We start from the raw sequence: 103,056 nt of genomic DNA, 5'->3' as shown, positions 1-103,056 counted from the left end.
GCTGGCGGGTCGGGGTGTTCCGCACCTGGTGTTGACCAGTCGGCGTGGTGTGGCCCCGGACGGTCTGGTGGAGGAGTTGTCCGGGCTGGGCGCACGGGTCACGGTCGCTGCCTGTGATGTGGCTGACCGGGATGCCCTGGCCGGGGTGATCGACGGTGTGCCCGTGGATCTGCCGCTGACCGGAATTGTGCATGCGGCGGGTGTGGTGGATGACGGGTTGTTGGAGGGTTTGTCGGGGGAGCGTTTGGTGTCGGTGATGGCGCCGAAGGTGGATGGGTTGGTGAATCTGGATGTGGTGACGTCGGGTTTGCCGGTGGAGTGGTTGGTGGTGTTCTCGTCGTTGGCGGGGACGGTGGGTAGTGCGGGTCAGGGTAATTATGCGGCGGCCAATGCGTGTGTGGATGCGTGGGTGGAGTGGCGTCGTGGGCGTGGTTTGCCGGCTGTGTCGGTGGCGTGGGGTCCGTGGGCCGAGGGGGGTATGGCGGCCGACGGTGTGGTGGTGGAGCGGTTGCGGCGTGGTGGTGTGCGTCCGTTGGACGTGGAGTTTGGTTTGCGGGTGTTTGGTGAGGCGGTTCGTGGTGGTGTGGATGTGACGGTGGCGGATATCGACTGGGAGCGTTTTGTTCCTGGGTTCGTGGCGGCGCGTCCCAGTCGTCTGCTGGCGGAGCTTCCCGAAGTAGCCGCTGTCGCACCGGTGTTGCCGGCGGGTGACGGTGGGCCGAACCTGCGGGAGCAGTTGGCAGTGGTTTCGGCCGGGCAGCGACAGCAGGTTCTGCTGGATCTGGTGCGCAGTCAGGCCGCTGCGGTGCTGGGTCATTCCGGGATGCAGGCGGTGGAGCCGGATCGCGCCTTCCGGGATCTGGGCTTCGACTCGCTGATGGCGGTCGAACTGCGCAACCTGCTGTCCGCGCAGACCGGGCTGCGACTGCCCACGACCCTCGTCTTCGATCATCCGACGCCTGACGCCCTCGTCGACCACCTCCGCACGGAACTCACCCCTGGCGAAGCGCAGCAGGCGGCCTCGATAGCCGAGGAGATCGACCGCCTCGAAACGTCCCTGCTGACGCTGTCCCGCGCCGAGGGCGAACGGTTCGACGTCTCGGGCCGGCTGCAGGCCCTCCTGGCGAACTGGCGTAAGGGCACTGCCCCGGACGAAGAAACAGTCGCCGACGACGTGCTGGACCAGGCGGCCAGCGCCGACGAAGTACTGCAGCTGATCCAGAAGGAATTCGGGGGACCGAAGTGAACAGCGTTCAGACACCTCCCGTGAAGGGCGACGGCCATGGCGGATGAAGCACAGCTCCTCAACCAGCTCAAGTGGATGACCACGGAGCTGCGCCAGGCCCAGCGGTCGCTGCGCCAGGTCGAGGAACGCGAACACGAGCCGATCGCCGTCGTCGGTGTCAGCTGCCGCTTCCCCGGCGGTGTCCGCTCCCCGGAAGACCTCTGGCGGCTGGTCCGCGACGGCGTCGACGGCATCGGCGACTTCCCGGACAACCGTGGCTGGAGCGACGAGGGCGACTTCGTCCGTCAAGGCGGCTTCCTTCACGACGCCGACCGGTTCGATGCGTCGCTGTTCGGGATATCGCCGCGCGAGGCGCTTGCCATGGACCCGCAGCAGCGTCTGCTGATGGAGTCGGCCTGGGAGGTCTTCGAGTCCGCGGGGATCGACCCGAAGTCGCTGCGGCGTACCCGGACCGGCGTCTACGTCGGCACGAACGGCCAGGACTACGCGTCCCTGTTGAACGCCGACGAGGCGGAGGGCTACGTTTCCACCGGCGCCAGCGCCAGCGTGATCTCCGGCCGGGTGGCATACGCGTTCGGGCTGGAGGGCCCGGCGGTCACGGTGGACACGGCGTGCTCGTCGTCGCTGGTGGCACTCCACCTGGCGTCGCGGGCGCTGCGGTCGGGGGAGTGCGGGCTGGCACTGGCCGGCGGTGTCACGGTGATGTCCACCCAGGCGGCGTTCGTGGAGTTCGACCGGCAGGACGGGCTGGCCGCCGATGGCCGCTGCAAGGCGTTTGCGGCAGGGGCCGACGGAACGGGCTGGGGTGAGGGCGTCGGCCTGCTGCTGTTGGAGCGGCTCTCGGATGCACAGCGCAACGGACACCGGATCCTCGCGGTGGTCCGTGGCAGTGCGATCAACCAGGACGGTGCGTCGAATGGTCTGACGGCGCCGAACGGTCCGTCGCAGCAGCGGGTGATCCGGCAGGCGCTGGCGAATGCCCGGCTGACCGGCGCGGACGTCGACGTGGTGGAGGCGCACGGGACCGGAACGCGGCTGGGTGACCCGATCGAGGCTCAGGCACTGCTGGCCACGTACGGTCAGGAGCGGGGCGAGACCGGTGAGCCGTTGTGGCTGGGGTCGGTCAAGTCGAACATAGGTCACACCCAGGCAGCTGCGGGTGTCGCGGGCCTGATCAAGATGGTCATGGCGATGCGGCACGGTGTGCTGCCCGCGACGCTTCACGTCGATGAGCCGTCGCCGCAGGTGGACTGGTCGGCGGGCGCCGTGGAGCTGCTGACCGAGACACGTCCGTGGCCTGGAGCGGATCGTCCGCGGCGTGCGGGGGTCTCGTCGTTCGGTATCAGCGGTACCAACGCCCACGTCATCCTCGAACAGGCTCCGGAGCCGGAACCGATGGCTGTGACGCGGCAGGCGCCCGGGCCGGTGCCGTGGCTGGTGTCGGCGAGGTCCGAGGCAGCGTTGCACGTGCAGGTGGAGCGGCTGCGGGAGTTCGTGGCGGAGCGTCCCGAGCTGGACGCGGTGGACGTCGGCTGGTCGCTGGCCACCACCCGGGCCGCGCTGGAGCACCGTACGGTGTTGGCTTCCGAGGGGACGCTCGCCGCTGGTGCCGCGCGCGAGGGCCGGACCGCATTTCTTTTCACTGGTCAGGGTTCGCAGCGTGCGGGGATGGGCCTGGGCCTGTACGAAGCGTTTCCGGTGTTCGCCGAGGCCTTCGATGCGGTGTGTGCCCGGCTCGACGTCCGGCTGGGGCGCCGGCTGCGCGAGGTTCTGGCCGATGGGGTCGGTCTCGATCAGACGATGTGGGCGCAGGCGGGCCTCTTCGCTCTCGAGGTCGCTCTGTACCGGCTGGTGGAGTCCTGGGGTGTCGCCCCGGATGTGCTCCTGGGCCACTCGCTGGGTGAGATCAGCGCGGCGCATGTGGCCGGGATCCTCGACCTGGACGACGCCTGCGTGCTGGTCGCGGAGCGCGGCCGCCTGATGCGGGCGCTGCCGGCCGGCGGCGGCATGCTCGCCGTCGAGGCGACCGAGGCCGACGTCGCCGGTTCCGGCCTGGACATCGCCGCCGTGAACGGCCCGAACTCCGTGGTCCTCTCCGGCCCCACCGAGGCCATCGAGCGGTACGCGGCCGAGTGTGCTGCCCGCGGCCTGCGGTTCAACGTCCTGTCGGTGTCGCACGCCTTCCACTCGGCCCTGATGGAACCGATGCTGGACGAGTTCGCGACGGTCCTGGCCGGGCTGACCTTCCGCCCGGCCGAGATCCCGATCGTGTCGAACCTGACCGGCGCGGTGGCCGAGCCAGGTGTCATGCAGCGGCCGGAGTACTGGCTGAACCAGGTGCGGCAGGCGGTGCGTTTCGCCGACGGTGTCACAGCCCTCGAAGCGATGGGTGTGACGCGGTACGTGGAGCTGGGGCCGGACGGTGTGCTGTCCGGCATGGCTCAGGAGACGGTCACGGGCGCGGAGTTCGTCCCTGTCCTGCGTAAGGACCGCGATGAGACGGACACGGCCTTGGGCGCGGTCAGCCGCCTGTGGACGTCCGGAGTCGACGTCGAATGGACGAAGCTGTTCGCCGGCTGGGGCGGCAAGGTCGTTGATCTGCCGACGTACGCGTTCCAGCAGCAGCGGTTCTGGCCGCAGCCGAACCCGGGTGCCGGAGACCTGGCCGCTGTCGGCCTGACGAGTGCTGGGCACGCCTTGCTGGGTGCGACAGTAGCGCTCGCCGACGGGGATGCGGTGGTCCTGACCGGCCGGCTTGCGCTGGGTGCACAGTCCTGGCTGGCTGATCACCTTGTGCTGGACCAGGTTGTGGTGCCAGGTGCCGCGTTGGTGGAGATGGTTCTGCGGGCCGGCCAGGAGGTGGGCTGCGGTCTGCTGCGGGAGTTGGTGCTGCGGGCACCGCTGGTGCTGCCCGAGTCCGGGGGCGTGCAGGTCCAAGTGTGTGTCACCGGACCGAATGAGTCCGGAGACAGACCGGTTGAGATCTACGGCCGGGTGGACAGCACGGACGAGTGGACGTTGCATGCTTCGGGATCGCTGGCTGAACAGGTCGGTGCGGAGGCTGACTTCGATCTGAGTGTGTGGCCCCCGCAGGGTGCGGACGCGGTGCATGTCGACAGGTTCTACGAGGCGTTGGCCGAGGTGGGCTTCGGTTACGGCCCGGTGTTCCAGGGTGTTCAGGCCGTATGGCGCGACGCATCCGGTGTCTACGCCGACGTGGTGCTGCCGGAGCCGGGAGTGGGCCAGGTCGACAGATTCGGCATTCACCCGGCGCTGTTGGACGCCGCGCTGCATCCGGCCAATCTCCTGTCCGAAGGGCCGGGGGAGCAGGGGCCCCGGCTGCCGTTCGCCTGGTCGGGTGTGGAGTTGTTCGCGGTCGGGGCGACCACGCTGCGGGTGGCGATCCGCCCCGAGGGCGAGGGCATCACCGTGCAGGCGGCCGACGGGACCGGTGCGCCCGTCGCCGTCGTCCGCTCGCTGGTGTCGCGTGAGGTGTCGGCGGAGCAGTTGTCGTCGCCCGGGCACGTGGATGAGGCGCTGTTCGCGGTGGAGTGGGTGACGGTGCCGCCGGGCACTGGTGCCACCGGCGACGCCGGGGAGGCTCCGGCGTGGACGGTGCTGCCGGCTGGTGACGGTCCGGTGGAGCAGGTGCTGGGTGAGGTCCTGCGTGGTGTGCAGGACTGGCTGGCGGACGAGGGCACGTTCGGCTCCCGTCTGGTGGTGCTGACCTGCGGCGCGGTCCCGGCCGATGCCGGTGAAGCCGTCGACCCGGTGGGTGCGGCGGTGTGGGGCTTGGTGCGCTCGGCGCAGTCGGAGCACCCGGACCGGATCGTCCTGGTCGACACCGAGGAGCAACTGGACCTGGCGCTGTTGGCCGGTGTCGACGAGCCGCAGGTCGCCATCCGTAACGGTGCGCTGTTGGTGCCTCGCCTGACCCGGGCCGGCGGCGGTGGGCTGGTGCTTCCGGACGACACCTGGCGCCTGCTGCCCGGTACGGACGGAACGCTGGAGTCTCTCCATATCGAGACATCCGGCACGCTCCCGCTGGAATCCGACCAGGTGCGGGTCGAGGTCCGCGCGGCAGGTGTGAACTTCCGGGACGTGCTCCTCGGGCTGGGAATGTACCCGGAGCCCGGAGTGATGGGTTCCGAAGCGGCCGGTGTAGTCGTCGAAGTGGGCCCCGGCGTCGACGACCTTCACGTCGGGGACCGGGTGTTCGGCTTCTTCACCGGTGTGTTCGCCGCCGAGGCGGTGACGGACCGGAAGCTGCTGGCCCGAGTGCCCGAGGGTTGGTCCTGGGCGCAGGCGGCGTCGTTGCCGGTGGTGTTCGCGACGGCCTGGTACGGGTTGCGGGATCTGGCCGGGGTCAGGCCCGGTGAGTCGGTACTGATCCACGCGGCCGCCGGCGGCGTCGGCATGGCCGCCGTCCAGCTGGCCCGGCATTGGGGACTGGAGATCTACGCCACCGCCAGTCCCGGCAAGTGGCCCACCCTCATCGCCAACGGAGTCGATCCGTCACGGATCGCGTCCTCCCGCGACCTCGACTTCGAGGAACACATCCGCACCGCAACCGGCGACCAGGGCATCGACGTCGTCCTCAACTCCCTGGCGGGCGAGTTCGTGGACGCCTCCCTGCGGCTGCTGGCGCCGGGTGGCCGGTTCCTGGAGATGGGCAAGGCTGACGTACGCACCGGTCTCGACGTTCCGTACTTCGCGTTCGACCTGTCTGAGGCGGGTCCGGAGGGCATGGGCCGGATCCTTGCCGAGGTTGTAGCTCTGTTCGAGCAGGGTGTGCTCGAGCCGCTCCCTCTGACGGTATGGGATGTGCGTGCAGCGGTCACCGCCTGGCGTCACATGGCGCAGGCCAAGCACATCGGCAAGAACGTCCTGTCCTTCCCCGCCCGCTCGAACCCCGACGGCACCGTACTGATCACCGGCGGCACCGGCACCCTAGGGGGGCTGCTGGCCCGCCATCTGGTCACCGAACACGGCATCCGTCACCTGCTTCTGCTCTCCCGCCAGGGATCCGCCGCGCCTGGCGCGTCCGATCTCGTCGCTGCTCTCGCCGAGCTGGGTGCGCAGGCGCGGATCGTGGCCTGCGACGCTGCCGACCGCGACGCTCTCGCAACCGTCCTCGCGGACATCCCCACCGAGGCCCCGCTGACCGGCGTCGTGCACGCGGCGGGTGTTCTCGACGACGGGGTGTTCACCGCCCTCACTCAGGAGCGCCTGGAAACGGTCCTGCGGGCGAAGGCCACCGCTGCCGCGAACTTGGACGAGCTGACCCGCAACACGGACCTCGCGATGTTCGTCCTCTACTCCTCGGCGTCGGCGACCTTCGGTACTCCGGGTCAGGCCAACTACTCGGCTGCCAACGCCTACCTCGACGCCCTTGCTGTCCGTCGTCGTGCGGAGGGCCTGCCCGGCCTTTCCCTCGCGTGGGACATGTGGCAGCAGGCCAGTGCGATGACCGGTCATCTGCAGGACCGGCTTGTACGGGGGCTGCCGACGGAGCAGGCGCTGTCGTTGTTCGACATCGCACTGGGCCGTGCGGAGGCGCAGTTGGTTCCGGTCAATCTGGATCTGGCGGTGGTGCGGGCGGCCGGAGAGGTTCCGGCGTTGCTGCGTGGCCTGGTGTCGGGCCGAGTGCGGCGTGCGGTTGCGCGGGCGTCCGGTACCGGTCTGGCGCTCATACAGCGGCTGCGGTCGGTTCCCGAGGGCCGGCGGCTGCCGATGCTGCTGGAGTTGGTGCGCGGCAGCGCCGCGACGGTGCTGGGACATGCTTCTGCCGACGCGGTCGGTGAGCGGCAGGCGTTCAAGGACCTGGGCTTCGACTCGCTCACCGCGGTGGAGCTCCGCAACCGGCTTACGGCGGACACCGGTCTGCAACTGCCCGTGACACTGGTGTTCGACTATCCGAATCCGACTGCCCTCAGCGACCATCTGCTGACACAGTTCCTCGGTGCGTCGGACACGTCCATGGAACCGATGCGACAGCTCACTGTGACGGGTACCGACGAGCCGATCGCGATCGTGGGCATGGCCTGCCGGTTCCCCGGCGGAGTTACGTCGCCGGAGCACTTGTGGAACCTGGTCGCCGACGGAGTGGACGGCATGTCCCCGTTCCCGACGGATCGCGGTTGGCCCACGGACCTGACGAGCCGAGCCGTCGGCGTGGGCGGATTCATCCAGGACATGGACGGCTTCGATGCCGAACTGTTCGGCATCTCACCGCGCGAGGCCATCGCCATGGACCCGCAGCAGCGGCTGGTGCTCGAGTCGGCCTGGGAGACCTTCGAGACCGCGGGGATGGACCCCCGGTCGCTGCGGGGCCGTAGCGTAGGCGTGTTCGCCGGTGCCGCCTCCTCCGGGTACGGAGTGAACGCGCGGCTGCCGGAAGGCGCCGATGGACACCAGGTGACCGGCAGCACGACCAGTGTGATCTCCGGCCGCATCGCCTACACGTTCGGGCTGGAGGGCCCGGCGGTGACGGTGGACACGGCGTGTTCGTCGTCGTTGGTCGCCCTTCATCTGGCCACTCAGGCGTTGCGGGGCGGTGAGTGCGAGCTTGCGTTGGCCGGCGCAGTGACGGTGATGGTCACGCCGGGCATGATCGCGGAGTTCGACCGGCAGGACGGGCTGGCCGGCGACGGGCGCTGCAAGGCATTTGCCGCGGCGGCCGACGGAACGGCCTGGGGCGAAGGTGTCGGCCTGCTGCTCCTGGAGCGGTTGTCGGACGCGGAGCGTAACGGGCATCAGGTGCTGGCGGTGGTGCGCGGCAGTGCCGTGAACCAGGACGGTGCGTCGAACGGTCTGACGGCGCCGAATGGTCCGTCGCAGCAGCGGGTGATCCGGCAGGCGTTGGCGAATGCCCGGTTGACCGGTGCGGATGTCGATGCCGTGGAGGCGCATGGGACCGGCACGCGGTTGGGCGATCCGATCGAGGCGCAGGCGTTGCTGGCGACGTATGGCCAGGACCGCGACGAGGCCGGTCCGTTGTGGCTGGGTTCGGTGAAGTCGAACATCGGGCATACGCAGGCGGCTGCGGGTGTTGCGGGTGTGATCAAGATGGTGATGGCGTTGCGGCACGGTGTGTTGCCGGCGACGTTGCACGTGGATGAGCCGTCGCCGGAGGTCGACTGGTCGGCGGGTGCGGTGGAGCTGCTGACGGAGTCCCGTCCGTGGCCTGAGGCCGACCGGCCGCGGCGTGCGGGTGTGTCGTCGTTCGGGATCAGTGGCACGAACGCGCATGTGATTCTGGAGCAGGCTCCGGTCCAGGCTCCGGTTCCGACTGCCTCTGTTTCGGGTGTGTCGGCGTGGGTGGTGTCGGCGAAGTCCGAGGCCGGGTTGCGTGCGCAGGTGGAGCGGCTCGGGGCGTATGTCGCGGGCGATGCTGGGCTGGATCCGGTGGATGTGGGGTGGTCTCTGGCCACGACGCGGGCGGCGCTGGAGCATCGCGCCGTGGTCGTCGGCGAGAGCCGCGAAGAGCTCCTGGCCGCCCTGCCCACGGCCGCTGAGGCCACTGCGGGTTCTGGTGGTGTGGTGTTCGTGTTCCCGGGACAGGGCTCGCAGTGGGTCGGCATGGCAAGGGAGTTGTGGGATTCCTCGCCGGAGTTCCGTGAGCGACTGACCGAATGTGAAACGGCGCTGGCCCCGTATGTCGACTGGTCCCTCACCGACGTCGTCCTGCACGACGGTGATCTGGACCGGGTGGATGTGATCCAGCCGGTGCTGTGGGCGGTGATGGTGGCCCTGGCGGAGGTGTGGCGGTCTGCGGGCGTGGTGCCGTCCGCGGTGGTGGGCCACTCGCAGGGTGAGATCGCGGCTGCGTGTGTGGCGGGCTGGTTGTCGCTGGATGACGCGGCACGGGTGGTGGCGTTGCGGTCGAAGGCGCTCGTTGCTGTGGCCGGTGGCGGGGGCATGGTGTCCGTGGCGGCCGGGCGGGATGCGGTCGAGGAGCTGACGTCGGACCGGGTGTCGGTGGCGGCGGTGAACGGCCCGTCCTCCACCGTGGTCTCCGGCGATGACGACGCCCTGGACGCGTTCATGGCGGAGTGCGAGGGGCGTGGGATCCGCACGCGTCGGGTCCCGGTGGACTACGCGTCGCACTCGTCGTGGATGGATCAGCTGCGGGAGCGGATCCTTGCGGATCTGGCCGGGCTGACCCCTGCTGTCGGTACGGTTCCGATGCTTTCCACGCTGACCGGTGTCGCCGTCGAGGGCGGTCTGGATGCCGGGTACTGGTTCGACAACCTGCGTTCCACGGTGGAGTTCGAGACTGCGGTCCGTTCCCTCCTCGAGCAGGGCATGCGCACCTTCATCGAGGTCAGCGCGCACCCCGTTCTGACGGTGGGTGTGGAGGAGACGGTTGACGCGGCTGGAGTCGAGGCCGTGGTGCTGGGCACGCTACGGCGTGGTGAGGGCGGGATGCGGCGTGTCCTGGCCTCCTTCGGCGAGGCATGGACAGCCGGCGTCGACGTGGACTGGTCTGCGGTGCTCACCGGCCGCCAAGTCCCGCTTCCTACTTATGCGTTCCAGCATGAGAGGTACTGGCTGGATGTCCCGTCGCCGTCTGTCCAGGATGCCGCCGGGGTGGTGGATCCGGTCGAGTCCCGGTTCTGGGATGCGGTGGAGCGCGGTGATCTGGACGAGCTTGCGGGCACGCTGCAGTTGTCGGAAGCCCCGCAGTTGTTGGGTTCGGTGGTTCCGGCGTTGGCGTCGTGGCGCCGGGAGCGGCTGCAGCGGTCCGTCATCGACACCTGGCGCTACCGGGTGGTGTGGAAGCCGTTGGAGACTGCGCCTGTCACCACGGTGTCGGGTACCTGGTTGGTGGTGGGGCCTGAAGACGGTGATGTGGCCGGGGCGTTGACCGCTTCGGGTGGCGAGGTGGTGGGCCTGGCGGTGGACGCGGTGTCGGACCGTGCCGCTCTGGCCGGTCAGATCGCCGAGGCTGGGGATGTGCGTGGTGTGGTGCTGGTTGCCGGGTCGGCTTCGGCGGGCCTGGCTGCTGGTGGTGGTGTGGTCGCGGATGAACTCACCGGTCTGACGGTGTTGTTGCAGGCGTTGGGTGACGCCGGGGTCGACGCGCCGTTGTGGGTGGTGACGCGGGGTGCGGTCGCTGTGGGTACCTCGGACCGGGTGGTTGATCCGGTGCAGGCTGCGGTGTGGGGACTGGGCCGGGTCGCGGCCCTGGAGTTCCCGCAGCGCTGGGGCGGCATGATCGACCTGCCCGAGGCCCTGGACATGCGGGCGGGCGCCCGGCTGGTGGGCGTCCTTGCTGCTGAGGGTGGTGAGGACCAGGTCGCGGTCCGCGGTTCCGGGGTCTACGGACGCCGCATGGCACGCGCGGTTCCGACGGCTGTGTCGGATGAGGGATGGCAGCCCTCGGGGACGGTGCTGGTCACGGGCGGTACGGGTGCTCTGGGTGTGGAGGTGGCGCGCTGGCTTACCGGCCGGGGCGTGCCGCATCTGATCCTGACCAGCCGCCGCGGCGTGGCGCCGGAAGGCCTGGTGGAAGAGCTGGCCGCGCTCGGCACCCGCGTCAGCGTCGTCGCGTGCGATGTCGCCGACCGGGATGCGCTGGCCGAGGTCATCGCCGGCGTTCCCGCCGAGTGGCCGCTCACGGGTGTCGTTCACGCGGCTGGTGTCGGGGATGCACAGCTGCTGGAAGCAGCCGACCGGGACACGACTGCTTCGGTGATCGGCGCGAAGATCGACGGTGCGGTGCACCTGGACGAGCTGACAGCCGGCTTGGCGCTCGACCTGTTCGTCGTATTCTCCTCCGGCGCTGCTGTGTGGGGCGGTGCGGGTCAGGGCGCCTACGCGGCAGCGAATGCGTTCCTCGACGCCTGGGCACAGGATCGCCGTGAGCGCGGTCTGCCCGCGACGTCGGTGGCGTGGGGTCCGTGGGACGGGGCCGGGATGGCCGTTCAGGGTGACACCCAGCAGCTCCTGCGCAGGCGTGGCATGTCACCGATGGACCCGGAACTCGCCATGCGGACACTCGCATCGGCTATCGACGCCGACGAGTCGGGACTTACCGTCGCCGACATCAACTGGGCTGCTTTCGCCGCCTCGTTCACCGCAATCCGCCCGAGCCGACTCCTCACCGACCTGCCCGAAGCCGTCAGCACCCCATCGACGTCGGACGACGACACGGGGCCGGCCGGTCTGCGGCAGCAGCTTGAGAGCGTGGAAGCCGGGCGACGTCGGCAGCTGGTCCTCGACGTGGTGCGCACCCATGCGGCAGCGGTCCTGGGGCACACCGGTTCGGAGTCGGTGGACGCCGGCCGGGCGTTCCGTGACCTGGGCTTCGACTCCCTGATGGCCGTCGAGGTCCGTAACCGCCTCCAGTCCGTCACGGGCCTGCGTCTTCCCACCACACTGGTCTTCGACCACCCCACACCACTCGTCCTGACAGAGTTCCTCCTGGCCGAACTCACGGACGGGGAACCGGGGGTGACGGAACGGGCCGTTTCCAGGCCTGTGTCCGTGGACGAGCCGGTCGCGATCGTGGGCATGGCCTGCCGCTTCCCCGGGGGTGTGACCTCCCCCCGGTCCTTGTGGGACCTGGTCGAGAGCGCGGGCGACGCGGTCGGACCGTTCCCCACCGACCGAGGCTGGCCTGCGTCCATCGCCGGCTGGGGCGCATTCCTCGACAACGCAGACAGGTTCGACGCCGACCTCTTCGGCATCAGCCCGCGCGAAGCACTCGCCATGGACCCACAGCAACGCCTCCTCCTCGAAACCGCATGGGAGACCTTCGAGTCGGCGGCCCTTGACCCGCAGGTGCTGCGTGGTTCCTCGACCGGGGTGTTCGTGGGCGGCACCGCGTCCGGCTACGGCACTGGGACACAGATGCCGCAGGGCGCGGAGGGGCATCTGCTGACCGGTACAGCGACCAGCGTCATGTCGGGGCGGGTCTCCTACGCGTTCGGCCTGGAAGGCCCCGCTGTCACCGTCGACACCGCGTGCTCCTCGTCCCTGGTCGCGCTGCATCTTGCCGCGCAGGCTCTGCGTACCGGTGAGTGCGACATGGCCTTGGCCGGTGGTGTGACCGTCATGGCCAGCCCCGGGGTGTTCGCCGAGTTCGACCGGCAGGGCGGACTCGCCTCCGACGGCCGCTGCAAATCCTTCGCCGCCTCCTCCGACGGCATGGGCTGGGGCGAAGGCGTCGGCCTCCTCCTCGTCGAACGCCTCTCCGACGCCCGCCGCAACAACCACCACATCCTCGCCGTCCTACGCGGCAGCGCCGTCAACCAAGACGGAGCCTCCAACGGACTCAGCGCCCCCAACGGCCCCTCCCAACAACGCGTCATCCACCAAGCCCTCACCAACGCCCAACTGACGACCTCAGACATCGACCTTGTCGAAGCCCACGGCACGGGAACACGTCTCGGCGACCCGATCGAAGCCCAAGCACTCCTGGCCACCTACGGCCAAACCCGTAGAGAGGGCAACGAACCCCTCTGGCTCGGCTCGATCAAATCCAACATCGGCCACACCCAGGCCGCCGCAGGTGTCGCCGGCGTCATCAAGATGGTCATGGCCCTGCGCCACGGCCTGATGCCCGCCACTCTCCACATCGACGAGCCGACTCCCCAGGTCGACTGGTCGGCGGGCGCGGTGGAACTCCTCACCGAAGCGCGCGCTTGGCCCGACACCGACAACCGGCCCCGCCGCGCCGCCGTCTCCTCCTTCGGCATCAGCGGCACCAACGCCCACGTCATCCTCGAACAAGCCCCGGAACCGGAACCCCAGCCGACCTCTGCAACACAGCAGGCACCCGGCCTCGTGCCGTGGATGATCTCGGCGAAGTCCGTGCCCGCACTGCGGGCACAGGTGGAGCAGTTGCAGTCGTTTGCGGCCGACCGTTGTGAGCTGGACGCGGTGGACGTCGGCTGGTCGCTGGCGACCACGCGGGTCGCTTTGGAGCATCGTGCAGTGCTGGCCGGGGACGGGATTCTCGCCACGGGTGTCGCGGGCCAGGGCCGGACCGCGTTCCTGTTCACCGGTCAGGGGTCGCAGCGCGCGGGTATGGGACTGGGGCTGTACGAACAGTTCCCGGTGTTCGCCGAAGCCTTCGATACGGTGTGTGCCCGGCTCGACGTCCGGCTGGAGCGTCCCCTGCGCGACGTCCTCACCGACGGCACCGACCTGGACCACACCGTGTGGGCTCAGGCCGGTTTGTTCGCCCTTGAGGTTGCGCTGTTCCGGCTCGTCGAGTCCTGGGGTGTCACCCCGGACGTGCTCCTGGGCCACTCCCTGGGCGAGATCAGTGCGGCGCATGTGGCCGGAATCCTCGACCTGGACGACGCCTGCGTGCTGGTCGCCGAACGCGGCCGGCTGATGCAGGCCCTGCCCGCCGGTGGAGGCATGCTCGCCGTCCAGGCCACCGAAGCCGACATCGCAGACTCCGGTCTGGACGTCGCGGCTGTCAACGGTTCGAACTCCGTGGTCCTCTCCGGCAGCACCGAAGCCATCGAGCACTACGCGGCCCAATGCGCCGCCCGTGGGCTGCGGTTCAACGTGCTGTCCGTGTCGCACGCGTTCCACTCAGCACTGATGGAACCGATGCTGGACGAGTTCACGACCGTCCTGGCCGGACTGACCTTCCACCCCGCCCGGATCCCGGTCGTCTCGAACCTCACCGGAGCCGTCCCCGAACCCGGACTGATGCAGCAGCCGGAGTACTGGCTGAACCAGGTGCGGCAGCCGGTGCGATTCGCCGACGGAGTCGCGGCTGCCGCAGAGCTCGGCGTGACACGGTATGTGGAACTCGGGCCCGACGGCATCCTGTCGGCCATGGCCCAGGACACCGCCACCGGCGCCGAGTTCGTCCCTCTCCTGCGCAAGGACCGCGACGAGACCGACACCGCGCTCACCGCGATCAGCCGCCTCTGGGCGACAGGCGCCGACGTCGACTGGACAGCCGTGTTCGCCGGCTGGGGAGGCCGGGTCGTGGACCTGCCCACCTACGCCTTCCAGCGCGCCCGGTACTGGCCGGAGCCGGCTGCCGAACCCACCGGCGCCCCGAGCGGCGGCGACCTCAGCGAGACCCGCTTCTGGGACGCGGTCGAACGCGAAGACCTCGAACAACTGGCAACCGAACTGGACCTGCCCGAAGCCCCGGACGCCCTCCATGAGTTGCTGCCGGTCCTCTCCGCCTGGCGACGCCAACGGCGCGAAAGCTCCGTGATCGACTCCTGGCGATACCTGGTCACGTGGAAACCGCTCACCGGACCTTCGCCCACAGGGTCCTTGACGGGGACGTGGATAGTCGTCGGTTCGGAGCGGACGGATGTAGCTGCGGCGCTGACCGGTGCCGGGGCCTCCGTGGTCAGCGTGCCCCTCGACGGCGCATCGACAGGGCGGCGCGAGCTGACGGCGACGCTCGAACGTCTTGCCTGCGAGGCCCATGACCTGTCCGGTGTCGTGTTGCTGGCCGATGCGGTCGAAGACCTGCCGGTGCCGGTGCGTAGCGGTGTCCCGGCTTCTCTTGCGGTCGTGCTGTCGGTGCTGCAGGCACTGGCCGACGCCGACCTGGCCGTCCCGCTCTGGGCGGCAACCCGGGGCGCGGTGTCGACCGGGCGGTCGGATCCGTTGCGGAGTCCGGGCCAGGCCGCGGTCTGGGGTCTTGGTCGGGTCGCCGCACTGGAGTTCCCCCAGCAGTGGGGCGGCCTGGTGGACCTGCCGACCGAACTGGACGCCCGTGCCGCCGCCCGGTTCGCCGGAGTCCTGGCCGACGGCGGGGAGGACCAGGTCGCCGTTCGCGGATCCGGCGTCCACGGCCGGCGCGTGCTGCGGGCCGAGCCCGTGGCAACGCCCAGCGGGACATGGAGTCCGTCGGGAACGGTACTGGTCACGGGAGGCACCGGTGCGCTGGGTTCCACGGTGGCGCGCTGGCTCGCCGGCCGTGGTGTGCCGCACCTGGTGCTGACCAGCCGCGGCGGCGTGGCACCCGACGGCGTGGTGGACGAACTGTCCGGGCTGGGCGCACAGGTCACGGTCGCCGCCTGCGACGTGGCCGACCGGGACGCCCTCGCCGCGGTGATCGCCGGCATTCCGGCGGAATGGCCGTTGACCGGCATCGTGCACACCGCCGGTGTCGGGACTCCGGAGAAGCTGGACCGGACCAGCCTGGAAGCGGTGGGGGAGGTGCTCGAGAGCAAGGTGACCGGGACGGTGCACCTGGACGGCCTCACCGCGCACCTGCCGCTCGACCTGTTCGTCGTCTTCTCGTCGATCGCCGCGACGTGGGGCAGCGGCGGTCAGGGCGCGTACGCGGCGGCCAACGCGTTCCTGGACGCCTGGGTGCAGCACCGCCGCGACCGTGGACTGCCGGGGACGTCGGTGGCCTGGGGCCCGTGGGCCGAAGGCGGCATGGCCACTAGGGAGGAGACCGAGGACTACCTGCGCCGACGCGGGCTGAACGCTCTGGATCCGGCGCTGGCGATGCGGGCGCTGGCCGAAGCGGTCGACGGGGGACTGGACACGCTGACGGTGGCGGACGTCGACTGGCCCGCCTTCATGTCCGCGTTCACCTCCGCCCGGCGCAGTCCGCTGCTCGCCGACCTGCCCGAGGCCGACCGGGCCGACGAGGCCATCGGTGGGACCGCCGACGCCGACCTGCCGTGGCGCGGTGAACTGACGGCCGTGTCCCAGGTACGGCAGCAGGAGATGTTGCTGGATCTGGTACGAGGGCTGGCCTCGACGGTGCTGGGCCACTCCGGCGTGGACGAGGTCGAACCGGAGCGGGCGTTCCGCGACCTGGGCTTCGACTCGCTGATGGCGGTCGAACTGCGCAACCTGCTGGCCACGCACACCGGGCTGACTCTGCCCGCGACCTTGGTGTTCGACTACCCCACGCCGCGAGTCCTGGCCGAGTACCTGCGGACACGGCTGCTCGATGCGGCGCAGTCCGCGGAACTGGTGCCGACCCCGGTGGGCGTCGCCGACGAGCCGATCGCGATCGTGGGGATGGCGTGCCGCTACCCGGGCGGGGTCGATTCGCCGGAGCGGTTGTGGGACCTTGTCGCCGGCGGGACGGACGCCATGTCGGCGTTCCCGACGGATCGCGGATGGCCGCCGAACGTGGCTGACGCAGCCGGTGGCCTGGGCGGGTTCGTCCATGACGCGGCCGAGTTCGATGCGGGCCTGTTCGGGATCTCGCCGCGTGAGGCACTGGCGATGGACCCGCAGCAGCGGCTGCTGCTGGAGGCCGCCTGGGAGACGTTCGAGTCTGCGGGGATGGACCCGCGGTCACTCCGCGGCCGGAACGTGGGCGTGTTCGCCGGCGCTTCCTCGTCCGGATACGGCTACGGCGGTGTGCCGGGTTCCGACGGTCACCTGTTGACCGGTACGGCGAACAGTGTGATCTCCGGCCGGGTGGCGTATGCGTTCGGGCTCGAAGGTCCGGCGGCGACGATCGACACGGCGTGCTCGTCGTCATTGGTGGCTCTGCACTGGGCGGCGCAGGCGCTGCGTGCCGGAGAGTGCAGCATGGCGCTGGCGAGCGGCGTGACCGTGATGGCCTCGGCGAACGTCTTCACCGAGTTCGACCGGCAGGACGGGCTCGCGGCTGACGGCCGGTGCAAGTCGTTCGCGGCGGCAGCCGACGGTACCGGTTGGGCCGAGGGCGTCGGCGTACTGATGCTGGAGCGGCTGTCGGACGCGGAGCGCAACGGGCATCAGGTGCTCGCGGTGGTGCGCGGCAGCGCGGTGAACCAGGACGGCGCGTCGAATGGTCTGACGGCGCCGAACGGGCCTTCGCAGCAGCGGGTGATCCGTCAGGCGCTGGCGAACGCCCGGCTGACAGGCGTGGATGTCGACGTCGTGGAGGCGCACGGGACCGGCACGCGGCTGGGCGATCCGATCGAGGCCCAGGCCCTGCTGGCGACCTACGGCCAGGAGCGCGGCGCGGAGGACGAGCCGCTCTGGTTGGGTTCGGTGAAGTCGAACATCGGCCATGCCCAGGCTGCCGCGGGTGTCGCGGGTGTGATCAAGATGGTGATGGCGCTGCGGCACGGCGTGCTCCCGGCGACGCTGCACGTGGACCAGCCCTCTCCTCAGGTGGACTGGTCGGCGGGCGCGGTGGAACTGCTCACCGAGTCGCGTGCGTGGCCGGTGTCGGACCGTCCTAGGCGTGCGGGTGTGTCGTCGTTCGGTATCAGCGGCACGAACGCGCACGTGATTCTGGAGCAGGCCCCTGAGGCCGTCGAACCGGTGCAGGCCCCGATCGACCTGCCGACGCGGACACCGGTGGTGGTCCCGTGGGTGGTGTCGGCGAAGTCCGACGCCGCGCTGAGGGCGCAGGTGGATCGGCTGCGGTCGTTCGTGACCGAGCGGCCGGAGCTGAATCCGGTGCACGTGGGCTGGTCGCTGGCGACGACGCGTGCCGCGCAGGAGCACCGCGTGGTGCTGGCCGGCGACACGGTTCTGGCTTCCGGTGGGGATGTCCTCGCCGCAGGTGTCGCCGCCGAGGGCCGGACCGCGTTCCTGTTCACCGGACAGGGTTCGCAGCGTGCGGGCATGGGCCTGGGGCTGTACGAGGCGTTCTCGGTGTTCGCCGAAGCCTTCGACGCGGTGTGCGCACGTTTTGACGCCCGGCTGGAGCGTCCGCTGCGCGAGGTTCTGACCGATGGGGTCGGTCTCGATCAGACGATGTGGGCGCAGGCGGGCCTGTTCGCGCTCGAAGTGGCGTCCTACCGTCTCGTCGAGTCATGGGGCGTCACCCCGGATGTGCTGCTGGGCCACTCGCTGGGCGAGATCACCGCAGCCCATGTCGCGGGGATCCTCGACCTGGAGGACGCGTGCGTGCTGGTGGCTGAGCGGGGTCGCCTGATGCAGGCGCTGCCCGAGGGCGGAGGCATGCTCGCGGTACAGGCCACCGAGGCGGATGTCGCGGATTCCGGTCTGGACGTCGCTGCCGTCAACGGCCCCCACTCCGTGGTGCTCTCCGGCGAGGTCGAGGCCGTCGAGCGATATGCGGCGGAGTGCGCCGCCCGTGGTGTGCGGTTCAGCGTGCTGTCGGTGTCGCACGCGTTCCACTCGGCTCTCATGGAACCGATGCTGGACGCATTCGCAGGCGTGCTGGACGGGTTGACCTTCCACCCGGCACAGATCCCGGTCGTGTCGAACCTGACGGGTGCGACTGCCGAAGCCGGACTGATGCAGGAGCCGGAGTACTGGCTGCGGCAGGTGCGACAGGCGGTGCGATTCGCGGACGGTGTCACGGCGCTCGAAGCGATGGGTGTGACGCGGTACGTGGAGCTGGGGCCGGACGGTGTGCTGTCCGGCCTGGCCCAGGACACCGTCGTCGGCGCCGAGTTCATTCCTGTCCTGCGCAAGGACCGCGAGGAGACCGACACCGCGCTCACTGCCATCAGCCGCCTCTGGGCGGTGGGTGTCGGCGTGGACTGGACGGCTGTGTTCGCCGGTTGGGGCGGCCGGGTGGTCGATCTGCCGAGGTATGCGTTCCAGCGTGAGCGGTACTGGTCGCAGCCGGGTGTGACCGGCGGTGACGCGGGTGCGCTGGGCATCGAGGATGCCGGGCATGCGCTGCTGGGTTCTGTGGTGGCGTTGGCCGAGGGCGACGGAGTGGTACTGACCGGTCTGCTGTCGGTGGGTGCGCAGCCGTGGCTGGCCGATCACGTGGTGTCGGGGCATGTGGTGGTGCCGGGCACCGCCCTGGTGGAGATGGTGCTGCGGGCCGGCCAGGAGGTGGACTGCGGTCTGCTGCGGGAGTTGGTGCTGCGGGCGCCGCTGGTGTTGCCGGAGACCGGTGGCGTGCAGGTGCAGGTGCGGGTCGAGGACCCGGATGCTTCGGGCGACCGGCCGGTGCATGTCCATGCCCGCGCCGAAGGTACGGACGAGTGGACGCTGCATGCTGCGGGTTCGCTGGCGGAGCAGGCCGGTGCGGAGGCTGACTTCGATCTGAGTGTGTGGCCGCCGCAGGGCGCGGACACGGTGGATGTCGACGGTTTCTATGAGGCGTTGGCCGGGGTGGGCTTCGGTTACGGTCCGGCGTTCCAGGGTGTGCAGGCGGCCTGGCGCGATGGGTCCGGTGTGTATGCCGAGGTGTCGGTCGCGGAGTCGGTGGACGGGTTCGGGATCCATCCCGCGCTGTTCGACGTCGCACTGCACCCCTCCGGCCTGATCCTGGGCGACGACACCGAAGCCTCTGGGCCTCGGTTGCCGTTCGCGTGGTCGGGTGTGGAGCTGTTCGCGGTCGGGGCGACCACGTTGCGGGTGGCGATCCGTCCGGAGGGCGAGGGCATCACCGTCCGGGCGGCCGACGGGACCGGTATGCCCGTCGCCGTCGTCCGCTCTCTGGTGTCGCGGGCGGTGTCGGCGGAACAGCTGTCTGCGGCCGGGCACGCGGATGACGACGCACTGTTCGCGGTGGAGTGGGTGACGGTGCCTCCGGGCACTGGCAGCACCGGCGAGGCGGAGGTTCCGGCGTGGACGGTGCTGCCGGCTGGTGACGGTCCGGTGGAGCAGGTGCTGGGTGAGGTCCTGCGTGGTGTGCAGGACTGGCTGGCGGACGAGGGCACGTTCGGCTCCCGTCTGGTGGTGCTGACCTGCGGCGCGGTCCCGGCCGATGCCGGTGAAGCCGTCGACCCGGTGGGTGCGGCGGTGTGGGGCTTGGTGCGCTCGGCGCAGTCGGAGCACCCGGACCGGATCGTCCTGGTCGACACCGAGGAGCAACTGGACCTGACACTGTTGACCGGTGTCGACGAGCCCCAGATCGCCGTCCGTAACGGTGCACTGCTGGTACCTCGCCTGACCCGGGCCGTGAGCGGCGGGCTGGTACTGCCGGACCACACCTGGCACCTGCTGCCCGGTACGGACGGAACGCTGGAGTCCCTCCACATCGAGACATCCGGCACGCCGCCTCTGGAATCCGGCCAGGTGCGGGTCGAGGTCCGCGCGGCGGGCGTGAACTTCCGGGACGTGCTCCTGGGGCTGGGAATGTACCCGGAACCGGGAACCATGGGTTCAGAGGCGGCCGGCGTCGTGCTGGAGACCGGCCCCGGTGTCGAAGATCTCGTTGTCGGGGACCGGGTGCTCGGCTTCTTCGACGGTGGTTTCGCTGCCGAGGCGGTGACCGGCCGGGAGCTGCTCGTGAAGGTTCCGGTGGGCTGGTCGTGGGCGCAGGCGGCAGCAATACCGCTGGTGTTCGCGACGGCCTGGTACGGGCTGCAGGACCTGGCCGGGGTCAGGTCCGGTGAGTCGGTACTGATCCACGCGGCCGCCGGCGGCGTCGGCATGGCCGCGGTGCAGTTGGCCCGGCACTGGGGCTTGGAGGTGTACGCCACCGCCAGCCCGGGCAAGTGGCCCACCCTCATCGCCAACGGAGTCGACCCGTCACGGATCGCGTCCTCCCGCGACCTCGACTTCGAGGAACACATCCGCACCGCAACCGGCGACCAGGGCATCGACGTCGTCCTCAACTCCCTGGCAGGCGAGTTCGTAGACGCCTCACTGAGGCTGCTGACGCCGGGCGGCCGATTCGTCGAGATGGGCAAGGCTGACGTACGCCACAACCTTGACGTTCCGTACTTCGCGTTCGACCTCACCGACGCAGGCACGGAACGCATGGGCCGGATCCTCGCCGAGGTTGTCGCCCTGTTTGAGCAAGGTGTGCTGGAACCCTTGCCGCTGACGGTGTGGGACGTACGCGAAGCGGTCACTGCCTGGCGTCACATGGCGCAGGCCAAGCACATCGGGAAGAACGTCCTGTCCTTCCCTGCCCGCTCGAATCCGGACGGCACCGTACTGATCACCGGCGGCACCGGCACCCTCGGCGGACTCCTCGCCCGCCATCTGGTCACCGAACACGGCATCCGTCACCTGCTTCTGCTCTCCCGCCAGGGCTCTGACGCGCCTGGCGCGTCCGATCTCGTCGCTGCTCTCGCCGAGCTGGGTGCGCAGGCGCGGATCGTGGCCTGCGACGCCGCCGACCGGGAGGCTCTCGCAACCGTCCTCGCAGACATCCCCACCGCGGCCCCGCTCACCGGCGTCGTCCACGCCGCCGGTGTCCTCGACGACGGTGTGTTCACCGCCCTCACCCAGGAGCGCCTCGAAACCGTCCTGCACGCCAAAGCCACCGCCGCCGCGAACCTCGACGAACTCACCCGCGACAACGACCTCGCCATGTTCGTCCTCTACTCCTCCGCCTCGGCGACCTTCGGCACTCCAGGCCAGGCCAACTACTCCGCCGCCAACGCCTACCTCGACGCCCTCGCCACCCGCCGCCGCACGGAAGGCCTGCCCGGCCTCTCCCTCGCCTGGGACATGTGGCAGCAGGCCAGCGCGATGACCGGTCATCTGCAGGACCAGCTCGCACGCGGGCTGGCCACCGAGCAAGGCCTCGCACTCTTCGACGCAGCCCTGACACGCTCGACTGCACACCTGGTACCGGTCAATCTCGACCTGGCCGGGTTGCGGGCGGCCGGTGAGGTGCCTGCCTTGCTGCGTGGTCTGGTCGCCGGCCGGGTGCGGCGGGTGGTCGCGCAGGAGTCGGTCGCGGGGCTGGCGCTCATGCAGCGGCTGCGTTCCGTTCCCGAGGCCCAACGGCAAGAGACACTGATGGAGTTGGTGCGTGGCAGCGCCGCGACGGTACTGGGGCACGCTTCGGCCGACGCAATCGGTGAGCGTCAGGCCTTCAAGGACCTGGGCTTCGACTCGCTCACCGCGGTGGAACTGCGCAACCGGCTGACCGCGGCCACCGGTCTGCGGCTGCCCGCGACGCTGGCGTTCGACTACCCCAACCCGGCCGTGCTGAGCGATTACCTGGCCCAGCAGTTCTTCGGCGAGTTGGAGCCGGCGCGGCAGGTTACGGCGGACCGGAACGACGAGCCGCTGGCGATCGTGGGTATGGCGTGCCGGTTCCCGGGGGAAGTGACTTCCCCCGACCAGCTGTGGAGCCTGGTCGCCGATGGGAAGGACGGCATCTCGCCGTTCCCCCTCGACCGCGGCTGGCCGGCGCTTGCTGACATGGTGCGACTGGGCGGGTTCGTCCAGGGCGCGGACGGCTTCGACGCCGGGCTGTTCGAGATCAGCCCTCGTGAGGCCCTTGCCATGGATCCGCAGCAGCGTCTGCTGCTGGAGGCGGCTTGGGAGACGTTCGAGTCGGCGGGCATGGATCCGCGTGGGTTCCGCGGCCGGAGCGTTGGCGTTTTCGCCGGTGCGGCTTCGTCCGGATACGGGGCGGCGGGGATACCGGGTGCCGAAGGGCACATGCTGACCGGAACGGCGAGCAGTGTGATCTCGGGGCGGGTTTCCTACACGTTCGGGCTGGAGGGCCCGGCGGTGACGGTGGACACGGCGTGTTCGTCGTCGTTGGTGGCGCTGCATCTGGCGGCGCAGGCGCTGCACTCCGGTGAGTGCGACATGGCGTTGGCCGGTGGTGTGACGGTGATGGCCACGCCGGGCGCGTTCATCGAGTTCGACCGGCAGGACGGTCTGGCGGGCGACGGGCGGTGCAAGGCGTTCTCCGCGGCGGCCGACGGGACGGGGTGGTCCGAGGGCGTCGGCCTGGTGATGCTGGAGAGGCTCTCCGACGCCGAGCGCAACGGACATCAGGTGCTCGCGGTGGTACGCGGCAGTGCCATCAACCAGGACGGTGCGTCGAACGGTCTGACGGCGCCGAACGGTCCCTCGCAGCAGCGGGTGATCCGCCAGGCCCTCGCCAATGCCCGGTTGACCGGTGCGGACGTCGATGCCGTGGAGGCGCACGGGACCGGGACGCGGCTCGGTGACCCGATCGAGGCGCAGGCGTTGCTGGCGACGTATGGCCGGGAGCGGGGCGACTCCGACGAGCCGTTGTGGCTGGGTTCGGTGAAGTCGAACATCGGGCATACCCAGTCCGCGGCGGGTGTCGCGGGTGTGATCAAGATGGTGATGGCGTTGCGGCACGGTGTGCTGCCGGCGACGTTGCATGTGGATGAGCCGTCGCCTGAGGTCGACTGGTCGGCGGGTGCGGTGGAGCTGCTGACGGAGGCCCGGGCGTGGCCTGAGGCGGACCGGCCGCGGCGAGCGGCGGTGTCCTCGTTCGGAATGTCCGGCACGAACGCGCATGTGATTCTGGAGCAGGCGCCGGCCGGAACTCCCGCCCAGGCTCCGACAGCTCCCGCTTCGGGTGTGTCGGCGTGGGTGCTGTCGGCGAAGTCCGAGGCCGGGTTGCGGGCGCAGGTGGAGCGGCTCGGGTCCTATGTCGCGGGCGATGCTGGGCTGGATTCGGTGGACGTGGGCTGGTCCCTGGCGACGACGCGGGCGGCGCTGGAGCATCGCGCGGTGGTGGTGGGGGAGGACCGGGAGGAGCTGCTGGCCGCCCTGCCCACGGCCGCTTCGGCCACCGTTGTCTCTGGTGGTGTGGTGTTCGTGTTCCCGGGTCAGGGCTCGCAGTGGGTGGGCATGGCACGGGAGCTGTGGGACACCTCGCCGGTGTTCCGTGAGCGGCTGACCGAGTGCGAGGCCGCACTGGCTCCGTTCGTGGACTGGTCGCTGACCGATGTCGTTCTGCAGGACGGTGATCTGGACCGGGTGGATGTGATCCAGCCGGTGCTGTGGGCGGTGATGGTGGCCTTGGCGGAGGTGTGGCGGTCTGCGGGTGTGGTGCCGTCCGCGGTGGTGGGCCATTCGCAGGGTGAGATCGCCGCTGCGTGCGTGGCGGGCTGGTTGTCGCTGTCTGACGCGGCACGCGTGGTGGCGTTGCGGTCGAAGGCGCTGGTCGCTGTGGCCGGTGGCGGGGGCATGGTGTCCGTCGCGGCCGGGCGGGATGCGGTCGAGGAGTTGACGTCGGCCAGGGTGTCGGTGGCTGCGGTGAACGGCCCGTCCTCCACCGTGGTCTCCGGCGATGACGAAGCCCTGGACGCGTTCATGGCCGAGTGCGAACAGCAGGGCATCCGCACACGTCGGATTCCGGTGGACTATGCGTCGCACTCGTCACGGATGGACCAGCTCCAGGAGCGGATCCTTGCGGATCTGGCAGGGCTGGCCCCTTCTGTCGGCATGGTTCCGATGCTCTCGACGCTGACCGGTGACACGGTCAGCGGTGATCTCGATGCCCAGTACTGGTTCGACAACCTGCGTTCCACTGTGGAGTTCGAGACCGCGGTCCGTTCCCTCCTCGATCAGGGCATGCGCACGTTCATCGAGGTCAGCGCGCACCCCGTACTCACGGTAGGTGTCGAAGAGACGGTTGACGCGGCCGGTGTTGAGGCCGTGGTGCTGGGCACGTTGAGGCGTGGTGAGGGCGGGATGCGGCGCGTCCTGGCCTCCTTCGGCGAGGCATGGACAGCCGGTGTCGACGTGGACTGGTCTGCGGTGCTCACCGGCCGCCAAGTCCCGCTCCCGACTTATGCGTTCCAGCATCAGCGGTACTGGCCGCAGTCACTGCCAGGTGGGACCGGTCAGTTCGCATCCGGGCATGCGTTGTTGGAGACAGCCGTCTCGTTGGCCGAGGGGGCTGGAACTCTTCTGACGGGCTTCCTGTCGGTGGACGCCCAGCCATGGCTGGCCGACCATCTCGTGCTGGGCCGCATCGTGGTCCCAGGTGCCGCGTTGGTGGAGATGGTTCTGCGGGCCGGTCAGGAGGTGGACTGCGGTCTCGTCCGCGAACTCGTTCTGCACGCGCCGCTGGTGTTGCCGGAGACCGGTGGCGTCCAGGTGCAGGTGCAGGTGCGGGTCGAGGACCCGGATGCTTCGGGCGACCGGCCGGTGCACGTCCATGCCCGCGCCGAGGGTATGGACGAGTGGACGCTGCATGCCGCGGGTTCGCTGGCCGAGCAGGCCGGTTCGGAGACTGACTTCGATCTGAGTGTGTGGCCTCCGCAGGGCGCTGACACGGTGGATGTCGACGGCTTCTACGGGGCGTTGGCCGGGGTGGGCTTCGGTTACGGTCCGGCGTTCCAGGGCGTTCAGGCGGCCTGGCGAGACGCATCTGGTGTCTACGCCGAGGTCGCGATCGCGGAGCCGGCAGCCGGGTTCGGTATCCACCCGGCACTCTTCGACGCTGCGCTTCACCCCTCCGGCCTCATCATCAGTGACACCGAAGCCCCCGGGCCTCGGCTGCCGTTCGCGTGGTCGGGTGTGGAGCTGTTCGCGGTCGGAGCGACCACCCTGCGGGTGGCGATCCGCCCCGAGGGCGAGGGCATCACGGTCCGGGCGGCTGACGGCACCGGTGCGCCCGTCGCGATCGTCCGTTCCCTGGTGTCGCGGGCGGTGTCGGCGGAGCAGTTGTCGTCGGCCGGGAATATCGGTGATGCCTTGTTCGCGGTGGAGTGGGTGCCGGTCTCGGCATCGCCTGGGGTCACCGCAACCGTCACGGAGGATGCTTCGACGTGGACGGTGTTGCCGGCTGGTGACGGTCCGGTGGAGCAGCTGCTGGGTGCGGTCCTGCGTGGTGTGCAGGAGTGGCTGGCGGACGAGGGCACGTTCGGCTCACGTCTGGCGGTGGTGACCCGGGGCGCGGTGCCGACGGGGCCTGGTGCGGTGGATGTGGTGGGTGCGGCGGTGTGGGGTCTGGTGCGTTCGGCGCAGTCGGAGCACCCGGACCGGATCGTCCTGGTCGACACCGACCCGGCCACCGAGGAGCAACTGGACCTGACACTGTTGACCGGTGTCGACGAGCCCCAGATCGCCATCCGGAACGGTGCACTGCTGGTACCTCGCCTGACCCGGGCCGGGAGCGGCGGGCTGGTGCTTCCGGACGAAACCTGGCACCTGCTGCCGGGAACGGACGGCACGCTGGAGTCTCTCCACATCGAGGCGGCCGGCACACCGCCCCTGGAATCCGGCCAGGTGCGGATCGAAGTCCGCGCTGCAGGTGTGAACTTCCGGGACGTGCTCCTGGGGCTGGGAATGTACCCGGAACCGGGAACCATGGGCTCGGAAGCAGCCGGTGTGGTCGTGGAGACCGGCCCCGGTGTCGACGACCTCGCTGTCGGGGACCGGGTGTTCGGGTTCTTCGACGGCGGGTTCGCCGCCGAGGCCGTCACCGGCCGGGAACTGCTCGTGAAGGTTCCGGCGGGCTGGTCGTGGGCGCAGGCGGCAGCAATACCATTGGTGTTCGCGACGGCCTGGTACGGACTGCGGGATCTGGCCGGGGTCAGGCCTGGTGAGTCGGTACTGATCCACGCGGCGGCCGGTGGTGTCGGCATGGCCGCGGTGCAACTGGCCCAGCACTGGGGCTTGGAGGTGTTTGCCACCGCCAGTCCCGGCAAGTGGCCCACGCTCATCGCCAACGGAGTCGACCCGTCACGGATCGCGTCCTCCCGCGACCTCGCCTTCGAGGAACACATCCGCACCGCAACCGGCGACCAAGGCATCGACGTCGTCCTCAACTCCCTGGCAGGCGAGTTCGTAGACGCCTCACTGAGGCTGCTGGCATCCGGCGGCCGGTTCGTTGAGATGGGCAAGACCGATGTACGCGCCGGTCTCGACGTTCCGTACTTCGCGTTCGACCTGGCGGAGGCAGGTCCGGAGCGCATGGGCCAGATTCTTGCCGAGGTCGTCGCCCTGTTCGAGCAGGGTGTGCTTGAACCACTGCCTCTGACGGTGTGGGACGTACGCGAAGCGGTCACGGCCTGGCGCCACATGGCGCAGGCCAAACACATCGGCAAGAACGTCCTCGCCTTCCCTGCCCGCTCGAATCCGGACGGCACCGTACTGATCACCGGCGGCACCGGCACCCTCGGCGGACTCCTCGCCCGCCACCTCGTCACCCAACACGGCATCCGCCACCTCCTCCTGCTCTCCCGGCAAGGTCCGGACGCGCCCGGAGCAGCGGATCTCGTGGACACGCTGCAGGAAGCCGGGGCTGTGGTGGAGGTCGTGGCCTGCGACGCCGCCGACCGCGACGCCCTCGCAACCGTCCTCGCCGACATCCCTGCCGAGGTTCCACTCACCGGCGTCGTTCACGCCGCCGGTGTCCTCGACGACGGCGTCTTCACCGCCCTCACCCAGGAGCGCCTGGAAACGGTCCTGCGGGCGAAGGCGACCGCTGCCGCGAACTTGGACGAGCTGACCCGCAACACCGACCTCGCGATGTTCGTGCTCTACTCCTCCGCTTCGGCGACCTTCGGTACTCCGGGTCAGGCCAACTACTCGGCTGCCAACGCCTACCTCGACGCCCTTGCTGTCCGTCGTCGTGCGGAGGGCCTGCCCGGCCTTTCCCTCGCGTGGGACATGTGGCAGCAGGCCAGTGCGATGACCGGTCATTTGCAGGACCGGCTTGTACGGGGGCTGCCGACGGAGCAGGCGCTGTCGTTGTTCGACATCGCGCTGGGCCGTGCGGAGGCGCAGTTGGTTCCGGTCAATCTGGATCTGACAGCGGTGCGGGCGGCCGGAGAGGTTCCGGCGTTGCTGCGTGGCCTGGTGTCGGGCCGGGTGCGGCGCGGGGTTGCGCAGGCGTCCGGTACCGGTCTGGCGCTCATACAGCGGCTGCGGTCGGTTCCCGAGGCCCAACGACCGTCGATGCTCGTGGAGTTGGTGCGCGCCAGCGCCGCTACCGTGCTGGGGCACGGTTCGGCCGACGCGGTCGGTGAGCGTCAGGCGTTCAAGGACCTGGGCTTCGACTCGCTCACCGCGGTGGAACTGCGTAACCGGCTGACTGCGGCCACCGGTCTGCGGCTGCCCGCGACGCTGGTGTTCGACTACCCCAACCCGGCCGTGCTGAGCGATTACCTGGCCCAGCAGCTCGTCGGCGCTCAGGAGCCGGTGCCGACGTCGCCGGTGCGGGTTGCGCCACTCGATGAACCGCTGGCGATTGTGGGTATGGCGTGCCGGTTCCCGGGCGAGGTCACGTCCCCCGATCAGCTGTGGGACCTGGTCACCGGCGAAGTGGACGGCATGTCGGCGTTCCCGGCGAATCGAGGCTGGCCGGCCGAGGTGCCCGGGGGTGCTGCCGGCTTGGGTGGATTTGTTCATGATGTGGACCGGTTCGACCCCGCCTTGTTCAACATCTCGCCGCGCGAGGCTGTCGCCATGGACCCGCAGCAGCGGTTGCTGCTGGAGGCCGCGTGGGAGACGTTCGAGTCGGCGGGAATGGACCCGCGTTCTCTGCGGGGCCGCAGCGTGGGTGTGTTCGCAGGGGCTTCGTCGTCCGGATACAGCGTCCCTGGTGCGCTGGGCGCCGACGGGCATCTGCTGACCGGGAACGCGCCGAGTGTGATTTCCGGTCGCGTCGCCTACGTGTTCGGGCTGGAAGGTCCGGCCGTCACTGTGGACACGGCATGCTCGTCCTCCCTGGTGGCGTTGCACTGGGCGGGGCAGTCGCTCCGCGCCGGCGAGTGCGAACTCGCTCTCGTCGGCGGTGTGACGGTGATGGTGACGCCGGGCATGTTCGCGGAGTTCGACCGGCAGGACGGGCTGGCCGCGGACGGCCGCTGCAAGTCGTTCGCGGCTGCCGCGGACGGGACGGGCTGGGGCGAGGGCGTCGGCGTGCTGCTGGTGGAGCGGCTGTCGGACGCGCAACGCAACGGCCACAAGATTCTCGCGGTGGTGCGGGGCAGCGCGGTGAACCAGGATGGCGCGTCCAACGGTCTGACGGCGCCGAACGGTCCGTCCCAGCAGCGGGTGATCCGCCAGGCACTGGCCAACGCCCGGCTCACCGGCGCCGACATCGACGCAGTGGAGGCGCATGGAACGGGCACGCGGCTGGGTGACCCGATCGAGGCTCAGGCACTGCTGGCCACGTACGGACAGGAGCGCGGAGAGAGCGGCGAGCCGTTGTGGCTGGGGTCGGTGAAGTCGAACATCGGCCATACGCAAGTGGCCGCGGGTGCGGCGGGTGTGATCAAGATGGTGATGGCTCTGCAGCACGGCGCGCTCCCCGCGACGCTGCATGTGGACGAGCCGTCGCCCCAGGTGGACTGGTCGACGGGCGCGGTGGAACTGCTCACCGAGGCGCGTCCGTGGCCCGAGGTGGGCCGTCCGCGCCGCGCCGCAGTGTCTTCGTTCGGCATCAGCGGCACCAACGCGCATGTGATCCTCGAGCAGGCTCCGGGGTCCGAACCGGCCGCGCTCGATGTGACGCCGAAGGCGCCGGGGCTGGTGCCGTGGGTCGTGTCGGCGAAGTCCGAGCCCGCACTGCGGGCGCAGGTGGAGCGGTTGCGGTCGTTCGTAACCGAGCGGTCCGAGCTGGATCCGGTGGACGTCGGCTGGTCGCTGGCGACGACGCGGGCCGCGCTGGAGCATCGCATGGTGTTGTCATCCGGCGGGGATGTCCTTGCCGCGGGTGCCGCCGCCGAGGGCCGGACCGCGTTCCTGTTCACCGGGCAAGGCTCGCAACGCGCGGGTATGGGCCTGGGGCTGTATGAGGCGTTCCCCGTATTCGCCGAGGCGTTCGACGCGGTGTGCGCCCGCCTCGACGTACGGCTGGAACGCCCGCTGCGCGACGTCCTCACCGACGGCACCGACCTCGACCACACCATGTGGGCACAGGCCGGTTTGTTCGCCCTCGAAGTCGCCCTGTTCCGGCTCGTCGAGTCGTGGGGCGTCACCCCGGACGTACTCCTGGGCCACTCCCTGGGCGAGGTCACCGCCGCGCACGTGGCAGGCATCCTCGATCTGGACGACGCGTGCAAGCTGGTCGCCGAGCGCGGCCGACTCATGCAGGCACTGCCCGCCGGCGGCGGCATGCTCGCCGTCCAGGCCACCGAAGCCGACATCGCGGACTCCGGTCTGGACATCGCGGCTGTCAACGGCTCGAACTCCGTCGTGCTCTCCGGCGACGTCGACGCCATCGAGCGGTATGCGGCCGAGTGCGCGGAGCGCAGCCTGCGGTTCAACGTGCTGTCGGTGTCACACGCGTTCCATTCGGCCTTGATGGAGCCGATGCTCGAGGAGCTCGCCAGGGTTCTGGACGGTCTTACGTTCCGCCCGGCGCAGATCCCGATCGTGTCGAACCTGACGGGTGCGGTGGCCGAACCGGGCCTGATGCAGGAGCCCCGATACTGGCTCGCTCAGGTCCGTCAGACCGTCCGTTTCGCCGAGGGCCTCGCGGCCACCGCAGAACTTGGTGTGAGTCGCTACGTGGAGATCGGTCCGGACGGAGTCCTGTCCGCCATGGCTCAAGAGGCCAGGGAGGAAGCGGAGTTCGTGCCGGTGCTGCGCAAGAACCGAGACGAGGTCGACACCGCGCTCATGGCGGCCGCCCGCCTGTGGACGTCCGGCGCCGGCATCGACTGGACGGCGATGTTCTCCGGTTGGGGCGGCAGGGTCGTAGACCTACCGACGTATGCGTTCCAGCGTGAGCGGTTCTGGCCGGAGCTTTCCGTGATGGCCGCCGGTGGCAGCCCGGATTCGGCGTTCTGGGATGCGGTGGAGCGGGGGGACCTGGAGGAGCTCGCGGGTCTGGAGTCGGCGTTGCCGGCTTTGTCCGCGTGGCGGCAGCGTCACCAGGAGCGCTCGACCCTGGATTCGTGGCGTTACCGGGTCATGTGGAAGCCGCTGGACGGGTTGTCGTCGTCGGCGGTGCTGACCGGGGTGTGGGCGGTCGTCGGCTCGGAGGACCCGGAGGTGTCCGCCGCGTTGGAGGCTGCGGGCGCGACCGTGGTCGGTGTCCCGGTCGAGGAAGTGTCGGGGCTGCCTGGCCTGGCGGGTGTGGTGTTGTCCGCGTCGGGTTGGGCAGAGACGTTGACCGTGGTTCAAGAGTTGGGTGAGGTCACGGCGCCGCTGTGGGTGGTGACGCGTGGCGCGGTTGCGGTGGGCGGTTCGGACCGGATCGGCGATCCGGACCTGGCGGCGGTGTGGGGTCTGGGCCGCGTGGCGGCTCTGGAGTTCCCGCAACGCTGGGGCGGTCTGATCGACCTGCCCGAGGCCGTGGACTCGGTGATCGCCGAGCGGCTTGTCCAGGTCCTGGCTGCCGGTGGTGGTGAGGATCAGGTCGTGGTTCGCGAGTCCGGGGTGTTCGCCCGTCGGCTGGCTCGTGCGGTATCTGCCGCGGTGCCGGGTACCCCGTGGAACCCGGACCCGTCCGGCACTGTGCTGGTTACGGGCGGTACGGGCGCCCTGGGCGTGGAGGTGGCCCGCTGGCTGGCCGGCCGGGGTGTACCGCACCTGGTGCTGACCAGCCGCGGCGGTGTCGCCCCGGACGGTCTGGTGGAGGAGTTGTCCGGGCTGGGCGCACGGGTCACGGTCGCCGCCTGTGACGTGGCTGACCGGGACGCTCTGGCCGCGGTGATCGACGGTGTGCCCGTCGATCTGCCGCTGACCGGCATCGTGCACGCGGCCGGTCTCGACCTCCCGCAACGGATCGAGGAGGCAACTCCCGAGGCGTTCGCTTCCGTTCTGCGGGCGAAGGTCGACGGAACCAAGTATCTGGACGAGTTGACCTCGGATCTGTCGCTGGATCTGTTCGTGGTGTTCTCCTCGATCGCCGCGACGTGGGGCAGCGGCGGCCAGAGTGCGTACGCGGCCGGCAATGCCTTCCTGGACGCCTGGACACAGCACCGGCACGACCGTGGACTCGCGGGGACGTCGGTGGCGTGGGGCCCGTGGGCCGGGGCCGGAATGGCCGCGGATCCGGAAGCCGCTCAGAGTCTGCGTCGGCGTGGCCTGGCACCGATGGACCCGGCCCTGGCGATCCGGGCCCTGGCCGAGGCGGTCGACCACGGGGACAGCCGCCTCACGGTCGCCGACGTCGACTGGACACGCTTCGCCGAAGCCTTCACACTCCTGCGGCCCAGCCCACTGCTCCACGACTTCACCGGAACAGCCGAAACCCTGAACGACGGAGCGACTCCGGCCGTCGCGCCGGAGGCGAATGCCGGTGCCGAGCTGCGGCAGCGGTTGGCGGACGCTCCGGCCGGACAGCGTCAACGGATCCTGCTGGACATGGTCCGGGCCACGGCCGCGACCATCCTGCAACACCGCGATCCGCACGCGATCGGAGCCGGCGAGGCATTCAAGGACCTCGGGTTCGACTCCCTCATGGCCGTCGAGTTCCGCGATCACCTCAACCGGCAGACGGGCTTGAGCTTCCCGGTGAGTCTCGTCTTCAACTTCCGTTCGCTGCAGGCGGTGGCCGACCTGCTCCTCGCCGAGCTCATGCCGGAACCGACCGCACCGGACGCCTCCGGCACCCATGACGCCGAGATCCGTGGCGTCCTCGCCGCGATCCCGATCGAGCGGCTGCGGGAGGCCGGGCTCGTGGACACGTTGCTGAAACTGGCGGAACCTACCGGCGCTGTCGAGCCCTCCTCGACCGAGAGGCTCGACTCGCTGGACGACCTGGACGCCGAAGCCCTTATCGAAATCGCGCTCGACGCCGCACGGCACGAGGCCAGTTCTGGAGAAGCCAATGACCGCTGACTCGGCCGCCCGAATCGTCGAAGCGCTGCGGACCTCTCTCAAAGAGGTCGAGCGGCTCCGCACCCAGAACCGGGAGATCCTGGCGGCGAACAGTGAGCCGGTCGCCATCGTCGCGATGAGCTGCCGCCTCCCCGGAGACGTCGCCGATCCCGATGGTTTCTGGCGCCTGGTGAGTACAGGCAGAGACGCCATCACGGACTTCCCCGCCAACCGCGGCTGGGAACAATCCGAGCGGGAGCAAGGACACGAGACCTACGCCCCCAGAGGCGGCTTCGTCCACGACGCCGACCTGTTCGACGCCGACTTGTTCGGCATCAGCCCGCGTGAAGCGCTCGCCATGGACCCGCAGCAGCGCTTGCTGCTGGAGGCTGCGTGGGAGACGTTCGAAATGGCGGGCGTCGACCCGCGCTCGCTCGCCGGCACGCCCACGGGAGTGTTCATCGGGGCTTCGCCCTCCGGCTACGGCCTGATCGACCAGGGCTCCGAGGACGCCGAGTCGTTCGCCCTGACCGGTGGCGCCAGCAGTGTCCTGTCGGGCCGCGTGTCCTACGTCTTCGGCCTTGAAGGCCCCGCGGTGACCGTGGACACGGCGTGTTCCTCGTCGCTGGTTGCCCTGCACCTGGCCGCGCAGGCACTCCGCCAGGGCGAGTGCCGCATGGCGCTGGTCGGCGGAGTGGCGGTGATGGCGACGCCCGGCTCGTTCGGCGCCTTCGCCAAGCAGGGCGGTCTCGCCTCGGACGGCCGCTGCAAGTCGTTCGCGACGGCTGCGGACGGCACCGGGTGGTCCGAGGGCGTCGGTGTGCTGCTGGTGGAGCGGCTGTCGGACGCGCAACGCAACGGCCACAAGATTCTCGCGGTGGTGCGGGGCAGCGCGGTGAACCAGGACGGTGCGTCCAACGGCCTGTCGGCGCCGAACGGTCCGTCGCAGCAGCGGGTGATCCGCCAGGCGCTGGCGAACGCCCGGCTGACGGGCGCCGACGTGGACGTGGTCGAGGCCCACGGGACGGGGACCCGCCTCGGCGACCCGATCGAGGCAGAGGCGCTCCAGCTCACCTACGGCCGGAGCCGGGGCGAGGGCGCCGAGCCGTTGTGGCTGGGGTCGGTGAAGTCGAACATCGGTCACACGCAGTCCGCGGCAGGTGTCGCGGGTGTGATCAAGATGGTCATGGCGATGCGGCACGGAGTGCTGCCCGCGACGTTGCATGTGGACGAGCCGTCGCAGCATGTGGACTGGTCGTTGGGTGCGGTGGAACTGCTCACCGAGCCGCGTCCGTGGCCTGAGGTGGACCGTCCGCGGCGTGCGGGTGTCTCGGCCTTCGGAATCAGCGGGACGAACGCGCACGTGATTCTGGAGCAGGCTCCGGAGTCCGTCGAGCGGGAGCCGGTCGTAGAGCCGTCGGTGGTACGTCCCGGGCTGGTGCCGTGGGTGGTGTCGGCGAAGTCGGCGGACGCGTTGCGTGCGCAGGTGGCGCGGTTGCGGGAGTTCGTGGCGGAGCGGCCGGAGCTGGACCCGGTGGATGTGGGCTGGTCGCTGGCGACGACGCGGGCGGCGCTGGAGCATCGTGCGGTGCTGGCCGGGGGCGGATCGCTTGCCGCGGGTGTCTCGGGCGAGGGGCGGACCGCGTTCCTGCTCACCGGCCAGGGTTCGCAGCGTGCGGGGATGGGGCTGGGGCTGTACGAGCAGTTCCCGGTGTTCGCCGAGGCCTTCGACGCGGTCTGCGCACGGCTCGACGTCCGGCTGGATCGCCCGCTGCGTGAGGTTCTGACCGATGGCGTCGACCTGGACCACACTGTGTGGGCGCAGGCCGGATTGTTCGCCCTTGAGGTCGCGCTGTTCCGGCTGGTGGAGTCGTGGGGTGTGACCCCGGACGTGCTGCTGGGGCACTCGCTGGGCGAGATCACCGCCGCGCACGTGGCCGGCATCCTCGATCTGGACGACGCGTGCGTGCTGGTGGCTGAGCGGGGACGGCTGATGCAGGCGCTGCCCGCCGGTGGAGGCATGCTCGCCGTCCAGGCCACCGAAGCCGAGGTTGCGGACTCCGGCCTGGACATCGCCGCCATCAACGGCCCGAACTCCGTGGTGCTGTCCGGCACCTCCGAAGCCATTGAGCGGTACGCGGCCCGATGCGCCGAGCGGGGCCTGAGGTTCAACGTGCTGTCGGTGTCGCACGCGTTCCACTCCGCGTTGATGGAACCGATGCTGGACGAGTTCTCGACCGTCCTGTCCGGTCTGACGTTCCATCCGGCCGAGGTCCCGGTTGTGTCGAACGTGACCGGTGCGGTGGCTGAGCCGGGGGTCATGCAGCGGCCGGAGTACTGGCTGAACCAGGTGCGTCAGCCGGTGCGGTTCGCGGACGGTGTCGTGGCGCTCGAAGCGATGGGCGTGGCGCGGTACGTGGAACTGGGCCCGGACGGCGTCCTGTCCGGCATGGCCCAGGAGACGGTCGGCGACGCGGTGTTCGCGCCGCTGCTGCGCAAGGACCGCGACGAGACGGACACCGCCTTGGGCGCGGTCAGTCGTCTGTGGACGTCCGGAGTCGACGTCGACTGGACGAAGCTGTTCGCCGACTGGGGCGGCAGGGTCGTGGACCTGCCGACGTACGTGTTCCAGCGGCAGCGGTTCTGGCCGGCGCCGGTCGTTCAGGCGGCGGGCGGTGATCTGGGCGACGCGGCGTTCTGGGATGCGGTGGAGCGGGAGGACCTGGAGGAGCTCGCGGGTCTGGAGTCGGCGCTGCCGGCCCTGTCCGCCTGGCGTCGGCGTCACCAGGAACGCTCGACCCTGGACTCGTGGCGTTACCGGGTCACGTGGAAGCCGCTGGACGGTCTGTCGTCGTCGGCGGTGCTGACCGGGGTGTGGGCGGTCGTCGGCACGGAGGATCCGGAGGTGTCTGCCGCGTTGGAGGCTGCGGGCGCGACCGTGGTCGGTGTCCCCGCCGAGGAAGTGTCAGGGCTGCCTGATGTGGCCGGTGTGGTGCTGTCCGCGTCCGGTTGGGCGGAGACGCTGGCCGTGGTGCAGGAGTTGGGTGGGGTGGCGGCCCCGTTGTGGGTGCTGACGCGTGGCGCGGTGTCGGTGGGCGGTTCCGACCGGCTCGGCGATCCGGACCTGGCGGCGGTGTGGGGTCTGGGCCGGGTCGCGGCACTGGAATTCCCGCAACGCTGGGGTGGTCTCATCGATCTGCCCGAGGTCCTGGACGCCCGGGCCGGTGCCCGGCTCGCCGGTGTCCTGGCCGGTGGTGATGAGGATCAAGCCGCCGTGCGTGGGTCCGGGGTGTATGGCCGCCGTCTGGCACGTGCGGTGCCGGCGGCTGTGGTCGGCGAGGGATGGCAGCCCTCGGGGACCGTCCTGGTCACCGGTGGCACCGGCGCGCTGGGTGCGGAGGTAGCACGGTGGCTGGCCGGTAGGGGTGTGCCGCACCTGGTGCTGACCAGCCGCGGCGGTGTGGCCCCGGACGGTCTGGTGGAGGAGTTGTCCGGGCTGGGCGCACAGGTCACCATCACTGCCTGTGACGTGGCCGACCGGGATGCCCTGGCCGCGGTGATCTCCGGTGTTCCGGAGCAGTGGCCGCTGACCGGCATCGTGCACGCGGCCGGGGTCGTGGACACGGAGGGACTGGAGCAGACGAACGCTGCGGCGTTCGCGGACGTGGTGCGTGCCAAGACCGAGGGCACGGTGCTGCTGGACGAGTTGACAGCGGATCTGCCGCTCGACTTGTTCGTGGTGTTCTCCTCGATCGCCGCGACGTGGGGCAGTGGCGGTCAGTCGGCGTACGCGGCCGGCAACGCCTTCCTCGACGCTTGGGTGCAGCACCGGCACGACCGTGGGCTTCCGGGGACGTCGGTGGCGTGGGGTCCGTGGGCCGGGGCCGGAATGGCCACGGATCCGGAAGCGGCCCGGAGTCTGCGCCGGCGTGGGTTGCTGCCGATGGATCCGGCCCTGGCGGTCCGGTCCCTGGCGGCGGCGGTGGACGGCCGGGAATCCTGCGTGACCGTCGCCGACATGGACTGGTCGGTGTTCGTCCCGGCCTTCGCCTCCTCCCGCCCCAGCGCCCTGCTCACCGACCTCCCCGAAGCAGCCGACGCACTCAAGGTCGTGTCCGGTGACGCTTTGAGGGGTGGACCGGGGTCGGGCCTGCGGCAGCGGCTGTTGGACGCACCCGCCACGGAGCGGGCTCGGATCGTGTTGGACATGGTGCGGGACCGGGCCGCCACGGTACTGGGACACGCGGGCGCGGAAGCGGTCGAGCCCGGCAGGGCATTCCGGGACCTGGGCTTCGACTCGCTCATGGCGGTCGAACTGCGCAACCTGCTGACCACGGACACCGGACTGTCACTGCCCGCGACCCTGGTCTTCGACCATCCCAGCCCCACCACCCTCACCGACCACCTGCTGTCAGAACTGGTGGGGGACACGCAGGAGGGCGCTGCTCGGGGGACGCGTGTCATGGGCGCGGCGCAGGACGAGCCGGTGGCGATCGTGGGCATGGCCTGCCGCTACCCAGGCGGTGTGACATCGCCGGAGCAGTTGTGGGACCTGGTCGCCGCCGGGGCGGACGGGATCACTCCGTTCCCGAATGACCGGGGCTGGCCCACCGGATTGGTCGACGCCACCGCCGCGGTCGGCGGGTTCGTCCACGACGCGGACGAGTTCGACGCCGCCCTGTTCGGCATCAGCCCCCGAGAAGCCCTCGCCATGGACCCCCAGCAGCGCCTGCTGCTGGAAACAGCGTGGGAGACCCTCGAATCAGCCGGCATGAACCCCCGGTCACTGCGTGGCGAGCGGGTGGGTGTGTTCGCGGGAGCGTCCTCGTCGGGATATGGCAGCAACGGTGTCGCCGGCGCCGAGGGGCATCTGCTGTCGGGGACCGCGAACAGTGTGATCTCCGGCCGCCTCGCCTACGTCTTCGGGCTGGAAGGCCCGGCCATGACAGTGGACACCGCCTGCTCGTCGTCCCTGGTCGCCCTGCACCTGGCCGCCCAGGCTCTACGGATCGGTGAATGCGATCTGGCGTTGGCCGGTGGCGTGACCGTGATGGTCTCCCCGGGTGCGTTCGCCGAATTCGACCGCCAGGACGGCCTCGCCTCCGACGGCCGCTGCAAATCCTTCGCCTCGTCGGCCGACGGAACAGGCTGGGCCGAAGGCGTCGGCCTCCTCCTCGTCGAACGACTCTCCGACGCCCGCCGCAACAACCACCACATCCTCGCCGTCCTACGCGGCAGCGCCGTCAACCAAGACGGAGCCTCCAACGGACTCACAGCGCCCAACGGACCCGCCCAGCAACGCGTCATCCACCAAGCCCTCGCCAACGCCCAGCTGACGACCACAGACGTCGACCTTGTCGAAGCCCACGGGACAGGAACACGTCTGGGTGACCCGATCGAGGCTCAGGCACTCCTGGCCACCTACGGCCAGAACCGTGACCAGGGCAACGAACCCCTCTGGCTCGGCTCCATCAAGTCGAACATCGGCCACACCCAGGCCGCCGCAGGCGTCGCAGGCATCATCAAAATGATCATGGCCATGCGGCACGGCCTCATGCCCGCCACCCTCCACATCGACCAACCCACCCCCCAGGTCGACTGGACAGCCGGCGCGGTGGAACTCCTCACCGAAGCGCGCGCTTGGCCCGAGACCGACAACCGGCCCCGCCGCGCCGCGGTCTCCTCCTTCGGTATCAGCGGCACCAACGCCCACGTGATTCTGGAAGAGGCTCTGGAGCCGGAACCGGCTCGGGAGCCTGTACAGACTTTCAGTCCAGGGCTGGTGCCCCTGGTCGTGTCGGCGAAGTCCGAGCCCGCACTGCAGGCGCAGGTGGAGCGGCTGCGGTCCTTCGCGGCCGAGCGGCCGGAGCTGGCTACGGTGGACGCAGCCTGGTCGCTGGCGACCACCCGAGCCGCGTTGGAGCACCGAGCGGTGCTGACCAGTAACACGACACTCGCCACTGGTATCGCCCGAGAGGGCCGAACCGCGTTCCTGTTCACCGGGCAGGGTTCGCAGCGTGCGGGAATGGGGCTGGGCCTGTACGAGCAGTTCCCGGTGTTCGCCGCAGCCTTCGACGCGGTCTGCGCACGGCTCGACGTCCGGCTGGAGCGCCCGCTGCGCGAGGTCCTGACCGATGGCGTCGACCTGGACCACACCGTGTGGGCGCAGGCCGGGCTGTTCGCCCTTGAGGTTGCCCTGTTCCGACTGGTGGAGTCCTGGGGTGTGGTCCCGGACGTGCTCCTGGGCCACTCCCTGGGCGAGATCACCGCCGCCCATGTCGCAGGCATCCTCGACCTGGACGACGCATGCACCCTGGTCGCCGAACGCGGCCGCCTCATGCAGGCCCTGCCCGCCGGCGGCGGCATGCTCGCCGTCCAGGCCACCGAAGCCGACGTCGCGGACTCCGGCCTGGACATCGCCGCCGTCAACGGCCCGAACTCTGTTGTCCTGTCCGGCACCTCCGAAGCCATTGAGCGGTACGCGGCCCAATGCGCCGAGCGGGGGCTGAGGTTCAACGTGCTGTCGGTGTCGCACGCGTTCCACTCCGCGTTGATGGAACCGATGCTGGAGGAGTTCGCGAGCGTCCTGTCCGGCTTGACCTTCCACCCCGCCCGCATCCCGGTCGTCTCGAACCTGACCGGTGAGGTGGCCGAGCCCGGTGTCATGCATCAGCCGGAGTACTGGCTGGACCAGGTCCGCCGCCCGGTGCGTTTCGCCGACGGTGTCACAGCCCTGCAAGCGATGGGCGTGACGCGTTACCTGGAACTCGGCCCGGACGGCGTCCTGTCAGGCATGGCCCAGGACAGCGCCGCCGACGCCGAGTTCGTACCAATGCTGCGCAAGGACCGTGCTGAGCCAGAAACCGCGCTCACCGCGATCAGCCACTTGTGGGCCTCCGGCACCGAAGTCGACTGGACGGCGGTGTTCGCCGGCTGGGGCGGCCGGGTGGTCGATCTGCCGACGTATGCGTTCCAGCGTGAGCGGTACTGGCCGCAGCAGGGTGTGTTCGGCGGGGATGCGGGTGCGCTCGGGATCGAGGGCGCCGGGCACGCGCTGCTGGGCTCCGTGGTGGCCCTGGCCGACGGAGAGGGCGTGGTCCTCACCGGCCGCCTGTCGGTGGACGCCCAGCCATGGCTGGCCGACCACCTCGTGCTGGACCGCATCGTGGTCCCCGGCACCGCACTGGTGGAAATGGCACTGCGCGCCGGCCAGGAAGCGGACTGCGGCCTGCTCCGCGAACTGGTGCTGCGTGCGCCCCTGGTGCTGCCGGACAGCGGCGGCGTCCAGGTCCAGATACGGGTCGATGATCCCGACCCCTCGGGCGACCGACCGGTCCACATCCACGCCCGCGCCGAAGGTACGGACGAGTGGACACTGCACGCTGCGGGCCTCCTCGCCGCGTCGGACACCGGAGCGCCCGGGTTCGATCTGGAGCTGTGGCCGCCGCAAAATGCCACGGCAGTCGACCTGGCCGGGTTCTATGACGTCCTCGCAAGGGCGGGCTTGGAGTACGGCCCGGCGTTCCAGGGCGTGCAGGCGGCCTGGCGCGACGCATCCGGTGTGTACGCCGAGGTCGCGGTCGCGGAGTCGGCAGACGGGTTCGGTATCCATCCTGCGCTGCTCGACGCGGCGTTGCATCCATCGGGACTGCTGCTCGGTGACGGCGAAGATTCCGGGGCGCGGCTGCCGTTCGCGTGGTCGGGTGTGGAGCTGTTCGCGGTCGGGGCGACCACGCTGCGGGTGGCGATCCGCCCCGAGGGCGAGAGCATCACCGTTCAAGCCGCAGACGGTACCGGTGCGCCGGTCGCAGCCATCCGTTCCCTGATGTCGCGTGGGGTGTCGGCTGAGCAGTTGGCTTCGGCCAGGCATGCCGGTGACGTGTTGTTCGCGGTGGAGTGGGTGCCGGTCTCGGCATCGCCTGGGGTCACCGCAACCGTCACGGAGGATGCTTCGGCGTGGACGGTGTTGCCGGCTGGTGACGGTCCGGTGGAGCAGGTCCTGGGTGAGGTCCTGCGTGGTGTGCAGGAGTGGCTGGCGGATGAAGGTTCGTTCGGCTCGCGTCTGGTGGTGGTGACGCGGGGCGCCATGCCCGCGGGTCCTGACGACACGGTCGATGTGGTGGGTGCGGCGGTGTGGGGTCTGGTGCGCTCGGCGCAGTCGGAGCACCCGGACCGGATCGTTTTGGTCGACACCGACCCGGCCACCGAAGAGCAACTGGACCTGGCGCTGTTGGCCGGTGTCGATGAGCCCCAGGTTGCCGTCCGGGACGGTGCGCTGTTGGTGCCCCGTCTGGCCCGTGCCGTGGGTGGCGAGCAGGTTGTGTCGCTGGACGGTGACGGCACCGTACTGATCACCGGTGGCACCGGCACCCTCGGCGGACTCCTCGCCCGCCACCTCGCCACCGAACACGGCATCCGCAACCTCCTCCTGCTCTCCCGCCAGGGCCCGGACGCCCCCGGCGCCACCGAACTGGTCACGGAGCTCTCCGAACTCGGCGCCCAGGCACGGATCGTGGCGTGCGACGCCTCCGACCGCGACGCTCTCGCAGCCGTCCTCGCGGACATCCCCACCGGGGCCCCGCTGACCGGCGTGGTGCATGCGGCGGGTGTCCTCGATGACGGTGTGTTCACCGCCCTGACCCAGGAACGCCTCGAAACCGTCCTGCGCGCCAAAGCCACCGCCGCCACCAACCTCGACGAACTCACCCGCAACACGGACCTCGCGATGTTCGTCCTCTACTCCTCGGCATCAGCCACCTTCGGTACTCCAGGCCAGGCCAACTATTCCGCCGCCAACGCCTACCTCGACGCCCTCGCCACCCGGCGTCGTGCGGAGGGCCTGCCCGGCCTGTCTGTGGCCTGGGGTCTGTGGGAACAGGCCAGCGGCATGACCGGTCACCTCCAGGACCGTACGGGCCGCCTCGGCTCCGGGCTGACGGACGAGCAGGGCCTGGCCCTGTTCGACGCCGCCCTCAACACGGACCGCGCCGACGTGGTGGCCATGCTCCTGGACACCCGCGCCCTCCGCTCCTGGAACGGCACCACCCCGATACCCGCACTCCTGCGCGGCCTCGTCCCGGCCGCCGTCGTCCGAAGGGCAGGTCGAACGGCCGGAGGCGAGCCTCAACTGCTGCGGCAGTTGGCCGGTCTGTCGTCGGCCGAGCGGGGCGCGCTGTTGCAGGACATGGTCCTCACCGAGGTGGCCCACGTCTTGGGGCACACCTCTGCGGATGCCGTCGGTGAGCGTCAGGCGTTCAAGGACCTGGGCTTCGACTCGCTCACCGCGGTGGAGCTCCGTAACCGGCTCAACGCCGCCACAGGGCTCCGACTGCCCGCGACACTGGTTTTCGACTACCCGAACGTGCAGGTGCTCGCCGGTCATCTGGCGGGGGCGTTGTCCGGTGCCGGTGATCCGGCCGTGGTGGCACCACGACGGCCGGTCCCGGTAGCCGCCGACGAGCCGATCGCGATCGTGGGTATGTCCTGCCGGCTGCCGGGCGGTGTGGTTTCCCCCCAGGGGCTGTGGGATCTGGTCACGGCCGGTGGTGACGGGGTGACGGACTTCCCGGACGACCGCGGCTGGGACGTGACCTGGGGCGGGGTCTCCGGATCCGGTGGCTTCGTCACCGGTGCCGGTGACTTCGACGCGGGGCTCTTCGGGATCAGCCCGCGTGAAGCGCTGGCCATGGACCCGCAGCAGCGGCTGCTGCTGGAAGGCGTCTGGGAGGCCTTCGAGTCGACGGGACTGGACCCGATGTCGCTGCGCGGTTCGTCGACCGGCGTGTACGCGGGCGTCATGTACCACGACTACGCCCAGAGTCTGGGTGTCGTTCCCGAGGGCGTGGAGGCCTTCCTGGCCACGGGTAACGCCGGAAGTGTGTTCTCCGGGCGGGTGGCCTACACCTTCGGGCTCGAGGGTCCGGCCGTGACGGTGGACACGGCCTGTTCGTCCTCGCTGGTCGCCCTGCACCTGGCTTCTCAGGCACTGCGGGCCGGTGAATGTGATCTGGCGGTGGCCGGTGGTGTGACGGTGCTGTCCACACCGGGCGTCTTCGTCGACTTCGCCCGCCAGGGTGGGCTGGCGTCGGACGGCCGGTGCAAGTCCTTCGCCGCCGCGGCGGACGGCACCGGCTGGGCAGAGGGCGCGGCCGTACTTGTCGTGGAACGGCTCTCCGACGCACGGCGCAACGGACATCACATCCTCGCCGTCGTCCGCGGCAGTGCCATCAACCAGGACGGCGCATCGAACGGCCTGACCGCGCCCAACGGTCCGTCCCAGCAGCGGGTGATGGGTCAGGCACTGGCCAACGCACACCTCACCGGCGCCGACATCGACATCGTCGAGGCGCACGGTACCGGAACCCGGCTCGGCGACCCGATCGAGGCGCAGGCGCTGCTGGCCACGTACGGTCAGGACCGTGGTGAGGGTGACGAGCCGTTGTGGCTCGGTTCCGTCAAGTCGAACATCGGTCACACCCAGGCCGCCGCCGGCGCGGCAGGCGTGATCAAGATGGTCATGGCCCTGCGACACGGTCTGATGCCGGCGACGCTGCATGTGGACGCCCCCTCCCCGCAGGTGGACTGGTCGGCGGGCGCGGTGGAACTGCTCACCGAGGCACGCCCCTGGCCCGGGGCAGGCCGGCCGCGCCGCGCCGCCGTGTCCTCGTTCGGCATCAGCGGCACCAACGCGCACGTCATCCTGGAGGAGCCTCCCACCGTGCAGGCCGTCGAGGCGGTGCCGACGCGTGCCGGGCGCCCCACTCCGATGCCGTGGCCGGTGTCGGCGAAGTCGGCGGACGCGTTGCGGGCGCAGGTGGAGCGGCTGCGGGAGTTTGTGGCGGAGCGTCCGGAGCTGGATGCGGTGGACGTGGGTTGGTCGCTGGCGACGACGCGGGCGGTGCTGGAGCATCGTGTGGTGCTGGCCGCTGGTGGGGATGTGCTTGCCGCTGGTGCGACGGTAGAGGGCCGGACCGCGTTCCTGTTCACCGGTCAGGGTTCACAGCGTGCGGGCATGGGTCTGGGCCTGTACGAGCAGTTCCCGGTGTTCGCGGAAGCCTTCGACGCGGTGTGTGCGCTGTTGGACGTCCGGCTGGAACGCCCGCTGCGCGACGTTCTGACGGATGGTGTCGACCTGGACCTCACCGTGTGGGCGCAGGCCGGTTTGTTCGCGCTCGAGGTCGCGCTGTTCCGGCTCGTCGAGTCGTGGGGTGTGGTCCCGGACGTGCTGCTGGGGCATTCGCTGGGTGAGATCAGCGCCGCGCATGTGGCCGGGATCCTGTCCCTGGACGATGCGTGCGTGCTGGTGGCTGAGCGGGGACGGCTGATGCAGGCGCTGCCCGCCGGTGGAGGCATGCTCGCCGTCCAGGCAACGGAAGCCGATGTCGCGGACTCCGGCCTGGACATCGCCGCCGTCAACGGCCCGAACTCTGTGGTCCTGTCCGGCATCACGGAGGCCATCGAGCACTACGCGGCCCGATGTGCCGCCCGCGGTCTGCGGTTCAACGTGCTGTCGGTGTCGCACGCGTTCCACTCCGCGCTGATGGAACCGATGCTGGACGAATTCGCCACGGTCCTGTCCGGCCTGACCTTCCATGCGGCGCGGATTCCGGTTGTGTCGAACGTGACCGGTGCGGTGGCCGAGCCGGGTGTCATGCAGCGGCCGGAGTATTGGCTGGACCAGGTGCGGCAGGCGGTGCGCTTCGCCGACGGTGTGACAGTTCTCGAAGCGATGGGCGTGACGCGGTACGTGGAACTCGGCCCCGACGGCGTTTTGTCGGGCATGGCCCAGGACACTGTTGTCGGCGCCGAATTCATACCCGTAGTGCGCAGGGACCGCGAGGAGACCGACACGGCGCTCACCGCGGCCGGCCGCCTGTGGACGTCCGGAGTTGATGTCCGCTGGACGGCGGTGTTCGACGGTTGGGGTGGCCGGGCGGTTGATCTGCCGACGTATGCGTTCCACCGGGAGCGGTACTGGCCGCAGCCGAACATGGGCGCGGGGGATCTGGCCGCTGTCGGCATGACGGGTGCCGAGCATGCCCTTCTGGGTGCAGCAGTGACGCTGGCCGAGGGTGACGGGGCACTGCTCACCGGCCGATTGTCGGTGGGTGCGCATGCGTGGCTGGCCGACCATCTCGTGCTGGACCGGGTTGTGGTGCCTGGTGCCGCGTTGGTGGAGATGGTGCTGCGGGCCGGTCAGGAGGTGGGCTGCGCTCTGGTACGGGAGTTGGTGCTGCGGGCACCGCTGGTGTTGCCGGAGTCCGGTGGCGTGCAGGTCCAGGTGCGGGTCGAGGGCCCGGACGCTTCGGGCGACCGGCCGGTCCATGTCCATGCCTCTACCGAGGGCACGGACGAGTGGGTGCTGCATGCGTCCGGTTCGCTGGCAGAACAGACCTCTTTGCAGGGGGACTTCGACCTGAGTGTGTGGCCGCCGCAGGGTGCGGATGCGGTGGATGTCGACGGTTTCTACGAGGCCTTGGCCGGGGTGGGCTTCGGCTACGGCCCGGTGTTCCAGGGTGTTCAGGCGGCCTGGCGAGATGGGTCCGGTGTGTACGCCGATGTGGTGCTGCCGGAGCAGGGAGTGGGCCAGGTCGACACGTTCGGTATCCACCCGGCGCTGTTGGACGCCGCGCTGCATCCGTCCGGTCTCGTCCTCGGCGACACCGAAGTCTCCGGGCCTCGGTTGCCGTTCGCGTGGTCGGGTGTGGAGTTGTTCGCGGTCGGGGCGACCGCGTTGCGGGTGGCGATCCGTCCGGAGGGCGAGGGCATCACCGTGCAGGCGGCCGACGGGACCGGTGCGCCGGTTGCGATCGTCCGTTCGCTGGTGTCGCGTGAGGTTTCGGCGGAGCAGTTGTCGTCGGCCGGGCACGTGGATGAGGCGTTGTTCGCGGTGGAGTGGGTTGCGTTGCCGCCGGGTGGTGTTGCTTCCGGCGACCCGGAGGATGCTTCGGCGTGGACGGTGTTGCCGGCTGGTGACGGTCCGGTGGAGCAGGTGCTGGGTGAGGTCCTGCGTGGTGTGCAGGAGTGGCTGGCGGATGAGGATTCGTTCGGCTCCCGCCTGGCGGTGGTGACCCGGGGTGCGGTTCCGGCAGGGCCTGGTGCGGTGGATGTGGTGGGTGCGGCGGTGTGGGGTTTGGTGCGCTCGGCGCAGTCGGAGCACCCGGATCGGATCGTGCTGGTCGACACCGACCCGGCCACCGAAGAGCCTCTGGACCTGGCGCTGTTGGCCGGTGTCGACGAGCCGCAGATAGCCGTCCGTGACGATGCGCTGTTCGTGCCCCGTCTGGCCCGTGCCGTGGGCGGCGAGCAGGTTGTGTCGCTGGACGGTGACGGCACCGTGCTGATCACCGGCGGCACCGGCACCCTCGGCGGACTTCTGGCCCGCCACCTCGCCACTGAACACGGGATCCGCCACTTCCTCCTGCTCTCGCGCCAAGGCTCGGACGCCCCCGGCGCCACCGAACTGGTCACCGAGCTCTCCGAACTCGGCGCCCAGGCACGGATCGTGGCGTGCGACGCCTCCGACCGCGACGCCCTCGCCACCGCCCTCGCCGACATTCCCACCGAGGCCCCGCTGACCGGCGTGGTGCATGCGGCGGGTGTCCTCGATGACGGTGTGTTCACCGCCCTGACCCAGGAGCGCCTGGAAACGGTCCTGCGGGCGAAGACGTCCGCCGCTGCGAACCTGGATGAGCTGACCCGCGACACGGACCTCGCGATGTTCGTGCTGTATTCCTCGGCGTCGGCGACGTTCGGTACTCCGGGCCAGGCCAACTATTCGGCTGCCAACGCCTACCTCGACGCCCTCGCCATCCGCCGCCGTGCGGAAGGCCTTCCTGGTCTGTCTCTGGCCTGGGGTCTGTGGGAGCAGGCCAGCGGCATGACCGGCGGACTCGTCGACACCGACCGGTCCCGGGTGACCAGTGCCGGCGCCGCCCTGTCCACAGAGCAAGGACTCGCTCTCTTTGACACAGCTCTGACACGCCCGGCGGCACACCTGGTGCCGATCAGTCTCGATCTGGCGGTGGTGCGGGCGGGTGGTGAGGTTCCGGCGTTGTTGCGTGGTTTGGTGTCGGGTCGGGTGCGGCGTGGGGTTGCGCAGGCGTCGGGTGCGGGGTTGGCGTTGGCGCAGCGGTTGCGGTCGGTGTCTGGTGTTCAGCGTGGGCAGATGTTGTTGGAGCTGGTGCGTGGTAGTGCGGCGGCGGTGCTGGGGCATGCGTCGGCTGATGCGGTGGGTGAGCGTCAGGCGTTCAAGGATCTGGGTTTTGATTCGTTGACCGCGGTGGAGTTGCGTAACCGTTTGACCGGGGCTACGGGTTTGCGGTTGCCGGCGACGTTGGTGTTCGACTATCCGAGTCCGGTGGCGCTGAGTGAGCGTCTGTTGTCGGAGTTCTTCGGTGGGTCGGAGGCGGTTGCGGAGCCGGTGCGGCAGGTCGCGGTGGCCGGGGCGGACGAGCCGTTGGCGATTGTGGGTATGGCGTGCCGGTTGCCGGGCGGGGTGGGATCGCCCGAGCAGTTGTGGAATCTGGTCGCCGACGGGGCGGACGGCATGTCCGCGTTCCCGGGGGATCGGGGATGGCCGGTGGAGGTGTCCGGCGTCGCTAGCGGTGTGGGTGGGTTCGTCGATGAGGCGGATCGGTTTGACGCTGCGTTGTTCGGGATTTCGCCGCGTGAGGCGTTGGGGATGGATCCGCAGCAGCGGTTGCTGCTGGAGGCCGCGTGGGAGACGTTCGAGTCGGCGGGGATGGATCCGCGTTCTCTGCGGGGGCGGAGTGTGGGTGTGTTCGCGGGGGCGTTGTCGTCGGGGTATGTGGCTGGTGGTGAGGGGCATGTGCTGTCGGGTGCGGCGAACAGTGTGATTTCTGGCCGGGCGGCGTATGTGTTCGGGTTGGAGGGGCCGGCGGTGACGGTGGATACGGCGTGTTCGTCGTCGTTGGTGGCGTTGCATCTGGCGGGGCAGGCGTTGCGGTCGGGTGAGTGCGACATGGCGTTGGCCGGTGGTGTGACGGTGATGGTTTCTCCGGCTGCGTTTGTGGAGTTCGACCGGCAGGACGGGCTGGCTGCGGATGGTCGGTGCAAGGCGTTCGCGGGTGCAGCGGACGGGACGGGGTGGGCCGAGGGTGTGGGCCTGTTGTTGGTGGAGCGGTTGTCGGACGCTCAGCGCAAGGGGCACAAGGTTCTTGCGGTGGTGCGGGGCAGTGCGGTGAACCAGGACGGTGCGAGCAATGGTCTGACGGCGCCGAACGGTCCCTCGCAGCAGCGGGTGATCCGTCAGGCGCTGGCGAATGCCCGGCTGACCGGCGCGGACGTTGATGTGGTGGAGGCGCATGGGACGGGGACGCGGCTGGGTGACCCGATCGAGGCTCAGGCGTTGTTGGCCACGTATGGCCAGGACCGCGGTGAGAGTGGCGAGCCGTTGTGGCTGGGGTCGGTGAAGTCGAACATCGGTCACACCCAGGCCGCTGCGGGTGTCGCGGGCCTGATCAAGATGGTCATGGCGATGCGGCACGGCATGCTTCCGGCGACACTGCATGTGGATGAGCCGTCGCCTCAGGTGGACTGGTCAGCGGGCGCGGTGGAACTGCTGACGGAGGCGCGTTCCTGGCCTGAGGCCGGTCGGCCGCGCCGTGCGGGTGTGTCCTCGTTCGGTATCAGCGGCACCAACGCGCATGTGATTCTCGAGGCGCCGCCTCAGCCCGAACCGGCAGCACTCGATGCGACGCCGCTGGCTCCGGACCTGGTGCCGTGGCCGGTGTCGGCACAGTCCGATGCCGCGTTGCGTGCGCAGGTGGAGCGGCTGCGGGAGTTTGTGGAGGAGCGTCCGGAGCTGGATGCGGTGGACGTGGGTTGGTCGCTGGCGACGACGCGGGCGGTGCTGGAGCATCGCGTGGTGCTGGCCGCTGGTGGGGATGTGCTTGCCGCTGGTGCGACAGTAGAGGGCCGGACCGCGTTCCTGTTCACCGGTCAGGGTTCACAGCGTGCGGGTATGGGTCTGGGGCTGTACGAGGCGTTTCCGGTGTTCGCGGAAGCCTTTGACGCGGTGTGCGCACGGCTTGACGTCCGGCTGGAGCGTCCGCTGCGTGACGTTCTGACGGATGGTGTCGACCTGGACCTCACTGTGTGGGCGCAGGCCGGTTTGTTCGCCCTTGAGGTCGCGCTGTTCCGGCTGGTGGAGTCGTGGGGTGTGACCCCGGACGTGCTGCTGGGGCACTCGCTGGGGGAGATCACTGCCGCGCATGTGGCCGGGATCCTGTCCCTGGACGATGCGTGCGTGCTGGTGGCTGAGCGGGGACGGCTGATGCAGGCGCTGCCCGTCGGCAGTGGCATGCTCGCCGTCCAGGCTACCGAGGCCGATGTCGCGGACTCCGGTCTGGACATCGCCGCCGTGAACGGCCCGAACTCTGTGGTCCTGTCCGGCACCACGGAAGCCATCGAGCACTACGCGGCCCAATGTGCCGCCCGCGGTCTGCGGTTCAACGTGCTGTCGGTGTCGCACGCGTTCCACTCCGCGCTGATGGAACCGATGCTGGAGGAGTTCGAAACCGTCCTGTCCGGTCTGACGTTCAACCCTGCGCGGATTCCGGTCGTGTCGAACGTAACCGGTGCGGTGGCCGAGCCGGGTGTCATGCAGCAGCCGGAGTACTGGCTGAACCAGGTGCGGCAGCCGGTGCGCTTCGCCGACGGCGTGACAGTTCTCGAAGCGATGGGCGTGACGCGATACGTGGAACTCGGCCCGGACGGCGTCCTGTCGGGCATGGCCCAGGACACAGTCGTCGGCGCCGAGTTCATACCCGTAGTGCGCAAGGATCGCGAGGAGACCGACACGGCGCTCACCGCGGCCGGCCGCTTGTGGACGTCCGGAGTTGATGTCCGTTGGACGGCGGTGTTCGACGGTTGGGGTGGCCGGGCGGTTGATCTGCCGACGTATGCGTTCCACCGGGAGCGGTACTGGCCGCAGCCGACCATGGGGGCCGGGGACCTGGCCGCTGTAGGTCTGGCAGGTGCCGGGCACGCCTTGTTGGGTGCGGCTGTAGAGCTTGCCGATGAGGGCGCGGTGGTGCTGACCGGTCGGCTCGCGCTGGGTGCACAGTCCTGGCTGGCCGAGCATCTCGTGTTGGACCAGGTTGTGGTGCCAGGTGCTGCGTTGGTTGAGATGGTGCTGCGGACTGGTCAGGAGGTGGGCTGCGGTCTGCTGCGGGAGTTGGTGCTGCGGGCGCCGTTGGTGTTGCCGGAGTCCGGTGGCGTCCAGGTGCAGGTGCGGGTCGAGGGCCCGGATGCCTCGGGCGACCGGCCTGTGTACGTCCATGGCCGCGCCGAAGGTACGGACGAGTGGGTGCTGCATGCGTCCGGTTTGCTGGCAGAACAGATCGCTGTGCAGGCGGACTTCGACCTGAGTGTGTGGCCGCCGCAGGGTGCGGATGCAGTGGATGTCGACGGGTTCTACGAGGCGTTGGCCGAGGTGGGCTTCGGTTACGGCACGCTGTTCCAGGGTGTTCAGGCGGCCTGGCGCGATGGGTCCGGTGTGTACGCCGATGTGGTGCTGCCGGAGCCGGGAGTGGGCCAGGTCGACACGTTCGGTATCCACCCGGCGCTGTTGGACGCTGCGCTGCATCCGGCCAATCTCCTGTCCGAAGGGCCGGGGGAGCAGGGGCCCCGGCTGCCGTTCGCGTGGTCGGGTGTGGAGCTGTTCGCGGTCGGGGCAACCATGCTGCGGGTGGCGATCCGTCCGGAGGGTGAGGGCATCACGGTTGAAGCCGCTGATGGGACCGGTGCGCCGGTCGCGGTCGTCCGTTCGCTGGTGTCGCGTGAGGTTTCGGCGGAGCAGTTGTCGTCGGCCGGGCACGTGGATGAGGCGTTGTTCGCGGTGGAGTGGGTTGCGTTGCCGCCGGGTGGTGTTGCTTCCGGCGAGGCGGAGGATGCTTCGGCGTGGACGGTGTTGCCGGCTGGTGACGGTTCGGTGGAGCAGGTGCTGGGTGAGGTCCTGCGTGGTGTGCAGGAGTGGCTGGCGGATGAGGATTCGTTCGGCTCCCGTCTGGCGGTGGTGACCCGGGGTGCCATGTCTGCTGGTAGCGATGCGGTCGTGGACCCGGTGGGTGCGACGGTGTGGGGTCTGGTGCGCTCGGCGCAGTCGGAGCATCCGGATCGGATCGTGCTGATCGACACCGACCCGGCCACCGAAGAGCAACTGGACCTGGCGCTGTTGGCCGGTGTCGACGAGCCCCAGGTCGCCATCCGCGACGGTGCACTGTTGGTGCCCCGTCTGGCCCGTGCCGTGGGTGGCGAGCAGGTTGTGTCGCTGGACGGTGACGGCACCGTACTGATCACCGGTGGCACCGGCACCCTCGGGGGACTCCTCGCCCGCCACCTGGTCACCGAACACGGCATCCGCCACCTCCTCCTGCTCTCCCGCCAGGGCCCGGACGCCCCCGGCGCCGCAGAACTCACCACGGAGCTCTCCGAACTCGGCGCCCAGGCACGGATCGTGGCGTGCGACGCCTCCGACCGCGACGCTCTCGCAACCGTCCTCGCCGACATCCCCACCGAGGCCCCGCTGACCGGCGTCGTGCACGCAGCCGGTGTTCTCGACGACGGCGTCTTCACCGCCCTCACCCAGGAACGCCTGGAAACGGTCCTGCGGGCGAAGGCCACCGCCGCCGCGAACCTGGATGAGCTGACCCGCAACACGGACCTCGCGATGTTCGTCCTCTACTCCTCGGCATCGGCGACCTTCGGCACCCCCGGACAGGCCAACTACTCTGCCGCCAACGCCTACCTCGACGCCCTCGCCACCCGCCGCCGTGCAGAAGGCCTGCCCGGCTTGTCTCTGGCCTGGGGTCTGTGGGAACAGGCCAGCGGCATGACCAGTCATCTCCGCGACCAGCTTTCGAGCGGGATGTCGACGAAGCAGGCCCTGTCGTTGTTCGACACAGCACTGGGGTATGCCGAGGCGCAGTTGCTGCCGGTCAATCTGGATCTGGCGGTGGTGCGGGCGGGTGGTGAGGTTCCGGCGTTGTTGCGTGGTTTGGTGTCGGGTCGGGTGCGGCGTGGGGTTGCGCAGGCGTCGGGTGCGGGGTTGGCGTTGGCGCAGCGGTTGCGGTCGGTGTCTGGTGTTCAGCGTGGGCAGATGTTGTTGGAGCTGGTGCGTGGTAGTGCTGCGGCGGTGCTGGGGCATGCGTCGGCTGATGCGGTGGGTGAGCGTCAGGCGTTCAAGGATCTGGGTTTTGATTCGTTGACCGCGGTGGAGTTGCGTAACCGTTTGACCGGGGCTACGGGTTTGCGGTTGCCGGCGACGTTGGTGTTCGACTATCCGAGTCCGGTGGCGCTGAGTGAGCGTCTGTTGTCGGAGTTCTTCGGTGGGTCGGAGGCGGTTGCGGAGCCGGTGCGGCAGGTCGCGGTGGCCGGGGCGGACGAGCCGTTGGCGATTGTGGGTATGGCGTGCCGGTTGCCGGGCGGGGTGGGATCGCCCGAGCAGTTGTGGGATCTGGTCGCCGATGGGGCGGACGGGCTCTCGGTGTTCCCGGCCGACCGGGGTTGGCCGGCGGATCTGGTGGACCGGGGTGCCGGTGTAGGTGGATTCGTCCATGACGCGGCCGAGTTCGATGCGGGCCTGTTCGGGATTTCGCCGCGTGAGGCGTTGGGGATGGATCCGCAGCAGCGGTTGCTGCTGGAGGCGGCGTGGGAGGCGTTCGAGTCGGCGGGGATGGATCCGCGTTCTCTGCGGGGGCGGAGTGTGGGTGTGTTCGCGGGGGCGTTGTCGTCGGGGTATGTGGCTGGTGGTGAGGGGCATGTGCTGTCGGGTGCGGCGAACAGTGTGATCTCTGGCCGGGCGGCGTATGTGTTCGGGTTGGAGGGGCCGGCGGTGACGGTGGATACGGCGTGTTCGTCGTCGTTGGTGGCGTTGCATCTGGCGGGGCAGGCGTTGCGGTCGGGTGAGTGCGACATGGCGTTGGCCGGTGGTGTGACGGTGATGGTTTCTCCGGCTGCGTTCACGGAGTTCGACCGGCAGGACGGGCTGGCTGCGGATGGTCGGTGCAAGGCGTTTGCGGGTGCGGCGGACGGGACGGGCTGGGCCGAGGGTGTGGGCCTGTTGTTGGTGGAGCGGTTGTCGGATGCTCAGCGCAAGGGGCACAAGGTTCTTGCGGTGGTGCGGGGCAGTGCGGTGAACCAGGACGGTGCGTCGAATGGTCTGACGGCGCCGAACGGTCCGTCGCAGCAGCGGGTGATCCGCCAGGCGCTGGCGAACGCCCGGCTGACCGGTGCGGACGTTGATGTTGTCGAGGCGCACGGCACCGGAACCCGTCTCGGTGACCCGATCGAGGCTCAGGCGCTGTTGGCCACGTATGGCCAGGACCGCGGTGAGACCGGTGAGCCGTTGTGGCTGGGGTCGGTGAAGTCGAACATCGGTCACACCCAGGCCGCTGCGGGCGTCGCGGGCCTGATCAAAATGGTCATGGCGATGCGGCACGGCATGCTCCCGGCGACGTTGCACGTGGATGAGCCGTCACCGCAGGTGGACTGGTCGGCGGGCGCCGTGGAACTGCTCACGGAGGCACGTTCCTGGCCTGAGGCCGGTCGGCCGCGCCGCGCGGGCATCTCGTCCTTCGGTATCAGCGGCACCAACGCGCACGTCATCCTGGAGCAGGCTCCGGAGTCCGTCGAGCGGGAGCCGGTGGCCGAGCCGTCGGTGCTACGTCCCGGGCTGGTGCCGTGGCCGTTGTCGGCGCAGTCCGATGCCGCGTTGCGTGCGCAGGTGGAGCGGCTGCGGGAGTTCGTGGAGAAGCGTCCGGAGCTGGATGCGGTGGACGTGGGTTGGTCGCTGGCGAGGACGCGGGCCGCGCTGGAGCATCGTGTGGTGCTGGCCGCTGGTGGGGATGTGCTTGCCGCTGGTGCGACGGTAGAGGGCCGGACCGCGTTCCTGTTCACCGGTCAGGGTTCGCAGCGTGCGGGCATGGGTCTGGGCCTGTACGAGCAGTTCCCGGTGTTCGCGGAAGCCTTCGACGCGGTGTGTGCGCTGTTGGACGTCCGGCTGGAGCGTCCGCTGCGTGAGGTTCTGACCGATGGTGTTGACCTGGACCACACTGTGTGGGCGCAGGCCGGATTGTTCGCCCTTGAGGTCGCGCTGTTCCGGCTGGTGGAGTCGTGGGGTGTGACCCCGGACGTGCTGCTGGGGCACTCGCTGGGCGAGATCACTGCCGCGCACGTGGCCGGCATCCTCGATTTGGACGACGCGTGCGTGCTGGTGGCTGAGCGCGGCCGACTCATGCAGGTACTGCCCGTCGGCGGCGGCATGCTCGCCGTCCAGGCCACCGAAACCGACGTCGCGGACTCCGGCCTGGACATCGCCGCCGTGAACGGCCCGAACTCTGTTGTCCTGTCCGGCACCTCCGAAGCCATTGAGCGGTACGCGGCCCAATGCGCCGAGCGGGGCCTGAGGTTCAACGTGCTGTCGGTGTCGCACGCGTTCCACTCGGCCTTGATGGAACCGATGCTGGACGAGTTCGCAGGCGTCCTTGCCGGGCTGACGTTCCACCCGGCCGAAATCCCGGTCGTGTCGAACCTGACCGGTGAGGTGGCCGAGCCCGGTGCGATGCAGAAGCCGGAGTACTGGCTGAACCAGGTGCGGCAGCCGGTGCGCTTCGCCGACGGTGTCACAGCCCTCGAAGCCATGGGCGTGACGCGGTACGTGGAACTCGGCCCCGACGGTGTCCTGTCGGCCATGGCCCAGGACACCACAGCCGCAGCCCAGTTCATCCCCGTACTGCGCAAGGACCGCGACGAGACTGACACGGCGCTCACTGCGGCCGGTCGGATGTGGACGTCCGGAGTCGACGTCGACTGGACGGCAATGTTCGCCGGCTGGGGCGGCAGGGTCGTGGACCTACCGACGTATGCGTTCCAGCGTGAACGGTTCTGGCCGGAGCTTTCGCTGACGGCCGCGGCGGGCGGTGGCGGTGACCTGGTGGATGCCGCGTTCTGGGACGCGGTGGAGCGCGAGGACCTGGAGGAGCTCGCCGGTCTGGAGTCGGCGCTGCCGGCCTTGTCCGCCTGGCGGCAGCGTCACCAGGAACGGTCGACGCTCGATTCGTGGCGTTATCGGGTCACGTGGAAGCCGTTGGATGGTCTGTCGTCGTCGGCGGTGCTGACCGGGGTGTGGGCGGTTGTCGGGACGGAGGCCCCGGAGGTGTCCGCGGCGTTGGAGGCTGCGGGCGCGACTGTGGTCGGAGTCCCCGCCGAGGAGGTGTCAGGTCTGCCTGACCTGGCTGGTGTGGTGCTGTCCGCTTCCGGGGTGGCGGAGACGCTCGCTGTGGTGCAGGAGCTGCGCGAGGTTACGGCGCCGTTGTGGGTGCTCACACGTGGTGCGGTGTCCGTGGGTGGTTCGGACCGGATCGGCGATCCGGGCTTGGCGGCGGTGTGGGGTCTGGGCCGGGTTGCGGCGTTGGAGGTGCCGGACCGTTGGGGTGGTCTCATCGACCTGCCGGAGGTTTTGGACGCCCGGGCGGGTTCCCGGCTTGCCGGCGTTCTGGCCGCTGCTGTTGGTGGTGAGGATCAGGTTGCGGTTCGTGGTTCGGGTGTGTTTGGGCGTCGTCTGGTTCGTGCGGTGCCGGCCGGGGTGGTGGATGAGTCGTGGAATCCGTGCCCGTCGGGGTCGGTGCTGATCACTGGTGGTACTGGGGCGTTGGGTGTGGAGGTGGCGCGTTGGCTGGCGGGTCGGGGTGTTCCGCACCTGGTGTTGACCAGCCGCGGCGGTGTCGCCCCGGACGGTCTGGTGGAGGAGTTGTCCGGGCTGGGCGCACGGGTCACGGTCGCCGCCTGTGACGTGGCTGACCGGGATGCGCTGGCCGCTGTGATCGACGGTGTGCCCGTCGATCTGCCGCTGACCGGAATCGTGCATGCGGCGGGTGTGGTGGATGACGGGTTGTTGGAGGGTTTGTCGGCGGGGCGTTTGGTGTCGGTGATGGCGCCGAAGGTGGATGGGCTGGTGAATCTGGATGTGGTGACGTCGGGTTTGCCGGTGGAGTGGTTGGTGGTGTTCTCGTCGTTGGCGGGGACGGTGGGTAGTGCGGGTCAGGGTAATTACGCGGCGGCCAATGCGTGTGTGGATGCGTGGGTGGAGTGGCGTCGTGGGCGTGGTTTGCCGGCTGTGTCGGTGGCGTGGGGTCCGTGGGCCGAGGGGGGTATGGCGGCCGACGGTGTGGTGGTGGAGCGGTTGCGGCGTGGTGGTGTGCGTCCGTTGGACGTGGAGTTTGGTTTGCGGGTGTTTGGTGAGGCGGTTCGTGGTGGTGTGGATGTGACGGTGGCGGATATCGACTGGGAGCGTTTTGTTCCTGGGTTCGTGGCGGCGCGTCCCAGTCGTCTGCTGGCGGAGCTTCCGGAAGTGGCCGCTGTCTCCCCGGTGTTGCCGGCGGGAGGTGGCGGGCCGAGTCTGCGGGAACAGCTTGAGGGTGTGCCGGAGGGCAGGCGTCGCCAGGTTCTGCTGGATGTGGTGCGGAGTCAGGCGGCTGCAGTGCTGGGTCATTCCGGTGTGCAGGCGGTGGAAGCGGATCGTGCCTTCAGAGATCTGGGCTTCGACTCGCTGATGGCGGTCGAACTGCGCAACCTCCTGGCTGCGACCACGGAGCTGCCGTTGCCGACCACCCTCGTCTTCGACCACCCGACGCCTGACGCTCTCGTCGACCACCTCCGTGCGGAACTGGCCGGTACGGGAGCGGCGGTGGCGTCCGGTGCGGTGGCGCCGTCGGCGGGAGCCGATGAGCCTCTTGCGATCGTCGGGATGGCGTGTCGCTTCCCGGGCGGAGTGGGATCGCCCGAGCAGTTGTGGGATCTGGTCGCCGATGGGGTGGACGGGCTGTCGGTGTTCCCGGCCGACCGGGGATGGCCGACGGAGGTGTCCGGCGTCGCGAGCGGTGTCGGCGGGTTCGTCCAAGACGCGGCCGAGTTCGATGCCGCGTTGTTCGGGATCTCGCCGCGTGAGGCGCTGGCGATGGATCCGCAGCAGCGGATGCTGCTGGAGACCGCGTGGGAGGCGTTCGAGTCGGCGGGGCTGGACCCGCGGTCGCAGCGCGGCCGCAGTGTGGGGGTCTTCGCCGGAACCAACGGCCAGGACTATGCGCAGGTTCTCGCGGCGTCGCAGGACGCCGGTGACGGGCACGCGGCTGTCGGGAACGCGGCGGCGGTGCTGTCCGGCCGGGTCTCGTACGCGTTCGGGCTGGAGGGCCCGGCGGTCACCGTGGACACGGCGTGCTCGTCGTCGCTGGTGGCGTTGCACTGGGCTGGGCAGGCGCTGCGGGCCGGTGAATGCGAACTCGCCCTGGCCGGTGGTGTGACGGTGATGGTCACCCCGGGAGCGTTCGTGGAGTTCGACCGGCAGGACGGTCTGGCGTCGGACGGCCGGTGCAAGGCGTTCGCGGCGGCGGCCGACGGGACGGGCTGGGGCGAGGGTGTCGGTCTGCTGCTGGTGGAACGGCTCTCCGACGCACGGCGCAACGGACACCGGATCCTTGCGGTGGTACGGGGCAGCGCCGTCAACCAGGACGGCGCGAGCAACGGTCTGACCGCCCCCAACGGTCCCTCCCAACAGAGGGTGATCCGCCAGGCCCTCGCCAACGCACACCTCACCGGCGCCGACATCGACGCCGTCGAGGCCCACGGCACCGGAACCCGGCTCGGCGACCCGATTGAGGCGCAGGCACTGCTGGCCACGTACGGCCAGGACCGTGGCGAGGGCGACGAGCCGCTGTGGCTCGGTTCCGTCAAGTCGAACATCGGTCACACCCAGGCGGCTGCAGGTGCGGCAGGCGTGATCAAGATGGTCATGGCGCTGCGGCACGGTCTGATGCCGGCGACGTTGCACGTCGACGCCCCCTCTCCTCAGGTGGACTGGTCGGCGGGTGCGGTGGAGCTGCTGACCGAGGCGCGTCCCTGGCCCGAGGCGGGCAGGCCGCGCCGGGCGGCGGTGTCCTCGTTCGGCATCAGTGGCACCAACGCGCACGTCATCCTGGAGCAGGCTCCGGAGTCCGTCGAGCGGGAGCCGGTGGCCGAGCCGTCGGTGGTACGTCCCAGGCAGGTGCCGTGGGTGGTGTCGGCGAAGTCCGAGGCGGCATTGCGGGCACAGATTGAACGGCTGCAGTCGTTCGCCGCGGAACGGCCCGAGCTGGATCCGGTGGACGTCGGCTGGTCGCTGGCGACGACGCGTGCCGCGCTGGAGCATCGTGCGGTGCTGGCCGGGGACACGACACTTGCCACGGGGGTCGCCCGAGAGGGGCGGACCGCGTTCCTGTTCACCGGTCAGGGTTCGCAGCGCCCCGCCATGGGTCTGGGCCTGTACGAGCAGTTCCCGGTGTTCGCCGAAGCCTTCGACGCGGTGTGTGCACGGCTCGACGTACGGCTGGAGCGCCCGCTGCGCGCCGTCCTGACCGACGGCGCCGACCTGGACCACACCGTGTGGGCGCAGGCGAGCCTCTTCGCCCTCGAAGTCGCCCTGTTCCGGTTGGTGGAGTCCTGGGGTGTGGTCCCGGACGTGCTCCTGGGCCACTCGCTGGGTGAGATCACCGCCGCGCACATGGCAGGCATCCTCGACCTGGACGACGCGTGCCTCCTGGTCGCCGAGCGCGGCCGGCTGATGCAGGCGCTGCCCGCCGGCGGTGGCATGCTCGCCGTCCAGGCCACCGAAGCCGATGTCGCAGACTCCGGCCTGGACATCGCCGCCATCAACGGCCCGAACTCCGTTGTCCTCTCCGGCACCACCGAAGCCATCGAGCGTTACGCGGCCCGCTGCGCCGAGCAGGGACGGCGGTTCAACGTCCTGTCGGTGTCGCACGCGTTCCACTCCGCCCTGATGGAACCGATGCTGGGCGAATTCGCAGGCGTCCTTGCCGGCCTGACCTTCCACCCGGCCGAAATCCCGATCATCTCGAACCTCACCGGAACCATCGCCGAACCCGGACTGATGCAGCGGCCGGAGTACTGGCTGAACCAGGTGCGGCAGTCGGTGAGGTTCGCCGACGGTGTCACAGCTCTCGAAGCGATGGGTGTGACGCGGTACGTGGAACTCGGTCCGGACGGTGTCCTGTCAGGCATGGCCCAGGACACCACAGCCGCAGCCCAGTTCATCCCCGTACTGCGCAAGGACCGCGACGAGACCGACACCGCCTTCACGGCGGTCGGCCGCTTGTGGACGTCCGGAGTCGATGTCGACTGGACGGCGATGTTCGCCGGCTGGGGCGGCAGAGTCGTGGACCTACCGACGTATGCGTTCCAGCGTGAGCGGTTCTGGCCGGAGCTTTCCATGATGGCCGCCGGTGGCAGCCCGGATTCGGCGTTCTGGGATGCGGTGGAGCGCGAGGACCTGGAGGAGCTCGCCGGTCTGGAGTCGGCGCTGCCGGCCCTGTCCGCCTGGCGACAGCGTCACCAGGAACGCTCGACGCTCGACTCGTGGCGTTACCGGGTCACGTGGAAGCCGCTCGACGGCCTGTCGTCGTCGGCGGTGCTGACCGGGGTGTGGGCGGTCGTCGGCACCGAGGACCCGGAGGTGTCCGCAGCGTTGGAGGCCGCGGGCGCGACCGTGGTCGGAGTCCCCGCCGACGAAGTGTCAGGACTGCCTGACCTGGCCGGTGTGATCCTGTCCGCATCCGGGGTGACGGAGACGCTCGCCGTGGTGCAGGAGCTGCGCGAGGTCACAGCGCCGCTGTGGGTGCTGACGCGTAGCGCGGTGTCGGTGGGCGGTTCCGACCGGATCGGCGATCCGGACCTTGCGGCGGTGTGGGGTCTGGGCCGGGTCGCGGCGCTGGAGATGCCGGGCCGCTGGGGCGGTCTCATCGACCTTCCCGAGGTCCTGGACACCCGGGCGGGTGCCCGGCTGGTGAGTGTCCTGGCTGCCGGTGGTGGTGAGGATCAGGTCGTGGTTCGCGAGTCCGGGGTGTTCGCCCGTCGGCTGGCTCGTGCGGTATCTGTCGCGGTGCCGGGTACTCCGTGGAACCCGGACCCGTCCGGCACTGTGCTGGTCACAGGCGGTACAGGCGCCTTGGGCGCGGAGGTGGCCCGCTGGCTGGCCGGCCGGGGTGTACCGCACCTGGTGCTGACCAGCCGCGGCGGTGTCGCCCCGGACGGTCTGGTCGAGGAGCTGTCCGGACTGGGCGCGCAGGTCACCATCACTGCCTGTGACGTGGCCGATCGGGATGCTCTGGCCGCGGTGATCGACGGTGTGCCCGTCGATCTGCCGCTGACCGGCATCGTGCACGCGGCCGGTCTCGACCTCCCGCAACGGATCGAGGAGGCCACTCCCGAGGCGTTCGCTTCCGTTCTGCGGGCGAAGGTCGACGGAACCAAGCATCTGGACGAGTTGACCTCGAATCTGCCGCTGGACCTGTTCGTGGTGTTCTCCTCGATCGCAGCGACGTGGGGCAGCGGCGGCCAGTCGGCGTACGCGGCCGGCAATGCCTTCCTCGACGCCTGGACACAGCACCGACACGACCGCGGCCTTCCGGGAACGTCGATCGCGTGGGGCCCGTGGGCCGGGGCCGGGATGGCCGCGGATCCCGAAGCGGCTCAGAGTCTGCGCCGGCGTGGCCTGGCACCGATGGACCCGGCCCTGGCGATCCGGGCCCTGGCCGAGTCGGTCGACCACGGTGACAGCAGCCTCACGGTCGCCGACGTCGACTGGACACGCTTCGCCGAGGCCTTCACACTCCTGCGGCCCAGCCCACTGCTCCACGACTTCACCGGAACAGCCGAAGCCCTGAACGCGCCCCAGGAGGAGGACGGTGGTGCGAGCGCTGCCGAACTGCGCGCACGACTGGCTTCGTTGAGTTCTCAGGAGCAGGAGGCGGAACTGTCGGAGATGATCCGCCGCGGCATCGGCGCCGTGCTCGGCTACAAGTCCGTGGAGGACATCGACAGTCGGCCGTTCCGGGATCTCGGGTTCGACTCGCTGACGGCGGTCGAGTTCCGCAATGTGCTGGCGAAGGACAGCGGGCTGCGGCTCGCCTCGACGATCGTGTTCGACCATCCGACGCCGGCCGTGCTCGCGCGTCACTTGCTCGACGAGCTCGGTGGGAGCGGCGCCGACGTGGCCGAGCCCATGATCAGCGCGCTGGACGAGCTCGATGCGGCCTTCGCCACAGGCCGGACGGACGGACTGCTCCGGGCGCGGGTGACGGTACGGCTGCAGGCGTTCCTGGAGAAGTGGACGGCCGGAGAGGTGGCGGACGGCGAGTCCCTGGCCACGCGGATCGACGCGGCCGGTGACGACGAGCTCATCGCCCTCATCGAGAAGGAGCTCCGCGACGGCGGGGAATAGCCGGCCGGACGCGGAGGCGCCCGCCACGGATGCGAACCGTGGCGGGCGCCTTCAACGGGTGGCGACTCGGAACAGCGGCTCAGCCGCTAAACGGCGCGCCGTGGCGTGGTGAGCGCCGGATCCTGGTCGAGGATCGCACGGTACCGGCGCTGGACCTGCAGCCCCGGCTGCAGGCCGAGGTCGTCGCGGAGACGTTGGCGCAACCGGTGGAACACGTCGATCGCGTCGGCCTGCCGGTCGGCCCGGTACAGTGCGAGCATCAGCAGGTCGTGCAGCCCCTCGCGCAGCGGATGCTGGGCGGCCAGGCTCTTCAACTCGGAGGCGACCGCGTGCTCGTCGCCGAGGGCCAGCCGAGCGGCCATGAGATTCTCGTGCACGGCGACGCGGCTGTCGTTGAGCCACAGCATCGCGGACCGGCAGTGCGCGCCCGGCCCGGCGTCCAGCAGGACCGGGCCCCGCCACAGGCGCAGCGCCTGCTCGAGGTGCTCGACGGCGGCCTGCGGGTGGTCGGCGATGCGCTGGGCGCCGCTGGAGGCGAGGCGGTGGAAGCGATCCGCGTCGACCGCGTCGGGGCTCAGGTCCAGCAGATATCCCTGACTCACGGTCCGCAGGGCGTCCGGGCAGCCGGCCTCCTCGAGCAGCCGACGCAACCGGGCGATGTGGGCCTGCAGGGTGTTCTTGCTGGTGCGCGGCGGGCGGTCGTCCCACAGTTCGTCGGCCAGGTCCTGGTAGGACACGACGGATCCGACGTTGAGGGCGAGCAGAGCGAGGATCGCGCGTACCTTGGTGCCGCTCACCGGGAGACGTTTTCTCCCGGTCACTGTCAGCGGGCCGAGAATGGCTACTTCCATCGGAACTCTCCGCCTGGCCGATGTTGTCATTGGCACGCCGACGCATGATCGACGCAGCCCATGCTTGTCGGAGGGCGGAGGCGTCGTCAACAGCCGACGCCCCGTATATCCAGCGGTGGACCCCCCTATTCACGGTCGGGGTCCGTCACGTCGTCGAAGGCCTCGAACGGGCTTCGGGGAACTCGCGGTCCGCCGCGTCAGGCCTTTCTACAGGGGGATGTTGGTGTGCTTGCGGTGCGGTGGCGTCATGCGCTTGGTGCGCAGCGCCCTGAGTGCGCGGAGCACGGCCGACCGGGTCTCCGACGGCAGGATGACGTCGTCGAGGCTGCCGCGTTCGGCTGCCATGTAGGGGGTCAGTACGGTCTCCTCGTACTCCTCGATCAGCTCGTCGCGCAGCACGACGGGATCGTCGGCGGCACCGAGTTGGCGGTGGCACAGCATGTCGACGGCGCTGGCGGCGCCCATCACACCGATCGACGCGGTGGGCCAGGCGAAGCTCATGTCGGCACCGAGCTCCTTGGACCCCATCACCGCGTACCCGCCGCCGAACGCCTTCCGGACGATCACGGTCACCTTCGGCACCGTCGCCTCGATGTAGGCGAAGCCGAGCTTGGCGCCGCGCCGGACGATCCCCTGATGCTCCTGGGCGGTGCCGGGCAGGAAGCCGGGGACGTCCACCAGCGTCACGATGGGGATGTTGAACGCGTCGCAGAACCGCACGAAGCGCGCGGCCTTCTCGGCGGCCGCGATGTCGAGCGCTCCGGCCAGATGCATTGGCTGGTTGGCGACGACACCGACGGTACGCCCCTCGATCCGGCCGAATCCGCAGATGATGTTCGGCGCGAAGCTCGGGTGCACCTCCAGCAGGTCGCCGTCATCGACCACACGTGCGACCACCTCGGACATGTCGAAGGCCTCGCGCTGCGCGTCGGGCAGTATCGAGTCGAGCTCGAGGTCGTCGGGCGTGATGTCCAGGACCGCGGCGGACCGGTATGTCGGCGACTCGTCCAGGTTGTTGGACGGAAGGAAGGACAGCAGGTCCCGTACGTAGTCGAGCGCCTCGGCCTCGCTGTCCGCCACGTAGTGCGCGTTGCCGGTGACCGAGGCGTGCACCTGCGCGCCCCCGAGGTCCTCCAGGCGGACCGGCTCGCCCGTGACCGCCCGGATGACCTCCGGGCCGGTCACGAACATGTGTGACGTCCGGTCGACCATCACGACGAAGTCGGTACAGGCCGGCACGTAGACGGCGCCGCCCGCGCAAGGGCCCATGATCAGTGAGATCTGCGGGATGACGCCGGAGGCGGTGACGACCTTGTTGGCTATGCGGCCGTACGCGGCCAGCGACAGCACGCCCTCGGCGACGCGCGCGCCGCTGGAGTCGTTGATCGCGACGACCGGGCAGCCGGTCTGCAGGGCGAGGTCGAGCAGTTTGCCGACCTTCTCGCCGAAGACCTCGCCGACGCTGCCGCCCAGGGCAAGGGCGTCCTGGGCGTAGACGCACACCTTGCGGCCGTCCACGGTGCCGTAGCCGGTGATGACGCCGTCGCCGGTGGGCCGCTCCGTGTCGGCGGCGAAGCCGGTCGAACGGTGCCGGGCGAGCAGGCCGGTCTCCACGAACGAGTCCGGGTCCAGCAGATGTTCCAGGCGGTCGCGGGCCGTCATCCGGCCGAACCGGGCGAGGCGGCGGACCGTGCGGTCGGGGACGTGGCGTGCCGCCTCGCGCCTGGCCCGCAGGTCGGCGACCTTGCCGGCGGTGGTGCCCGGCTCCTTCGAAGGCGCCGGCTCCTCGCTCCCGTTCACCGTTCGCCGACCGGCGGCGCGCCGTTCTCCGGCCGCGTGCGCTTCGAGGTAACCGGGTTCGTCCATAGTCGTCTCCTCGCCACACACGCATGCTGGCGCACCCCGCTGCCCGATCTCTGACCGGCTGTGGAAAATCCGCTGACACACCGCTGAAAACGGTCGTGTGTCAGAGGCCTGTCAGCCGAATTTCAGCGCCCACTGCCATTCTTTGGCGCATGACGCGTGCGGCGGTAATCAGTGGGCTGGGCGGCTGGTTGCCCCCTCGGACGGTGACGAACGGCGATCTGCCGGCCGAACTCGGCACCTCCGACCACTGGATCCGCACCCGTACCGGAATCACCAGCCGTCATTACGCCGCACCCGGCTCCGCGACGTCCGACCTCGCCGTCGAGGCCGGGGCGAGGGCCCTGGCCTCCTCGGGCGAGCCGATGGTGGACGCCGTGGTCCTGGCCACGACCACACCCGACCGGATCTGCCCGGCCACCGCCCCCGAGGTCGCGACGCGGCTGGGCCTGATCGACGCCGCGGCCTTCGACGTGAACGCCGCGTGCACCGGATTCCTGTACGGACTCGCCTGTGCGGCAGGTCTGATCGCCACCGGCGTCGCCGACCGGGTGCTGCTCATCGGCGCCGAGACGTACTCCGGCATCCTCGACCCGCATGACCGTGGAACGGCTCCCATCTTCGGCGACGGGGCCGGCGCGGTGGTCCTCCGGGCCGGAACCCTCGACGAGCCGGGCGCGGTAGGGCACATCGATCTGGGCAGTGACGGCGCCGGCGCCGGACTCATCGCGGTCGAGGGCGGAGGTTCCCGGCAGCGGTTGTCCGGCAGGCCCGAGCTGGAGAGCGAGCGGTACCTGACGATGGCCGGCCGCGAGGTGTTCAAGCACGCCGTCACGCGGATGGCCGACTCGTGCCGGACCGTGCTGAAGCGCGCGGGCCGGGACGTCGCCGACATCGACCGGATCGTGGCCCACCAGGCCAACATCCGCATCCTGCACCAGCTCGCCGACGAGCTGGGCGTCGACCGGGGCCGCGTCGTCGCCAACATCGACCGCGTCGGCAACACCGCCGCCGCCTCCGTTCCGCTGGCGCTGCTCCACGGCGTCGCGAACGGCGTCCTGCGGCCCGGGCAGCGGACCCTGCTCACCGCGTTCGGCGCGGGCCTCACCTGGGGCTCGACGCTGCTGACCTGGCCCGATCTCGCGCCCTGCGACTAGCTGAGCGCGCTTACCGACTGTGATGAGGAGTCATCCCATGGGGAACTCGTACGACCGGCTCACCGACATACTGGTCAACCAGTTCGAGGTGCGGCCCGAGGGGATCCGCCCTGACGCCACCTTCGAGGAACTCGAACTGGACTCGCTGTTCCTGGTGGAACTCACCCTGGTCGTCAAGCGGGACCTCGACGTGGAGATCGACGAGGACGCCGCGACCCCACGCAGTACGGTCGCCGACGTCGTGAAGCTGATCGAAGCCCAGCTCGACCCCGCGTCATGACCACCGGTGTCGTCGTCACGGGCCTGGGGCTGGTGACCGCCGCCGGCGTCGGCACCGAACCGGCCTGGCGCGCGGTGTGCGCCGGGAAGTCGACCGCTGCCACCGACCCGGCGCTGTCCGGGCTGCCGGTCGACTTCTCCTGCCGCGTGCCCGAGTTCGACGCCCGGGCGCTGCTGGGCCGTCGCGCGACCATGCTGTACGACCGGTTCGTGCAGCTGGGTCTCATCGCCGCGGACGAGGCCGTCGCGGACGCCGGGCTGGATCCGGCCACGTGGGACGGCACCCGGGTCGGCGTCGTCGTCGGCTGCGGCGTGGGCGGCGCCGGTACCTGGGAGACGCAGCACGCGACGTTCCGCGACGACGGGCCCGATCGGGTGTCGTCGTTGCTGATGCCGATGATGCTCCCGAACATGGTTGCCGGACACATGGGCATCCGGTTCGGGGCGACGGGCCCGAACCTCATGACCGCCACGGCGTGCGCGTCCGGGGCGACCGCCATCGGCGTGGCCCGCGACATGCTGCGCCAGGGCGTGTGCGACATCGTTCTGGCGGGCGGCACCGAGGCCGCGGTGGTGCCGCTCATCGTCACCGGCTTCAGCCGGATGCGCGCGCTGTCGACCCGCGGGGAATCGCCGGCGACGGCGTCACGCCCGTTCGACACCGACCGCGACGGATTCGTCATCGGGGAGGGGAGCGGGATCCTCGTCCTCGAACGCGCCGACCACGCCGCGGCACGCGGCGCCCGGGTCCGTGCCAGGCTCGTCGGCTACGGCGCCTCCGCCGACGCGTACCACGCGACCGCCCCCGACCCGGCCGGCGCCGGCGTGGAGCGGGCCGTCCGCGCCGCCCTCCTCGACGCGGGTGCCGTTCCGTCCGACGTGGACCACGTCAACGCGCACGGGACGTCGACCCCGCTGAACGACCTGGCCGAGGCCAAGGTCCTGGCCCGCTGCCTCGGTCACGGCCCCGCGGTCACCTCCACCAAGGGCGTCCTCGGGCACACGCTCGGCGCCGCCGGGGCGATCGAGGCGGCCCTGACGGTGCTGACACTCGAGAACGGGCTGATCCCGCCGACGGCGAACCTCGAGAGCCAGGACCCGGAGATCGACGTCGACGTGGTGACCAAGGAGGCCCGACGCCACCCGGTCGGCCTGGCACTCACGAACTCCTTCGGCTTCGGCGGGCAGAACGCCGTCCTCGCCTTCGCGGCGCACTGATCGGGAGCTGAGCCGAGCGCACGAGTACAGGCCACGGCCCTCAATAGGGGTGCGATACGGGTTCGCGGTGCCGAGACCCCAGCCCGGAGCCCGCGCCGGTAGGGGTCGGCGGGAAGAGAGCAGTCGATCCGATGACCTGTGGGAACGGTCCACTGCGGGTCTCCGGCCCGGGGCCTTCAGGACTCCAGCAGCGAGATCTCGTGTCCTGAGCTGTCGGCTGTCGTTCTTCGGGTATGGACGACACGCCTGAAGACGACTGCTGGGAGCCCGAGTTGGAGTCGGACTTCGCTCGGACTGCGGGCCGGTTCGGACAGGCGGATCTGCGGTGGCGCATGCGTGACCACGTGCCGGAACCGCTGGCACCTGTCGGGTGGAAGAGCGGCTGGCAGCGGGCTGGATGGGGCCGGAGACCGTGATCCGGCGGGACTTGCAGTACGTGCACCGGCAGGTCCTTCCGCAGGACCAACCGGCCGTCTGCCGATGCCCGCGCGCCGCGGCGGCCAGGGCCCGTGAATGTTCCTTCGGCCGGGTCGCATGCTCAGCCGAAGGCCACTCGCGCGTACAGCAGTTACCCGTCCGATCGATCACGTACGGGGACTCGTTCGGACCCCGAGGCCGAAGATCAGGACAGGGGCCGTTTTAGATGTGCAGTCCCGGTACGGTGGCCGCTCGTTCGCCTATTCTTGTGCCATGACTGCCGAGCTTCCAGAGCACTCACCGCGCCCTGCTCCCGCAGGAGAGCTTCGAGCCTCTCATGACGACCGGGAAACGGTGGTGGAGCAGCTGCGAGATGCCGCAGCCGAGGGGCGAATCGATCTCGACGAGCTGGGCTCGCGCCTGGAGGTGGCGCTGAAGGCCAAGACTCATGGTGAGTTGGCCGTACTGACAGCTGACTTGCCGAAGCTGAACTCCGATGGGCAGTCGCCGCTGGTGCTCAGGGGCGGCATGCACGGCGTGTCCCGAGGCTCCGGACGCTGGGACGTGCCCGGGCACGTGGTTGCGTACGGAGGCTGGGGCGGCGTGAAGGTTGACTTCACCAGGGTCCACTGCCGCCTCACCGAGGTCGCGGTGGAGGCGTACGGCGAGATGGCCGGTGTCACGATCGTCATCCCCGACGCTTGGGGCGCGGACATCAGCGGATTGGATCCCGGAGTCGGCGGCTTGACGGACAAGACCACGCCCGACAGGCTCCCGGGAACTCCGTTGATCCGGCTGACCGGGGCCGGCGGCATGGCCGGAGTGGTCATCCGCCACCCCAACCGATGGGAACGACGTAAGCTGCGCCGGAATCCGCCGAATTTCTAGAAGGCTGATGAAGATCTCGGGGCGCGGCTTTCGTGAGTCCGGGGCGGGACTCGGCAGAGGGCAATGCGTTCGACTTCGGGTTGCCCCGGTCCCGAGAATCGGCGTATGGCTCTCCTTGTGCACACATACGTCTACGACGCTGACGGCACACGCGAATTCCTGGAAAGTCTCGAGTACGCCGACACCATGGCCGGAATTCGAGGACACCCGCAGCCGCCTGTGGGGATCCGAGGCGATCCACGCTCTGGGAGCGCGGTTCTTCCCCCGGTTGGACGGGAGCGACCTCTAACCGAGCGGCTACGGTGCCGATTGCATCACCGTGCGGTTCAATAACATCGTTGCCGCCGCCGTGCGAGCCACATCCGAGGGCGTCGGAGTCATTGTCCGGTAATGGGTGCGCCGGTAGAAAATCTTCGTCCGACCGGCCCCGACACGCAAAGCGCTGTGACCACATGTCGAACGGGCCCTGCGCCATCCGAAGCACGTGAATTGTTGACGGGGTGCGATTGGGTATTCGCCCACGCCCACGCCCCAAAGAAAAAGGAAGAACCCTCGGTGCTACGTCTCAGCAGCGACTCGGAAACCCCCGAAGCGCTGATCGGGGTGATTCCCCAAGCTCTACGGCCCTGACCCCGGTCCGTCGATCTGCAGGGAGCAGCGCCGTATAGCCTGGGGAAATGCTGACCGAAGTCACCGCGACCCGCTACGTCACGCCCCTGCGTGAGGGTGGCTCGCTCCCCGGGATCGTCGAAGCCGACGACCTCGGCACGTACGTCATGAAGTTCACCGGTGCAGGGCAGGGACGCAAGACCCTCGTTGCGGAGATCATCTGCGGGGAGCTCGGCCGGCGGCTGGGACTGCGGGTCCCCGAACTGGTGACGATCCAGCTCGATCCCGTCATCGGGCTCGCCGAGCCGGACCAGGAGGTGCAGGAGCTCCTCAAGGCGAGCGGTGGGCTGAACCTGGGGATGGACTACCTGCCCGGCTCGCTCGGTTTCGATCCGCTCGCCTACGAGGTGGACCCGGCGGAAGCCGGCCGGGTCGTCTGGTTCGACGCGCTGATCAACAACGTGGACCGGTCGTGGCGGAACCCCAACTTGTTGGTCTGGCACGGCGATCTCTGGCTCATCGACCACGGGGCCACGATGATCTGGCACCACAACTGGCCGGGAGCACAGGCTTCGGCAGCGAAGCCGTACAACGCCTCCGACCACGTCCTCGCCCCGTTCGGACCGGACATCGCGGCCGCGGCCGCCGAGCTCGCCCCGCTCGTCACCGAGGAGCTGCTGACCGAAGTGGTCGCCGACGTGCCCGAGGAGTGGCTGGCGGGGGAACCCGGCTTCGACTCGACGGACCAGCTGCGCCGGGCGTACGTGGCGCCGCTGCTGGCGCGCGCCGGCAGTGTCCACGAGCGGATCACGATGGAGGCGCCCACCAAGACGCGGGCCTCCCAGGCCCCCGGCTGGCTCACCGAGCGCCTCGCGCCGCGGCCGCACCACACCCGTGAGGACCGCGCGGAGCAGGCGGACGCCGGACAGAGCAGCAAGGACGGCGGCCGATGAACGAGCGCACTGTTTTCGAGTACGCGCTGCTGCGCGTCGTCCCGCGGGTCGAGCGGGGCGAGTGCTTCAACGCGGGCGTGCTGGTGTACTGCCGGGCGAAGTCCTTCGTCGCGGCGCGCACGCATCTGGACGAGCGCAAGCTGAGGGCCCTGGATCCGCACGCCGACGTGGTGGGCGTCCAGGCCGCTCTGCGCGCGGTCGAGGGGGTCTGCTGCGGTGGTGACGCCGCGGGTCAGGCTGCCGGTGACGACGCGGGACGGCGCTTTCGCTGGCTGATCGCACCGCGCTCCACGGTGGTCCAGCCCGGGGCCGTCCACAGCGGTCTCACCGCGGACCCGGAGGCCGAGGTCGAGCGGCTGCTCGACCTGCTGGTGCGCTGAGCCGGAGGCCGGTGGCGCCGACTGCGGCAGGTCCGGCAGCGGCGCCTTCCGGTGTGACATGCGCCCCTGCCCCCGTGGGCCGTTGACACCGGGTGCCAGGGCTTCTAGCGTCTCGTCTGCTGAAGGTACTAAGCGGTTGCTCAGTTATCGGGAACTTCCTGACGTCCGCTGAGCCGCGATCCAAGGGCGAGGAGAACCAAGCATGTCCACCACCGAGCAGCGCGTCGCCATCGTGACGGGAGCGGCGCGGGGCATTGGCGCCGCCACCGCCGTACGCCTGGCGGCCGAGGGCCGCGCCGTAGCCGTACTCGACCTCGACGAGGCGGCCTGCAAGGACACGGTCGAGAAGATCACCGCCGCGGGGGGCACCGCCCTCGCCGTCGGCTGCGATGTGTCGGACAGCGCCCAGGTGGAAGCCGCCGTCGCGCGCGTCGCCGCCGAGCTCGGCGCCCCGACGATCCTCGTCAACAACGCGGGCGTACTCCGCGACAACCTGCTCTTCAAGATGAGCGAGGCCGACTGGGACCTCGTCATGAACGTACACCTCAAGGGTGCGTTCCTGATGGCGAAGGCCGTCCAGTCGCACATGGTGGAGGCCAAGTTCGGACGCATCGTCTCGCTGTCCTCCTCCTCCGCCCTCGGAAACCGGGGTCAGGCCAACTACTCAGCCGTGAAGGCCGGTCTGCAGGGCTTCACGAAGACCCTCGCCAAGGAACTCGGCAAGTTCGGCGTCACCGCCAACGCCGTCGCCCCCGGCTTCATCGTCACGGAGATGACCGCCCAGACGGCGGCCCGCGTCGGCATGGGCTTCGAGGAGTTCCAGGCCGCGGCAGCCACCCAGATCCCGGTGCAGCGCGTGGGGTGGCCCGAGGACATCGCCAACGCCATCGCCTTCTTCACCGGCGACGACGCGGGCTTCGTCTCCGGCCAGGTCATGTACGTCGCCGGCGGACCGCTCAACTGACCCCCGGAAGGGCAACGGACATCATGACTGTGCAGGACAGTGGCAAGGTCGCACTCATCACGGGTGCGAGCCGCGGTATCGGCTACGGCGTCGCCGAGGCGCTCGTCGCCCGGGGCGACCGCGTCGTCATCACGGGCCGTGGCGAGGACGCCCTCAAGGAGGCCGTCGAGAAGCTCGGCGCCGACCGGGCGATCGGGATCGCGGGCAAGGCGCACGACGAGGCACATCAGGCGGCAGCGGTCGAGCGCGCCATGGAGGTGTTCGGCCGGGTCGACTACCTGATCAACAACGCGGGTACGAACCCGGTCTTCGGCCCGATGGCCGAGCTCGACCTCAACGTCGCCCGCAAGGTGTACGAGACCAACGTGATCTCGGCGCTCGGCTTCGCCCAGCAGACCTGGAAGGCATGGCAGAAGGACAATGGTGGGGCGATCGTGAACATCGCCTCCGTCGCCGGTGTCTCGGCGTCGCCCTTCATCGGTGCCTACGGGATGAGCAAGGCCGCCATGGTCAACCTGACCCTCCAGCTGGCGCACGAGTTCGCGCCGGTCGTCCGAGTCAACGCGATCGCTCCGGCCGTGGTCAAGACCAAGTTCGCCGAGGCGCTCTACGAGGGCCGGGAGGCGGAGGCGGCGGCCGCCTACCCGCTCGGCAGGCTCGGAGTTCCGGAGGACATCGGAGGTGCCGCGGCCTTCCTCACCTCCGCGCAGTCCGACTGGATCACGGGGCAGACTCTCGTGGTCGACGGAGGTATTTTCCTGAATGCCGGCGTGGCCTGAGTGCGGCCTGAGCCGGTTTGGCCCTGAATGAGTCAAGCGCCCCGCCGGGCCAGCGGATTGACCTGGCGGGGCGCTGCGGTATGGTCTGCCGACCCATGGCTGATCGAGGAGCGTTCACGTGTTCTACCGGGCCAGTCTGCAGGCTGCTGCAGCCCTTGCATCTCTTTCTCTGCTGGCCGGCTGCGGTTTGCTGTCCGACAGCAGTTCGGAAACCGACCAGCAGATAGCAGTCGGGACGACGAGTTCGCCCTCGACGCTCGATCCGGCAGCGGCCTGGGACGGCTCCTGGGAGCTGATGAGGAACGTCTTCCAGACCCTGGTGAGCTTCCCCACCGGCACGATGAGCCCCGAGCCCGACGCGGCGGAGGACTGCCAGTTCACCGATTCCACGAGCATGGCCTACCGGTGCAAGCTCCGTCAGGGCCTGAAGTTCTCCAACGGCGAGGCGATCAACGCCGAGGCGGTCAAGTACTCCATCGACCGGATCGTGAAGATCAAGGTCAAGGGCGGCCCGGCCGGTCTGCTCGGCTCCCTCGACCGTGTGGAGACCAAGGGCGACGACACGGTCATCTTCCACCTCAGCAAGGCGGACGCGACCTTCCCGTTCATCCTGGCGACCCCGGCGATGTCACTCGTCGCCCCCAGCGAGTACCCCGCGGACAAGATCCGTGACGACGGCAAGGTCACCGGCTCCGGGCCGTACGTCCTGGAGTCGTACGAGCCCGGCAACAAGGCCGAGCTGGCCAAGAACCCCACCTACAAGGGCTTCGCCGACCGCAAGAACACCGCCGTCACCATCCGCTACTTCAAGGACTCCGCCCCCATGGTGGATGCCCTGAAGAAGAAGGAGATCGACGCCACCTACCGCGGTCTGACCGCCGATGAGGTCGTCGGCCTCGAGGACAACAAGAAGGACAACGCCGGTCTGCAGATCGTCGAGACCGTCGGCGCCGACATCCGCTTCCTGGTCTTCAACCCCAAGGACCCGGCCGCGGGCAAGCCCGCGGTCCGGCGGGCCATCGCGCAGCTGGTGAACCGTGACGCCCTGGTCGCCAAGGTCTACCAGGGCACCGCGGAGCCGCTGTACTCCATGGTCCCCAAGGGCATCGCCGGCCACACCACGAGCTTCTTCGACGCCTTCGGCGACGCGAACAGGACCAAGGCCCAGGCCATCCTCGCCGAGGCGGGGATCAACGAGCCGGTCAAGATGACGTTCTGGTTCACCACGGACCGCTACGGCTCCTCCACCGCCCCCGAGTTCGCCGAGATCAAGCGCCAGCTCGAGGACTCCGGCCTGTTCAAGATCACTCTGAAGAGCGCGCCGTGGAAGACCTTCCAGGAGGGCTTCACCAAGGGCGAGTACCCGGTCTTCGGCCGTGGCTGGTTCCCCGACTTCCCGGACCCGGACAACTTCATCGCCCCCTTCGTCGGCAAGGACAGCGTCACCGGGACGCCCTACCTGACCGCGGAGATCGATGAGCAGCTGGCGTCGTCCCGCCAGGAGAGCGACCGCGGAGCCGTTTCCGCGCAGTTCAAGAAGGCCCAGGACGTCCTCGTCGAGGACGTCCGGCTGCTGCCGCTGTGGCAGGGCAAGCTGTACGTGGCGGCCGGCGAGGACATCGGCGGCGGCGAGCGCGCCCTGGACCCGCAGACGGTCATGCAGATGTGGGAGCTGTACCGCAAGGCCAGCTGGTAGGGCTCGGGGCGGTCGTTGTCAGTGGCCCCCGGTAGGTTCTGTGGTCAAGAACCGATTGTGTACCGGAGGTTGTGGACGTGACCGACACCGACCTGCTGCCCGAATCCTGGCGCGGCGTCCTCGACGAAGAGCTGCAGAAGCCGTACTTCAAGGAGCTCACCGAATTCGTCGAGGAGGAGCGGGCCAGGGGGCCGGTGTACCCGCCGCGCGAACAGGTCTTCGCCGCCCTGGACGCCACCCCGTACGACCGGGTCAAGGTGCTCATCCTCGGCCAGGACCCGTACCACGGTGAGGGGCAGGGGCACGGTCTCTGCTTCTCCGTGCTGCCGGGCGTCAGGACGCCCCCTTCGCTCCGCAACATCTACAAGGAGATGAACGACGAGCTCGGCCTGCCGGTCCCGGACAACGGGTACCTGATGCCGTGGGCCGAGCAGGGCGTCCTCCTGCTCAACGCGGTGCTGACGGTGCGCGGCGGCGAGGCGAATTCGCACAAGGGCAAGGGCTGGGAGAAGGTCACGGACGCGGTGATCCGTGCTGTTGCCGAGCGGCCCGACCCGGCGGTGTTCGTCCTCTGGGGCAACTACGCGCAGAAGAAGCTCCCGCTGATCGACCAGGAGCGCCACGTGGTGGTGAAGGGCGCGCACCCCTCGCCGTTGTCCGCGAAGAAGTGGTTCGGCTCCCGTCCCTTCACCCAGATCAACGAGGCGATCGCCGCCCAGGGCCACGAGGCCATCGACTGGCGCATCCCGGACCTGGGGTGAGGGGCGACCCGACCGGCGGTTCCGGTCCGCGCCTGAGCGGGTTTCCCGGCGGCTGCGGCTAGCGTTCGACCGACCGGAACGGGCTGGACGGGCGTACCCAGGGAGACCGCGTGGCGGAGCAGCAGGAGGCGTCGAAGGACGCAGTCATGACCAGGATCGGCCAGGCGATCATGCTGCTGCACGGAGGGGACAGGGAAGAGGCCCGCAATCGCTTCGGGGTCATCTGGTCGGAGATCGGCGAGGAGGGTGAGGCCCTCCACCGCTGCACCCTTGCGCACTACATGGCCGACACCCAGGACGATCCCGGCGACGAGCTCGCATGGGACCTCCGGGCGCTGACGGCCGCGGAAGGGCTGAGCGGCGGGCCGGTCGCGGAACACCGGGACGCGACCGCGGTCCGGGCCTTCTTCCCCTCCCTGCACCTCAATCTCGCGGCGGACTACCTGAAGCTGCAGCGTCCCGAGTCCGCCCGGATCCATCTGGACCGGGCGTGGGACGCCGCCCGGGTGCTCGGTGACGACGGGTACGGCGGGGGCGTCCGTGCCGCCATCGGGCGGCTGGAGCAGAGGATGCGGGGCAGCACCGCAGGAGAGTGAGGTGGGCCCGCCCGTGACCTGGCGGGCCCACCCGTACGGGCTTTCGCGGCTCAGCGGCCGTATGTCTGGTCGCAGATCAGGGACTGCGGGCTGCCCGCAGGCCAGCGCCCGTACCCACGCCCGAGCCTGCAGACGTCGCTCCCGGCGACGACGGAGCCCGGCACGGCGGGGAGCGCCGCGGGCGGAACGGCGGACAGCCGGCGAGGTGTCCGCCCCCTCGGGGTGTCGGCCGGTTCGTACCGGCGTGGGGCGCGTGGCGCGGTTCTCCGGGCCGGGGAGGGTGCTTCCGGGGCCACGGCCCGTACGGACGTCACGGGGTCCGGCAGGGCCTCGAGGGAGTCCCGGACCGGCGGCTGCACGATCTGCGGGGCCACGTCCTGGACGGGTCTGCCGGCTCCTGAACGTGGCGCGACGGTTCTCTTCGAGGGTTCCACCGACACGCAGCCGGAGACAGCTGTGACAGCAATCCCCACCAGCAGCGTTGCTGTGATTCTGATTCGATGCACCCGGGTAACTCTGCTGGGTCGTCCCGCCCGGTGGCAGCCGGTGAGCAAGGATTGGCCCGCACGAGTGACCCGGTCAGCGGCGTGCCCCGGAACCGGCTGCGGAGCGTCAGGAGGGGTGTGGGGCGAGGGCCCGCGGGGTCACTCCCCGGTCGTGCCGTCGATCCGTTCCCGTACGAGGTCCGCGTGACCGTTGTGCCGGGCGTACTCCTCGATCATGTGCGTGTAGATCCAGCGGAGGCTGAAGGGCTTGCCCTGGCTGCTCAGGCCGACCGAGAGTCCGTCGAGTTCGCACTTCGCCGCGTTCAGCCGTGCCACCTCGATCTCCGCCAGCCAGGTCGTATGTGCCTCGTCCCAGGTGTCCGCCTCGGTGAGGTGGAACTCCCCGTCCGGGTCCTCGTCGCTGCCGTAGATCGGCGGTACGTCCTCACCGGTCAGCACCTCGCGGAACCAGCCGCGCTCGACCTCCGCCAGATGCCGCACGAGTCCGAGCAGCGTGAACTCCGAAGGGGGTACGGACGCCTCCCGCAACTGGGCGTCGGTGAGGCCCGCGCACTTCATGACCAGCGTCTGGCGGTGGTAGTCGAGCCACCCCTCGAGCATCTGGCGCTCGGCGGCGTCGAAGGCCGGTTCGGAACGTTCGTCTGTCGTCATGCGGCCATCCTCACTCAGTGATCATGAGCATGGCCAGCGATCAGAGGTTCTGGGCGGCCCGGACGCCGAGCATCCCGCGCAACAGCTCGGCGCAGCCGGTACGCAGTTCGTCCTCGGTCGGAACGGACCGGTGGTACGAGCCCGCGGCGCAGGCGAACATCATCCCTTCCGCCCAGGCCACGAGGGACAGTGCGTGGCGCTCGGGTTCGGCGGATCCGGCTGCGGTCATCAGGGCGACCAGGGGTTCGCGGAACTGCCGGCCCGCGGCATCGTAGAACGCCCGCAGTTCGGGGCGCCTGGTGGCCTCCAGGGCGAGTTCGTAGCGGCAGACCAGAAGGTCCGGATGGCCGGTCAGATAGCGGTGCAGCGCGCGGGCCAGTCCGGCGGCAGCGGAGCCGGCGGTGCCGTCCGCCGGAAGCTCTCCGGGAGCGAGCACCTGAGCCTCGCGTTCCGCGAGCCGGCGCACGGCGGCCTCCAGCAGCGCCTGCCGGGTGCGTGCGTGGTTCGACGTCGACCCCTGGGGGAGTCCGGCCCGCTCGTCCACCGCGCGATGGGTGAGACCCCGCATTCCGCGCTCCGCAAGAAGGGTGAGCGCGGTGTCGGCGATCACGCGCGCGCGGGAGGTGCCGGGTGTCCCGGTGGTGCTTGTGGGCATGGGGCCAATCTACCGTCGTCACTACGGCTGTAGTACGGTGGATCTCGCAACTACAGGTGTAGTTTCGAGGAGGCTCAGTCATGACGACACCCCATGCGGTGATCATCGGCAGCGGAATCGGCGGACTCACCGCCGCCACCGCGCTGCACCGGTGCGGCTGGCACGTCACCGTCCTGGAGCGCGCGCCCTCGGTGGAGCCGGTCGGCGCCGGCATCAGCCTCTCTCCCAACGCACAGCGCGCCCTGGACGTCATCGGCCTCGGCGACACGATCAGGTCCCTCGCCGCCTGGCAGGGCGACGGCGGGATGCGCAATCCGGCCGGCCGCTGGCTCGCCAGGATGAACAGCGCAGCCGCGGCGGAGAGGTTCGGCGGCCCTCTGGTCCTGCTGCACCGCTCCGTCCTGATCGACCTGCTCCGCGCCGGGATCCCCGACACCGCCCTGCACACCGGCACACCGGCACAGCTCGTCGGTGCCGGCAGCGCGGGCGGCCGCCGGGCCGTCGTGAGGACACCCTCCGGGGACATCGAGGCCGACCTCGTGGTCGGGGCCGACGGCATCGGCTCCTCCGTACGCTCCACGCTCTTCCCGCATCACCCGGGTCCCACCTACAGCGGATTCACCACCTGGCGTGTCATCGCCCCGGCGCCCGGCAGCCCGATCGGCTCGCAGGAGACCTGGGGCCGGGGCGCCCTGTGGGGCAGCCATCCGCTGAAGGACGGCCGGATCTACGCCTACGCGGCGGCCACCGCCCCGGCCGGCACGGTCGCACCCGACGACGAGAAGGCGGAACTCCTGCGCAGATTCGGCGACTGGCACGCCCCGGTCCCCGAGATCATCGACGCCGTCACGCCCGAAGAGGTCCTGCGGCACGACGTGTACCACCTGACCGACCCGCTGCCCTCCTTCCACCGGGGGCGAACGGTGCTCTTGGGTGACGCCGCGCACGCCATGGCGCCCACGCTGGGCCAGGGCGGCAACCAGGCCATCGAGGACGCCATCGTGCTCGCCCACCACCTCACCCCGGACGCAGACCTGGCGGAGGGGACAGCCGCCTACAGCGCCGTCAGACTGCCCCGTACGACGGCGATCGTCCGCAAGGCCGCACAGGTCTCCCGGCTGATGCAGCTGTCCAGCGGGCCGGCTGCCGCACTCCGGAACGGGCTGATGTCCACCGTCTCCCGCCTCGGCCCGGGGCTCGTCCTGCGGACCTTCGACGGGATCGCCGACTGGCAACCGCCTCGGCGCACGTATGCTGCCGGAACCAAGGACGGACATATGACGCGGCCGTGACACGGGCGTGCGCGGACGACAGGGAGACACTGGTGAAGGTCGGCTGCATCGGGCTCGGCGACATCGCGCAGAAGGCGTATCTGCCGGTTCTGACTGCCCTGCCCGGGGTCGAGCTGCATCTGCAGACCCGTACACCGGCCACCCTGGCGGCCGTCGGGGAGACCCATCGGATCCCCGCGCGGCAACTCCACACAGACCTCGACTCGCTGCTGGCCGAGGGACTGGACGCCGCCTTCGTGCACGCACCGACCCCGGTGCACCCGGAGATCACCGGCAGGCTGCTCGAAGCGGGTGTGCCCACCTACGTCGACAAGCCGCTCGCCTATGAACTCGCCGACTCCGAGCGGCTGGTGGCCCTGGCCGAGGAGCGGGGCGTGAGCCTCGCCGTCGGGTTCAACCGCCGTCTCGCCCCGTCCTACGCGCAGTGCGTCGAGCACCCGCGCGAGCTGATCCTGCTGCAGAAGAACCGGGTCGGGCTTCCCGAGGACCCGCGCAGCATGGTGCTCGACGACTTCATCCACGTCGTCGACACGCTGCGTTTCCTGGTGCCCGGTCCGGTCACGGGAACCGTCGTGCGGGCGCGGATCATCGACGGTCTCATGCACCATGTGGTCCTCCAGCTGTCGGGAGACGGCTTCACCGCCATCGGCATGATGAACCGGCTCAACGGATCGACCGAGGAGATCCTCGAGGTCTCCGGCCAGGACTCCAAGCGCCAGGTCCTCAACCTCGCCGACGTCGTCGACCACAAGGGCCAGCCCACCGTCCGGCGGCGCGGTGACTGGGTACCCGTCGCACGCCAGCGCGGCATCGAGCAGAGCGTGCTGACCTTCCTGGACGCGATCAGGGCCGGAAAGGTGCTCAGCGCCCAGGACGCCCTGGAGACCCACCGTCTGTGCGAGCGCGTGGTCCGGGACGCGCTGGAGCAGGCGTCCTGAGGGACCGCACCCCCGCCACGGCGAAGAAGGCGGCCAGCACGGCCAGCGCCCCGTACACCGGCCACGCACCGAAGCGCACATAGAGCGTCGTGCCCCGGGCGAGCGGTACGTCGAACACGGCGGCCTCACTCGCGTCCGTACCGATCCACGTTCCCACCCGTTCGCCCTGAGGGCCGTACACGGCGCTGACGCCCGTCAGGGTGGCGTGCACCATCGGGCGCCCGCTCTCGGCCGCGCGCAGGGCCCCGAGCGACGCATGCTGCTCCGGGGCCCAGCTGTGCTGGAACGTCGACGTGGACGACTGGGCGATCAGCACCTGGGCGCCGTCCTTGGCGAGCCGTCTGCTCATGTCGGGGAACGCGGACTCGAAGCACACCAGCGGCCCGAGCCGCAGCCCGTCCTCACCCGGCAGGCGCATCACCACCGGACGGCTGCCGCGCAGCCGGTCCTCACCCGCGGCCTTGCCCACCGAGGTCGCCCAGCCCAGCACCGCACGGGCCGGCACGTACTCACCGAACGGCACCAGCCGCATCTTGTCGTAGCGGTCCCCGGTCGGCCCGTCCGGACCCACCAGCACCGCCGACTTGAAGATCCCGGCGCGGTCCGGGGCGTCGGTCCGCCTGGCATCCATGTTCACCAGCACGTCCGCACCGACCAGGCGTGACAGCGCCGCGATCCGAGCCGCTGTCCCAGGGCTGCGCGAAAGATCGACACCCACACTGCTCTCGCCCCACACCACCAGGTCGACATCCCGGCCGGCGAGACCACGGGTCAGCGCCTCGCTGCGGGCGAACCGGCGTTCGACGCTGTCGGGGCCGTCGACGACACCCGGCTGCACGACGGCGATCCGGGCCGTTCCGGTGCTCTCCGGCTGCGGTGCCCATACCCACAGTGCTCCGACGAACAGCGTGCACGCCACCAGGGAGGCGGCCGCGGCAGTGCGGGCCGCAGGTACGGCGATCAGCAGAGCGACCGCCGTGTTCACCGCCAGGACGAGCAGACTGACCAGCCATACACCGCCCACCGAGGCGGTCCGCAGGGCGGGCGCGAACTCCCACTGGCTGGCGCCCAGAAGCCCCCAGGGGCCGCCGAGCCCCTCCCAGGAGCGGACGAGCTCGATCATCAGCCAGCCGGAGGGCACCACGGCGAAAGCCGCGACCGAACGTAGTACGGATGGTGACCCATGGAGCAGCCTGGCCACCAGCAGGCCCCAGGGGGCCCACAACAGGCCGAGCAGCGCCGCGAGAACCACGATGAACACGTGCAGGCTCGGAACCAGCCAGTGATGCACGGCGAGCATGAAACCCATGCCGCCGAGCCATCCGTCGAAGGCCGCCCGCCGCCCCGTGTCCGCCGACCGGATCAGGAGCAGCCACGGCACCAGTGCGACATAGGCGAACCACCAGGCCGACGGCTCGGGAAACGCCAGGGCGGGCAGTGCGCCCGCGAACAGGGCGGCGGCGGCGCGCCACCCGGGTGAGCGCAGCAGGTGCACGCCAGGCAGGAACCCGGTGGCCGGGCCGTCCGCAACCCGGTCAGCCGGAACCCGCCCGCCCCGCAACGGCATACCGTGTCCTCCCTGCCGGTCCGCCCACGTGATCCCAGTGTGGGGCAGAAGATCGGCAGCGCACAGTGGGCGTGCCGTCCGACGCGGCGCCGCAGGCCCGGGACCACACGGTGACTCCGGCGCCGGGTGGGGGCTCCGCCGGTGTCGCAGGCGCCGGACGGGGGGTTCAGCCGGTGTCGCGGGCGCCGGACGGGGTTCAGCCGATGGGGGTCCCGGGCGCGCACCGCCACAGCTCGTGGGCCTCGACGGTGCGGATCCGCCAGCCCGTCTCCGTACGCAGCAGATCGAAGGCGAACCTGCCGCCGGAGACGAGGGCAGGTGCCGGCCCGTGTTTCCCGGGTTCGGCTTCCGGGCCCATCGGGTTCAGATAGTCCGCCCGCACCCGCGCCAGGTCACCGGAGTAGCCGCCAAGATCCTGGAGATCGAGCCGTCGGTTGACGATCAGGTGCTGGCGGACGGGGGAGGCGCGCAGAGTCCGGGCGAGCCACTGCGCGACCTCTGCCGCCGTGCCCTCGATCCCTCCGGCACCCCGGTAGTCGGCGCGCCCGTCCCCGGTGAACAACGCGATGTAGTCGTCCCAGGTGCCGTCGTCCACCGCGACCGCGTAGTCAGTGATCACTGCATCGATGGAGAGCCGGTCCATCACCGTCGCGAGAGCCACGCGCTGTGTCATCGCGCAAGTCTCCGCCTGCGGGAGCGGCAGGCCAAGGGTCCGGCACCGGCCGTGGCCGGACCGTGCCCCGGCGGCGAAGATCCTGGAGCTCCGCGTGCGGTCAGGTGCGGAGGTGTACCGGGCGGCTGAGGGCGCGGCTCACGTCACAGCGCGCCGAACCACATGTCCGCGAGCGAGTCCAGCGTGCCGTCCGCGGGAGCCGGCAGTTCCCGGAGATACCAGGGGAGGTTGCTGTACACGTGCAGCAGCGTGTACGCCAGGAGTTCCGACGGTTCGAAGGTCCGGCCGTACGCCTTCAGTAGCCGTCCCATCAACTGCGGGTCCCCACGCGTCACGAAGAGTCCGACGGCCACGAAGTCGTAGGCAGGATCGCCGATCATGGCAGGCTCGAAGTCGAACAGCCCGGTGAGCCGGCGGCCGCCCGCGTCCACGAGCAGGTGCTCGCGCATGAACTCCGTGTGCAGGAGAGCGGGTCGGGGGACGGCCGGAGGCCGCACCCGGTCCAGGAAGCCGGGGATCTGTTCCGACCAGGCTTCCCCCAGCCCTCGCTTCCGCTGCCGCACGACCGCGCCCGCACGCTGCCGGGACACGAACGCACTCCAGTCGCCGGGGCCGAGCACATCCGCGAGCGGCTCGGTGTCGAGTGCGTGCAGGGCGGCGAGCGTCTCACCGGCCTCACTCACGATCCGCTCGTGGTCCGCCCGCGGCATGCGGTCCCAGGCGTCGGCGAGGCCTTCACCGGGCAGCCGGGACATCAGGACGTACTGCCAGCCGTTCTCGTAGGCTCCGAAGCCGCGCACCTCGGGCGTAGGGACGGGGAGCCGCCGCTGCACATGGGTCAGTACCCGCCCCTCGGCGATGCCGTCCTCGGCGGCCGCCCCCGGGAACAGCTTGAGCACATGCTCGTCCCCGACCGCGTACACGGGCTGGGAGCCCTCCGGGAAGCGGGTCAGGGGGGCTCCGGCGAGCCCTAGCCGGGCACAGAGGTCCTTCGCGCCGGGACGCATCACGGCCTCGTCCGGTACGACCGCGTCCCACTCCTCGGCCGTGTTCACTTCAGGCAGCATGCGGCGCACCGTATGGAGGGGGAGAACAGATGGCAACTCGGTTTTCCGGCGGCAGGGCGGCACGGCGGAATGCCACGGGCCGCGGCCGGCCGTAGCGTGGACGGAAAGTCTCCGAGCGGACGGCAGGTACCCGCGATGGCCGGTGAGGTCTCCTTCTTCGAACTGGGTGCGGGCGACCCCGAGCAGGCGCGGACGTTCTACGGCGGGCTGTTCGGCTGGACCTTCGAGCCCGGCCCGGCCGACGGCGGCGGGTTCGCGATCGGTACGCCCAATGTCCCCGGCGGGCTGCACGGCGGGGACGCGGGCGCGAGTCCGTACCTGTTCTTCGCCGTCGACGACATGACGTCCGCGGTGGCACGCGTCCGCGAACTCGGCGGGCAGGCCGACGACATCGACCTGGGAAGCGACGAAGGGTCGGTCGCCCGGTTCGGCCGCTTCCAGCTCTGCCACGACGACCAGGGTTCCCCCTTCGGGCTGCACCAGCCGCCGGAGCGAAGCTCCTGACGCCCGCACCGACAGTCAGGCCGCCTCGACGCCGCCCTGCACCGAGGCCCCCCACTCGACCAGCAGTCGTTCGTACTCCCGGCGGGACTCCGGGGACACCAGGCCGCCGTCGACGAGCGCGCGGATCTCCGCGTTCAGCTCGGCGAGTGAGCGGACAGGCGTCGGCTCGGAGGGCGGAGTGGGCATGTGCAGATTGTACGGGCGGCCAGGGATTCAGGGCATCGACGGGTCACCGGTCGCCGCTGACCTGGGTTTTGTGGTGTCGCCGACTCCTGCCCCGGCCCGCGGGGCGGCGTCGGCCACGGGGCCGCCCCGAAATCGACGTGCGATTCGGCCCGGGGGAGTGTCACAGTCCCTGTCGTGACCTTGATGGACGTACTTGTCGACTTCTCCCGCACCGGCCGGATCGGTCCCCTGAGCTGCGGAATGTCCCTGGACGAGGCGGAAGACCTTCTCGGCCCCGGGCGCCCGCACCCTGCCCACATCCTGCTGGGACCCGATACCGACGGCTACCCGTACTCCTGGCACGGGCTGCGACTGGTCATCACCCAGCGGGCCGTGAGCGGCCTGTGGATCGACCTGTGGCCCGGCTCGACCGCCGGCCTTCCGCCGCTGGTCCTGCCTGATTCCGAGTCCTTCGAAGCCACCGTCCTCCGCGAGGACCTGATCGCCGCCCTCGACGACGCGGACTGCCGGCATGAGGTCAACAGCACGCTCACCTTCGGCCGGCAGTCAAGCCTCATCACCCGTCCCGCCGAGGTCTGCGCGGTCTTCAGTCTGCCGGGTCGGGACAACCAGGTGCCGCACCGTGATCGGCACTACCTCGATGTGATGCACAAGCACACCGCTTGACGCAGAGGTGGCCTCGACGCAAAAGCGCCCACAGGTGAACCAGGCGAGTCAGGTATGGACCCTTCCATGACCGAAATCCATCAACATACAGAAATTGGGGGATGCTTCGGCAGGTGGCACGGATGATGAGTCGGATGAGAGCCACAGTCGGTACCGTCCTCATCACCCTCGCCGCCATCCTCGCTCTGAACGGTTGCGGCGACGGCAGCAGCAACACGGGCAGCGGCGGGGTCCAGGGCGGGAACAAGGCCGCTGCGGTCGCCTACAAGATCACCGAACGGGAACAGGTGGGCGCCGTCAGGAACGTCCTCGTCCAGGTCGACAGCGACGACCAGCTCCGCGCCGTCTTCGACGCAGTGAAGGCCGAACTCACCGAAGAGGCCGTCTACGTCGTCGGCATCGAATGCACGACCGGCGGGGACGAGTACGACCGGCGCCTCGCCAACGGGCGCTACGTGGTCGGGGCGGCCGGGTCAGCAGAAGCAGGACTCCCGGCCGGCACCACCGAATACCAGGCCGCAGGCGGCACGTGCCCGGCCTGACTCCTCACCGCACGGCGAAGCCCCGGACCGCTACGGTCCGGGGCTTCGCTGCGACCTCTTGGTGGCGGTCTCCGGTCCAGCGTGAGGGTGTCACGAACGTCGCATGCGGCGGACAGTCCGCGCACCTACCGTGGCCGCCCCGTCAAGAACCTCGTCGCGCGAAATTGACGAGCGGTCCCACGTCCAGCGGTGGAAGATGTCCGTCGGGCGGCGCACCTGGGAGCACCCCGGAGAAGAGCAGATCAAAGCCCGCACGCTCGGCCGGCGCAGCACCCGGATGAAGACGACCTGACCGCCCCCAAGGAGTACCGCATGAGCGACAGCATCGATCTTGCCGCCCTGAACTCGGCAACCAAATACCCGTCCATCCCGACCTATCACGTGCTCGGTGAGCGTGGCGCTCTCACCGAGGACGCCACCCCGTTCGTCGGCGATGTGGTGCTCACCGAGAAGATCGACGGCACGAACGCTCGCATCATCCAACTTCCGGGCGGTGACTGGCTCATCGGCAGCCGCGAGGAGCTTCTTGCCGCCCGGGGCGACCGGGTGACCAACCCGGCCCTGGGGATCGTGGGGGCGCTGCGCACAGTCGCCGAAGGCCTCTCGGCGAGGGACGGCATCAACGTCTTCTACCTGGAGGTGTACGGAGCGAAGGTGGGTGCTGCGGCGAAGCAGTACACCGGGACCGGGCAGGTCGGGTACCGGTTGTTCGACGTGGCGACGGTGCCGCCGGAGGTCTTGGACCGGCCGGTCGAGCGCATATCCGCATGGCGCGAGGGGGGCGGACAATCCTTCCTCACCGAGGAGGCCCTGACCGTCGCCGCCGGCGTGGAGGGCATCGCGCTCACCCCCCGCCTCGACGTCATCGCGCCGGGAAGCCTGCCGACCGGTGTCGACGGGATGAGCGCTTGGCTCGACGCCAGTTGGCCGCGGACCCGGGTGGCGCTGGACGGCCGGGCGGCCGGCCGTGCGGAAGGTGTGGTGCTTCGTACCACCGACCGTTCGGTGATCGCGAAGGCGCGGTTCGAGGACTACGCGCGGACCCTCAAGCGCCGTACCCGGACGGCCCGTAGTGGCTGACCCGTCACGCCCCGGCTGCGCTGACGACAGTAACGATCAGCCGGGAGCCGAACCTCCGAGAGCCTCGAATGCTTCTCAGCCCGCGGACTCACCGGCGTGCGGGCTCAGGACACCCGCGCCGATCAGGACGAACAGGAGGATGCCCAGAAGCACGCGGTAGATGACGAACGGCATGAAGCTCTTGGTCGTGATGAACTTCATGAACCACGCGATGACCGCGTAGCCGACCACGAACGCGATGATCGTCGCGAAGATCGTCGGCCCCCAGGAGACGTGTCCCTCGCCCGCGTCCTTGAGCTCGAACACGCCCGAGGCCAGCACCGCAGGAATGGCGAGAAGGAAGGAGTAGCGGGCCGCTGCCTCACGGGTGTAGCCCATGAGCAGCCCACCGCTGATCGTGGCGCCCGAGCGGGAGACGCCCGGGATCAGGGCCATCGCCTGGCAGAAACCGAAGATCAGGCCGTCCCTGACGCCCAGTTCCTTCAGCGACTTGCGCTCCTTGATCGCCCGGTGCTTGCCGCCGGTCTCGTCACGGGCCGCGAGGCGGTCCGCGATGCCGAGGACGATGCCCATGACGATCAGCGTCGTCGCGATCAGGCGGAGGTCGCGGAAGGGGCCCTCGATCTGGTCCTTGAAGGTCACGCCGAGCACACCGATGGGAATCGAACCGATGATCACCAGCCAGCCCATCTGGGCGTCGTGGTCACCGCGCATCGAGGAGTTGGTCAGTGACCGGAACCAGGCCGAGACGATCCGGGCGATGTCCTTGCGGAAGTAGATGAGGACCGCAGCCTCGGTGCCGATCTGCGTGATGGCGGTGAACGCCGCACCCGGGTCGTGCCAGCCGGCGAACGCGGCGGTCAGCCGCAGGTGTGCGCTGGAGGAGATCGGCAGGAACTCGGTCAGTCCCTGAACGAGGCCCAGGACGAATGATTCGAACCAGCTCATGGGGCTTTGGCCATCCCGGAGGTGATCATGCAACGTCCGACGGAGACTCAGGCCGTCGACAGCGTGCGGAAGCGGTCAAAAGGGAAAAAGAGGGCATCGTGTCGCGCCCCCGAGATCGTCTTGCGGTCGGGCGCAGCGTATCGCCTGTACGTGAACGGACTCCCGGCTGCCCCCGCTACGCCGCCCGTGCACCGCTCAGGAACCGCCCAGCCGGTGACGCTTGCGCCAGGCGAGCAGGGCCGCGCCCGCCCCCGACAGAACGATGAAACCCATGGCCGCCAGGAAGGCGGGCGAGGTCGGCGAGGAGGCCTCGCTGCCCGCGATGACGTACGCCGCCGTATTGGGGATCGAACCGAGCCCGGTGGCCAGCAGGAACGGCGGGTACCCCATCCGGGAGGTCGCCGCACAGTAGTTGGCGGCGGCGAACGGCACTCCGGGGAAGAGCCGCAGCGCCAGCATGGAGCGGAAACCGTGCCGGCTCAGCAGGCCGTCCGCGGCCTTCATCCACCGTCCGCGCAGGAGCGTCCGGAGGGCGTCCTGTCCCAGTACCCGACCCAGCATGAAGGAGACACCCGCGCCGAGCACGGTACCCGCCAGAGCCGCCGCCAGGCCGGTCTGCGCACCGAAGAGCGCGCCGGCGGCGAGGTTGAGGAGTGGACGCGGTACGAACGCCACGGTGCACACGCCGTACGCGACGCCGAACAGCATGGCCGCGGCCGAACCGGTCAGCTGGGGTGGCCAGCCGGAGGCGAGCAGCCGCTGTGGTTCGAACAGCAGCATCGAGGTGGCGGCAGCCAGCAGCACGGCCACGAGCAGGGAGAACCGGGACCAGGGTGAGAGCAGCACCCTCGTACAGCGCACTGCGAGACCGCCGGCAGGCCGGGCGGCGGGGACGGGGTCGAACATCTGGGGAGACTAACCGAGACCCGCGTGTGATCGCCGTAATGTGTCCGGACGCGATGCACCGGCCGACCGTGCGGGGCATCTGTTCAGGCGGCAGGTGTCCTCGGCCTCCGCCCGGTTCGCCCGTGCCCGTGGGGCTGCCGTGAGGGAGTGGGCGTGGCTGACGGTGTGGGAGGCGCGGTTGTCGGACGTGATGGTCGATGCACAGCGGTGAGGCTCGGGATGGGCGAAGCATCGTGCAGGCGTGCGGATTGACAGTCGTTGAGGGGCCGGTGCCCGGGTCGGCGCCCTCCCCTGCAGCGGCCATTCGTGCCGTCGCGGGAGTCGACGTGAAACCGACCGGATCCATCGCGCGGACACAGCCCGCCGCCCTCGAGGAAGTCGACCTTCAGTGGCGGGAGCTGGCTACGGGCCGTCTCGTGCCTCCGGGGGGCGGTGAATTCTTCATCCTGCCACCCGGGGGCGGCGGCGCTGCCGTCGGCTGGGTCCGGGTGAGAGATGCCGTCGGGGCAGCCCTTCCGTCCCGCATCGCGGCAGAAACGGGCTCGCCCGAGTTCCTGAGTCTGTCGGCGGACGGACGCCTTCTGTTCGCGGTCTCGGAGGAGGACGACGAGTACTGGATCATCGTCCGGCGTGTCCCCGGTGATTCGGGGGGATGGACCGAAACAGACGTGTGATCGCCGTAATGTGCAGCCCATGAGGCCCGCCGCGCACGCCGCGCCCACCGCGCCGGACAGCGAGCTCGCCGACACCGTGCTCGAGCGGCTCACGGCTGTCTACCCCCGGGCCGCCGACCCGGAACGAGCGGTGTCGGCAGCCGCGTACATGAAGGACATCGCCCCGTTCCTCGGCATCGCCACCCCGCAGCGGCGGGCCCTTTCCCGGACCGTGCTGGCCGGTACGGGGCGGCCCGACGAGGCGGACTGCACGGCGATCGCCCTGCGCTGCTGGGAGTTGCCGGAGCGTGAGTACCAGTACTTCGCCGTCGACTACCTGCGCCGCCATGTGGCGCGCTGCTCCTCCGGGTTCCTCCCGGTCCTGCGCCACCTCGTCGCCACCAGGGCCTGGTGGGACACCGTCGACCTGCTCGCCGCGCATGTCGCGGGCCCGCTCGTGACCGCGGATCCGGTGCTTGCGACGGCGATGGACCGGTGGATCGAGGACGACGACATGTGGATCGCCCGCACGGCCCTGCTGCACCAACTGCGGTACAAGGACCTGACCGACACCGGAAGGCTGTTCGGCTACTGCCTGACGCGGGCCGATCACCCGGACTTCTTCATCCGCAAGGCGATCGGCTGGTGTCTGCGCGAGTACGCGAAGACCGACCCGGATGCCGTGCGCGACTTCGTCGAGGGTGCCCGGGACAGGCTGTCACCGCTGTCCGTCCGCGAGGCGCTCCGGAACGTGTGAGGTCCACGGCCGGCTGAACCCGCCTGTGCGGAAGGCCCGTCCGGCCCGCCCGAAAACCATTCGACGCCGCCGCGCCGCTCCGCCATGATCAGGGACATGTTCCGGTACGCCTTCCTCGCAGCGCAGTCCGCAGTCGCGGACACGCCGAAGGCTGCCGTGAGCACCGCGGCCGCAACCGCAGCAGCAGTCGAAGCAGCGTTCCTCGCTGCGGCAGCGCCCATCGGCGGCGCCCGAAGCTGACCCTCCCCCGACAGTCCGGCGGACCCCGTAAGGGGAGGGTCGGCGGGGCCCTGGGGTCTTCTCTTCTCAGCTTCGAATTCCAAGGAATGAGCCATGCCCAAGACGGCATACGTGCGCACCAAGCCGCACCTGAACATCGGCACCATGGGCCACGTCGACCATGGCAAGACCACGCTGACCGCCGCCATCACCAAGGTGCTGAGCGACCGGGGGACCGGCACCTTCGTGCCGTTCGACCGGATCGACCGGGCGCCCGAGGAGGCGCTGCGCGGCATCACCATCAACATCTCGCACGTCGAGTACGAGACCGACACCCGGCACTACGCGCACGTCGACATGCCCGGCCACGCCGACTACATCAAGAACATGGTCACCGGAGCGGCGCAGCTCGACGGGGCGATCCTCGTCGTCTCCGCGCTCGACGGGATCATGCCGCAGACCGCGGAGCACGTCCTGCTGGCCCGTCAGGTCGGCGTCGACCACATCGTCGTCGCCCTCAACAAGGCCGACGCGGGTGACCCCGAGCTGACCGACCTGGTCGAGCTGGAGGTCCGTGAGCTGCTCTCCGCGCACGGTTACGGCGGCGACACGGTGCCCGTCGTACGGGTGTCGGGCCTCAAGGCCCTGGAGGGGGACCCGCGGTGGACGGCGTCCATCGAGGGGCTGCTCGACGCGATCGACACGTACGTGCCGATGCCGGTGCGCTACATCGACGCGCCGTTCCTGCTGTCCGTGGAGAACGTGCTCACCATCACGGGCCGCGGCACCGTCGTCACCGGCGCCGTGGAGCGCGGCACGGTGCGCGTGGGGGACCGGGTGGCGGTGCTCGGCGCGGACATCGAGACGGTCGTGACCGGCCTGGAGACCTTCGGCAAGCCGATGGAGTCCGCGGAGGCCGGGGACAACGTCGCGTTGCTGCTGCGCGGGGTGGAGCGCGACCGCGTCCGCCGCGGCCATGTGGTGGCGGCTCCCGGAAGTGTCAGTCCGAGCCGGCGCTTCACCGCGCAGGTGTACGTCCTGTCGGCCCGGGAAGGAGGCCGCACCACTGCGGTCACCACCGGCTACCGGCCGCAGTTCTACATCCGTACGGCGGACGTGGTCGGCGACGTCGACCTCGGCGAAGCGGCCGTGGCCCGGCCCGGCGACACGGTCAACATGACCATCGAGCTCGGCCGTGACATCCCGCTGGAGTCCGGTCTCGGCTTCGCGATCCGCGAGGGCGGCAGGACCGTCGGCGCCGGTACGGTCACCGGCCTGCTCTGAGGCGACCGGGGAACCCGCCTCCCGCATTCCACGGGGGGCGGGTTCCGCATGTCCCGCAGACCCGGGCAGTCCGGCCCGCCCGGGAAACCGGGAACAATGGGGGTGTGAACGAGCCGATACCCGTCATCCGCGCCGCCGACTTCGGCACCGCCAGGCTGCTGCCCGACGTGGACCGGGACCGGGCGTGGCTGCTCACGGTCGACGGAGCCCCGCAGTCGTACGTCGACCTCGACGATCCGGAGTACCTCGAATTCGAGTACGTGCAGCGGCTCGCCCATGTCGTGGACCTCGCGGCCGAGCCCGGCGCGCCCCTGGACGCCGTGCACCTCGGCGGCGGCGCGCTCACGCTGCCCCGCTACGTCGCGGCGACCCGCCCCGGCTCCCGGCAGGACGTGGCCGAGGCCGACCGGGGACTCATCGAGCTGGTCCATGAGCATCTGCCGCTGCCCGAAGCGGCCGGGATCACCGTGCACGGCACCGACGCCCGGGGCTGGCTGGAACAGGCACCGGAGGATTCCGCGGACCTGCTGATCGCCGACGTCTTCGGCGGCGCACGGGTACCGGCGCACCTCACGTCCATCGAGTACGCGCGGGCCGCCGGGCGGGTCCTGAGGGCGGGAGGCATCTACGCGGCCAACCTGGCGGACAGCGCGCCCTTCGGCTTCCTGCGCCCGCAGCTCGCCAACTTCGCCGAGGTCTTCGACGAGGTCGCGCTGATCGCGGAGCCGGCCGTACTGCGAGGCCGGCGCTTCGGCAACGTCGTGCTCGTCGCCTCGCGGAGTCCTCTCGACATCGCGCCGCTGACGAGGCTGTGCGCCGCGGACGCGTTCCCCGCCCGGGTCGCCTACGGGGCGGCGCTCACCCGGCTCGTTGGCGGCGCCGAGCCCGTACGGGACGCCGACGCGGTCGCCTCACCCGAGCCCCCCGACGGAGCCTTCAGCGTCGGCTGACACCCGGCGCTCCTGCATGGGCGGCACCGGCGCCGGGCCTCCGGCCGCCTTCACCGTGCTGCGCCGGGTCAGGTTCCGTACGTCCGGGACGAGGAGCACCGCCGCCGTCACCACCACGATCAGCGCGGCGCAGCCCCACAGTGCCTCGCTGCGGCCCACCAGTGTCTCCACCGGACCGGCCGCCGCCGTGGCCAGCGGCACCATCGCGACAGAGCCGAACCAGTCGTACGCCGAGACCCGGGACAGCTTCTCCTCCGGGATCTCCTGATGAAGCGCCGTCATCCAGGAGACGCCGAACACCTCGATGGCCACCCCCGTCACGAACATCACCCCGCAGAGCCCGGCCACCGGCAGCGGCACGGCGAGGCTCGCCGAGGGCAACGCCAGCGGGAACACGCAGAGCGTCCCGGCGAGCAGCAGCCGTCTGGGCTTCCAGCGCATCATCAGCAACGCCCCGCCCAGCGTGCCGACACCGAACGCGGCGAGCGCGAACCCCCATGGGCGCGCACCGCCGAGCTCGTCCCGGGCCACCAGAGGTCCGTACACCGCCTCGGCGGCGCCGATGACGGCCACGACCACGGAGAACTGCAGCACGATGGCCCAGAGCCAGGGGCGGCTCGCGACCTCCTGCCAGCCGTCACGCAGATCGGCGAGCAGTCCACCGCCCGGGGCGCGCTTCGGGATGTGGCTCACGTCGAGGAAGGCCCGCAGCGCACCGGCCACGGCGAACGCCGCCGCGTCGGCGGCCAGCACCCAGCCGGGGTCCATGGCGGCGATCATCGCGCCGCCGAGCGCCGCGCCGCCGATGGCCGCACCGTGCATGGACATCCGGAAGAGGGCGAAGGCGCGGCTCGCCTGTTCGCCGCTCACGCTGGACATCAGCATGCCCTCGGCAGCGGGACTGAAGAAGGCCTGCCCGGTGCCGCACAGCGCGGTCAGGAGCATCATGTGCCACAGCTGGGCGTCGCCGCTCAGGACCAGCCAGGCGAACACCGCCTGGGAGACGCAGTTGAGCGAGTTCGCCGCGACCATCACCCGGTGGCGCGGCACCCGGTCGGCGATCGCACCGCCGATCAGCAGGAAGAGCACCAGCGGCGCGGTACGCGCGGCGGCGACCAGGCCGACGTCGCCGCCGTCGCCGCCCGACTCCAGAACCGCGAACGCCGCCGCGATCAGAGCGCCATGGGTACCCAGGCCCGTGATGATCGCGGCGGCTGTCAGCAGGCCGAAGTTGCGGCCCGTCCGTACGGAGCGGAGCGAGGGGGGCGGAGATACGGCGGCGGAAGTCACCAGGGGACTATCCCCGCCGCAGCCCCTCGCTGCCAAATGGGCCGGCCGTTCCGAGGGTGCGAAGGGTCAGGACGTGCTCTCCGCGAGCCGGACCGTGCTGAGGATCTTCTGGATGGTGGCGTCCGGGAGTTCGTCGTCCACGCCCGCGTTGGCGTAGAGGATCCAGGACGAGTACTCGGCCTTGGCGTTCTTGAAGGTGAAGGCGATCGACTTGCCGTCGGTGTCGCACTTGTCCTTGTTGGCCAGCCCCGTCGCGGTGGCGGTCACCACACTGCCGGAGAGGCCGGACTTGGTCGTGTACGGCTTGGGCTTGCCGATCTTGACCTTCTCCTTCGGGTCCTTCTGGGCGTAGGCGGCCCACACCCAGTTGGCGGCCTCGTTGGTGGCGGCCTCGTCGGTGCTCTTGGCGCCCTGACCGCCCTTGGTGCCGACGCCGGCCAGGCCGGTGTCCTCCTTGGTGCCGTCCTTGTCGGCGTCGTCGATGCACCACTTGCTCTTGTAGTAGGCAGGCGCGGAGAAGCCGACGGCGGGCGGGCCCTCGGGCTTCTTGACGTTCTCGAAGCCGGAGAACACGCCGGCGCCCGAGACCTCCCAGTCGCCGGGTACGTCGAACTGCGTGCCCCACTTGGGGTTCGTGACGACCTTCCAGCCCGGGATCGTCGGCGCCGCGTCCTCACCGCCCCGCGGGTTGGCCGCGGGCGAGGAGGTGGCGTCGGAGGGCTTCGCGGACGGCGACGCCTTCTTGTCGTCGGCGACGGTCTTGCCGCCCTTGTCGTCGTCCTTGCCCATGACGACGACGCCGGTGACGACAGCCGCCACGACGACCGCGGTGGCGGCGACGATCGCGACGATCGCCGTCTTCTTCTTGTCGTCCGGCTGAGGACCGCCGGGCGGCCCCGGCACCGCGTACTGCGGCATCGTGGGCTGCTGGTAGGGGTTCGGCTGCGGGTAGCCCGGCTGCTGCCCGGGCTGGCCCTGCGGATAACCCTGCTGCTGATATCCCGGCTGCTGATAGGGATTCGGCTGCTGGTACCCCGGCTGCTGGTACGGGTTCTGATTCTGGTCCTGCGGGTTTTGCTCGCCCCCGGGCGGCTGCTGTCCTGGCCACATGGCCAGTAACCATAGAGGGGTGGGGCGCCCACTGCTACGGCCGCCCCTGTGAGGAGATGACCAAAGCCTCCTACTCATGAGTAACATCTCGTTCATGAGCACTGAAGAGATGACAGTCGGCGAGATGCTGTCCGCGACCGTTCCGATGGTCAGGACCCTCAACCTGGAGTACCTCGAAACGAGCCCGGAGCGGGCTGTCCTCTCGCTGCCGGACCAGGCCGAGTACCACAACCACCTCGGCGGACCGCACGCCGGAGCGATGTTCACCCTGGCCGAGTCCGCGAGCGGCGCGATCGTCGTGGCCGCCTTCGGCGACCAGATGGGACGGGCCGTGCCGCTCCCCGTCACCTCGGAGATGTCCTTCAAGAAGGTGGCCATGGGCGCCGTCACGGCGACCGCGACGCTCGGCCGCCCGGTGGCGGACGTCATCGCCGAACTCGACGAGGGCAAGCGGCCGGAATTCCCCATCACCGTCGAGATACGGCGGGCCGACGGCGCCGTGACGAGCGAGATGACCGTGGTCTGGACCCTGCGTCCGAACCGCTGACCGATCCGTCCGCACCGATCCGTCCGCACCGGGCCGCCGCACACCCCGCCCAGGGGAGCGGCGGCCCTTCGCGCTGTCCGGGCCAGGTAGGCTGCCCGCCGTGTGCCGGCGGAGTGCACAGCGGCAGGATTTCTTACGGAGGGACCGGCGTTGCACGTCCAGGAGTGGCTCGAGACCGTACCCGCGGTCAGCATTTACCTCCTGGTGGGGGTCGTCATCGGGCTCGAGAGCCTGGGAATTCCGCTGCCGGGCGAGATCATCCTCGTCAGTTCGGCGCTCCTCGCCTCCCAGCACGGCGACATCGACCCCGTGGTGCTCGGCGCCTGCGCGTCGGCCGGAGCGATCATCGGTGACTCGATCGGCTACGCCATCGGCCGCAGGGGAGGCCGCCCTCTGCTCGCATGGCTCGGCGGCAGATTCCCCAAGCACTTCGGTGAGCCCCAGATCGCACTGGCGGAGCGGTCCTTCGAGAAGTGGGGCGTGTGGGCGGTCTTCTTCGGCCGCTTCGTCGCGCTGCTGCGGATCTTCGCCGGACCGCTCGCCGGCGTTCTGCACATGCCGTACTGGAAGTTCCTGATCGCCAACGTGCTCGGCGGCATCGTCTGGGCCGGTGGCACCACGGCCGTCATCTACTCGGTGGGCGTCGTCGCCGAGGCGTGGCTCAAGCGCTTCTCGTGGCTCGGCCTGGTGGCTGCCGTTCTGATCGGCCTGACGTCGATGCTGGTGCTGAAGAACCGGGCGAAGAAGGCGGCGGAGCAGTCGGCGGCCGGCTCCCCGGCGGCGGCCGAGCCGGACGCGGTACCTGCCGTCGACTGACCCCGGCGCCCGCGGCCCGGACCCCCTGCGGGGATTAGGCCGCGAGCCCGGCTGCCCGCATCAGGCCTGGTGGGCCTGACGGTGCGCCTTCGCCAGTTCCACGTAGCCGACGGCGTTGAAGCGGATGTTCGCCAGCTCCTCGGCGGTCAGCTCCCGCTTGACCTTGGCGGGCACCCCGGCGACGAGCGAACCCGGCGGCACCTGCATCCCCTGCGGTACGAGGGCCTGCGCGGCGATCAGTGACCCGGCGCCGATGTGTGCCCCGTTGAGCACCGTGGCGCCCATGCCGATCAGGACGTCGTCCTCGATGACGCAGCCGTGCAGGACCGCGTTGTGGCCGACGGAGACCCGGGCGCCGACCGTGAGCGGGAAGCCGGGATCGGTGTGGACGCTGCAGTTGTCCTGGATGTTGCTGTCGGGCCCGAGAGAGATCGGGCCGCAGTCGGCACGCAGCACGGCCTGGTACCAGACGCTGGAGCCCGGGGCCAAGGAGACCTCGCCGATGACGACGGAGGTCGGCGCCACGAAGGCGTCCGGATCGATGTCCGGCTCCTTGCCGCCGATGCCGGTGACCAACGCCTGCTCTGTCATCGTGTGCTCCTCGGTTGCGGGTGCGGTGAGGACGCGTCCTCCCACCGGTGAAACCGTAAGCGACGTCCTCTTCGTCCCCCCGGGCCGGGGTGGGGCGAACATCACAGCCTGGCGTGAGGGCCTGTCCCGTTACGGCCGACTACCGTGAGCGGGTGCCGAAGAACAGAAACACGTTCTCGTCCGTGGCCCTCTGGCGGCGCCGCGTCCTGTCCCGTGCCGTCCACCGGGGCTGGGCCTGGGTGCAGGAGTCGGGCGCGGTCACCGCGCAGCACCCGGGGCGGCTGCGGTTCGGCCGCATCGGCGCCGGGACCCGACTCGCCTTTCCGCAGGGCACCGTGTTCGGTGAGCCGTGGATCGAGCTCGGGGACCACTGCATCATCGGCGAGCAGGTGACGCTCACGGCCGGGATGATGCCCGATCTGGACCTGGGGTCCGAGCCGATCCTGACCCTGGGCGACGGTGTGGTGCTGGGCCGCGGCAGCCATGTCATCGCCGACACGACGGTGACGATCGGCTCGAACACGTACTGCGGTCCGTACGTCTACATCACCTCCACCAACCACAGCTACGACGACCCCCATGAGCCGGTCGGGAAGCAGTGGCCCCGCATGGAGCCCGTGGTAATCGGTCCCGGCTGCTGGATCGGCACCGGAGCGGTGGTCCTGCCAGGGGCCAGGCTCGGGCGCAACGTGGTGGTCGCCGCCGGAGCCGTCGTACGGGGCGAGGTGCCCGACCATGCCGTGGTGGCGGGAGCGCCCGCCCGGGTGGTACGCAGCTGGGACCCCGAGAACGGCTGGCAGCCGCCGCTGCGCACCCCCGCACCGGTGCCGATCCCGGAAGGTGTCACGCCCGAGCAGCTGCTGGCCGTGGCGCATCTCGAGGACACGCCCCGCGGCTGAGCGCCTACCCCGTGGCCAGCAGGACGGTCCCGAGCAGGGCGAGGCCCGCCCCCGCGGCCTGGACCGCGCGCAGCCGTTCGCCCAGTACGACGCGTGCGCCCAGCGCCGTCACCACCGGATACAGCGACGCGAGGACCGCGGCAACGGTGACCGGGCCGTTCTGGGCCGCGATCGAATAGGTGCCGTTCGCGGCGACGTCGGCGAGGCCGACGAAGGCCAGCGCGGGCAGCGCGGCGATGACGACGGCCCGGCCGCCCTCCTCGGGCAGGGCGCGGCCCCCGCGGCGCACCGATACGTACAGGGCCGTGCCGCCGACGGCGATGTTGGTGACGCGCTGGACGAAGAGCGCCAGGAACAGGCCGGTGACCGTGGTGGACGCCTCGGCGATCAGCGCCATCACCGCTCCGAAACCGAATGCCGCCAGCAGGGTCAGCACGACGGCCTGGCGCTGCACCGGGGCCCCGCGCAACTGAGGGCCGCCCGCCAGGACGACGCCGACGACGGCCACGGCGACACCGGCGAACTGCAGCAGTCCCGGCTGTTCGCCGACGACCAGTCCGACCCCGACCGGAACGGCGACCCCCAGCGCGCCGAGGGGGGAGACCACGCCCATCGGGCCGAGGGCCAGCGCCTTGTAGAAGCTCAGCATCGCCACGGGTCCGACGGCGCCCGCCGCGACCGCGAACCAGAGCCGCCCGTCCAGCTCGCTCCAGGCGCCCGTCGCCGTCACGACGACGCCGAGCACCACGGCGGCGATGCACTGCGAGACCACCACCACGGTGAGTGCGGGCGTCCGCCGGGTCAGCAAGCCGCCGCCGAAGTCGGCCAGCCCCCACAGGAGGCTCGTGGCCAGGGCGAACAGTGCTGTCATCGCGTGCCTCGCAGTACAGTGCGGTGGTCGGGTGGGTACACCACACCGTAGTGCAGTATTTTCGACCCTGTCATCCAAAATATTGGACGGAACGTGTCTGACCTCGATCAGCTCACCCAGTCGCTCGCACGCAACCTCAAGCGCTGGCGGAGCGAGCGCGGCTTCACCCTCGACGCACTCGCCGCCCGGGCCGGCGTCAGCCGCGGCATGATCATCCAGATCGAGCAGGCACGTACGAACCCGAGCGTCGGCACCACCGTCAAACTCGCCGACGCTCTCGGTGTGAGCATCACGACCCTCCTCGACTACGAGCAGGGGTCCCAGGTGCGCCTGGTGCCCGAGAGCCAGGCCGTGCGGATGTGGTCCACGGAGGCCGGCAGCTGGACCACGCTGCTCGTCGGCACGGAAGCCAGGGGGCCGATCGAGCTCTGGTCCTGGCACCTGATGCCCGGCGACGGCAGTGCCTCCGACCCGCATCCCGAGGGCACGGTGGAACTCCTCCACGTCACCTCGGGCGAACTGACCCTGATCGTCGACGGTGCGGAGCACTCCGTGCCGGCCGGCACCTCCGCGACCTTCGAGGCACACGTGCCGCACAGCTACCGCAACGACGGCACCGAGCCGGCCGAACTGACCATGGCCGTCTCGATCCCGCCCGTACGCCGGGACGGCAACTGACCTCGGCCGGAGGGCTGTTAGCGTGACACGCATGCGCGCACCACTGGGCAACTTCGAGGACGCTTCTCCCGCCGCCGACCGTCTCGGTCTGCTTCCCCCGCCCGTCGCCGATGCGGTGGCCAGGGGCTGGGGCGACGTCCCCGCCGACCGGATCATCCACGTCGACACGGACCCGGCGATCGCCGACACCAGCGTCTTCGTCGAGCACCACGGCCCGGAGCTGCTCGACCGATCGGCCAACTGTGTCGTCGTCGCGGGCAAGCGGGGCGGCGAGGTCACCCTGGCCGCGTGCCTGGTCCTCTCGCGCACACGCGTCGATGTGAACGGCGCCGTACGCAAGCACCTCGGCGCACGCAAGGCGTCCTTCGCCCCGATGGATGTGGCGGTCGGCGAGTCCGGCATGGAGTACGGCGGGATCACCCCGATCGGCCTGCCCGCCACCTGGCCGCTGCTGCTCGACCCCGCGGTGGTCGACGAGGAGTGGGTGCTGATCGGCAGCGGCCGGCGCCGCGGCAAGCTGATCGTCCCGGGCAAGGCGCTCGCGGCACTACCGGGTGCGGTGCTGGTCGAGGGCCTGGGGATCTGAAGCCCGTATCGGGTGGGCGCTGACCGGCCCGCCTCAGGTCCGGGCGCGGTGGTCCTTGAACCAACCGACGGCGAAGTCCACCGCCGAGGTCAGCCGGATCAGCCGGCTCTGCGCCGAGCCCACCCGCCCCCGCCGTACGGCCCCGCCGGTGTCCGCCCGCTCGAAGTCGCGCCCCAGCGCGGCGAAGTCGCTGTCGTCCAGCGCGACGTCCTCGTACTCCCACCACTGACGGCGGCCCTCGGGCGCCACCACGCAGCGGTAGAGGCGGCGCGGCGGGTCGGGGAGCCGGTACTCGGCCAGATGAAAGGCCGTGCACGTGTCGAAGCCCGTCCCCAGGAGCAGAATCCTGGCGTCGGATTCGTACAGACGGGCGAGGGGGGAGTCCTCGCCCAGATGGCAGGTCGGACGGTGCCGCGCGAGCAGACTCCCGGCCGCCGGGCCGATCGCGGCGAACGACGTCTGAGGGTGGCCGCTGCGCTCGGCCCCCGGCGCCAGACGGACCTTCTCGGCCAGCGTGCCCATGCCGGTCGCGGGCGACACGGCCCTGTCGAACGGGGGCATCGACGCCCGCACGGCCGCGCGCGCCGCGTCGCTCAGCCCCCGTACCCGGTCCAGGTACGGGGGCGAGGTGTCGGAGTTCTCCGAGGTGAACGAGGGGACGACCAGCGTCCCTTCCGGTCCGAGCGCCTGCCGAAGGGCATCGACCATGTCGACGGCGTCACCCCCCACCGCACGCATCGAGGTGTGGACCAGCAGGACACCGCCCCGCTCCACCCCGAGCCGGGACAGCTGGGCCACCGCCCGGTCGTTGCTGATCAGCTGCTCTGTCACGGCAGACATTGTCCCCGTCGTGGGACGGACGCGACACCGTCCTGTCAGGAGCGGCCGGCGAGTGTCGGAATTTCGATGGCGGGGCAGCGGTCCATCACCATGTCGAGACCGGCCGCGCGCGTGCGCTCGTACGCCGCCTCGTCGATGACCCCGAGCTGGAACCAGACCGCCTTCGCGCCTGCTGCGACCGCCTCGTCGGCGACCGTGCCCGCCAGACCGCTGTTGACGAAGACGTCCACCACGTCGACCGGGAACGGAATGTCCGCCAGTGCGGCGTACCCCTGCTCGCCGTGGACCGTCGCCGCCTTGGGGTGCACCGGGACGACACGCTTGCCGAAGAGCCGAAGGACCTCGGCCACTCCGTAGGCCGCCCGGGAACGGTTGTCGGACAGGCCGACCACCGCCCAGGTGTCGCCCGAGTCCTGAAGAATCCTGCGCACCGTCTCATCGTCTGCGTACATGCCCGGGACAACGGACGGTCCCCCCGGACCATTCCCGTACGGCCGGGGGAAGGGCGGTGGCCGGACGGCGCATAGGGTGGCCGGATGCAGGAGCAGTACCGGACAGTCGCTCGCGCGGGTGTGCACGAGACCGAGGTCAACCGATCGCGCTTCCTCTGCGCGCTCGCCCCCGCGGCCACCGAGCAGGAGGCGCAGGAATTCGTCGCACGCATCCGTAAGGAGCACCCCACCGCCAGCCACAACTGCTTCGCCTACGTGATCGGCGCCGACGCCTCCGTACAGAAGGCGAGCGACGACGGGGAGCCGGGGGGCACCGCGGGCGTCCCCATGCTCCAGATGCTGATGCGCCGGGAGGTGCGGTACGCCGTCGCCGTCGTCACCCGCTACTACGGCGGCGTCAAGCTCGGCGCCGGTGGACTGATCCGGGCGTACGGGGGCGCGGTCGGGGAAGCGCTCGACACACTGGGCACGATCACCCGGCAGCGCTTCCGGCTGGCCACGGTCACCGTCGACCACCAGCGGGCCGGCAAACTCGAGAACGATCTGCGCGCCACCGGCCGCTCCGTGCACGATGTGCGGTACGCGGAGGCGGTGACGATCGAGATCGGGATCCCGGACGCCGACATCGAGGACTTCAGGATCTGGCTCGCCGATGCGACGGCCGGCTCGGCGACGCTCGAACTGGGTGGCGAGGCGTACGGGGACGTACAGGCCGGATGAGGGATCAGAGGCCCCGCGGCATTAGCGTGGTGTCGGGCCGACTGCGGAGATCCGCGGCCGGCGGGGGTGCGGGGCCGGTGCGGCTCCGGGGCGGAGGAAGCGGAAGATGCAGGTCGGAGCCGTCGGAGTGATGTCGTGAGGATTCTGCACACCTCGGACTGGCACCTGGGGCGCTCGTTCCACCGTGTCCCCATGCTCGAAGCCCAGGCCGACTACCTCGACCACCTCGTGCGGACCGTACGCGAGCACGAGGTCGACGCGGTCCTCGTGGCGGGCGATGTCTACGACAGGGCCGTGCCGCCGCTGGCGGCCGTCAGGCTGTTCGACGACGCACTGCACCGGCTCGCCGCCGCCGGCGTGCCGACCGTCATGATCTCCGGCAATCACGACTCCGCCCATCGGCTCGGTGTCGGTGCGGGGCTGATCGCACGGGCCGGCATCCACCTGCGCACCGATCCGGCGGACTGCGCGACCCCCGTGGTGCTGCAGGACGCACACGGAGACGTGGCGTTCTACGGACTGCCCTATCTGGAACCCGCGCTCGTCAAGGACACCCTGGGTGCCACGAAGGCAGGACACGAAGCGGTCCTGACCGCCGCCATGGACCGGGTCCGTGCCGATCTCGCCGACCGGCCCGCCACCACCCGCTCCGTGGTCCTCGCGCACGCGTTCGTGGCGGGCGGCGAACCCAGCGACAGCGAACGTGACATCACGGTCGGCGGTGTCGCCGCCGTCCCCGCCGGGGTCTTCGACGGTGCCGACTACGCGGCCCTCGGGCACCTGCACGGCTGTCAGACCGTCACCGAACGCGTCCGCTACTCCGGCTCCCCGCTCGCGTACTCCTTCTCCGAGGCCGCCCACCGCAAGACGATGTGGCTGATCGACCTCGGCGCCGGCGGAGAGCTCTCCGCCGAACGCGTCGACTGCCCCGCCCCGCGCCCGCTCGCACGGCTCCGGGGACGGCTCGACACCCTCCTCGACGACGCCGCCCTGGAACGGCACGAGGAGTCCTGGGTCGAAGCCACGCTCACCGACCCGGTACGGCCCGACGAGCCGATGGCACGCCTCCTGGCCCGATTCCCGCACACCCTCAGCCTCGTGTTCGAACCGGAGCGTGCCCCCGAGGATCCCCTCGTCTCGTACGCCCAGCGGCTCCGGGGCCGGAACGACCAGCAGATCGCGGAGGACTTCGTGGCCCACGTACGCGGCGGGAGCGGGCCCAGCGAGCAGGAACGCACGGTGCTGCGCGCCGCGTTCGACGACGTACGGGTGAGCGACGGCGTGCACGAGGTGTCCCGTTGAGACTGCACCGGCTCACCCTCACCGCCTTCGGCCCCTTCGGCGCCACCCAGGAAGTCGACTTCGACGCGCTCTCCTCGGCCGGGCTCTTCCTGTTGCACGGTCCGACCGGCGCGGGCAAGACCTCCGTGCTCGACGCCGTCTGCTTCGGCCTGTACGGAGCGGTACCCGGCGCCCGGCAGAGCCCCGGCACCTCCCTGCGGAGCGACCACGCCCCGGCCGACCTGCCGACCGAGGTCCGGCTGGAGCTGACCGTCGGAGGACGTCGCCTGGAGGTCACCCGTCGGCCCGCCCAGCCCCGTCCGAGGAAGCGGGGACACGGCTTCACGACAGAAAAGGCACAGAGCCTGCTGCGCGAGTACGGACCCGAGAAGGGCTGGCAGGCGCTCAGCCGCTCGCACCAGGAGATCGGCGAGGAGATCGGCCGGCTCATCGGGATGAGCAGGGACCAGTTCTGCCAGGTGGTCCTGCTTCCCCAGGGAGACTTCGCGCGCTTCCTGCGGGCCGACGCCGAGGCACGCGGCAAACTGCTGGGCAGGCTCTTCGACACCCGCCGATTCGCCGCGGTGGAGGACCACCTGGCCGAGCTGCGCCGTACGGCGGAAGCCCAGGTCCGAACCGGCGACGAACACATCCTGGCCCTCGCCCAGCGCATCGCGCAGGCCGCCGGACCGGTCGCCCTCGAATCGCCCCTGTCCGAGGACCGGCCCGGTGAACCCGGACTCGCCGACGGCGTACTGCAATGGGCAGCCGTCGCACGTGGCGGCGCACACGAGCGGCTCGACATCGCCCGGAGCGCACTGTCGGCGGCGGAGGCCCGGAACAACGCCGCGCGCGGCGCCCTGGACGCCGAGCGCGAGCTCGCCCGGCTGCAGCAGCGGTACGGGGAAACACGCCGCCGCGCCGCAGGACTCGAGGAGCGTCGCCCCGAGCGCGACCGCTGCCACGAACAGCTCACGCGCGCACGCAAGGCGGACCTCGTCGCTCCGGCACTCGAGCTGCGCGAGGAGGCCGAACGCGCCCACCGGGCGGCGAGCGCGGCCCGTGAACGCTCTCGCGCGGAGCTGCCCCGGGAGCTGGCCGACGCGGGCGTCGAACAGCTTTCCGGCGCGGAGCGCACCCTCCGGTCGGACCTCGGCGCACTCGAGGCAGCGCGCCGCGCCGAACGGCGCAGCAGGCAGATCGACGCCGAACGGGCGGGGATCGAACGGCAGTCCCGCGCCGACGACGAACTGATCCAGGAGGCGGCGGACTGGCTGGCGGGCTGGGACGGCACCCACCGGGAACTGCGGGAGCGCATCGAGAGTGCGCAGGATGCCGCGACCCGGGCCGAGCAGCTGGCCGGCCGGCTGGACCCGGCGCGCAGAAGGCTCGACGCGGCGCGGCGGCGCGACGCGCTCGTCGACCGTGAAGGGACCGCCGAGGACAGGCTGACCGCAGCCCGCGAACACGCACTCGCCGCGCACGAGACCTGGCTCGGGCTGCGTGAGCGGCGGCTGCGCGACATCGCGGCGGAGCTGGCCGCGGGGCTTGCCGACGGCGTGGCCTGCACTGTGTGCGGGTCGGCCGATCACCCGGAGCCGGCCCGTCCGGGAGACGGCCATGTGGACCGCGCGACGGAGGAAGCGGCGCTCGCCGCCCACCGGCGTGCCGAGCAGTCCCGCGCGGAGGCGGAGCGCGAGCTCGGCGTGCTGCGCGAACGGCTCGCCGCGGCGCGGGCGGAGGCATCGGGGGACCTGCCGGGGGATCTGGAGGAGCCGGAGGCGAGGGGGGCGGCGCAGGATTCCGTCCGGGGTACGGTCTCCGTCGCGGAACTCGAGGCGGTCGTCACCCGGCTGACCGGGGAACACACGGAAGCGCACCGGCTGGCAGCCGGGACGCACGGCGCGCGGGAGGCACTCGCCACCGCCGAGCGGGAACACCTCGGACGGCTCGACGCCCGGCAGCAGGCCGAACGGCGCGCGGCGGCCCGCACCTCGCAGCGGGAAGCACTCGACCGCGAACAGGCCGCACTGGAGACCGAACTGGTGGCGGCACGGGGGGACTCGGGCTCCGTCGCCGCA

Annotated in this window: 49 protein-coding genes (1 of these 49 running past the window's edge); 32 read left to right on the top strand and 17 right to left on the bottom strand. The window is 70.3% G+C overall.

Annotation, left to right across the window (positions count from 1 at the left end; translation table 11 throughout):
- From ACFW9O_RS19510 to ACFW9O_RS19500, 3 genes are all read left to right on the top strand, one after another.
- Positions 1-1,246 (top strand): KR domain-containing protein (locus tag ACFW9O_RS19510; protein ID WP_384610820.1); only part of this gene is annotated, 1,246 nt, incomplete at its 5' end.
- A gap of 36 nt (positions 1,247-1,282) precedes the next feature.
- Positions 1,283-32,566 carry a type I polyketide synthase gene (locus ACFW9O_RS19505; protein ID WP_384610818.1) on the top strand — a complete coding sequence of 10,428 codons (31,284 nt, stop codon included), beginning with the start codon at positions 1,283-1,285 and terminating at the stop codon, positions 32,564-32,566.
- Positions 32,556-60,839: a type I polyketide synthase gene (locus ACFW9O_RS19500; RefSeq protein WP_384610816.1), complete on the top strand. Its 28,284-nt coding sequence runs from the start codon at positions 32,556-32,558 to the stop codon at positions 60,837-60,839. The genes ACFW9O_RS19505 and ACFW9O_RS19500 overlap by 11 nt, the downstream gene beginning before the upstream one ends.
- 86 nt (positions 60,840-60,925) lie before the next feature.
- Here ACFW9O_RS19500 and ACFW9O_RS19495 read toward each other — a convergent pair whose 3' ends face one another.
- Both ACFW9O_RS19495 and ACFW9O_RS19490 read right to left on the bottom strand, forming a co-directional pair.
- Positions 60,926-61,636, bottom strand: coding sequence for a BTAD domain-containing putative transcriptional regulator (locus ACFW9O_RS19495; protein ID WP_384610814.1), 711 nt, complete (start codon positions 61,634-61,636; stop codon positions 60,926-60,928).
- Between the two features lie 261 nt (positions 61,637-61,897).
- Positions 61,898-63,556, bottom strand: coding sequence for an acyl-CoA carboxylase subunit beta (locus ACFW9O_RS19490; protein WP_384610812.1), 1,659 nt, complete (start codon positions 63,554-63,556; stop codon positions 61,898-61,900).
- 149 nt (positions 63,557-63,705) lie between these two features.
- Here ACFW9O_RS19490 and ACFW9O_RS19485 point away from each other — a divergent pair, with 149 nt between their 5' ends.
- The 11 genes from ACFW9O_RS19485 to ACFW9O_RS19435 all read left to right on the top strand — a co-directional run bounded on the left by ACFW9O_RS19485 (position 63,706) and on the right by ACFW9O_RS19435 (position 74,250).
- Positions 63,706-64,710, top strand: coding sequence for a beta-ketoacyl-ACP synthase III (locus ACFW9O_RS19485; protein WP_384610811.1), 1,005 nt, complete (start codon positions 63,706-63,708; stop codon positions 64,708-64,710).
- A gap of 37 nt (positions 64,711-64,747) precedes the next feature.
- On the top strand, positions 64,748-64,990 hold the full coding sequence (locus ACFW9O_RS19480; RefSeq protein WP_329213262.1) for a phosphopantetheine-binding protein: 243 nt from the start codon (positions 64,748-64,750) through the stop codon (positions 64,988-64,990).
- Positions 64,987-66,207 (top strand): beta-ketoacyl-[acyl-carrier-protein] synthase family protein, encoded by a 1,221-nt coding sequence (locus ACFW9O_RS19475; RefSeq protein ID WP_384610810.1) that lies wholly within the window; start codon positions 64,987-64,989, stop codon positions 66,205-66,207. The genes ACFW9O_RS19480 and ACFW9O_RS19475 overlap by 4 nt, the downstream gene beginning before the upstream one ends.
- Positions 66,208-66,897: 690 nt before the next feature.
- Positions 66,898-67,512, top strand: coding sequence for a DUF1707 domain-containing protein (locus tag ACFW9O_RS19470; protein ID WP_384610808.1), 615 nt, complete (start codon positions 66,898-66,900; stop codon positions 67,510-67,512).
- A gap of 677 nt (positions 67,513-68,189) precedes the next feature.
- The gene (locus ACFW9O_RS19465) at positions 68,190-69,074 is read left to right on the top strand and encodes a HipA family kinase (protein ID WP_351168464.1); all 885 of its coding nucleotides are present in this window, start codon (positions 68,190-68,192) and stop codon (positions 69,072-69,074) included.
- Positions 69,071-69,454 carry a DUF3037 domain-containing protein gene (locus ACFW9O_RS19460; protein ID WP_384610806.1) on the top strand — a complete coding sequence of 128 codons (384 nt, stop codon included), beginning with the start codon at positions 69,071-69,073 and terminating at the stop codon, positions 69,452-69,454. The genes ACFW9O_RS19465 and ACFW9O_RS19460 overlap by 4 nt, the downstream gene beginning before the upstream one ends.
- A 202-nt stretch (positions 69,455-69,656) precedes the next feature.
- The gene (gene fabG, locus ACFW9O_RS19455) at positions 69,657-70,418 is read left to right on the top strand and encodes a 3-oxoacyl-ACP reductase FabG (RefSeq protein WP_351168460.1); all 762 of its coding nucleotides are present in this window, start codon (positions 69,657-69,659) and stop codon (positions 70,416-70,418) included.
- A 23-nt stretch (positions 70,419-70,441) separates the two neighbouring features.
- Positions 70,442-71,197: an SDR family oxidoreductase gene (locus ACFW9O_RS19450; protein WP_329213276.1), complete on the top strand. Its 756-nt coding sequence runs from the start codon at positions 70,442-70,444 to the stop codon at positions 71,195-71,197.
- A 118-nt stretch (positions 71,198-71,315) separates the two neighbouring features.
- Positions 71,316-72,893, top strand: a complete 1,578-nt coding sequence (locus ACFW9O_RS19445; protein WP_384610803.1) for an ABC transporter substrate-binding protein — start codon at positions 71,316-71,318, stop codon at positions 72,891-72,893.
- Positions 72,894-72,970: 77 nt separating this feature from the next.
- Positions 72,971-73,654, top strand: coding sequence for a uracil-DNA glycosylase (locus ACFW9O_RS19440; protein WP_351168454.1), 684 nt, complete (start codon positions 72,971-72,973; stop codon positions 73,652-73,654).
- Positions 73,655-73,764: 110 nt separating this feature from the next.
- Positions 73,765-74,250, top strand: a complete 486-nt coding sequence (locus ACFW9O_RS19435; RefSeq protein ID WP_384610802.1) for a hypothetical protein — start codon at positions 73,765-73,767, stop codon at positions 74,248-74,250.
- A gap of 50 nt (positions 74,251-74,300) precedes the next feature.
- Here ACFW9O_RS19435 and ACFW9O_RS19430 read toward each other — a convergent pair whose 3' ends face one another.
- From ACFW9O_RS19430 to ACFW9O_RS19420, 3 genes are all read right to left on the bottom strand, one after another.
- Positions 74,301-74,624, bottom strand: coding sequence for a hypothetical protein (locus ACFW9O_RS19430; protein ID WP_384610800.1), 324 nt, complete (start codon positions 74,622-74,624; stop codon positions 74,301-74,303).
- Positions 74,625-74,894: 270 nt separating this feature from the next.
- Positions 74,895-75,407, bottom strand: coding sequence for a DinB family protein (locus ACFW9O_RS19425; RefSeq protein WP_384610798.1), 513 nt, complete (start codon positions 75,405-75,407; stop codon positions 74,895-74,897).
- A 40-nt stretch (positions 75,408-75,447) separates the two neighbouring features.
- Positions 75,448-76,062, bottom strand: a complete 615-nt coding sequence (locus ACFW9O_RS19420) for a TetR/AcrR family transcriptional regulator (protein WP_384610796.1) — start codon at positions 76,060-76,062, stop codon at positions 75,448-75,450.
- 80 nt (positions 76,063-76,142) lie between these two features.
- Here ACFW9O_RS19420 and ACFW9O_RS19415 point away from each other — a divergent pair, with 80 nt between their 5' ends.
- Both ACFW9O_RS19415 and ACFW9O_RS19410 read left to right on the top strand, forming a co-directional pair.
- On the top strand, positions 76,143-77,354 hold the full coding sequence (locus ACFW9O_RS19415) for an FAD-dependent monooxygenase (RefSeq protein WP_384610795.1): 1,212 nt from the start codon (positions 76,143-76,145) through the stop codon (positions 77,352-77,354).
- Positions 77,355-77,386: 32 nt separating this feature from the next.
- The gene (locus ACFW9O_RS19410; protein WP_384610839.1) at positions 77,387-78,292 is read left to right on the top strand and encodes a Gfo/Idh/MocA family protein; all 906 of its coding nucleotides are present in this window, start codon (positions 77,387-77,389) and stop codon (positions 78,290-78,292) included.
- Here ACFW9O_RS19410 and lnt read toward each other — a convergent pair.
- The 3 genes from lnt to ACFW9O_RS19395 form a co-directional block, all read right to left on the bottom strand.
- Positions 78,216-79,859: an apolipoprotein N-acyltransferase gene (gene lnt / locus ACFW9O_RS19405; protein WP_384610793.1), complete on the bottom strand. Its 1,644-nt coding sequence runs from the start codon at positions 79,857-79,859 to the stop codon at positions 78,216-78,218. The genes ACFW9O_RS19410 and lnt overlap by 77 nt on opposite strands.
- A 196-nt stretch (positions 79,860-80,055) precedes the next feature.
- Positions 80,056-80,532, bottom strand: coding sequence for a nuclear transport factor 2 family protein (locus tag ACFW9O_RS19400; RefSeq protein ID WP_384610791.1), 477 nt, complete (start codon positions 80,530-80,532; stop codon positions 80,056-80,058).
- Between the two features lie 143 nt (positions 80,533-80,675).
- A complete protein-coding gene (locus ACFW9O_RS19395; protein ID WP_384610789.1) occupies positions 80,676-81,599 on the bottom strand; it encodes a phosphotransferase in 924 nt (307 codons plus the stop codon).
- Between the two features lie 135 nt (positions 81,600-81,734).
- Between ACFW9O_RS19395 and ACFW9O_RS19390 the strand changes: the two genes are divergently transcribed.
- Positions 81,735-82,103, top strand: coding sequence for a VOC family protein (locus tag ACFW9O_RS19390; protein ID WP_384610787.1), 369 nt, complete (start codon positions 81,735-81,737; stop codon positions 82,101-82,103).
- Positions 82,104-82,118: 15 nt separating this feature from the next.
- Here the strand turns inward: ACFW9O_RS19390 and ACFW9O_RS19385 are convergent, their stop codons facing one another.
- The gene (locus tag ACFW9O_RS19385; protein WP_384610786.1) at positions 82,119-82,289 is read right to left on the bottom strand and encodes a hypothetical protein; all 171 of its coding nucleotides are present in this window, start codon (positions 82,287-82,289) and stop codon (positions 82,119-82,121) included.
- Between the two features lie 174 nt (positions 82,290-82,463).
- Between ACFW9O_RS19385 and ACFW9O_RS19380 the strand changes: the two genes are divergently transcribed.
- The 3 genes from ACFW9O_RS19380 (at position 82,464) to ACFW9O_RS19370 (ending at position 84,577) form a co-directional block, all read left to right on the top strand.
- Complete coding sequence (locus ACFW9O_RS19380; protein WP_384610784.1) at positions 82,464-82,955, top strand: hypothetical protein; 492 nt, start codon at positions 82,464-82,466, stop codon at positions 82,953-82,955.
- Between the two features lie 134 nt (positions 82,956-83,089).
- Complete coding sequence (locus tag ACFW9O_RS19375; protein ID WP_384610782.1) at positions 83,090-83,497, top strand: hypothetical protein; 408 nt, start codon at positions 83,090-83,092, stop codon at positions 83,495-83,497.
- 312 nt (positions 83,498-83,809) lie between these two features.
- Positions 83,810-84,577 carry an RNA ligase family protein gene (locus ACFW9O_RS19370; protein WP_384610781.1) on the top strand — a complete coding sequence of 256 codons (768 nt, stop codon included), beginning with the start codon at positions 83,810-83,812 and terminating at the stop codon, positions 84,575-84,577.
- Positions 84,578-84,652: 75 nt separating this feature from the next.
- Here ACFW9O_RS19370 and ACFW9O_RS19365 read toward each other — a convergent pair whose 3' ends face one another.
- Positions 84,653-85,525: an undecaprenyl-diphosphate phosphatase gene (locus ACFW9O_RS19365; protein WP_351168426.1), complete on the bottom strand. Its 873-nt coding sequence runs from the start codon at positions 85,523-85,525 to the stop codon at positions 84,653-84,655.
- A gap of 195 nt (positions 85,526-85,720) precedes the next feature.
- Positions 85,721-86,431, bottom strand: a complete 711-nt coding sequence (locus tag ACFW9O_RS19360) for a TVP38/TMEM64 family protein (protein ID WP_351168424.1) — start codon at positions 86,429-86,431, stop codon at positions 85,721-85,723.
- Positions 86,432-86,757: 326 nt separating this feature from the next.
- Here ACFW9O_RS19360 and ACFW9O_RS19355 point away from each other — a divergent pair, with 326 nt between their 5' ends.
- From ACFW9O_RS19355 to ACFW9O_RS19340, 4 genes are all read left to right on the top strand, one after another.
- Positions 86,758-87,105, top strand: a complete 348-nt coding sequence (locus ACFW9O_RS19355) for a hypothetical protein (protein ID WP_384610779.1) — start codon at positions 86,758-86,760, stop codon at positions 87,103-87,105.
- Between the two features lie 19 nt (positions 87,106-87,124).
- On the top strand, positions 87,125-87,841 hold the full coding sequence (locus tag ACFW9O_RS19350; protein WP_384610778.1) for a DNA alkylation repair protein: 717 nt from the start codon (positions 87,125-87,127) through the stop codon (positions 87,839-87,841).
- Between the two features lie 333 nt (positions 87,842-88,174).
- Complete coding sequence (gene tuf, locus ACFW9O_RS19345; protein ID WP_384610776.1) at positions 88,175-89,344, top strand: elongation factor Tu; 1,170 nt, start codon at positions 88,175-88,177, stop codon at positions 89,342-89,344.
- 104 nt (positions 89,345-89,448) lie between these two features.
- Positions 89,449-90,294 (top strand): spermidine synthase, encoded by an 846-nt coding sequence (locus ACFW9O_RS19340; protein ID WP_384610775.1) that lies wholly within the window; start codon positions 89,449-89,451, stop codon positions 90,292-90,294.
- Here the strand turns inward: ACFW9O_RS19340 and ACFW9O_RS19335 are convergent.
- Both ACFW9O_RS19335 and ACFW9O_RS19330 read right to left on the bottom strand, forming a co-directional pair.
- Positions 90,256-91,584 (bottom strand): MFS transporter, encoded by a 1,329-nt coding sequence (locus tag ACFW9O_RS19335; RefSeq protein WP_384610773.1) that lies wholly within the window; start codon positions 91,582-91,584, stop codon positions 90,256-90,258. The two genes, ACFW9O_RS19340 and ACFW9O_RS19335, sit on opposite strands and share 39 nt — an antisense overlap.
- A gap of 66 nt (positions 91,585-91,650) precedes the next feature.
- Positions 91,651-92,694, bottom strand: a complete 1,044-nt coding sequence (locus ACFW9O_RS19330; RefSeq protein ID WP_384610771.1) for a hypothetical protein — start codon at positions 92,692-92,694, stop codon at positions 91,651-91,653.
- Between the two features lie 109 nt (positions 92,695-92,803).
- On the opposite strand from ACFW9O_RS19330, the gene ACFW9O_RS19325 reads away from it, so the two are divergent.
- Complete coding sequence (locus tag ACFW9O_RS19325) at positions 92,804-93,241, top strand: DUF4442 domain-containing protein (RefSeq protein WP_351168481.1); 438 nt, start codon at positions 92,804-92,806, stop codon at positions 93,239-93,241.
- A gap of 150 nt (positions 93,242-93,391) precedes the next feature.
- Positions 93,392-94,057: a DedA family protein gene (locus tag ACFW9O_RS19320; protein ID WP_384610769.1), complete on the top strand. Its 666-nt coding sequence runs from the start codon at positions 93,392-93,394 to the stop codon at positions 94,055-94,057.
- Between the two features lie 60 nt (positions 94,058-94,117).
- Here ACFW9O_RS19320 and ACFW9O_RS19315 read toward each other — a convergent pair whose 3' ends face one another.
- Complete coding sequence (locus tag ACFW9O_RS19315) at positions 94,118-94,648, bottom strand: gamma carbonic anhydrase family protein (RefSeq protein WP_383175950.1); 531 nt, start codon at positions 94,646-94,648, stop codon at positions 94,118-94,120.
- 152 nt (positions 94,649-94,800) lie between these two features.
- Between ACFW9O_RS19315 and ACFW9O_RS19310 the strand changes: the two genes are divergently transcribed.
- Entirely contained in the window at positions 94,801-95,547 is a 747-nt protein-coding gene (locus tag ACFW9O_RS19310; RefSeq protein ID WP_351168406.1) for an acyltransferase, read from the top strand.
- 4 nt (positions 95,548-95,551) lie between these two features.
- Here the strand turns inward: ACFW9O_RS19310 and ACFW9O_RS19305 are convergent, their stop codons facing one another.
- Positions 95,552-96,418, bottom strand: a complete 867-nt coding sequence (locus ACFW9O_RS19305) for an EamA family transporter (protein ID WP_384610767.1) — start codon at positions 96,416-96,418, stop codon at positions 95,552-95,554.
- Positions 96,419-96,511: 93 nt separating this feature from the next.
- Between ACFW9O_RS19305 and ACFW9O_RS19300 the strand changes: the two genes are divergently transcribed.
- Both ACFW9O_RS19300 and ACFW9O_RS19295 read left to right on the top strand, forming a co-directional pair.
- Positions 96,512-97,096: a helix-turn-helix domain-containing protein gene (locus tag ACFW9O_RS19300; RefSeq protein WP_384610766.1), complete on the top strand. Its 585-nt coding sequence runs from the start codon at positions 96,512-96,514 to the stop codon at positions 97,094-97,096.
- A gap of 31 nt (positions 97,097-97,127) precedes the next feature.
- Positions 97,128-97,682 carry a YbaK/EbsC family protein gene (locus tag ACFW9O_RS19295; protein WP_384610764.1) on the top strand — a complete coding sequence of 185 codons (555 nt, stop codon included), beginning with the start codon at positions 97,128-97,130 and terminating at the stop codon, positions 97,680-97,682.
- Between the two features lie 33 nt (positions 97,683-97,715).
- Here the strand turns inward: ACFW9O_RS19295 and ACFW9O_RS19290 are convergent, their stop codons facing one another.
- Together ACFW9O_RS19290 and ACFW9O_RS19285 are read right to left on the bottom strand one after the other, a co-directional pair.
- The gene (locus ACFW9O_RS19290) at positions 97,716-98,522 is read right to left on the bottom strand and encodes an aminoglycoside N(3)-acetyltransferase (RefSeq protein ID WP_384610762.1); all 807 of its coding nucleotides are present in this window, start codon (positions 98,520-98,522) and stop codon (positions 97,716-97,718) included.
- A gap of 35 nt (positions 98,523-98,557) precedes the next feature.
- Positions 98,558-98,974, bottom strand: a complete 417-nt coding sequence (locus ACFW9O_RS19285; RefSeq protein WP_384610761.1) for a CoA-binding protein — start codon at positions 98,972-98,974, stop codon at positions 98,558-98,560.
- A gap of 84 nt (positions 98,975-99,058) precedes the next feature.
- Between ACFW9O_RS19285 and ACFW9O_RS19280 the strand changes: the two genes are divergently transcribed.
- From ACFW9O_RS19280 to ACFW9O_RS19270, 3 genes are all read left to right on the top strand, one after another.
- Complete coding sequence (locus tag ACFW9O_RS19280) at positions 99,059-99,694, top strand: YigZ family protein (protein ID WP_384610759.1); 636 nt, start codon at positions 99,059-99,061, stop codon at positions 99,692-99,694.
- 135 nt (positions 99,695-99,829) lie between these two features.
- Positions 99,830-100,996: an exonuclease SbcCD subunit D gene (locus tag ACFW9O_RS19275; RefSeq protein ID WP_384610758.1), complete on the top strand. Its 1,167-nt coding sequence runs from the start codon at positions 99,830-99,832 to the stop codon at positions 100,994-100,996.
- Positions 100,993-103,056 carry the 5' portion of an AAA family ATPase gene (locus tag ACFW9O_RS19270; RefSeq protein ID WP_384610756.1) on the top strand. 1,011 nt of this gene lie beyond the right edge of the window, so 2,064 of the gene's 3,075 nt are visible here — the first part of the coding sequence; its start codon is at positions 100,993-100,995; its stop codon lies off the right edge, out of view. Before ACFW9O_RS19275 ends, ACFW9O_RS19270 begins: the two co-directional genes overlap by 4 nt.

The organism is Streptomyces sp. NPDC059499 (assembly GCF_042749285.1).
Classification (GTDB): Bacteria; Actinomycetota; Actinomycetes; order Streptomycetales; family Streptomycetaceae; genus Streptomyces.
Note: the sequence above shows the minus strand (reverse complement) of the source record. Positions and strands in the feature narration are given on the sequence as shown.

Coding starts and splice junctions, on each gene's coding strand:
- ACFW9O_RS19315 (WP_383175950.1), bottom strand. CDS start 94,648: ATGACAGAGCAGGCGTTGGTCACCGGCATCGGCGGCAAGGAGCCGGAC.
- ACFW9O_RS19285 (WP_384610761.1), bottom strand. CDS start 98,974: ATGTACGCAGACGATGAGACGGTGCGCAGGATTCTTCAGGACTCGGGC.
- ACFW9O_RS19465 (WP_351168464.1), top strand. CDS start 68,190: ATGCTGACCGAAGTCACCGCGACCCGCTACGTCACGCCCCTGCGTGAG.
- ACFW9O_RS19490 (WP_384610812.1), bottom strand. CDS start 63,556: ATGGACGAACCCGGTTACCTCGAAGCGCACGCGGCCGGAGAACGGCGC.
- ACFW9O_RS19475 (WP_384610810.1), top strand. CDS start 64,987: ATGACCACCGGTGTCGTCGTCACGGGCCTGGGGCTGGTGACCGCCGCC.
- ACFW9O_RS19295 (WP_384610764.1), top strand. CDS start 97,128: ATGCGCGCACCACTGGGCAACTTCGAGGACGCTTCTCCCGCCGCCGAC.
- ACFW9O_RS19290 (WP_384610762.1), bottom strand. CDS start 98,522: ATGTCTGCCGTGACAGAGCAGCTGATCAGCAACGACCGGGCGGTGGCC.
- ACFW9O_RS19360 (WP_351168424.1), bottom strand. CDS start 86,431: ATGTTCGACCCCGTCCCCGCCGCCCGGCCTGCCGGCGGTCTCGCAGTG.
- ACFW9O_RS19400 (WP_384610791.1), bottom strand. CDS start 80,532: ATGACACAGCGCGTGGCTCTCGCGACGGTGATGGACCGGCTCTCCATC.
- tuf (WP_384610776.1), top strand. CDS start 88,175: ATGCCCAAGACGGCATACGTGCGCACCAAGCCGCACCTGAACATCGGC.
- ACFW9O_RS19500 (WP_384610816.1), top strand. CDS start 32,556: ATGACCGCTGACTCGGCCGCCCGAATCGTCGAAGCGCTGCGGACCTCT.
- ACFW9O_RS19415 (WP_384610795.1), top strand. CDS start 76,143: ATGACGACACCCCATGCGGTGATCATCGGCAGCGGAATCGGCGGACTC.
- ACFW9O_RS19425 (WP_384610798.1), bottom strand. CDS start 75,407: ATGACGACAGACGAACGTTCCGAACCGGCCTTCGACGCCGCCGAGCGC.
- ACFW9O_RS19420 (WP_384610796.1), bottom strand. CDS start 76,062: ATGCCCACAAGCACCACCGGGACACCCGGCACCTCCCGCGCGCGCGTG.
- ACFW9O_RS19325 (WP_351168481.1), top strand. CDS start 92,804: ATGACAGTCGGCGAGATGCTGTCCGCGACCGTTCCGATGGTCAGGACC.
- ACFW9O_RS19460 (WP_384610806.1), top strand. CDS start 69,071: ATGAACGAGCGCACTGTTTTCGAGTACGCGCTGCTGCGCGTCGTCCCG.
- lnt (WP_384610793.1), bottom strand. CDS start 79,859: ATGCCGTTGCGGGGCGGGCGGGTTCCGGCTGACCGGGTTGCGGACGGC.
- ACFW9O_RS19305 (WP_384610767.1), bottom strand. CDS start 96,418: ATGACAGCACTGTTCGCCCTGGCCACGAGCCTCCTGTGGGGGCTGGCC.
- ACFW9O_RS19485 (WP_384610811.1), top strand. CDS start 63,706: ATGACGCGTGCGGCGGTAATCAGTGGGCTGGGCGGCTGGTTGCCCCCT.
- ACFW9O_RS19385 (WP_384610786.1), bottom strand. CDS start 82,289: ATGCCCACTCCGCCCTCCGAGCCGACGCCTGTCCGCTCACTCGCCGAG.
- ACFW9O_RS19470 (WP_384610808.1), top strand. CDS start 66,898: ATGACTGCCGAGCTTCCAGAGCACTCACCGCGCCCTGCTCCCGCAGGA.
- ACFW9O_RS19280 (WP_384610759.1), top strand. CDS start 99,059: ATGCAGGAGCAGTACCGGACAGTCGCTCGCGCGGGTGTGCACGAGACC.
- ACFW9O_RS19450 (WP_329213276.1), top strand. CDS start 70,442: ATGACTGTGCAGGACAGTGGCAAGGTCGCACTCATCACGGGTGCGAGC.
- ACFW9O_RS19365 (WP_351168426.1), bottom strand. CDS start 85,525: ATGAGCTGGTTCGAATCATTCGTCCTGGGCCTCGTTCAGGGACTGACC.
- ACFW9O_RS19330 (WP_384610771.1), bottom strand. CDS start 92,694: ATGTGGCCAGGACAGCAGCCGCCCGGGGGCGAGCAAAACCCGCAGGAC.
- ACFW9O_RS19395 (WP_384610789.1), bottom strand. CDS start 81,599: ATGCTGCCTGAAGTGAACACGGCCGAGGAGTGGGACGCGGTCGTACCG.
- ACFW9O_RS19350 (WP_384610778.1), top strand. CDS start 87,125: ATGAGGCCCGCCGCGCACGCCGCGCCCACCGCGCCGGACAGCGAGCTC.
- ACFW9O_RS19480 (WP_329213262.1), top strand. CDS start 64,748: ATGGGGAACTCGTACGACCGGCTCACCGACATACTGGTCAACCAGTTC.
- ACFW9O_RS19375 (WP_384610782.1), top strand. CDS start 83,090: ATGAGAGCCACAGTCGGTACCGTCCTCATCACCCTCGCCGCCATCCTC.
- ACFW9O_RS19390 (WP_384610787.1), top strand. CDS start 81,735: ATGGCCGGTGAGGTCTCCTTCTTCGAACTGGGTGCGGGCGACCCCGAG.
- ACFW9O_RS19505 (WP_384610818.1), top strand. CDS start 1,283: ATGGCGGATGAAGCACAGCTCCTCAACCAGCTCAAGTGGATGACCACG.
- ACFW9O_RS19370 (WP_384610781.1), top strand. CDS start 83,810: ATGAGCGACAGCATCGATCTTGCCGCCCTGAACTCGGCAACCAAATAC.
- fabG (WP_351168460.1), top strand. CDS start 69,657: ATGTCCACCACCGAGCAGCGCGTCGCCATCGTGACGGGAGCGGCGCGG.